The 113349-nt window shown below is 73.2% G+C and carries 96 protein-coding genes, 1 tRNA gene and 1 pseudogene (1 of these 98 only partly in view); 49 read left to right on the forward strand and 49 right to left on the reverse strand.

The window, feature by feature from the left end; genetic code table 11:
• Positions 1-203: 203 nt before the first annotated feature.
• A complete protein-coding gene (locus ACIPXM_RS14010; protein ID WP_401655089.1) occupies positions 204-911 on the reverse strand; it encodes an HAD family hydrolase in 708 nt (235 codons plus the stop codon).
• Between the two features lie 131 nt (positions 912-1042).
• Positions 1043-4555 (reverse strand): methionine synthase, encoded by a 3513-nt coding sequence (gene metH / locus ACIPXM_RS14015; protein WP_401655090.1) that lies wholly within the window; start codon positions 4553-4555, stop codon positions 1043-1045.
• A 278-nt stretch (positions 4556-4833) separates the two neighbouring features.
• Between metH and ACIPXM_RS14020 the strand changes: the two genes are divergently transcribed.
• The 6 genes from ACIPXM_RS14020 (at position 4834) to ACIPXM_RS14045 (ending at position 12413) form a co-directional block, all read left to right on the forward strand.
• Positions 4834-5595 carry an IclR family transcriptional regulator gene (locus ACIPXM_RS14020; RefSeq protein WP_401655091.1) on the forward strand — a complete coding sequence of 254 codons (762 nt, stop codon included), beginning with the start codon at positions 4834-4836 and terminating at the stop codon, positions 5593-5595.
• A 323-nt stretch (positions 5596-5918) separates the two neighbouring features.
• Positions 5919-6677 carry an MIP/aquaporin family protein gene (locus ACIPXM_RS14025; RefSeq protein ID WP_401655092.1) on the forward strand — a complete coding sequence of 253 codons (759 nt, stop codon included), beginning with the start codon at positions 5919-5921 and terminating at the stop codon, positions 6675-6677.
• Between the two features lie 35 nt (positions 6678-6712).
• The gene (glpK, locus tag ACIPXM_RS14030) at positions 6713-8260 is read left to right on the forward strand and encodes a glycerol kinase GlpK (RefSeq protein ID WP_401655093.1); all 1548 of its coding nucleotides are present in this window, start codon (positions 6713-6715) and stop codon (positions 8258-8260) included.
• 16 nt (positions 8261-8276) lie between these two features.
• Positions 8277-9881, forward strand: a complete 1605-nt coding sequence (locus tag ACIPXM_RS14035) for an FAD-dependent oxidoreductase (protein WP_401655094.1) — start codon at positions 8277-8279, stop codon at positions 9879-9881.
• A gap of 145 nt (positions 9882-10026) precedes the next feature.
• Positions 10027-11088 (forward strand): LLM class flavin-dependent oxidoreductase, encoded by a 1062-nt coding sequence (locus tag ACIPXM_RS14040; protein ID WP_401655095.1) that lies wholly within the window; start codon positions 10027-10029, stop codon positions 11086-11088.
• 167 nt (positions 11089-11255) lie between these two features.
• Entirely contained in the window at positions 11256-12413 is a 1158-nt protein-coding gene (locus ACIPXM_RS14045) for a PAC2 family protein (protein ID WP_401655096.1), read from the forward strand.
• A 122-nt stretch (positions 12414-12535) separates the two neighbouring features.
• On the opposite strand, the gene ACIPXM_RS14050 is transcribed toward ACIPXM_RS14045, so the two are convergent.
• From ACIPXM_RS14050 to ACIPXM_RS14075, 6 genes are all read right to left on the reverse strand, one after another.
• On the reverse strand, positions 12536-13504 hold the full coding sequence (locus tag ACIPXM_RS14050; protein WP_401655097.1) for an SMP-30/gluconolactonase/LRE family protein: 969 nt from the start codon (positions 13502-13504) through the stop codon (positions 12536-12538).
• A 155-nt stretch (positions 13505-13659) separates the two neighbouring features.
• Positions 13660-16767, reverse strand: coding sequence for an NPCBM/NEW2 domain-containing protein (locus ACIPXM_RS14055; RefSeq protein ID WP_401655098.1), 3108 nt, complete (start codon positions 16765-16767; stop codon positions 13660-13662).
• A gap of 196 nt (positions 16768-16963) precedes the next feature.
• Complete coding sequence (mshC, locus tag ACIPXM_RS14060) at positions 16964-18193, reverse strand: cysteine--1-D-myo-inosityl 2-amino-2-deoxy-alpha-D-glucopyranoside ligase (protein WP_401655099.1); 1230 nt, start codon at positions 18191-18193, stop codon at positions 16964-16966.
• Positions 18194-18358: 165 nt separating this feature from the next.
• Positions 18359-19204 carry an SCO1664 family protein gene (locus tag ACIPXM_RS14065; RefSeq protein ID WP_401655218.1) on the reverse strand — a complete coding sequence of 282 codons (846 nt, stop codon included), beginning with the start codon at positions 19202-19204 and terminating at the stop codon, positions 18359-18361.
• Complete coding sequence (locus ACIPXM_RS14070) at positions 19168-19758, reverse strand: DUF3090 domain-containing protein (RefSeq protein WP_401655100.1); 591 nt, start codon at positions 19756-19758, stop codon at positions 19168-19170. Before ACIPXM_RS14070 ends, ACIPXM_RS14065 begins: the two co-directional genes overlap by 37 nt.
• Positions 19759-19888: 130 nt before the next feature.
• Entirely contained in the window at positions 19889-20602 is a 714-nt protein-coding gene (locus ACIPXM_RS14075) for a histidine phosphatase family protein (RefSeq protein ID WP_401655101.1), read from the reverse strand.
• A 76-nt stretch (positions 20603-20678) separates the two neighbouring features.
• Here ACIPXM_RS14075 and ACIPXM_RS14080 point away from each other — a divergent pair, with 76 nt between their 5' ends.
• Positions 20679-21671, forward strand: a complete 993-nt coding sequence (locus tag ACIPXM_RS14080; RefSeq protein WP_401655219.1) for a magnesium and cobalt transport protein CorA — start codon at positions 20679-20681, stop codon at positions 21669-21671.
• Positions 21672-21794: 123 nt separating this feature from the next.
• Here ACIPXM_RS14080 and ACIPXM_RS14085 read toward each other — a convergent pair whose 3' ends face one another.
• Both ACIPXM_RS14085 and ACIPXM_RS14090 read right to left on the reverse strand, forming a co-directional pair.
• Positions 21795-22580 carry a ferritin-like domain-containing protein gene (locus tag ACIPXM_RS14085; protein ID WP_401655102.1) on the reverse strand — a complete coding sequence of 262 codons (786 nt, stop codon included), beginning with the start codon at positions 22578-22580 and terminating at the stop codon, positions 21795-21797.
• A 323-nt stretch (positions 22581-22903) separates the two neighbouring features.
• Positions 22904-23953, reverse strand: coding sequence for an LLM class F420-dependent oxidoreductase (locus ACIPXM_RS14090; RefSeq protein ID WP_401655103.1), 1050 nt, complete (start codon positions 23951-23953; stop codon positions 22904-22906).
• A 221-nt stretch (positions 23954-24174) separates the two neighbouring features.
• Between ACIPXM_RS14090 and ACIPXM_RS14095 the strand changes: the two genes are divergently transcribed.
• Entirely contained in the window at positions 24175-25152 is a 978-nt protein-coding gene (locus ACIPXM_RS14095; RefSeq protein WP_401655104.1) for an aldo/keto reductase, read from the forward strand.
• On the forward strand, positions 25149-27416 hold the full coding sequence (locus ACIPXM_RS14100; RefSeq protein WP_401655105.1) for a helix-hairpin-helix domain-containing protein: 2268 nt from the start codon (positions 25149-25151) through the stop codon (positions 27414-27416). Before ACIPXM_RS14095 ends, ACIPXM_RS14100 begins: the two co-directional genes overlap by 4 nt.
• 78 nt (positions 27417-27494) lie before the next feature.
• On the opposite strand, the gene ACIPXM_RS14105 is transcribed toward ACIPXM_RS14100, so the two are convergent.
• On the reverse strand, positions 27495-28124 hold the full coding sequence (locus tag ACIPXM_RS14105) for a hypothetical protein (protein WP_401655106.1): 630 nt from the start codon (positions 28122-28124) through the stop codon (positions 27495-27497).
• A gap of 47 nt (positions 28125-28171) precedes the next feature.
• On the opposite strand from ACIPXM_RS14105, the gene ACIPXM_RS14110 reads away from it, so the two are divergent.
• Positions 28172-28360 (forward strand): DUF5703 family protein, encoded by a 189-nt coding sequence (locus ACIPXM_RS14110; RefSeq protein WP_125749393.1) that lies wholly within the window; start codon positions 28172-28174, stop codon positions 28358-28360.
• A 64-nt stretch (positions 28361-28424) separates the two neighbouring features.
• On the opposite strand, the gene ACIPXM_RS14115 is transcribed toward ACIPXM_RS14110, so the two are convergent.
• From ACIPXM_RS14115 to ACIPXM_RS14125, 3 genes are all read right to left on the reverse strand, one after another.
• Complete coding sequence (locus ACIPXM_RS14115) at positions 28425-29699, reverse strand: chaplin (RefSeq protein ID WP_401655107.1); 1275 nt, start codon at positions 29697-29699, stop codon at positions 28425-28427.
• A 119-nt stretch (positions 29700-29818) separates the two neighbouring features.
• Entirely contained in the window at positions 29819-30052 is a 234-nt protein-coding gene (gene chpH / locus ACIPXM_RS14120; protein WP_401655108.1) for a chaplin ChpH, read from the reverse strand.
• A 151-nt stretch (positions 30053-30203) separates the two neighbouring features.
• A complete protein-coding gene (locus ACIPXM_RS14125) occupies positions 30204-31529 on the reverse strand; it encodes a M20/M25/M40 family metallo-hydrolase (protein WP_401655110.1) in 1326 nt (441 codons plus the stop codon).
• Positions 31530-31744: 215 nt separating this feature from the next.
• Between ACIPXM_RS14125 and ACIPXM_RS14130 the strand changes: the two genes are divergently transcribed.
• The 5 genes from ACIPXM_RS14130 (at position 31745) to ACIPXM_RS14150 (ending at position 37537) form a co-directional block, all read left to right on the forward strand.
• Positions 31745-31832, forward strand: a tRNA-Leu gene (locus ACIPXM_RS14130).
• Between the two features lie 208 nt (positions 31833-32040).
• Entirely contained in the window at positions 32041-34563 is a 2523-nt protein-coding gene (locus ACIPXM_RS14135; protein ID WP_401655111.1) for a hypothetical protein, read from the forward strand.
• Positions 34560-35567 (forward strand): phosphotransferase family protein, encoded by a 1008-nt coding sequence (locus ACIPXM_RS14140; protein ID WP_401655112.1) that lies wholly within the window; start codon positions 34560-34562, stop codon positions 35565-35567. The genes ACIPXM_RS14135 and ACIPXM_RS14140 overlap by 4 nt, the downstream gene beginning before the upstream one ends.
• Positions 35555-36565: an aminoglycoside phosphotransferase family protein gene (locus ACIPXM_RS14145; protein ID WP_401655113.1), complete on the forward strand. Its 1011-nt coding sequence runs from the start codon at positions 35555-35557 to the stop codon at positions 36563-36565. Before ACIPXM_RS14140 ends, ACIPXM_RS14145 begins: the two co-directional genes overlap by 13 nt.
• Positions 36566-36613: 48 nt before the next feature.
• The gene (locus tag ACIPXM_RS14150) at positions 36614-37537 is read left to right on the forward strand and encodes an RluA family pseudouridine synthase (RefSeq protein WP_401655114.1); all 924 of its coding nucleotides are present in this window, start codon (positions 36614-36616) and stop codon (positions 37535-37537) included.
• Here the strand turns inward: ACIPXM_RS14150 and ACIPXM_RS14155 are convergent.
• From ACIPXM_RS14155 to ACIPXM_RS14170, 4 genes are all read right to left on the reverse strand, one after another.
• Positions 37521-38150 carry an MBL fold metallo-hydrolase gene (locus ACIPXM_RS14155; protein ID WP_401655115.1) on the reverse strand — a complete coding sequence of 210 codons (630 nt, stop codon included), beginning with the start codon at positions 38148-38150 and terminating at the stop codon, positions 37521-37523. The two genes, ACIPXM_RS14150 and ACIPXM_RS14155, sit on opposite strands and share 17 nt — an antisense overlap.
• Positions 38150-39235: an S-(hydroxymethyl)mycothiol dehydrogenase gene (locus ACIPXM_RS14160; RefSeq protein WP_401655116.1), complete on the reverse strand. Its 1086-nt coding sequence runs from the start codon at positions 39233-39235 to the stop codon at positions 38150-38152. Before ACIPXM_RS14160 ends, ACIPXM_RS14155 begins: the two co-directional genes overlap by 1 nt.
• Positions 39236-39351: 116 nt before the next feature.
• Positions 39352-40848 carry an amino acid permease gene (locus ACIPXM_RS14165; RefSeq protein ID WP_401655117.1) on the reverse strand — a complete coding sequence of 499 codons (1497 nt, stop codon included), beginning with the start codon at positions 40846-40848 and terminating at the stop codon, positions 39352-39354.
• A 255-nt stretch (positions 40849-41103) separates the two neighbouring features.
• Entirely contained in the window at positions 41104-41805 is a 702-nt protein-coding gene (locus ACIPXM_RS14170; protein WP_401655118.1) for a FadR/GntR family transcriptional regulator, read from the reverse strand.
• A gap of 224 nt (positions 41806-42029) precedes the next feature.
• On the opposite strand from ACIPXM_RS14170, the gene ACIPXM_RS14175 reads away from it, so the two are divergent.
• Positions 42030-42584: a gluconokinase gene (locus ACIPXM_RS14175; RefSeq protein WP_401655119.1), complete on the forward strand. Its 555-nt coding sequence runs from the start codon at positions 42030-42032 to the stop codon at positions 42582-42584.
• 220 nt (positions 42585-42804) lie between these two features.
• The gene (locus ACIPXM_RS14180; protein WP_401655120.1) at positions 42805-44202 is read left to right on the forward strand and encodes a gluconate:H+ symporter; all 1398 of its coding nucleotides are present in this window, start codon (positions 42805-42807) and stop codon (positions 44200-44202) included.
• 147 nt (positions 44203-44349) lie between these two features.
• Here ACIPXM_RS14180 and ACIPXM_RS14185 read toward each other — a convergent pair whose 3' ends face one another.
• A complete protein-coding gene (locus tag ACIPXM_RS14185) occupies positions 44350-46017 on the reverse strand; it encodes an FAD-binding dehydrogenase (RefSeq protein ID WP_401655121.1) in 1668 nt (555 codons plus the stop codon).
• 103 nt (positions 46018-46120) lie between these two features.
• On the opposite strand from ACIPXM_RS14185, the gene ACIPXM_RS14190 reads away from it, so the two are divergent.
• From ACIPXM_RS14190 to ACIPXM_RS14220, 7 genes are all read left to right on the forward strand, one after another.
• Positions 46121-46753, forward strand: a complete 633-nt coding sequence (locus tag ACIPXM_RS14190) for a TetR/AcrR family transcriptional regulator (RefSeq protein WP_401655122.1) — start codon at positions 46121-46123, stop codon at positions 46751-46753.
• A 72-nt stretch (positions 46754-46825) separates the two neighbouring features.
• Entirely contained in the window at positions 46826-47590 is a 765-nt protein-coding gene (locus tag ACIPXM_RS14195; RefSeq protein WP_401655220.1) for a glucose 1-dehydrogenase, read from the forward strand.
• Between the two features lie 140 nt (positions 47591-47730).
• Complete coding sequence (locus tag ACIPXM_RS14200; protein WP_401655123.1) at positions 47731-48261, forward strand: NUDIX domain-containing protein; 531 nt, start codon at positions 47731-47733, stop codon at positions 48259-48261.
• Between the two features lie 109 nt (positions 48262-48370).
• Complete coding sequence (locus tag ACIPXM_RS14205) at positions 48371-48766, forward strand: YidH family protein (protein WP_401655124.1); 396 nt, start codon at positions 48371-48373, stop codon at positions 48764-48766.
• A gap of 30 nt (positions 48767-48796) precedes the next feature.
• On the forward strand, positions 48797-49135 hold the full coding sequence (locus tag ACIPXM_RS14210) for a DUF202 domain-containing protein (protein WP_401655125.1): 339 nt from the start codon (positions 48797-48799) through the stop codon (positions 49133-49135).
• 152 nt (positions 49136-49287) lie between these two features.
• Positions 49288-49590 carry a hypothetical protein gene (locus ACIPXM_RS14215; protein ID WP_401655126.1) on the forward strand — a complete coding sequence of 101 codons (303 nt, stop codon included), beginning with the start codon at positions 49288-49290 and terminating at the stop codon, positions 49588-49590.
• A gap of 172 nt (positions 49591-49762) precedes the next feature.
• Positions 49763-50674, forward strand: coding sequence for an MBL fold metallo-hydrolase (locus ACIPXM_RS14220; protein WP_401655127.1), 912 nt, complete (start codon positions 49763-49765; stop codon positions 50672-50674).
• 62 nt (positions 50675-50736) lie between these two features.
• On the opposite strand, the gene ACIPXM_RS14225 is transcribed toward ACIPXM_RS14220, so the two are convergent.
• Complete coding sequence (locus ACIPXM_RS14225) at positions 50737-52053, reverse strand: enolase C-terminal domain-like protein (RefSeq protein ID WP_401655128.1); 1317 nt, start codon at positions 52051-52053, stop codon at positions 50737-50739.
• A gap of 208 nt (positions 52054-52261) precedes the next feature.
• Here ACIPXM_RS14225 and ACIPXM_RS14230 point away from each other — a divergent pair, with 208 nt between their 5' ends.
• Positions 52262-53341: a phosphotransferase family protein gene (locus ACIPXM_RS14230; protein WP_401655129.1), complete on the forward strand. Its 1080-nt coding sequence runs from the start codon at positions 52262-52264 to the stop codon at positions 53339-53341.
• Between the two features lie 6 nt (positions 53342-53347).
• Positions 53348-54562, forward strand: a complete 1215-nt coding sequence (locus tag ACIPXM_RS14235; protein ID WP_401655130.1) for an acyl-CoA dehydrogenase family protein — start codon at positions 53348-53350, stop codon at positions 54560-54562.
• Positions 54563-54656: 94 nt separating this feature from the next.
• Here ACIPXM_RS14235 and ACIPXM_RS14240 read toward each other — a convergent pair whose 3' ends face one another.
• The 3 genes from ACIPXM_RS14240 to ACIPXM_RS14250 form a co-directional block, all read right to left on the reverse strand.
• Positions 54657-55253, reverse strand: a complete 597-nt coding sequence (locus ACIPXM_RS14240; RefSeq protein ID WP_401655131.1) for a TetR/AcrR family transcriptional regulator — start codon at positions 55251-55253, stop codon at positions 54657-54659.
• 63 nt (positions 55254-55316) lie between these two features.
• Positions 55317-57017, reverse strand: a complete 1701-nt coding sequence (locus ACIPXM_RS14245) for an AMP-binding protein (protein ID WP_401655132.1) — start codon at positions 57015-57017, stop codon at positions 55317-55319.
• Positions 57014-57799, reverse strand: a complete 786-nt coding sequence (locus ACIPXM_RS14250) for an SDR family oxidoreductase (RefSeq protein ID WP_401655133.1) — start codon at positions 57797-57799, stop codon at positions 57014-57016. Before ACIPXM_RS14250 ends, ACIPXM_RS14245 begins: the two co-directional genes overlap by 4 nt.
• 225 nt (positions 57800-58024) lie before the next feature.
• Here ACIPXM_RS14250 and ACIPXM_RS14255 point away from each other — a divergent pair, with 225 nt between their 5' ends.
• The 6 genes from ACIPXM_RS14255 to ACIPXM_RS14280 all read left to right on the forward strand — a co-directional run bounded on the left by ACIPXM_RS14255 (position 58025) and on the right by ACIPXM_RS14280 (position 65138).
• Entirely contained in the window at positions 58025-59374 is a 1350-nt protein-coding gene (locus ACIPXM_RS14255) for an exo-beta-N-acetylmuramidase NamZ domain-containing protein (RefSeq protein WP_401655134.1), read from the forward strand.
• Positions 59375-59514: 140 nt separating this feature from the next.
• Positions 59515-60933, forward strand: a complete 1419-nt coding sequence (locus tag ACIPXM_RS14260) for an erythromycin esterase family protein (RefSeq protein ID WP_401655135.1) — start codon at positions 59515-59517, stop codon at positions 60931-60933.
• 95 nt (positions 60934-61028) lie between these two features.
• A complete protein-coding gene (locus tag ACIPXM_RS14265) occupies positions 61029-62285 on the forward strand; it encodes a serine-threonine protein kinase (RefSeq protein WP_401655136.1) in 1257 nt (418 codons plus the stop codon).
• A 194-nt stretch (positions 62286-62479) separates the two neighbouring features.
• Complete coding sequence (locus tag ACIPXM_RS14270; RefSeq protein ID WP_401655137.1) at positions 62480-63091, forward strand: hypothetical protein; 612 nt, start codon at positions 62480-62482, stop codon at positions 63089-63091.
• Between the two features lie 2 nt (positions 63092-63093).
• Complete coding sequence (locus ACIPXM_RS14275) at positions 63094-63876, forward strand: 3-keto-5-aminohexanoate cleavage protein (protein ID WP_401655221.1); 783 nt, start codon at positions 63094-63096, stop codon at positions 63874-63876.
• Positions 63877-64064: 188 nt separating this feature from the next.
• Positions 64065-65138, forward strand: a complete 1074-nt coding sequence (locus tag ACIPXM_RS14280) for an RNA ligase (ATP) (protein ID WP_401655138.1) — start codon at positions 64065-64067, stop codon at positions 65136-65138.
• Positions 65139-65273: 135 nt separating this feature from the next.
• Here ACIPXM_RS14280 and soxR read toward each other — a convergent pair whose 3' ends face one another.
• Positions 65274-65738 (reverse strand): redox-sensitive transcriptional activator SoxR, encoded by a 465-nt coding sequence (gene soxR, locus ACIPXM_RS14285; protein ID WP_401655139.1) that lies wholly within the window; start codon positions 65736-65738, stop codon positions 65274-65276.
• A 139-nt stretch (positions 65739-65877) separates the two neighbouring features.
• Here soxR and ACIPXM_RS14290 point away from each other — a divergent pair, with 139 nt between their 5' ends.
• Positions 65878-66339: a MaoC family dehydratase gene (locus ACIPXM_RS14290; RefSeq protein WP_401655140.1), complete on the forward strand. Its 462-nt coding sequence runs from the start codon at positions 65878-65880 to the stop codon at positions 66337-66339.
• Positions 66340-66430: 91 nt separating this feature from the next.
• Here ACIPXM_RS14290 and ACIPXM_RS14295 read toward each other — a convergent pair whose 3' ends face one another.
• Together ACIPXM_RS14295 and ACIPXM_RS14300 are read right to left on the reverse strand one after the other, a co-directional pair.
• Positions 66431-67060: a TetR/AcrR family transcriptional regulator gene (locus ACIPXM_RS14295; RefSeq protein WP_401655141.1), complete on the reverse strand. Its 630-nt coding sequence runs from the start codon at positions 67058-67060 to the stop codon at positions 66431-66433.
• Between the two features lie 87 nt (positions 67061-67147).
• Positions 67148-68299 (reverse strand): acyl-CoA dehydrogenase family protein, encoded by a 1152-nt coding sequence (locus tag ACIPXM_RS14300; protein WP_401655142.1) that lies wholly within the window; start codon positions 68297-68299, stop codon positions 67148-67150.
• A gap of 97 nt (positions 68300-68396) precedes the next feature.
• On the opposite strand from ACIPXM_RS14300, the gene ACIPXM_RS14305 reads away from it, so the two are divergent.
• The 3 genes and pseudogenes from ACIPXM_RS14305 to ACIPXM_RS14315 form a co-directional block, all read left to right on the forward strand.
• Positions 68397-69095, forward strand: a complete 699-nt coding sequence (locus ACIPXM_RS14305) for a TetR/AcrR family transcriptional regulator (protein WP_401655143.1) — start codon at positions 68397-68399, stop codon at positions 69093-69095.
• A 109-nt stretch (positions 69096-69204) separates the two neighbouring features.
• Complete coding sequence (locus ACIPXM_RS14310) at positions 69205-69924, forward strand: ArsR/SmtB family transcription factor (RefSeq protein WP_401655144.1); 720 nt, start codon at positions 69205-69207, stop codon at positions 69922-69924.
• A 143-nt stretch (positions 69925-70067) separates the two neighbouring features.
• Positions 70068-71072, forward strand: a pseudogene (locus tag ACIPXM_RS14315) (DMT family transporter); the annotation flags it as partial.
• 45 nt (positions 71073-71117) lie between these two features.
• Here ACIPXM_RS14315 and ACIPXM_RS14320 read toward each other — a convergent pair.
• The 10 genes from ACIPXM_RS14320 to ACIPXM_RS14365 form a co-directional block, all read right to left on the reverse strand.
• Positions 71118-72197, reverse strand: a complete 1080-nt coding sequence (locus tag ACIPXM_RS14320; RefSeq protein ID WP_401655222.1) for a Zn-dependent alcohol dehydrogenase — start codon at positions 72195-72197, stop codon at positions 71118-71120.
• Between the two features lie 154 nt (positions 72198-72351).
• Positions 72352-73743, reverse strand: coding sequence for an aldehyde dehydrogenase family protein (locus tag ACIPXM_RS14325; protein WP_401655145.1), 1392 nt, complete (start codon positions 73741-73743; stop codon positions 72352-72354).
• Positions 73744-74097: 354 nt separating this feature from the next.
• The gene (locus ACIPXM_RS14330) at positions 74098-75039 is read right to left on the reverse strand and encodes a class F sortase (RefSeq protein ID WP_401655146.1); all 942 of its coding nucleotides are present in this window, start codon (positions 75037-75039) and stop codon (positions 74098-74100) included.
• Positions 75026-75739, reverse strand: a complete 714-nt coding sequence (locus ACIPXM_RS14335) for a hypothetical protein (RefSeq protein WP_401655147.1) — start codon at positions 75737-75739, stop codon at positions 75026-75028. Before ACIPXM_RS14335 ends, ACIPXM_RS14330 begins: the two co-directional genes overlap by 14 nt.
• 192 nt (positions 75740-75931) lie before the next feature.
• The gene (locus tag ACIPXM_RS14340) at positions 75932-77410 is read right to left on the reverse strand and encodes a CitMHS family transporter (protein WP_401655148.1); all 1479 of its coding nucleotides are present in this window, start codon (positions 77408-77410) and stop codon (positions 75932-75934) included.
• Positions 77411-77543: 133 nt separating this feature from the next.
• On the reverse strand, positions 77544-79838 hold the full coding sequence (locus tag ACIPXM_RS14345; RefSeq protein ID WP_401655149.1) for a molybdopterin oxidoreductase family protein: 2295 nt from the start codon (positions 79836-79838) through the stop codon (positions 77544-77546).
• 129 nt (positions 79839-79967) lie between these two features.
• Positions 79968-80660 (reverse strand): TetR/AcrR family transcriptional regulator, encoded by a 693-nt coding sequence (locus tag ACIPXM_RS14350; RefSeq protein ID WP_401655150.1) that lies wholly within the window; start codon positions 80658-80660, stop codon positions 79968-79970.
• Between the two features lie 110 nt (positions 80661-80770).
• Complete coding sequence (locus ACIPXM_RS14355) at positions 80771-82105, reverse strand: hypothetical protein (RefSeq protein ID WP_401655151.1); 1335 nt, start codon at positions 82103-82105, stop codon at positions 80771-80773.
• Positions 82102-82869, reverse strand: coding sequence for a hypothetical protein (locus ACIPXM_RS14360; protein WP_401655223.1), 768 nt, complete (start codon positions 82867-82869; stop codon positions 82102-82104). The genes ACIPXM_RS14355 and ACIPXM_RS14360 overlap by 4 nt, the downstream gene beginning before the upstream one ends.
• Before the next feature lie 71 nt (positions 82870-82940).
• Positions 82941-85055 carry a right-handed parallel beta-helix repeat-containing protein gene (locus tag ACIPXM_RS14365; protein WP_401655152.1) on the reverse strand — a complete coding sequence of 705 codons (2115 nt, stop codon included), beginning with the start codon at positions 85053-85055 and terminating at the stop codon, positions 82941-82943.
• Positions 85056-85248: 193 nt separating this feature from the next.
• Here ACIPXM_RS14365 and hmgA point away from each other — a divergent pair, with 193 nt between their 5' ends.
• From hmgA to ACIPXM_RS14380, 3 genes are all read left to right on the forward strand, one after another.
• Positions 85249-86574, forward strand: coding sequence for a homogentisate 1,2-dioxygenase (gene hmgA / locus ACIPXM_RS14370; RefSeq protein WP_401655153.1), 1326 nt, complete (start codon positions 85249-85251; stop codon positions 86572-86574).
• Between the two features lie 189 nt (positions 86575-86763).
• Complete coding sequence (locus ACIPXM_RS14375) at positions 86764-87513, forward strand: GntR family transcriptional regulator (RefSeq protein WP_401655154.1); 750 nt, start codon at positions 86764-86766, stop codon at positions 87511-87513.
• 43 nt (positions 87514-87556) lie between these two features.
• Entirely contained in the window at positions 87557-88813 is a 1257-nt protein-coding gene (locus ACIPXM_RS14380) for a type ISP restriction/modification enzyme (RefSeq protein WP_401655155.1), read from the forward strand.
• A 98-nt stretch (positions 88814-88911) separates the two neighbouring features.
• On the opposite strand, the gene ACIPXM_RS14385 is transcribed toward ACIPXM_RS14380, so the two are convergent.
• On the reverse strand, positions 88912-89625 hold the full coding sequence (locus ACIPXM_RS14385; protein WP_401655157.1) for a TetR/AcrR family transcriptional regulator: 714 nt from the start codon (positions 89623-89625) through the stop codon (positions 88912-88914).
• Positions 89626-89761: 136 nt separating this feature from the next.
• On the opposite strand from ACIPXM_RS14385, the gene ACIPXM_RS14390 reads away from it, so the two are divergent.
• Positions 89762-90727: an ATP-binding cassette domain-containing protein gene (locus ACIPXM_RS14390; RefSeq protein WP_401655158.1), complete on the forward strand. Its 966-nt coding sequence runs from the start codon at positions 89762-89764 to the stop codon at positions 90725-90727.
• Between the two features lie 5 nt (positions 90728-90732).
• Positions 90733-91518 (forward strand): ABC transporter permease, encoded by a 786-nt coding sequence (locus tag ACIPXM_RS14395; RefSeq protein ID WP_401655224.1) that lies wholly within the window; start codon positions 90733-90735, stop codon positions 91516-91518.
• Between the two features lie 308 nt (positions 91519-91826).
• On the opposite strand, the gene ACIPXM_RS14400 is transcribed toward ACIPXM_RS14395, so the two are convergent.
• Positions 91827-92099, reverse strand: a complete 273-nt coding sequence (locus ACIPXM_RS14400; RefSeq protein ID WP_401655159.1) for a hypothetical protein — start codon at positions 92097-92099, stop codon at positions 91827-91829.
• A gap of 275 nt (positions 92100-92374) precedes the next feature.
• On the opposite strand from ACIPXM_RS14400, the gene ACIPXM_RS14405 reads away from it, so the two are divergent.
• Positions 92375-94015, forward strand: coding sequence for a serine/threonine-protein kinase (locus tag ACIPXM_RS14405; RefSeq protein ID WP_401655160.1), 1641 nt, complete (start codon positions 92375-92377; stop codon positions 94013-94015).
• Positions 94016-94065: 50 nt separating this feature from the next.
• On the opposite strand, the gene ACIPXM_RS14410 is transcribed toward ACIPXM_RS14405, so the two are convergent.
• Positions 94066-94875 carry an SGNH/GDSL hydrolase family protein gene (locus ACIPXM_RS14410; RefSeq protein WP_401655161.1) on the reverse strand — a complete coding sequence of 270 codons (810 nt, stop codon included), beginning with the start codon at positions 94873-94875 and terminating at the stop codon, positions 94066-94068.
• Between the two features lie 188 nt (positions 94876-95063).
• Between ACIPXM_RS14410 and ACIPXM_RS14415 the strand changes: the two genes are divergently transcribed.
• Entirely contained in the window at positions 95064-96182 is a 1119-nt protein-coding gene (locus tag ACIPXM_RS14415) for a DUF5925 domain-containing protein (RefSeq protein ID WP_401655162.1), read from the forward strand.
• 179 nt (positions 96183-96361) lie between these two features.
• Here ACIPXM_RS14415 and ACIPXM_RS14420 read toward each other — a convergent pair whose 3' ends face one another.
• Positions 96362-96736, reverse strand: a complete 375-nt coding sequence (locus tag ACIPXM_RS14420; protein ID WP_401655163.1) for a GntR family transcriptional regulator — start codon at positions 96734-96736, stop codon at positions 96362-96364.
• Positions 96737-96810: 74 nt separating this feature from the next.
• Between ACIPXM_RS14420 and ACIPXM_RS14425 the strand changes: the two genes are divergently transcribed.
• Both ACIPXM_RS14425 and ACIPXM_RS14430 read left to right on the forward strand, forming a co-directional pair.
• Positions 96811-97740 carry a GNAT family N-acetyltransferase gene (locus ACIPXM_RS14425; protein ID WP_401655164.1) on the forward strand — a complete coding sequence of 310 codons (930 nt, stop codon included), beginning with the start codon at positions 96811-96813 and terminating at the stop codon, positions 97738-97740.
• Positions 97721-98320, forward strand: coding sequence for a DUF402 domain-containing protein (locus ACIPXM_RS14430; RefSeq protein WP_401655166.1), 600 nt, complete (start codon positions 97721-97723; stop codon positions 98318-98320). The genes ACIPXM_RS14425 and ACIPXM_RS14430 overlap by 20 nt, the downstream gene beginning before the upstream one ends.
• Positions 98321-98389: 69 nt before the next feature.
• Here ACIPXM_RS14430 and ACIPXM_RS14435 read toward each other — a convergent pair whose 3' ends face one another.
• The 4 genes from ACIPXM_RS14435 to ACIPXM_RS14450 all read right to left on the reverse strand — a co-directional run bounded on the left by ACIPXM_RS14435 (position 98390) and on the right by ACIPXM_RS14450 (position 102033).
• The gene (locus ACIPXM_RS14435) at positions 98390-98812 is read right to left on the reverse strand and encodes a DUF6299 family protein (RefSeq protein ID WP_401655167.1); all 423 of its coding nucleotides are present in this window, start codon (positions 98810-98812) and stop codon (positions 98390-98392) included.
• A gap of 118 nt (positions 98813-98930) precedes the next feature.
• Positions 98931-100448: a tripartite tricarboxylate transporter permease gene (locus tag ACIPXM_RS14440; RefSeq protein WP_401655168.1), complete on the reverse strand. Its 1518-nt coding sequence runs from the start codon at positions 100446-100448 to the stop codon at positions 98931-98933.
• Positions 100449-100450: 2 nt separating this feature from the next.
• Positions 100451-101053: a tripartite tricarboxylate transporter TctB family protein gene (locus ACIPXM_RS14445; RefSeq protein ID WP_401655169.1), complete on the reverse strand. Its 603-nt coding sequence runs from the start codon at positions 101051-101053 to the stop codon at positions 100451-100453.
• Positions 101050-102033 (reverse strand): Bug family tripartite tricarboxylate transporter substrate binding protein, encoded by a 984-nt coding sequence (locus tag ACIPXM_RS14450; protein ID WP_401655170.1) that lies wholly within the window; start codon positions 102031-102033, stop codon positions 101050-101052. Before ACIPXM_RS14450 ends, ACIPXM_RS14445 begins: the two co-directional genes overlap by 4 nt.
• A gap of 147 nt (positions 102034-102180) precedes the next feature.
• Between ACIPXM_RS14450 and ACIPXM_RS14455 the strand changes: the two genes are divergently transcribed.
• The gene (locus ACIPXM_RS14455) at positions 102181-102858 is read left to right on the forward strand and encodes a response regulator (RefSeq protein WP_401655172.1); all 678 of its coding nucleotides are present in this window, start codon (positions 102181-102183) and stop codon (positions 102856-102858) included.
• Positions 102859-102884: 26 nt separating this feature from the next.
• Here the strand turns inward: ACIPXM_RS14455 and ACIPXM_RS14460 are convergent, their stop codons facing one another.
• A complete protein-coding gene (locus ACIPXM_RS14460) occupies positions 102885-103460 on the reverse strand; it encodes a hypothetical protein (protein WP_401655173.1) in 576 nt (191 codons plus the stop codon).
• A 61-nt stretch (positions 103461-103521) separates the two neighbouring features.
• Between ACIPXM_RS14460 and ACIPXM_RS14465 the strand changes: the two genes are divergently transcribed.
• Together ACIPXM_RS14465 and ACIPXM_RS14470 are read left to right on the forward strand one after the other, a co-directional pair.
• On the forward strand, positions 103522-103905 hold the full coding sequence (locus tag ACIPXM_RS14465) for a hypothetical protein (protein WP_401655174.1): 384 nt from the start codon (positions 103522-103524) through the stop codon (positions 103903-103905).
• Between the two features lie 160 nt (positions 103906-104065).
• On the forward strand, positions 104066-105082 hold the full coding sequence (locus tag ACIPXM_RS14470; RefSeq protein ID WP_401655175.1) for a lytic polysaccharide monooxygenase: 1017 nt from the start codon (positions 104066-104068) through the stop codon (positions 105080-105082).
• A 13-nt stretch (positions 105083-105095) separates the two neighbouring features.
• On the opposite strand, the gene ACIPXM_RS14475 is transcribed toward ACIPXM_RS14470, so the two are convergent.
• The 3 genes from ACIPXM_RS14475 to ACIPXM_RS14485 all read right to left on the reverse strand — a co-directional run bounded on the left by ACIPXM_RS14475 (position 105096) and on the right by ACIPXM_RS14485 (position 110752).
• Positions 105096-106016 carry an esterase/lipase family protein gene (locus tag ACIPXM_RS14475; protein ID WP_401655176.1) on the reverse strand — a complete coding sequence of 307 codons (921 nt, stop codon included), beginning with the start codon at positions 106014-106016 and terminating at the stop codon, positions 105096-105098.
• Positions 106017-106184: 168 nt separating this feature from the next.
• On the reverse strand, positions 106185-107144 hold the full coding sequence (locus tag ACIPXM_RS14480; RefSeq protein WP_401655177.1) for a DNA polymerase thumb domain-containing protein: 960 nt from the start codon (positions 107142-107144) through the stop codon (positions 106185-106187).
• Positions 107141-110752 carry a DNA polymerase III subunit alpha gene (locus ACIPXM_RS14485; protein WP_401655178.1) on the reverse strand — a complete coding sequence of 1204 codons (3612 nt, stop codon included), beginning with the start codon at positions 110750-110752 and terminating at the stop codon, positions 107141-107143. The genes ACIPXM_RS14480 and ACIPXM_RS14485 overlap by 4 nt, the downstream gene beginning before the upstream one ends.
• 187 nt (positions 110753-110939) lie before the next feature.
• Here ACIPXM_RS14485 and ACIPXM_RS14490 point away from each other — a divergent pair, with 187 nt between their 5' ends.
• Positions 110940-111977, forward strand: a complete 1038-nt coding sequence (locus tag ACIPXM_RS14490; protein ID WP_401655179.1) for a DUF3533 domain-containing protein — start codon at positions 110940-110942, stop codon at positions 111975-111977.
• Between the two features lie 103 nt (positions 111978-112080).
• Here the strand turns inward: ACIPXM_RS14490 and adhE are convergent, their stop codons facing one another.
• On the reverse strand, positions 112081-113349 hold the final stretch of the coding sequence (gene adhE, locus ACIPXM_RS14495) for a bifunctional acetaldehyde-CoA/alcohol dehydrogenase (protein WP_401655180.1). Its footprint extends 1341 nt past the window's final position; 1269 of the gene's 2610 nt are visible here — the last part of the coding sequence; its start codon lies beyond the right edge, outside the window — the gene reads right to left on this strand; its stop codon occupies positions 112081-112083.

The following is a 113349-nucleotide window of genomic DNA, read 5'->3' on the forward strand; positions in this document are numbered from 1 at the left end:
TCGTACCGGGCATGGCCGAATCCGGACACAAGGGTGCGGACATCCGGGCGTTTTCGGACGCTGTACGGGGACAGGCCACCCACCGATCGGCACTCTGCGTGATCAAGGTCACGCAGGGTCGTTTTCGGCGGATGGCCTGAACGTTGCGGGGTGTTGCGTGCGCGAACGCGCGGGCGGGCCGGAGCGGGGGCTCCGGGGCCCGGTCAGCGCGCGGCGGGCGAGGCGATCAGGGTGCGCAGGAACGGCACGTCGACCTCTTCGAGGGAGCGGACCACGACCCGGCCGGCGGAGGGCGCGATGGGCGCCACGGAGGGCACGGCGACGACCCGGCAGCCGGCCGCCTCGGCGGCGGCGACGCCGGTGGCGGTGTCCTCGACGACGGCGCACAGCGCGGGGTCGGCGCCGACCCCGCGGGCGGCGGCCAGATAGGGGTCGGGGTGCGGCTTGGTGCGGACGACCTCGTCGCCCGCGACGGTCAGCGCGAAGCGGTCGCGGCCGAGCGAGCCGAGCACCCGGTCGATGATCCGGCGGTGCGAGGCGGAGACCAGGGCGGTCGGGATGGCGTGCCGGGCGAGCTCGGCGAGCAGCCGCTCGGCGCCGGGCATCAGCGGGACGCCGCGGGCGATGCGCTGCTCGAACTTCTCGTTGAGCAGCACGGTCAGCTCCTCGACGGTGATGTCCGCGCCGGTCGCCTCGATCAGATACCCGGCGCTGCGGGTCATCGGGCCGCCGACGACGATGTCCCGCCAGGACTCGTCGAGCCGGTGCCCGAGGTCGGCGAACGCCTCGACCTCCGCGTCCCACCAGAATCCCTCGGTGTCGACCAGGGTGCCGTCCATGTCGAGGAACACCGCCTGCAGCGCGGAGCTGCCGGGGGCGCGGAACAGGGACGCGGGGACCGTACTGGTCATCCGGCACACCTCCATGGAGGGACGAAGAGGCCGGCCGCCCGCCCCGGTACGGGGGTGGGCGACCGGCCTGCACTGGACCGACCAGTGTACGTCTCGTTCACATCAGGCGCAGGGATTATCCCCCGTACCGGTCACCGAGCGTTGAAGTACTTCGCCTCCGGGTGATGGATGACGATGGCGTCCGTGGACTGCTCCGGGTGCAGCTGGAACTCCTCGGACAGGTGGACCCCGATCCGCTCCGGCTGGAGCAGGTCGGCGATCTTCGCCCGGTCCTCCAGGTCGGGGCAGGCGCCGTAGCCGAGGGAGAAGCGGGCGCCGCGGTACTTCAGCGCGAACATGTCCTCGACGTCCTGCGGGTCCTCGCCGCCGAAGCCGAGTTCGGCGCGCACGCGCGCGTGCCAGTACTCGGCGAGCGCCTCGGCGAGCTGCACGGACAGGCCGTGGAGTTCGAGGTAGTCGCGGTAGGAGTCGGCGGCGAACAGCTTGGCGGTGGCCTCGCCGATCCGGTTTCCGACGGTGACGACCTGGAGGCCGACGACATCGGTCTCGCCGGACTCCTCCGGGCGGAAGAAGTCCGCGAGGCAGAGGCGGCGGCCGCGGCGCTGGCGCGGGAAGGTGAAGCGGGTGCGCTCGTTGCCCGCGTCGTCGAGGAGGATCAGGTCGTCGCCCTTGGAGACGCACGGGAAGTAGCCGTGGACCACGGCCGCCTCCAGGAGGTTCTCCGTGTGCAGCCGCTCCAGCCAGCCGCGCAGCCGCGGCCGGCCCTCGGACTCGACGAGTTCCTCGTACGAGGGGCCGTCACCGGCGCGGTTCTGCTTCAGGCCCCACTGGCCCTTGAACAGGGCGCCCTCGTCGAGCCAGGAGGCGTAGTCCTTGAGCGGGATGCCCTTGACGACCCGGGTGCCCCAGAACGGCGGGGTGGGGATCGGGTTGTCGACGGCGACGTCGGAACGGCCGCCGGGCTCCGGCTCGTCGACCTGGAGGACGGCGGCGGTGCCCTTGGCGACCCGGCGCTGCTTGAGCTCGGGCAGGCTGGCGCCGGGGACGCCGCGCTTGACGGCGACGAGGGCGTCCATCAGGCGCAGGCCCTCGAAGGCGTCGCGGGCGTAGCGGACCTCGCCCTGGTAGATCTCGTGGAGGTCCTGCTCGACGTAGGCCCTGGTCAGCGCCGCGCCACCGAGGATGACGGGGTACTTGGCGGCCAGCTCGCGCTGGTTCAGCTCCTCCAGGTTCTCCTTCATGATCACCGTGGACTTCACCAGGAGCCCGGACATGCCGATGACGTCGGCGCGGTGCTCCTCGGCGGCCTCCAGGATCGCGGAGACGGGCTGCTTGATGCCGAGGTTGACGACGTTGTAGCCGTTGTTGGACAGGATGATGTCGACGAGGTTCTTGCCGATGTCGTGGACGTCGCCGCGGACGGTGGCGAGGACGATGGTGCCCTTGCCGTCGGCGTCGGACTTCTCCATGTGGGGTTCGAGGTGGGCGACCGCGGTCTTCATCACCTCGGCGGACTGGAGCACGAACGGCAGCTGCATCTGGCCGGAGCCGAACAGCTCGCCGACGACCTTCATGCCGTCCAGGAGCGTGTTGTTGACGATGTCGAGGGCCGAGGTGGTGGTCAGGGCCTCGTCGAGGTCGGCCTCCAGGCCGTTCTTCTCGCCGTCGATGATCCGCCGCTTCAGCCGCTCCTCCAGCGGCAGCGCGAGCAGCTCCTCGGCCTTGCCCGCCTTCAGCGACTTCGCCGTCGCGCCCTCGAACAGGGCCATCAGCTTCTGCAGCGGGTCGTAGCCCTCGGCGCGCCGGTCGTAGATGAGGTCGAGGGCGGTGGTGACCTGCTCCTCGTCGAACCGGGCGATCGGCAGGATCTTCGACGCGTGCACGATCGCCGAGTCCAGGCCCGCCTTCACGCACTCGTCCAGGAAGACCGAGTTGAGGAGGATGCGGGCGGCCGGGTTCAGGCCGAAGGAGATGTTCGAGAGACCGAGCGTGGTCTGCACGTCGGGGTGCCGGCGCTTCAGCTCGCGGATCGCCTCGATGGTGGCGATGCCGTCCTTGCGGGACTCCTCCTGACCGGTGCAGATCGTGAAGGTCAGGGTGTCGATGAGGATGTCGGACTCGTGGATGCCCCAGTTGCCGGTGAGGTCGTCGATCAGCCGCTCGGCGATGGCGACCTTGTGCTCGACGGTGCGGGCCTGGCCCTCCTCGTCGATGGTCAGCGCGATCAGCGCGGCGCCGTGCTCCTGGGCGAGGCGGGTCACCTTCGCGAAGCGGGACTCCGGCCCGTCGCCGTCCTCGTAGTTGACCGAGTTGATGACGGCGCGGCCGCCGAGCTTCTCCAGACCGGCCCGGATGACCGGGACCTCGGTGGAGTCGAGCACGATCGGCAGGGTGGAGGCGGTCGCGAAGCGACCGGCCAGCTCCTCCATGTCCGCGACGCCGTCGCGGCCGACGTAGTCGACGCACAGGTCGAGCATGTGGGCGCCTTCGCGGATCTGGTCGCGGGCCATCTCCACGCAGTCGTCCCAGCGGGCCTCCAGCATGGCCTCGCGGAACTTCTTCGATCCGTTGGCGTTGGTGCGCTCGCCGATGGCGAGGTAGGAGGTGTCCTGCCGGAACGGCACCGTCTGGTAGAGCGAGGCGGCGCCCGGCTCCGGGCGCGGCTCGCGCACTCCCGGGGTCAGGTCGCGGACCCGCTCGACGACCTGGCGCAGGTGCTCCGGGGTCGTACCGCAGCAGCCGCCGATCAGGGACAGGCCGTACTCGCGGACGAACGTCTCCTGGGCGTCCGCCAGCTCCGCCGGGGAGAGCGGGTAGTGCGCGCCGTCGGAGGTGAGGACGGGCAGACCGGCGTTCGGCATGCAGGACAGCGGGATCCGGGAGTGGCGGGCGAGATAGCGCAGGTGCTCGCTCATCTCCGCCGGTCCGGTCGCGCAGTTCAGGCCGATCATGTCGATGCCCAGCGGCTCCAGGGCCGTGAGGGCGGCGCCGATCTCCGAGCCGAGCAGCATGGTGCCGGTGGTCTCGACGGTGACCGAGCAGATCAGCGGGACGTCGACGCCGAGGGCGTCAAGGGCGCGGCGGGCGCCGATGATCGACGACTTCGTCTGGAGCAGGTCCTGGGTGGTCTCCACGAGCAGCGCGTCCGCGCCACCGGCGATCAGGCCCTCCGCGTTCTGCTGGTAGGCGTCACGCAGCAGCGGGTACGGGGCGTGGCCGAGGGTCGGCAGCTTGGTGCCGGGGCCCATCGAGCCCAGCACCCAGCGCTGGCGGCCGGTGCGGGCGGTGAACTCGTCCGCGACCTCGCGGGCGATCCGGGCGCCGGCCTCGGACAGCTCGTGGACCCGCTCGGGGATGTCGTACTCGCCGAGGGCGGCGTGGTTGGCGCCGAAGGTGTTGGTCTCGACACAGTCGACGCCGGCCGCGAAGTACTCCTCGTGGACGGAGCGCACGATGTCGGGCCGGGTCACGTTCAGGATCTCGTTGCAGCCCTCGAGCTGCTCGAAGTCCTCCATGGTCGGGTCCTGCGCCTGGAGCATGGTGCCCATCGCGCCGTCGGCGACGACGACTCGGCTGGCGAGCGCTTCGCGGAGCGCTGCCGCGCGGGTGCGGAGATCGGCGGACGGATGCGGCGACGAGGCCATGGACGGGCTCCCTGGGATGCGACGGCTGTCGGCTTTGCACGCTCGGAAGAGCGGGCACGGGGTCAGCGTAGCCGGGAGAAAGGCGGGGTGGGCATCGAATCCCAGCTGGTGGACGGCATCCTTTGTGCGGGGACTCCCGGTCCGGCGCTTCGTGTCCGACACTGTCAGGTGTGACGTGAGGTCGGCATCGACCGATAGTGTTCAGCATTGTCGAACACCGTCGTGCGGTCAGGGCGGACACGATCGCGTGAACAGCAGGTGAGGAGAAGGGGCCGGGGATGGCGAAGAACATCCAGTCGCTTGAACGGGCGGCGGCGATGCTGCGACTGCTCGCGGGCGGCGAGCGCCGGCTCGGCCTGTCCGACATCGCCTCCTCGCTCGGCCTGGCCAAGGGGACGGCGCACGGCATCCTGCGCACCCTCCAGGCGGAGGGCTTCGTCGAGCAGGACCCGGCCTCCCGCTATCAGCTCGGCGCCGAGCTGCTGCGCCTGGGCAACAGCTATCTGGACGTGCACGAGCTGCGCGCCCGGGCCCTGGTGTGGACCGACGACCTGGCCAGGTCGAGCGGCGAGAGCGTGCACCTCGGCGTGCTGCACCAGCAGGGTGTGCTGATCGTCCACCACGTCTTTCGACCCGACGACTCCCGGCAGGTCCTGGAGGTGGGGGCGATGCAGCCGCTGCACTCCACGGCGCTGGGCAAGGTCCTCTCCGCCTACGACCCGGTGGCCCACAGCGAGGCCGTGGAGGTCTCGAGGGAGCCGTTCACACCCCGTACGGTCACCCTGCTCAGCGAGTTCGAGACGGTGCTCGACCTGACCAGGGCGCGCGGCTGGGCGGCCGACGTGGAGGAGACCTGGGAGGGCGTCGCCTCGGTGGCGGCGCCGATCCACGACCGGCGGCGGATGCCGGTGGGCGCGGTGGCGATCACCGGCGCCGTCGAGCGGGTCTGCGCGGGCGGCGAGCTGCGCTCGGAGCTGGTGGCGGCGGTCCGCGACTGCGCCCGCGCGGTCTCCCGGGACCTGGGCGCCGGACGCTTCTGACGGCCCGGCGCCGGAGCCGGGGCGCGACACGGGCCGCCGGGCCCGTACGAGACGCGGAACCCGGGCCCGTACTCGTACAACACCAGCCCAACCCGTCGGTAACGATCGCGTTATCGGCGGGTTTTTCACGTCCGCCACCCTTGACGCGCTGTTAACCCTGGCGCAAAACTTCCGTTCATCGGTCGGCATTGTCGAACAGCTACCGGCAATACACGCTAGGGTGTGACAGTGCCAAGGGCCGGCAACGCCCTCACACGAGGGTGCGAACCACCGGAGGGACCCGGGGTTCGCCTTCCCCTGGACGAAGGACAAAGGAGTCGCGGGTGTCCAGCTCCGACATCTTCATCGGCGAGACCATCGGTACCGCCGTACTCATCCTGCTCGGCGGTGGTGTCTGCGCCGCCGTCACGCTCAAGAGCTCGAAGGCCCGCAACGCGGGCTGGCTCGCGATCACGTTCGGTTGGGGTTTCGCCGTCATGACGGCGGTCTACATGACCGCTTCCCTCTCCGGCGCCCATCTGAACCCCGCGGTCACCATCGGCATAGCGGTCAAGGACGGCGAGTGGGGCAACGTCCCCGTCTACCTCGCCGGACAGTTCCTCGGCGCGATGATCGGCGCGGCGCTGGTGTGGATCGCCTACTACGGGCAGTTCCGGGCGCACCTGACCGACCCCGAGACGGTCGGCGAGAAGCCCCTCGAGGGCCCCGGCCCGGTCCTGGGCATCTTCTCCACCGGCCCGGAGATCCGGAACACCTGGCAGAACCTGGCCACCGAGATCATCGGCACCGTGGTGCTGGTGCTCGCCGTGCTCACCCAGGGCCTCAACGACAGCGGCAAGGGTCTCGGCGTCCTCGGCGCCCTGATCACCGCGTTCGTCGTGGTGTCCATCGGCCTCTCGCTCGGCGGCCCGACCGGCTACGCCATCAACCCGGCCCGTGACCTCGGCCCGCGCATCGTGCACGCGCTCCTCCCGCTGCCGAACAAGGGCGGCTCCGACTGGAGCTACGCCTGGATCCCGGTCGTCGGTCCGCTGATCGGTGGCGCCATCGCCGCGGGTATCTACAACATCGCGTTCGCCTGAGCCGTCCTTCTTCCAGTCTTCCCTTGGAGTCCACCGTGACCGACGCCCCCTCCGCCGCCACCGCCTCCCACGGCGCGGGTCCGTTCATCGCCGCCATCGACCAGGGCACCACCTCGTCGCGCTGCATCGTCTTCGACAAGGACGGCCGGATCGTCTCCGTCGACCAGAAGGAGCACGAGCAGATCTTCCCGAAGCCGGGCTGGGTCGAGCACGACGCCGACGAGATCTGGACCAACGTCCAGGAGGTCGTCGCCGGGGCCATCGCCAAGGCCGGGATCACCGCCGCCGACGTCAAGGCGATCGGCATCACCAACCAGCGCGAGACCACCCTGATGTGGGACAGGACCACCGGCCGGCCGGTGCACAACGCGCTGGTCTGGCAGGACACCCGCACCGACGCGCTCTGCAAGGAGCTGGGCCGCAACGTCGGCCAGGACCGCTTCCGCCGCGAGACCGGCCTGCCGCTCGCCTCGTACTTCTCCGGCCCCAAGGTCCGCTGGCTGCTCGACAACGTCGAGGGCCTGCGCGAGCGCGCCGAGCGCGGCGACATCCTCTTCGGCACCATGGACTCCTGGGTCATCTGGAACCTCACCGGCGGCGTCGAGGGCGGTGTGCACGTCACCGACGTCACCAACGCCTCCCGGACCCTGCTGATGAACCTCCACGAGATGGCGTGGGACGAGCGCATCCTGCAGTCCATCGACATCCCGGCCGCCGTGCTCCCCGAGATCCGCTCCTCCGCCGAGGTGTACGGCACGGTCAAGGGCGGCGTCCTGGACGGCGTCCCGGTCGCCTCCGCGCTCGGCGACCAGCAGGCCGCCCTGTTCGGCCAGACCTGCTTCGCCGAGGGCGAGGCCAAGTCCACGTACGGCACCGGCACGTTCATGCTGATGAACACCGGCGACAAGATCATCAACTCCTACAGCGGCCTGCTGACCACGGTCGGCTACCAGATCGGCGACCAGAAGCCGGTCTACGCCCTGGAGGGCTCGATCGCCGTCACCGGCTCCCTGGTGCAGTGGATGCGCGACCAGATGGGCCTGATCAAGTCCGCGGCCGAGATCGAGACGCTGGCCTCCTCCGTCGAGGACAACGGCGGCGCCTACTTCGTCCCGGCCTTCTCCGGGCTCTTCGCCCCGTACTGGCGCTCCGACGCCCGCGGCGTGATCGCCGGCCTGACCCGCTACGTCACCAAGGCGCACATCGCCCGTGCCGTCCTGGAGGCCACCGCCTGGCAGACCCGCGAGATCACCGACGCCATGACCAAGGACTCCGGCGTCGAGCTGACCGCGCTCAAGGTCGACGGCGGCATGACCTCCAACAACCTGCTGATGCAGACCCTCTCCGACTTCCTGGACGCCCCCGTGGTGCGCCCGATGGTCGCCGAGACCACCTGCCTCGGCGCGGCCTACGCCGCAGGACTGGCCGTCGGCTTCTGGCCGGACACCGAGGCCCTGCGCGCCAACTGGCGCCGGGCCGCCGAATGGACCCCTCGCATGGACGCCGACAAGCGCGACAGCGAGTACAAGAACTGGCTCAAGGCCGTAGAGCGCTCCATGGGCTGGATCGAAGAAGAGAACTGACGAGGAGCACATCGCGATGACCACCCTGCAGAGCCTCCCCTCCCTGGGGATGCGTCCGGCCGCCGGTTCGCTTCCGACCCGCGCCGAGACCAGAGAGCAGCTGTCCAAGGCGACGTACGACCTTCTGGTGATCGGCGGCGGCATCCTGGGCATCTCCACCGCCTGGCACGCCGCGCAGTCCGGGCTGCGGGTGGCCCTGGTGGACGCCGGCGACTTCGCCGGCGCCACCTCCTCCGCCTCCTCCAAGCTGCTCCACGGCGGTCTGCGCTACCTGCAGACCGGCGCGGTCAAGCTCGTCGCGGAGAACCACTTCGAGCGGCGCGCGGTCTCCCGCCAGGTGGCGCCCCACCTGGCCAACCCGCTCACCTTCTACCTGCCCGTCTACAAGGGCGGCCCGCACGGCGCGGCCAAGCTCGGCGCCGGTGTCTTCGCCTACAGCGCCCTGTCCGCGTTCGGCGACGGCGTCGGCCACCTGCTCAGCCCCGCCAAGGCCGCCCAGGACGTGCCGGAGCTGCGCACCGACAACCTGAAGGCCGTCGCCGTCTACGGCGACGACCAGATGAACGACGCCCGGATGGCGCTGATGACCGTCCGCGCCGCCGTCGAGGCCGGCGCGGTGGTGCTCAACCACGCCGAGGTCACCGGGCTCCGCTTCACCAAGGGCCGGGTCACCGGCGCCGAGCTCAAGGACCGCCTGTCGGGCGACGAGTTCGGGGTCTCGGCCCGTCTGGTGCTCAACGCCACCGGCCCGTGGGTCGACCACCTGCGCAAGCTGGAGGACCCGAACGCGGCGCCGTCGATCCGTCTTTCCAAGGGCGCCCACCTGGTGCTCAAGCGGACCGCCCCGTGGAAGGCGGCGCTCGCCACCCCGATCGACAAGTACCGCATCACCTTCGCCCTCCCCTGGGAGGACATGCTGCTCCTCGGCACCACCGACGAGGAGTTCGAGGGCGAGCCCGGCGACGTCGCGGTCAACGACAAGGACATCGCCCAGATCCTGGACGAGGCCGCCTTCTCCATCCGCGACCAGCAGCTCGACCGCTCCCTGATCACCTACGCCTTCGCCGGTCTGCGGGTGCTGCCGGGCGGCCCCGGCGACACCTCCAAGGCCAAGCGGGAGACCGTGGTCACCGAGGGCCGCGGCGGCATGCTGTCGGTGGCCGGCGGCAAGTGGACCACCTTCCGGCACATCGGCCGCACCATCATGAGGAAGCTGGAGTCGCTGCCCGGCCACCCGCTGGGCGACGACTACGAGCCGGTCGCCTCGCTGCCGAAGCGGCTGCCGCTGCCCGGCATAGCCAACCCGAACGCGGTCGTGCACCGGCTGCTCGTGGACGGCCCGGCGCCCGGCCCGCGGATGTCCGCGGACACCGCCAAGCACCTGGCCACCCACTACGGTTCGCTCTCCTTCGACATCGCCCGGATGGCGAACGAGAACCCCGAGCTCGCCGAGCGCATCCACCCGGACGCGCCGGAGATCTGGGCGCAGGTCGCCTACGCCCGCGACCACGAGTGGGCCGAGACCGCGGACGACGTGCTGCGCCGCCGCACCACCCTGACCATCCGCGGCCTCGCCACCGACGAGATCCGCGGCAAGGTCGAGGGGATGCTGCGCAAGTAGCGTTCCTGGCGCGATCAGCCTCCCTGGTGCGACCGGCGTCCCTGGCAAGGGATTCACGGGTAGGGGGCGGCCTTCAGGGGCCGCCCCCTACCCGTGCCATGCGGCCGATACACAGTCGACACACTCGACCCGCACAGTGGAGAGCATGAAGTTTCAAGTGCTCTCCCTCATCGGCCACGCCCCGCACCCGCTCACCGGTGAACTTCCCTCCGCCGCCGACCGGTTGGCACAGGTCCTGACCGTCGGCGAGGCCGCCGAACGGCTCGGCTTCGACGCCTACTCGGTCGGCGAGCGGCACGCCGGGCCCTTCCTGTCCTCCAGCCCCTCCGTGGTGCTCGGCGCGCTCGCCGCCCGCACCTCCAGGATCCGGCTGCTCACCGGCGTCACCGTGGTCGCCATCCTCGACCCGGTCCGGATCGCCGAGGACTTCGCCACCCTCGACCAGATCTCGCTCGGCCGGATCGAACTGGTCGTCGGCAAGGGCGCCGAGGCCGGGCACTTCGACCTGTTCGGCCTGGACGAGAAGCGGCAGTGGGACCTCCAGAAGGAGAAGTACGAGCTGCTGCGCCGGCTGTGGACGGAGGAGGTCGTCGACTGGGCGGGCGAGTTCCGGCCCCCGCTGACCAAGGTGACCACGCTCCCCCGCCCGTACGCGGGACCGCCCCGGATCTGGCACGGCTCGGCCACCAGCCTCAACTCCCCCGAACTCGCCGCCAAGCACGGCGACCCGCTGTTCACCGCCAACGCCATCCAGCCGCGGGCCGCCTACGCCCGGCTGATCGCCCACTACCGGGAGAAGTTCGAGGAGTACGGCCACGACCCGCGCCACGCGCGCGTGGCGGCCGGTTCCGGCGGGCTGCTGATCGCCGACACCACCGAGCAGGCCGTCGAGCGCTACAAGGAGCTGTACGAGGCGAAGGTGCGGCAGACCTTCCAGCCGCAACTGGAAGGGAAGGCGGGCTACAACACCCCGTACCGCACCATCGAGGACGCCGTCGCCGACGGGCCGCAGCTGATCGGCTCCCCGCAGCGGATCATCGACAAGATCCTCGGCTACCACGAGGTGTACGGGCACGACCTCCAGTCGATCACCGTCGACGCGTTCGGCCAGTCCGCCGCCGAACAGATCGAGACCCTGGAGCGGTTCGCCGAGGAGATCGCCCCCGTGCTGCGCAAGGAGGCCCCGAGCACGCTCTGGGAGGACTGACACCACGGCGCCGGGCGGGGCCGCGGGCGGCCGTGTGCGGGGCGGAGTTCCTGGGTAGTCGATCAAGGCCGAGATGGTTCTCGGGCGTGGCCGAGGGCTGCGGGCGGGCCGCCGGAAAGGCATAAGGTTGGTCCGTACGACAGGAACTTCGACGAAGGAGGCGCTGGGTGATCGAGCTCGAGGGGGTTCCCGAGCTGATCGACCCGGTCATGGTGGCCGCGTTCGAAGGCTGGAACGACGCCGGTGACGCCGCCTCCGCCGCGGTCGCCCATCTGGACCGGGAATGGAAGGGCGAGGTGTTCGCGGCGCTCGACGCCGAGGACTACTACGACTTCCAGGTCAACCGGCCCACGGTGTGGCTCGACGGCGGGGTACGGAAGATCACCTGGCCGACGACCCGGCTCTCGGTGGTCCGGATCGGCGGCGACAAGCCCCGGGACCTGGTCCTGGTGCGCGGGATCGAGCCGTCGATGCGCTGGCGTTCGTTCTGCAACGAGCTGCTCGCCTTCGCCCATGAACTGGGCGTGGAGATGGTGGTGATCCTGGGCGCGCTGCTCGGCGACACCCCGCACACCCGGCCGGTGCCGGTCAGCGGCGTCACCTCCGACCCGGATCTGGCGCGCACGATGGACCTGGAGGAGACCCGCTACGAGGGCCCGACGGGCATCGTGGGCATCCTCCAGGAGGCGTGCACGCACGCCGGGGTCCCGGCGGTCAGCCTGTGGGCGGCGGTGCCGCACTACGTGTCGCAGCCGCCGAACCCGAAGGCGACGCTGGCCCTTCTGAACCGCCTTGAGGACCTGATCGACCTGCGCATCCCGCTGGGCGAGCTGCCCGAGGACGCGCGGGCGTGGCAGCTGGGCGTGGACCAGCTGGCGGCCGAGGACACCGAGGTCGCGGAGTACGTGCAGACCCTGGAGGAGGCGCGGGACACGGCCGAGCTGCCGGAGGCGTCCGGCGAGGCCATCGCCCGCGAGTTCGAGCGGTATCTGCGCCGCCGCGACCCCGGCCAGGGTCCGGGGCAGGGCCCGGGACCCGGGGTGGCGACCGAGGGCGGCGACACGTCGTACCTGAAGGACGGCGGCGGGGAGCGGACGCGCCCGCCGAAGCCGCAGCAGCCGGGCCCTGAGGCGGTGCCGGGCGGCACGCAGCCGGAGCAGGCGGCGGAGGCGGCGGAGGCCTCGGAAGAGGCCGTGGACGGCCCGGCCGAAGCCGCTCAGGCCGAGGGCTCCGAAGGCCCCGGGAGCCCCGAGCCCGGGAACCAGGAAGACCCCGAGAGCCCGGAAGGGCCCGCGGACGGTCCCACGGGCCCCCAGGGCGGCTGAGCGGTCGGCACCCCGGTCGTACGGGAGGGGCGGCGCCGCCCCTCCCGTACGACCGTGCGCGCCGGGTCCGGTCCTGCCCCGGCGCGCGCGGTTCGGACCCGCGCCGGATCGGACGCGGAACGTCAGAGCTGCGCGATGGCGACGGCGTCGTAGTCCGTCGTCGGCGTCGGGTCCACGTCGAAGCGGGCGTTCGGCAGGTAGATCCGGTCGTCCCACGCGGCCGCCGTCGTCGGGATGCGGAAGCGCGGGTCGGTGATCCGGCCGACCGCGGTGCCCTGGGTGCCGGCGGCGTTCAGGCGGATCACGTCGATCTGGTTGAGCTGCTGCTGGACGACGTAGAGGTCGTTGCCGACGAGCAGCAGACCGTCGCCGTACGGCAGTCGCAGGTCGCCGTGGTCGACGACCGTGGCGGCACCGGTGGCGGTGTCGACGCGGGTGAGGACACCGCCGTCCTGCGAGGTGTTCACGACGAGGAGCGCACGGCCGTCGGGGGTGCGCGCGATGCCGTTGGCGGTGAAGTCGCCGCCCTGCTGCCACGCGCCGACGAGCGGCACGGTGACCGGGGAGCCGACCGGGTCGCCGTTCCGGTTGAGCGACAGACGGTACAGCTGGGGCTGGAAGCTGTCGGTGAACCAGGCGGCCTTCGGCGTCAGCACCACGTCGTTGACCATGGTGTTCTCGGCGCCGATGCCGGTGTAGTTGCGCACGATCGTGCCCTTGCGGGCGTCGACGACGCGGATCTCGCGGCTGAAGCCACCGGCCAGGAACAGCCGGCGCTCGGCGTGGTCGATCTTGAGGCCGACGGTGCTGTGGCCGTCGCCGAGGCCCTGGTGGAGGGTGCGCCCGCGGCCGGTGGCCAGCGAGACGCGGTGCACGGCACCGTTGGTGAGGGAGCCGAAGTAGGCGTAGGGGCTGCAGCCGATGGTGATGCCCTCGGGTGCGAAGCCGTTGGGGAGCGGGAAGGACTCGGGCCACAGGGCCCGTTCCGCGGTGGCCGCCTGGGCGACACCGGTGAGCGGAGCGGTGAGGGCCGTCGCGCCGAGGGCGGCGGCGGCACCGAGAAAGCCTCTGCGTGCGAGAGAACGGGACACGTGCGTCCTTTCGTACATCTGATCCAGCGGTCGGGGAAACATCACCACAACGTCCCCTATTCACGCATCAGTTGGGGCCGTCCGCGGGACCAATTGACCATGAACAGGCGCGGGCCGAGTCCGAAACCCTCCGGTTGCGGACTCGGCCCGCGGGCTCAGGCGCAGTCGAACCGGGCGCCCGCCCAGTCCCCGTGGTCGCCGCTCTTCGAGCCGTTGCTGTCGGATATCCGCAGGTGGACATGGTGGGCGCCGGTGAGGTCGACCCGGACGGGCACCGTCGCCGAGGCGCCGGTGAGCTTGGGCGAGGTCCACTTCACCTGACCGTCGGCTTCGACCGAGAACGTCACCTCCCCATAGCCGTTGATCTCGTCGTCGATGCCGACGTCGGCGGTGAGGGCGGTGCACCGGCCGCCGGTGTACACCTCGATGTCGGAGTCGGCGTGGGCGCCGATCCCCTTGGCGTAGCTGGTCCCGGCGAGGGTCAGCGGGTGTCCGTCGGCGGCGCCCGACTCGCCGTTGGAGCGGTCGCGTTCGGGCGGTCCCCAGCCGTTGGTCGCGGTCAGCCAGACCAGGTCGCTCGCCCAGGCGGGGGCGGTCGGCGGGGGTGGCATGACGTCGGCGGCGAAGCGCTGTGTCGCGGTGCGGTCCTGGCCGGCCGCGCGGTGCCGGACGTCCGCGGTGAGCGTGACCTCGCCGGGGGTCGCTCCGGCGGGCGGGGTGACGGTCAGGGTGACCCGTCGGGTGGTCCCGGCGGCGATCCGGGCGATGGGCGCGGCCGGGGCGACCTGCCAGCCGGCCGGGACGGTGAGGCCGGTGCGTACCCCGGTGGCGTCCTGGGTACCGGCGGTGACGTCCACGGCGACGGTGCCGGGCACGCCCGCGCCGAGCTCCTGCCCGCCGGTCACGGCGGCGGTGGCGGCGGCTCCGGGCACGGCGCCGCCGACCGCGCTGGTGGCGGTGAGGCGCAGTTCGAAGGCGCGGTCGGTGCGCTGGGCGGCGGTCTTGACCTGGACCACTCCGCCGCGGTCGGCGGGGTCGTACCACCAGCCGCGCGGGGCGGCCTCGAAGGCGGCCTTGGAGGTCTGCCGGGGCAGGGCGCGGCCGTCGAGGGTGACGGCGGCGGGCGTGTCGCCGGTGTGGACGGTGAAGCGGTACGGCCGGGCGGCGGGCTTGCCGGTGTAGTCGCCGGTGCTGGCGCCGATCCGTACGGTCACGTCGCCCGCCCCGCGCGCGGGGGCCCGCACGTCGGCGCGCTGGGTGGCGGACCGGCCGGTGCGGTGCTCGCGGGTGACGCCGTCGTCCTCGTACAGCTCGAAGGAGGAGGTGCCCTGCGGGTAGACGTCCCAGGCGATCGGGTCGCCGGGCCTGCGGTCGGTGGCCGAGCGGATGCCGCCGGGCCACATCGGGACGGCGGCCCCGGCCCGTACGAACAGCGGCAGGGTGTCCAGTGGGGCGCTGTAGTCGTTCAGGGTGACCGGGCCCTGGTAGGTGCGGCCGTTGTGGTAGTCGATCCAGGTGCCCTTGGGCAGGTAGATGCCGTCGCGTTCGACGGCGTTCTGGTAGACGGGGGCGACGAGGAAGTCCTCGCCGCTGAGGAATTCGTACTTCGCGGCGTCACTCGCGGCGGCCGGGTCGTCCGGGTACTCCAGAGCGAGCGGCCTGGCGAGCCCGACGCCGGTCTTCGTGGCCCGGTGGGCGTGCGAGTAGATGTACGGGAGCAGGGCCTCGTGCAGTTTGAGCGAGGCGCGGTTGATCGAGGTGTACGGCTCGCCGTGGCGGAAGGGCTGCTTGTCGGTGGGCGCCCAGCCGTCCATGGTCATGGTGACCGGCAGGAACGTCTTCCACTGAAGGTCGCGGGTGTACGTGGTGGGGCTGCCGCCGAAGATGCCGTCGACGTCGCCGGTGGTGTAGGCGAGGCCGGACATGGAGGCGCCCGCGTAGGTGGGGATCTGCCAGCGGATGTAGTCCCAGCTGCCGGACTGGTCGCCCGACCACTGGACGCCGCAGCGCTGTGCGCCGGACCAGCTCTCCGGGGCCCAGGTGAAGCCGCGGGCGTCGCTGTTGGCCTCGATGCCCGCGTAGGCGTCCTTGCAGCCGTCGAGGGCGAACTTGTAGCCCTCGCCGACCCAGGCGACGTCGAGCTTGGCGACCCGCTGGCCCGCCTTGACCTGGTCGCCGAGCCGGTCGATGCCGTCCTCGGTCCACAGCCCGAGCCGGGTGCCGCGGGCCCCGAGGCCCTGGGAGGTCTCGGCGAGGTTCTCGTAGCCGCAGCCGTAGCCGTCGTTGACGAGCATCCAGCCGTTGGGCATGTCGTGCCGGACGTAGTCGTCGGCGACCTCGAGGGCGTCGAGGGTGTGGCGTTCGCCGCGGTTGGCGTTGTGGAGGTAGCAGTCGGCGTCGCCGGTCTCCAGGCCGTACATGGGCGGCAGGAACGGTTTTCCGGTGAGCGCGGTGTACTGGCCGATGACGTCCTTCAGGGCGTTCCCGGAGCCGTTCCCGGGGCCGTTCCCGCCGCCGGTGAAGTAGTAGGCGTCGAAGCGCTGTTCCTTCGCGGTGGTGGTGACGGGGTCGGCGAAGGTGTAGGTGCCGGGGGCGTAGGTGTTGCGGTAGACGCCGTATCCGGCGGAGGAGAGGTAGAACGGGACGGAGTTGGGGTGGCCGCCGTCGTTCCAGTCGTAGTCGACGCCGACCTCGACGGTCTTGCCCCGGTGCGAGGTGTTGCCGCGCCCGTTCTGCATCCCGGCGCCGTAGAACTGCTCGTCGGCGCCGCGGGCGAGGGTCTGCACGGTGCGGTCCTTGTTCCAGCTGAGGCCCTGGGTCTCGGACCACAGCGGGGTGCCGTCGGGGCGGTACGCGGCGAACCTCAGCGGGTTCTTGGCGGCGCGCAGGATCACCTGGTCGGTGCGCAGTTCGTAGGCGTCGCCGAGGTCGGTCCAGCGGGTGGCCGGCGGCGGCCCCTGGGGCAGCACGATGTCCTGCCCGGTGGGGTCGGCGAAGGTGCCGTCGGGGGCGAGTTCGATGCGGAAGGTCTCGGCGGAGACGAAGCTGATCCGGGCCTTGGCCGGTCCGGCCGTGAGCCGGTAGACGGCGCCCGCGGGGTCGGCGGTGAAGCCGGTGACCGCGCCCACGGTGGTGTCCGCGGGGGTGGCCGACGGGGTGTCGGCGGGGGCGGCCGCCGCGCTGCCGCCGGGTCCGGCGAAGGCGGCGAGCAGGCCGAGGAGTGCGCCAACCGCCGCTGTTCTCAGTCGCGTTGGTGATCTCATGTGGCCTGTCTAGCGCCGCGGTGGCGGGGGTGGCCATGGACTCGCGCGGGCCGCTCCTGGACTTATGGGTTCCGGAAGCGGCCCGTGCGACGGTTTTCGGCCTGTCCTCGGCCTGTCGTCGGCCCGTCACGCGAGGGACCCCGCGGAGGGTTCCCGCGAGGGGCGCCCACCGGTGGGGGCGCTCCGCGCGAGGGTGTTACAGGGCCACGCCGAGGAGGGCGTCGACGGCGCGGGAGACGAGGCCGGGGGCGGACTCGTCGGTGCCGCCTTCGGCGGTCTGCAGGGCGGCCCAGCGGTCGACCGCGGCGAGCGCGGCCGGGGTGTCCAGGTCGTCGGAGAGCGCCTCGCGGAGCTCCTCGACGAGCGCGTCGGCGGACGTGCCGTCGGGGCGCGAGACGGCGGCGCGCCAGCGGTCCAGGCGCGCGAGGGCGTCCTGGAGCACCTGGTCGGTCCACTCCCAGTCGGCCCGGTAGTGGTGGGCGAGCAGGGCGAGCCGGATGGCGGCCGGGTCGACGCCGTCGCGGCGCAGCCGGGAGACGAAGACGAGGTTGCCCTTGGACTTGGACATCTTCTCGCCGTCGAGGGCGACCATGCCGGCGTGCACGTACGCCTTGGCCATGGGGAACTCGCCGGTGAGGGCCTGCGCGTGCGAGGCGCCCATCTCGTGGTGCGGGAAGATCAGGTCGGAGCCGCCGCCCTGCACGTCGAAGCCCATGCCGAGGTGGTCGAGGGCGATGGCGACGCACTCGATGTGCCAGCCGGGGCGGCCGGGGCCGAGGCTGCCGCCGTCCCAGCTGGGGTCGCCCTCGCGGGCGGCCATCCACAGCATCGGGTCGAGCGGGTTCTTCTTGCCGGGGCGGTCCGGGTCGCCGCCGCGCTCGGCGGACAGGTGGCGCATCAGCTCGGTGTCGTAGTGCGAGACGGAGCCGAAGTGCGGGTCGGCGTCGACGGAGAAGTAGATGTCGCCGTCGAGCTCGTAGGCGGCGCCGGAGTCCCGCAGCCGCTCGACGAGCGGCACGATGCCGGGTATCGCCTCGACCGCGCCGATGTAGTGCTGCGGGGGCAGCATCCGCAGGGCGGTCATGTCCTCGCGGAACAGGGCGGTCTCGCGCTCGGCGAGGCCGACCCAGTCGATGCCGTCGCGGATGGCCCGCTCCAGGAGCGGGTCGTCGACGTCGGTGACGTTCTGGACGTAGTGAACCTGCCGCTTGGTGTCGAGCCACACGCGCTGAACGAGGTCGAACGCGTTGTAGGTCGCCGCGTGACCCATGTGGGTCGCGTCGTACGGCGTGATGCCGCAGACGTAGATGCGGGCGACGGGGCCGGGGGCGAGGGTCACTCGTCCACCGGTCGCGGTGTCGTGAATCCGGAGGTCGCGGCCCTTGCCGGGCAGGGCGGGGACCTCAGAAGCGGGCCAGGCATGCATGTCCTGAGCGTAACCGGACAGGTGTTCCGGATACGAACCGCACCCGGATCTTGGCCGAGGAGGCGGTCTTGCGGGGCCCGACGGCTTATGCATACCCCCGGGGGGTGTACCCCTGTCCGGAAAGGTTGGCCGAAAACCATCGGCCGACCTGGCGTGGGCCCGCCGTCACACGGGCGGCCACGGGATCGCGGGCCACTGCCCCGACGGTACGGGATGCCGCCCCGAGCCACGCAGCGCGCCGACCCGGTCCCGTACCGCGGCCACCTCGGCGGCCGTCAGCAGGGTCGCGAGCCGTTCCGCCAGCGGAGTGCCCGGGGCCAGCCGCTCGGCGAGCCCGTCGAGCACCGCCACCGCCTCCGGGGTCAGCTCCTCGCCCGCCCAGCCCCACAGCAGGGTGCGCAGCTTGTCGTCCACGTGGAAGGAGACGCCGTGGTCGATCCCGTAGAGCCGGCCGTCCGGCGCGGGCAGCAGATGGCCGCCCTTGCGGTCGCCGTTGTTGATGACGGCGTCCAGGACGGACAGCCGGCGCAGCTCGGGGGTGTCGGCGTGGACCAGCAGCGCGGTGCGGTCCTCGGCCACCTGGGCCAGGCCCACGGCCTTCCAGCCCTCGCCGGCCTCCTCGTCCTCGACGAGCGCGAGCAGCTCGGCCGCCGGGTCCGCCTCGACCCACAGCTGGACCATGCCCTCGCCGTACGGGCCGTCCCGCAGCACGGTCGGCGGGACCAGGCCCCAGCCGGTCGCCTCGGACAGCTCGAAGGCGGCCACCTCGCGCTGTGCCAGGGTGCCGTCGGGGAAGTCCCACAGCGGGCGCTCACCGGCGACCGGCTTGTACACGCAGTCGGCGCTGACGCCCTCGTACCCGACGGTGCAGAACAGCACCGCGTTGGACGCCTCGCGGACCTGGCCGCGCACGGTCAGCTCACCGCGGCCGAGCAGGTCGAGGGTTTCGATCGTCGTCGGAGCCCGATGGCCGCTCATGCGCCGCGACGGTATCCGTTCTGGCGCGGGCAGACATGGCCCTCGGGGTCCAGCGGCAGGCTGCACAGCGGGCACGGCGGGCGGCCCGCGTTGACCACGTCGAGGGCGCGCTTGGCGAACGCCCGCGCCTGGGCGCCGGTGAGCCGGACCCGCAGCATCGGCGGGCCGTTCTCCTCGTCCTGGAGCAGCCGCTCCTCGGCCTCGGCGAGGTCCTCCTCGGAGTCCGCGTCGAGCTCGACCAGCGCCTGCGCCTCGACGATCATGCGCTGCTGCTCGCCGTCCCAGGCGAGCGCCATGGTGCCGACCCGGAACTCCTCCTCGACGGGCGTGTCGAGGGGCGCGGTGTCGGCGATGTCGGTGGGGGCCACCGCGGGGACGGGCGCGTTGCCGCCGGTGCGGCGCACGACCTCGTCGAGCAGTTCGTCGATCCGCTCGGCGAGCGCCGCGACCTGGGACTTCTCCAGGGCGACACTCGTGACCCGGCCGGCCGCGGACGCCTGCAGGAAGAACGTACGGCGGCCAGGCAGCCCGACCGTACCGGCCACGAAACGCTCCGGCGGGTCGTAGAGGAACACCTGACGGGACACGTTTCCCGACTCCCTTGGGTCTCGAACTGTGGTCGTGCGCATACGTCGTGCGCATGCGGTCGTGCGAAGAGGCACCCCGGCCCGGCCGGACGGTGCTACAGCGGCGGATCCACCCTACTGCGCGGAGGGATCACGGTGCGCCCGCGCCGCCCCCGACCTCCGCGGCACCGGATGCGGCGGCGGCCGCCGCATCGGACCCGGCCGGGGTGCCGTGCGGCGCGAGACCGGCCAGGTCGCCGGTGTCGCCGAGGCGCAGCAGGAAGGGTCGCTGAGCGGTGTAGCGGATCGCGGTGACCGAGCAGGGGTCGGCGTGGATCCGCTGGAACAGGTCGAGATGGAGGCCGAGCGCGTCGGCCACGACCGCCTTGATGACATCGCCGTGCGAGCACATCGCGTAGACCGCGTCGGCGCCGTGCTCCGCCTCGATCCGGGCGTTCCAGTCCCGGACGGCGTCCACCGCGCGGTACTGCATGGCGCGCAGGGACTCCCCGCCGGGGAACGCGGCGGCCGAGGGGTGTCCCTGGACGACCTTCATCAGCGGTTCGTCCATCAGCTCGGCGAGCTTGCGGCCCGACCAGTCGCCGTAGTCGCACTCGTTGATCCGGTCCTCGGTGTGCAGCGCGAGCCCGGGCCGGGCGTCCAGGAGCGGCCGTACGGTCTCCTGGCAGCGCTCCAGCGGGCTGGCGACCACCGCGGCGAGCGGGATCCCGGCCAGCCGCCCGGGCAGCGCGGCGGCCTGCGCGGTGCCCCGCTCGTCGAGCGTGACACCGGGCGTCCGTCCGGCGAGCACACCGGAGGTGTTGGCGGTGGAGCGTCCGTGGCGGACGAGGATCAGGGTGGCCATGGGGGCCAGCGTAGGGGGTGCCCGGCGGAGCGCCGCGGGGCGTACGGGTGTGCGGCCGGGCCGCGGCCGGGGGAGAATACGGCCCGTGATCGTGGATTCAGCCATTTATCGGGACGGCCGCAGGACGGAGGGCCCCGCCGACCTCTCGGACGCGCTGGCGGAGGCCAGGGCGACCGGGGACGCCTTCCTGTGGGTGGGGCTCCACGAGCCGACCGAGGCCGAGTTCGCCCATGTCACCTCGGAGTTCGCGCTCCACCCGCTCGCCGTCGAGGACGCCCTGACCGCGCATCAGCGGCCCAAGCTGGAGGTCTACGACGACTCGCTGTTCGCGGTGCTCAAGCCGGTCGTGTACGAGCCGGAGAGCGACCGGGTGTCCTCCGGCGAGCTGATGGTGTTCCTCGGCGACTCGTTCGTGGTGACCGTGCGGCACGGCGCGGGCGGCCCGCTGGCGGCCGTGCGCAAGCGCCTGGAGGCCGAGCCCGAGGTGCTCCGGCACGGGCCCGCGTCGGTGCTCTACGTGATCAGCGACGCCGTGGTGGACCACTATCTCGACATCGCGGGCGAGCTCCAGGTCGACCTGGAGGAGCTGGAGGCGGACGTCTTCGCGCCGACCGGCGGCAGCACCGCGCGGACCGCCGAGCGGATCTACACGGCCAAGCGGCAGGTCCTTGAGTTCCGCCGGGCCAGCGTCCCGCTGGCGGGCCCGATGGCCCGTCTCGCGGGCGGTCAGGTGCCGTTCGTGCCGGACCGCTCGATGCCGTTCTTCCGTGATGTGCACGACCATCTGCTGCGGGCGAACGAGCAGGTGGAGGGCCTGGACCGGCTGCTGTCCGACGTGCTCTCGGCGCATCTGGCGCAGATGGGCGTACGGCAGAACGACGACATGCGGAAGATCTCGGCCTGGGCGGCGATGGCCGCGGTCCCGACGATGGTCGCCGGGATCTACGGCATGAACTTCGAGCACATGCCGGAGCTGCACTGGGTCTGGTCCTACCCGGCGGTGATCCTGCTGATGGCCGGGGTGGTGGCCGGTCTTTACCGGCTGTTCAAGCGGCGTGGCTGGATGTGAGCGGTAGGTCTGAGCGGTACGGATCCTGTACGGCTCCGGGGCCCGCGGCCATGTCCGGCCCGCGGCCCCGGGCGCTCGGCCCTGGGCCCTGGGCCCTGGGCCCAGTCCGGTGGCCGGCCGGGGTCAGAACACGGGGGCCGGGGTCGCCGGGCCGCCGAGGGCGTCGCGGCGCTCGGGCATCTTGAGGTCGACCATCCTGTGCCAGCCCGCGCCGCGCTCCCACGCGTACATCCCGTGGATGCCCGCGGCGAGCGCCCCGGCCTTGGCCTTCGGCCAGCGCAGGATGCGGCCCATGTGGCTCATCACGGCGAGGCTGACGTCCCGGTAGACCTGGATCTCGGCGAGCGCGGACTCCCGCAGGATGCGCTGGATCAGCCGCCCGTGCCCGGCGTCGTTGAGCCGGAGCAGCTCCTCGTGGCAGTACGAGAGGTGGTTGGTCTCGTCGTTGTCGATCATCCGGATCGCCTTGCCGAGCTCCGGATGGTCGCCGAAGTACTTCACCAGCATGATCATCTGGTCGGCGGCGCGCTGTTCGGTGACCCGGCTGTGCGCGAGGTAGACGATGATGTCCTCCTCGCTGAGCGGCTGGTCCCGGCGCAGCTTGTCGTGGGCGAGGCCGATGCCGCGCCGCTCCAGGAGCATCGTGTAGTCCGCCTCCGGGGGCACCGGCACCGGATCGAGGCCGCGCTTGCGCAGCAGCGCGTTGAAGATCCGGCCATGCTTGTCCTCGTCGGCGCCGTGCCGGGTGATCTTGGGGGCGAGATCCCGCATCCCGGGCGCGACGAGGGCCGCGATCCGGCCGTTCTCCCAGCCGCCCTGGGCCTCGCCGCTGGCGGCGATGGAGCAGAAGAGCTGGAACGACTCGTCGTTGTCGACGATTTCCTGGAACAGACCCTTGGCCGTGAGCATGGCTGCCACCTCCCGTGATGTCCGAGTCAAGTGCGACACGCGCGCGTGGGCAACAGGAGACGGTGGCGGCTGGGCCGAACGGGGAGAGGCGGAAGCTCGGACGGCGCGCCTCGGAGAGGTACGGCGAGGGGTGCCGGAAGGGGTACGGACACGGGTACGGGCGGGGGTCCGGAATCAGCCAACGGGGCCCGTACGGCGCGCGGCGGGGGCGCGGGAAGTACCGCGGGGCGCGTAACCCGGGGGCGCCGTCGCCCGTTGTGCTGCGTGACGGCCGTGGCGGGGAAGACCCCCGAGCCCCCACCACGGCCGCGGACCTCCCCGCGTTACGCCAGTCCGGCCCGCTCCAGCGCCTCCACGCCCGCCCGCAGTGCCGCCACCCGCTCGTCGAGGGTGAAGCCGGCCGGGGCGAGGGTCAGGGTGGTGACCCCGGCCGCCGCGTACGCCGTCATCCGGTCGGCGATCCGGTCGACCGAGCCGAGCAGCGTGGTCTGGTCGATCAGCTGGCGCGGCACGGCCGCCGCGGCACCGGCCTTGTCGCCGGACAGGTACGTGTCCTGGATCTCGGCGGCGGCCTTCTCGTAGCCCATCCGCTGGGCCAGCTGGTTGTAGAAGTTCTGCTTGCGGCTGCCCATGCCGCCGACGTAGAGCGCGGTGTACGGGCGGAAGATGTCGGCGAGCGCGTCGATGTCGTCCCCGAGGGCGAGCGGCAGCGTCGGGTGGACGTCGAAGCCGTCCATGGTCAGCCCGGCCTTCTCGCGGCCCGCCCGCAGGTGGCGCAGCGCGGTCTCCTCCAGGTGCTCGGCGGCCGGGAAGATCAGCAGCGCGCCGTCGGCGATCTCGCCGGTCTGCTCCAGGTTCTTGGGGCCGATGGCGGCGATGTACAGCGGGATGTGGGGGCGGGTCGGGTGCACCGTGAGCTTGATCGGCTTGCCGGGGCCGCCGGGCAGCGGCAGCGTCCAGTGCTCGCCCTCGTGGGTCAGCCGCTCGCGCGACATGGCCTTGCGGACGATCTCGACGTACTCGCGGGTGCGGGCCAGCGGCTTGTCGAACTTGACGCCGTACCAGCCCTCGGAGACCTGCGGTCCCGAGACGCCGAGGCCGAGCCGGAACCGGCCGCCGGACAGCGAGTCGAGGGTGGCGGCGGTCATCGCCGTCATCGCGGGCTGACGGGCCGGGATCTGCATGATCGCCGAACCGATGTCGATCCGCTCGGTCTTGGCGGCGACGTAGGACAGCACGGTGGGCGCGTCGGAGCCGTACGCCTCCGCCGCCCAGCACACGTCGTAGCCGAGGCGGTCCGCCTCCTGGGCCACGGCCAGGTTGTCGCCGTCCATGCCCGCGCCCCAGTAGCCGAGGTTGATGCCGAGCCGCATGCCACGTACCCCTTACCCATCGGTAACGTCCCTGTTCCGGGGACTCTAGCGCGCGGCCCCGGCATTCGTCAGGAGGCGGCCGGGGACCGGTGCGGGGCAGGGCGGGGCGGCCCCCTCCGTCGGTCCCCCGACGGGTCCGCCGCCGGGTCCGCCGCCGGGCCTGTGGACAGGTTGTCCACAGGGTGTCTCCGCGTGGTGCCATGGCCAGTACTCTCGCGGCCATGGAGCAGAGGCATCTCGGACGTACCGGCCTGCGCGTGTCCCGCATCGGGCTCGGCACCCTCACCTGGGGCCGGGACACCGACGAGCACGACGCGGCCGAGCAGTTGAAGGCGTTCTGGGACGCGGGCGGCACGCTCGTGGACACCGCCGACGTGTACGGCGGCGGCGAGGCCGAGTATCTGCTGGGGCGGCTCATGGAGCGGCTGGTGCCGCGTCAGGACCTGGTCGTCTCCACCAAGGCGGGCAGCGTCCCCGACCCGGACCGGCGCACCGACGGTTCGCGCGGCCATCTGCTCGCCGCGCTCGACGCCTCCCTCGCCCGGCTCGGCACCGACCACGTCGACCTGTGGCAACTGCACGCCTTCGACCCGTGCACGCCCCTGGAGGAGTCGCTGCAGGCGCTCGACATAGCGGTGCGCAGCGGTCGCGCGCGCTATGCCGGGGTGTCCAACTTCTGCGGCTGGCAGCTCGCCAAGGCGGGCACCTGGCAGCTGATGGGTGACCGCACCCGGCTCGCCGGTGCGCAGCTGGAGTACTCGCTGCTGCAGCGCGGCATCGAGCGCGAGGTGCTGCCGGCCGCGCTCGACCTGGGCATCGGGCTGCTGCCCTCCTCGCCGCTCGGGCGCGGTGTGCTCACCGGCAAGTACCGGCACGGCACCCCGGCCGACTCGCGCGGCGGCTCGGAGGCGCTGGCGCCGTTCGTGGAGCCGTATCTGGACGACACGGCGAGCCGGATCGTGGACGCGGTCACCACGGCGGCCGACGGCCTCGCCACCACCCCGCTCCAGGTCGCCCTCGCCTGGGTCCGCGACCGCCCCGGCGTCACCGCCCCGATCGTCGGCGCGCGCAACGCGCAGCAGCTCACGGCCGCTTTGTCAGTGGAGGGGCTTAGTCTTCCTGACGAGATCTGCCGGGCTCTCGACGATGTGTCGGCGCCCGTGCACCGCTATCCGGATCACGACTGGAGCACCTTGTGACCGAGCCTTCCGGCGCCACCGCGCCGCAGCCCGACGCACCCGAGACGGAGCCCGGGGCCCCGGAGCCGTCGCAGGCCGCGGCCGACGGTGGCGCGGATGCGGATGCGGATGCGGATGCGGTCCAGGACGCCGGTACGGGCGAGGTGACTGAGGCTGAGGACAAGGACGAGGCCGAGGCTGAGGCTGAGGCCGACGCCGATTCGGTAGAGGCGGAGACGGCCGAGGGCGCGGCCGACGCCGAGGGCGCGGAGGGTGCGGACGGCACGCAGCTTTCCGAAGCGCAGGCGGAGCTGGCCGCGCAGCGGGAGCTGCGGGCGCGGATCGAGCAGCGCAAGGCCGAGCGTGCCGCCCCGGTCGAGGCGGGCACCAAGCTGACCGGCACGGCCGCCGACCTGCTCGCGGCGGTGCGCGCGGTCGAGAGCGGCGCGAAGCCGGTCTCCGTGCCGCGTGTGGAGGTCCCCGCGCCGTCGCGGCCCGCCCCGGCCGCCGCGCCCGCCACGACCGTGCGCCCGGCACCGGCCCCGGCCCCGCCGGTGACCGAGGAGACCACGGCCTCCGTGCGCGAGGTGCTGGTGCGCGGCGGGGCGCCGGAGACCCTGGCGCCGCAGGTGGCGGCGGTGCTCGGCGAGGGCGCCGCCCGGGCGCTCGCGGCCGACCCCTGGCAGTTGCTCGCGGTGCCGGGCACCCGGCCCGAGCAGGCCGACGGCTTCGCCCGGGCGCTGCTCGGTCCCCAGTGCGGCCCGGCCGACCCGCGCCGGGTGGTCGCGCTGGCCGCCTGGCTCCTGGAGCAGGCGGCCCTCAAGGGACACACGGCCCTGGAGATCGGAGCCGTACGGGACGGGCTGGCCCGGCTGTCCGTGCCCGAGCCTGACCAGGCCGTCGAGCTGGCGGTGTCGGAGGCGGCCGTCCTGGTCTTCCAGGAGGAGGACGAGGACGTCGAGGGCGCCGCAGAGGAGTGGGACGATGAGGAGTCGGACGACGAGGGCGGGGACGCGGACCAGCGGCCGGGTCCCGGTGCCTCGGCCGCTCCCGAGGAGCCTGCCGCGCCGGTCCTGATCGGCCTTGAGCGGTACGCGCTGGCGGAGGAGTCCCTGGCCGACGGGCTCGCCCGGCTGGTCCGCACGGTCGAGCCCGCCGAGTGGGAAGGGCCCGAGCTGGCCCGCGCCGCCGGGGCGCACGGCCTGGTCCTCCACACCGGCGGGGAGACCGCCCGCAGCGAACCCGCCGCGCTGGCCACGGCGGCCCGCGCGCGTGGCCTGCGGGTGGCGCTGGCGGCCCACACCGGCCGGGACGGCGCCCTGCCGCTGCCCGCGCTGCTGTCCGGCACCGCCGGTCCCGGCCGGGACGCGGAAGGCACCCTCGCCCTCGACCTGCTGGTGCTCCTGGACGCGCCGCAGCTGGACGTCGAGACGGCGGCCTCCCTGGTGGAGGCGCTGCCGGACGGCGCCCGGCTGGTGCTCAGCGGCGATCCGCACGTCCTCGGCGCGGCGGGCCCCGGCCGGGTGTTCGCCGATCTGCTCGCGGCCCGGCTGGTCCCGCAGATCGCGTCCCGGGTGCCCGATCCCGGCCCGGTCGGCGAGCTGGTCTCCGGCATCGGCGTCGGCGAGCTGAACCAGGTGGCGGCCCCCGGCAAGGAGGTCGTGATCGTCCCGGTCCGGGACGCCGGGGAAGCGGTGCACCGCACGGTGCAGCTGGCCGCCGACTCGATCCCGCGCGCGCTCGGGGTGCCCGTCGAGCAGACCCAGGTGATCACCGTCGGGCACGGCGGCTCGGCCGGCACCCGCGCCCTCAACACGGCGCTCAAGCAGCGTCTGAACCCGGGCCCCGGCCGCTTCGGCGGCTTCGACCCGGGCGACCGGGTGGCCCACTCCCCCGCCCCCGGCCGTACGGTGACCGGCACGGTCGTCTCGGCCGACGCCGAGGGCCTGCACCTGGACTGCGCGGGCGAGAAGGTCGTCGTACCGAAGGAGCGGGTCGAGTCGACGCTGCGGCACGGCTGGGCGCTCACCGCCCACCAGGCCGCCGGTTCGCGCTGGCCCGCCGCCGTGGTCGTGCTGCCGGGCGACGCGGCCGGGGGCCTGACCCGGGCCTGGGTCTACACCGCGTTCAGCCGCGCGGAGCGCCACCTGTCCGTGGTCCACGGCGTGGAGCAGGCACTGCCGCGCGCGGTCGCCGAGGGCCGCGACCCCGAGCGCACCACCCGGCTGCGCCCGCTCCTGGAGGCGCTGCTCCACGAGCCGGAGGAGCCGGCGGAGGCCCCGTAGCCCCACGGAAGCCCGGAATCGCGAAACGGCGCCCTCCCACCGGTCGTTCCGGACGGGAGGGCGCCGTTGTGGCGTGCGTCAGCCCTGACGGACCTGGTCCTCCAGGTCCTCGTCCGCCTCGTCGTCGAAGACGGCACTGATGTCGAAACGGCAGACGATCCGCTCCGGATCGGCCTGGTCGAAGGGCGAGTTCAGCCACTCCCCCGGCTCGGGCAGTTCCTCGGCGGCCTCGACCCAGAGGGTGGAGTCCCCTTCCTCAAGACCGAAATCCTTGTGCCGGGACGCGATTTCGTCAGGTTCGAACTCACCGAAGAGCACACCGAGCGCCTCGTGGGCGGTGCCCGCCCCCTCGTCCCGGTCGAACTCGGCGACCCGCCGGGCCTGCGCGATCAGACGCTGCGGCTCCACCACGGCGTAGTCCCGGCGGATCAGCACGCTGAGCGCGTGCGGCTCCTCCGGGCCCGCGTAGGGCGGCAGTGAGTCGTCGGCGCCGGGGATCTCGAAGGGCGTGACCTCGTCGTACCGGTCGTAGAGGGCCTCGTCGTACGCCTCGGCGGCCGCGGCGAGCGCGTTGAATGCCTCGTAGACACCCGGGTCGTCCTCCCCGGTGCGGCCTTCGACCGCCGCGAGGTGACGGTCCAGTGCGGCTTTGACCGCCTCGGCGGCGGCGCGTACCTCGGCAGCGGTGGGCTGCGCAGCATCAGACATAGGACAGACGCTATCCGTACCAGGGCCTTGGCCGCACAATAGATGCGATGCCGGAATACGAATTTGTCGACGTGTACGTGCCGCGAGGGGTCTCCCGCAAGGAGGCGACGCGGCTTCTGACCGACCATGCCGAGTACGGACACTGGGAGTTGGACCGCCTGAGCCTGCACCGGGACGGCAGCCGCCGGGTGCGCCTGCGCCGCCGCATCATCCGTCAGATCCGCGCCACCTGGTGAGCGAGCACACAAGAGGGGCCCCGCAGCGCGGGGCCCCTTCGTCATCGTGGCGCAGCCGCCGGAACTAGTTGGAGCGCCGCGCCCGCCGGTAGATCACCGACCCGGCGAGCACCATCCCGGCCGCCGCGGGAACGGCCATCCCGAGGGGCTCGGAGCCGGTGTGCGCGAGCTGGGGGGCGGGGGTGTGCGGGGTGGTGGGGCTGTGCGGGGTGATGGGGGTACCGGGGGTCCCAGGAGTACCGGGCGTACCCGGAGTACCGGGCGTACCCGGAGTACCGGGCGTACCCGGAGTGCCGGGGGTACCAGGCGTACCGGGGGTACCAGGCGTACCGGGGGTTCCCGGGGTTCCAGGCGTACCCGGGGTGCCCGGCGTCTCGGGAGTACCAGGCGTTTCCGGCGTACCGGGGGTGCCCGGGGTCCCAGGCGTCTCGGGCGTACCGGGAGTCTCCGGCGTCCCAGGGGTCTCGGGAGTCCCAGGGGTGCCCGGCGTACCGGGGGTTCCAGGGGTCTCAGGAGTGCCAGGGGTTCCGGGAGTCCCGGGCGTCTCCGGCGTACCGGGATGCTCTGGGTGCTCCGGGTGCTCGCCCTCGTTCCCCGGACCGGGGTGCTCGGGCTGGCCCGGCGTCTCCCCGTAGCCAGGCGTCTCCCCGTACCCGGGCTGCTCACCGTACCCCGGGTGTCCGTGGTGTCCGGGGGAGCACGGCTGGCCCGGGTGCTCCGGGTGGGTCTGGCCGACGCCGTGACCGCAGTCGTTCTGGCTGACGGCGTTGCCGATACCGATGCCGTTGACGCTGTTGCCGCACAGTTCGACGGGGGCCTCGACGGGGACCGTCACATGGTTGCCGGAGGCGATGCCGGGAGACCCGGCGGTGTGGCCGCCGGTGGAGGAGCCGTAGCCGCCCTCGTCACCGTAACCACCTCCGTAACCTCCGTACCCCCCGTACCCTCCCTGACCGCCGTATCCGCCATACCCCCCGTAGCCCTGGTACCCCTCGTACCCCTGGAATCCACCGTGGTCGACGTAACTGCCGTGGTGACCGGCATGACCGACGTGACCGGTGTGGCCGGAGGGCTCGGCCGACGAACCCCCGTGGTTGGCGCAGTTGTTGCCGAAGGCGGGGTTGAGGAGGCCGATCACGGAGACCGTGTTGCCGCAGACGTTCACGGGGGCGTGCACCGGGAGTTGGACGTTGTTGCCCGAGGCGACGCCCGGGGAGTCGGCGGCGGTGGCGGCCGCGCCGGTGGCCGCCTGGGCGTAGCCGCCGCCGAGGGCGATCACGCCACCCGCCGCGGCGACGGTGACGATGCTCTTGCGGGTGATGCTGGTGACCTGTCGCATTGCTCGATTACCTGACTTCTCGGCTCGTGACGAAATCAACACCGGCCCCGGAGTGCATGGCACGCACTCCGGGGCCGGACTTGGCTCAGCTCAGACCCTCATGGGGTCGACGCGGAACGTCAGGCGTTGACGCAGGTGTTGCCGAAGGACGGGTTCAGCAGCCCGATCACGGAGACCGTGTTGCCGCACACGTTCACCGGGACGTGGATCGGGACCTGGACGACGTTGCCCGAGAGCACGCCGGGGGAACCGATGGCGGCACCCTGGGCACCCGAGTCGGCAACGGCCATGCCCGCACCCGCGAGAACGAGACCGCCAGTGGCAGCCGCAGCAGCGACGACCTTCTTGATCATTATTCCTCCTTGTAGGCAATGCGGTCCCAGCCGCGGACCGCACACCTGTAACGAGGGGGGATCAGGGGGGCTACGAGCCCCCAGGGTCATTCACTCTTTCCGGTGCCCTACGCACACCCGCCCGAATCAGGGCGGGTGCGCCGGGGCGCGTTCAGCTGGCGTCGATGAAGCGGTCGAGGACGCGGACGCCGAACTTGAGGCCGTCGACGGGGACGCGCTCGTCGACGCCGTGGAACATCCCGGCGAAGTCGAGCTCGGGCGGGAGCTGGAGCGGCGCGAAGCCGAAGCAGCGGATGCCGAGGTCGTCGAAGGACTTGGCGTCGGTGCCGCCGGAGAGCATGTACGGCACGGCGCGGGCGATCGGGTCCTCGGCGCGCAGGGCCAGCTGCATGGCGTCGACGAGAGAGCCGTCGAAGCTGGTCTCCAGTGCCTTGTCGCCGTGCACGTCCTCGCGCTTGACGCGGGGGCCGAGGATGCGGTCGAGGTCGGCGAGGAACTCCTGCTCGTAGCCGGGCAGGAAGCGTCCGTCGACGTGGGCGGTGGCCTGGCCGGGGATGACGTTGACCTTGTACCCGGCGCCGAGCATGGTCGGGGCGGCGGAGTTACGGAGGGTGGCGCCGATCATCTTGGCGATGCCGCCGAGCTTGGCGAGGGTGGCGTCCATGTCCTCGGGGTCGAGCGGGGTGCCGAGGGCGTCGGACAGCTCGTCGAGGAAGGACCGTACGGTCTTGGTGACGCGCACCGGCCACTGGTGGCGACCGAGGCGGCCGACGGCCTCGCAGAGTTCGGTGATGGCGTTGTCGTTGTTGGTCATGGAGCCGTGGCCCGCGGTGCCCTCGACCGTGAGGCGCATCCAGTGCATGCCCTTCTGCGCGGTCTCGACCAGGTAGAGGCGCAGGTTCTCGTTGACGGTGAAGGAGAAGCCGCCGACCTCGCCGATGGCCTCGGTGACGCCCTCGAACAGGTCGGGGTGCTTGTCGACCAGGTGCCGGGCGCCGTAGGTGCCGCCGGCCTCCTCGTCGGCGAGGAAGGCGAGCACGATGTCGCGGGGCGGCTTGCGGCCGCTGCGCAGCCGGTCGCGGACGACCGCGAGGGTCATCGCGTCCATGTCCTTCATGTCGACGGCGCCGCGGCCCCAGACGCAGCCGTCGGCGATCTCGCCGGAGAACGGGTGGTGGGTCCAGTCCTCGGCGTTGGCGGGGACGACGTCGGTGTGGCCGTGGATGAGCAGGGCCGGCCGCGAGGGGTCCTCGCCCTCGATCCGGGCCACGGTGGAGGCCCGCCCCTGGTGCGACTCGATGATCTGCGGCTCGAGCCCGACCTCGGCGAGCTTCTCGGCGACGTACTCGGCCGCCTTGCGCTCACCGGGGCCGGAGTGGTCGCCGTAGTTGCTGGTGTCGATACGGATGAGGTCCCGGCACAGGTCGACGACCTCGTCCTCGCCGGTCACGGCCCGGCCGGTGTTCGACTCGCTCACGCTGCTTCCTCCCACTACGTGCCCCACGTGCTTCCGTCTGATCACCCCCATCCTCGCGCGCCCCACCGCTCCACCCAAGAGCGGCTCCCCCGCCACACCCCACCCCGCACCCGCCGGTACCCCTGTGACCAGGGTGGTGATCGACCACCTCAGATGTTTGCTATGGTTTTCCTCGTCGGAAGGGCCGAACGGCCTAAACCGACGCAAAACACCTCGTCCGGGTGGCGGAATGGCAGACGCGCTAGCTTGAGGTGCTAGTGCCCTTTATCGGGCGTGGGGGTTCAAGTCCCCCCTCGGACACCAGCCGAAAAGGCCCCACAGAAATGTGGGGCCTTTTCGCGTATCCCCTACTTCCCCCCGTCCGTCTCCCCGGGGATCTTTCAGGGTTCTCCGGGGGTGTTCTCGGGGTCGGCGACGGCATGTCCGGATCGTGCTCGGGCAGCCTTTCAGCGGTTCGGGGACAGGGCTAGCCTGCCCCTCGCATGTGGACGCCGACACGGGGGAGGTCACCATGCCCATCAGGCCGCGGTACCGGAGGGTTTCCGCACTTCAGCGCCAGTTCTTCAATCGCGAGGGGATTCTCGCGGACTACGAGGAGGAGCTGCGGGCCCTTGCCGACCGGCCCCGGATCCTGAATGTCGTCGGGGTGGGCGGGATCGACAAGTCCCGCTTGCTCCAGGAGTTACGAGACCGGACGCCGGACACGCACCGCACGGCTCGCCTGGATCTTCAGTTGCCGACGATGCGGCAGCAGGAGGACGCGCTCGCGGTGCTGCGCATGGAGTTCGGCGCGCAGGGGGTCCAGTTCGACCGGTTCGACATCGCGTACGCGGTGCTGTGGCAGCGGGTCCACCCCCAGCTGCAGCTGAATCCGAGGACCACTCCGTTCGCCGAGGAGAGCGACATCCTGTCCAGCATCCTCGACGACGCGATGGGCGTGCCGGTGTTCGGCACGGCCGCGGGTCTGGTGCGGCTCACGGGGCGCGCGATCAAGAACAGGAAGCGGCGGCTTCGCATCGAGAGCGATCCCACCCTCCAGGAGCTGGACAGTCTCGGCAACGCGGACCTGGGGCACGCCGTCTCGTATCTGTTCGCCGAGGAGCTGCGGTCCTCGGCGGCGGAGCGCCCGTACGTCGTCTATGTCGACGCGCACGAGGCGCTCGTGCCGACCCCGCTGCCCGGCGGCCGCAGCTATGGGTCCGACGCCTGGTTGCGCGATCTCCTCGGCCAGCTGCACGGGGGACTCGCGGTGGTGGCGAGCCGTGAGCCGCTCCGGTGGGCGGCGTACGACCCGGAGTGGGCGACGGTGATCCGCCGTTCGGAGCTCGACGGGCTGCCCATGGCCGCTCGGCTCGACCTCCTCACGCAGGCGGGCATCACCGAGATCCCCCGGCAGCGGTCGATCGCCGAGGCGAGCGAAGGGGTCCCCTTCTATCTGCACCTGGCGGTCGACACCCATCTGCAGAACGCCGCCCGTCCCGAGCAGACCGGGACGGCGGAGGAGATCGTGCAGCGGTTCCTGCAGCATGTCTCGGCGGACGAGGTGCGGATCCTGGAGCTGCTGAGTGTGGCCCGGACGTTCGACTTCGGCGTGTTCCGGGCGGTCGGCCGGGAGTTCGACCTCCCGGCCAATCTGCTGATGTGGGAGTCACTCACCGCCTACTCGTTCGCCTATCCGCTGCCGGAGGGGTGGTTCCGGCTGCACCAGCTGATGATCGGAGCCCTGCGGCGGCACCTCTCCCCCGCGGCCCAGCGGCATGTGCACGGGGCCCTGCGGCGGCACTGGGAGGAGCTGGCAGACCGGATGGAGCGGGATCCGGGTCGTGGCCCGGGGCGGGCACGCCTGTCACCGCTGCGGGAGGCGGCCTTCCACGGGCTGCACGCGGAGGACGTCACTGCGGAGCAGATCCAGCGGTACGCGGACCGTGCGGTCGTCCTCAGCGGCAGGCAGGCCGTGGACGGCATCGTCAAGGATCTGCGTGACCACCTCTCTGTGTCCGGTGCCCAGGACCGGGGCGTGGCCGGTGCCGTTGAGCACCCGCGCCGTGAGGCCCTGCGGGACGCGGCGAACTGTCTGGAGGCGGAGGGGCTGCTGGACCGCGGGGACGCGGGTGGGGCGATCGAGCTGACTCCGCTGCGGGACCGTCCGGTGCGCTCGCTGGTGTCTGCCAGGCTCGCGCTGGCCGGTGCGAATGCCCGGCGTATCGCGGGTGAGTCGACCGTGGCCTCGGCGATCTTCCAGCGGGTGTGGGAGGAGCACGACGGTGCGGCGCGGGCGGCGGCCGGTTTCTGCGTGGCGGACATCCGGATGTGGCAGGGCGACTTCCGCAGTTCGTTCGCGCTGGCCGAGGAGGTGCACGCCATCTGCGCGCCGGACGACGCGGCGACTCGGGGTGATCTGAAGCGGCTGATGCATCTCGGACACCGGTTCCTGATGGACTTCGACAGCGCGGCCCGGCTGCTCGCCGAGGCGGAGGCCGAGTACCGGTCGGTGCCGTCCGTCATCGGGCTGGCCAACGTGCTGACGAACCATGCCGAGCTGTACGCGTTCACCGACCCGGGCGCCGCGGTTCCGGCGGCGACCGCGGCCCTGGAGGTCCAGCGGGATCTGGGTGCGCAGCACGAGATCGGCAAAGCGTTCACGGCGATGGCGATGGCCCAGACCCGGCTCGGGCAGTACGAGCGGGCGGCCACCTCGTTCCTCAGCGCCAACGAGGCGCTCGACCGGGCCGGGTACCGCTCGGGACGCGCCCGCGCGGACATGTTCCGGGCGTTCCTGCTGTACCGGCAGGGCGAGCGCGGCGCGGCCGGTGACCTGTTGCTGCACGCCGCGCGCGAGTTCGAGGTGTGCGCGGTGTACCCGTCGCTCATCCTGGCGATCCACGGTGCCGCGTGCAGGCTCGGGCTCGACGGCGACGAGTTGGCGGCGCTGGCCGAGCGGGCCGGTCCGGCCGTACGACCGCTCGGTTCGACGGCCGACCTGCTGGGACGGACGGAAGCCGTCGTGTCGATGTTCCTCGAGGAGAACGCATGAACTGGCAGGCCCTGTACGAGCGGGCGCTGGGCGCGGGCGAGTCCGCGGCCGGTTACTACAACCGGAACGTCGGGATGGACACGGGCGAGGGGAAGGTCAACGTCCGCATTCCACTGGAGGCGGCGGACACCATGGACGTGCGAGTGTGGCGGGAGGAGGACGTGTTGGCCTGCATCGCCCCGTACGTCGCCCAGGCACCCGGGCTGCGCCATGTGTCGCACCGGCCGCGCTTCCAGGTGCACCACTTCGTCGAGGGCCGTGTGCTCGACGGCTTCTCCCCGCGGGGCAGCGCCGTCCCGGCCCATGTCATGGGTGACGTCGTGACCTTGATGGAGCAGCTGGTCCGCATCCCCCGGGAGAAGGCGCCCGATCTGCCCGCCGGCTGGCCCGAGTCCGGTGACGGCGCGGGTTTCGGGCGGGTGCTGGCGGCGCTCACGCAGCAGGTGTACGACGCCCATCGGGACGAGTACGCGGCGGTGTTCGCAGAGTTCGGCATCCCTGCCGATCCGCTCGCGGTGGTCATGGCTCGGTGGGACACCCTGCGCTCCCGGCCGTTCGTGGTGCTGCACTCGGATCTGCACCGCAAGAACATGATCGTGTCCGAGGGCCTGACGTGGTTCCTGGACTGGGAGCTGGCGCTGTGGGGCGACCCGCTCTACGAACTGGCGATCCACTTCCACAAGATGGACTACCCGGAGGATCAGCGGGCAGAGGTCCTGCGACAGTGGCGGGAGCGCCTGCCGAGCGCCTGCACCGTGGGACCGGCGGCCGACCTCGAGCTCTATCTCGCGCACGAGCGCGTGAAGTCGGCGATCGTCGACACCGTCCGCTACTCGAAGCAGCTCGCCGACGCCGACACGGCCACGCACGCCTTCCTGACCGGTCGGCTGGCCCGCAAGCTGAACGTGGCCCGGGCCGTCTGGGGCGCGCCGCCGGACATGACTCAGGCTGGGGTCGCCCGGACCCTCGCCCCGTGGGGAGGAAGCAGGCCATGGACGCCCTAGCCCTGTACGAGAAAGCCCGTGCCGACGAGGGGGCGCTGGCCGGTTTCTACCATCAGAACGTTCGGGTCGACACGGACACCGGCCCGGTTCTCGTGCGGACCGCCGGCCCCGGGAACGAGGCCATGGACCTCACGCTCTGGCCCGAACCCGCCGTGCTCGAGGCGATCCGGGGGCATGTCTCGCGTGCCCCGCGGCTGTTGCACGTCCAGTCGGATCCACCGTTCCAGATCCACGAGTTCATCGAGGGGCGGCTGGTCCACGACCTGGCTCCGGATGCCGGATCGCCGGTGCCGGACGGGGTGGTGGAGGGTGTCGAGCGGCTCTTCGCCGAGTTGCTGCGGATCCCGTCGGAGGCGCTGCCGCCGACGCCCGCCGACTGGCCGGCCGACGGGGACACGGTGGCCTTCGCGCTGCTTCTGCTCGACGGGGTGCGGGAGATCAGGGGGCGGGCGGCGGGCGTGCTGGAAGGGCTGTACAGCGATCTGGGCGTGCCCGCAGACCCGTGTTCCGAACTTGCCGGACGGGCGGTCCACGAGCTGACCCCGCGGCCGTTCCGGCTGCTGCACGGCGACATCCACCGGCAGAACATGATCCTCGACCAGGGCGGCGAGGTCGTCTTCCTCGACTGGGAGCTGGCCCTGTGGGGTGATCCGGTCTACGACCTGGCCGACCACCTGCACAAGACGGGGTATCCGGCGGCGGACCGGGAGCGGGTCGAGGCGGGCTGGGAGCGGGTGGCACCGGCCGATTGCCGGTCCGGGCTGGAGGCGGCGGCCGCGTACTACCGGGACTACGAGCAGATGAAGTCGGCGGTGGTGGACACGGTGCGATGGGGGCGGCGGATCTCCCAGGCCCCGGCGACCGGCGAGGAGCGGCTGCGCCTCGCGGTGGAGCTGCGCGACAAGCTCCGGCTGGGTGGGCGGCACTGGGGCGGCGGGGAGCCTCCCGAGGCCGAGGAGATCGTGGCCACGGCGCTGCGCCGACTGGGGACGGCGTAGGTCGCCCGCCGTACCGGTCCGCAGTGCCCGGGTGGTTACGGTGGTCCGGTGAGACGACGAGTCAAGGCCCCCGCTTCGCCCCTGCCGCAGCGGGACGGGGTCGATGCCGTGCGGGTGCGGTTGCCCGAAGGGGGTGGGGGCGGGACCGTGCGGGAGTATCTGGTGGGGCGGTATGCCGGGGCCGTCGGGGGTGCTCGGGTGGAGGAGATGGTGCGGGGCGGGCGGTTCGTCGGGGTGGACGGGCGGGCCGTGGGGTGGGACGAGCCGTACGAGGCCGGGCGGTATGTGTGGTTCCACCGGGAGTTCCCGGCCGAGGAGCGGGTGCCGTTCGAGGTCGGGGTGGTGTTCCGGGACGAGCGGGTGGTGGTGGCGGACAAGCCGCACTTCCTGGCGACGATGCCGCGCGGGCGGCATGTGACGGAGACCGCGGTGGCGCGGCTGCGGCGGGAGCTGGGGCTGCCGGAGTTGCAGCCCGCGCACCGGCTGGACCGGCTGACGGCGGGGCTCGTGCTGTTCGTGGTGCGGGCCGACGACCGGGGGGCGTACCAGAGCCTGTTCGGGGAGCGGCGGGTGCGCAAGGAGTACGAGGCGGTCGCCCCGTACCGGCCGGAGGTGGCGCTGCCGGTGACGCGGCGCAGCCGGATCGAGAAGGAGCGCGGTGAGCTGGCCGCCCGGGAGGTGCCGGGCGAGCCGAACAGCGAGAGCCGGATCGAGCTTCTGGAGCGGCGCGGTGGGCTCGGCCGGTACCGGCTGGTGCCGGAGACCGGGCGGACGCATCAGCTGCGGGTGCACATGGCCGCGCTCGGGCTGCCGATCCTGCACGATCCGCTGTTCCCCGTGGTGCGTGAGGACGGGCCGGAGGACTTCGGGCGGCCGCTGCAACTGCTGGCGCGGACGCTGGAGTTCACCGACCCGTTCACGGGCGGGGTGCGGCGGTTCGAGAGCCGCCGCGCGCTCAGTGGCCTCGGCTGAGCCAGTCCTGAAGGTGCGGGGCCTCGGCGCCGATGGTGGTGGTCGGGCCGTGGCCGGTGCGGACGACGGTGTCCGGCGGCAGGGTGAGCAGCCGGTCGCGGATCGAGCCGACGATGGTCGGGAAGTCCGAGAAGGACCGTCCGGTGGCGCCGGGCCCGCCCTGGAAGAGGGTGTCGCCGGTGAAGACGGTGCCCAGGTCGGGGGCGTACAGGCTGACGGCTCCCGGCGCGTGTCCCGGGGTGTGCAGGACGTGCAGGTCGGTCCCGGCGATGGTGAGGACCTGGCCGTCGGCGAGTTCCCCGTCGGGGGTGTGGTCGGGGTGGGTGAGTTTCCACAGCGGCTGGTCGGCCGGGTGGAGCAGGATCCGGGCGCCGGTGGCGGCGGCGAGGGCCGGGGCGGCGTCGATGTGGTCGTCGTGGGCGTGGGTGCAGACGATGGCGCGCAGGGCGCGGCCGTCGAGGGCGGCGAGGATCGCGTCGGCGTCGTGGGCGGCGTCGACGACCAGGGCCTCGGTGTCGTCGCCGATGATCCAGACGTTGTTGTCGACGTCCCAGGTGCCGCCGTCGAGGCTGAAGGTGCCGGAGGTGACCAGGTGGTCGATGCGGGCGGTCATCAGAACACCACCACCGAACGCAGCACGTCGCCCTCGTGCATCCGGGCGAACGCCTTCTCGACCTCGTCGAGCGCGATGGTCTCGGTGACGAACGCGCCGAGGTCGATGCGGCCCTGCTGGTGCAGGTCGATGAGCATCGGGAAGTCGCGGGACGGCAGGCAGTCGCCGTACCAGGAGGACTTGAGCGCGCCGCCACGGCCGAAGACGTCGAGCAGCGGGAGTTCGAGCCGCATCTCGGGGGTGGGCACGCCGACCAGGACGACGGTGCCCGCCAGGTCGCGGGCGTAGAACGCCTGCTGGTAGGTCTCGGGGCGGCCGACGGCCTCGATGACGACGTCGACGCCGAAGCCGTCGGTGAGCGCGCGAATGGCCTCGACCGGGTCTCCGGCGGTGGAGTCGACGGTGTGGGTGGCGCCCATCTCGCGGGCCTTGGCGAGTTTCCGCGGGTCGATGTCGACGGCGATGATCCGGGCGGCTCCGGCGAGCCGGGCGCCGACGATCGCCGCGTCGCCGACGCCGCCGCAGCCGATCACGGCGACGCTGTCGCCGCGGCCGACCTGGCCGGTGTTGAGGGCGGCGCCGATGCCCGCCATCACGCCGCAGCCGAGCAGGCCCGCGACCTCGGGGGCGACGGCCGGGTCGACCTTGGTGCACTGGCCCGCGGCGACCAGGGTCTTCTCGGCGAAGGCGCCGATGCCGAGGGCCGGGGAGAGTTCCCGGCCGTCGGTGAGGGTCATCCGCTGGGTGGCGTTGTGGGTGTCGAAGCAGTACCAGGGACGGCCGCGCAGGCAGGCCCGGCAGCGGCCGCAGACGGCGCGCCAGTTGAGGACGACGAAGTCGCCGGGGGCGACGTCGGTGACGTCGGGGCCGACGGACTCGACGATCCCGGCGGCCTCGTGGCCGAGCAGGAAGGGGAAGTCGTCGTTGATCGCGCCCTGCTTGTAGTGGAGGTCGGTGTGGCAGACCCCGCACGCCTGGATCTTCACCACGGCCTCCCCCGGACCCGGATCGGGGATCACGATCGTCTCGATCCGTACGGGTTCGTTCCTGCCGGGGGCGATGACCCCCTGGACCTGCTGCGGCATCGCGGCTTCCCTTCTCCGTGGCGTGTCCGGTGATCTTGCCTACCACTCTCACCTGGCCCAACGCGAGACCCCCGCAGTTCGTGCCTGCGGGGGTCTCGCGTACCGCTTCGGCGGAATCAGCCGCGCTGGGCGTCCTTGGCCTCCTGGGCGTCCTTGGTGGCGCGGACCCGGCCGCGGACCAGGAACCAGCCGCCGACCAGCGCCGCGCCGATGAGCGGCAGGCAGGCGACGGTGGTGCGGCCGACGCCGCCGTCCATCCACATCAGGACGAGCACCGAGGCGAGGAACACCAGGGTGACGATCTGGGTGTACGGGGCCCAGGGCAGCTGGTACGAGGGGCGGGCGAGCTTGCCCTCCTGGGCGCGGCGCCAGAACAGCAGCGAGCAGACCATGATCATCGCCCAGGTGCCGATGATGCCGATGGAGGCGAAGTTGAGGACCAGTTCGAACGCGTCCTCCGGCATCACGAAGTTGAGGAAGACGCCCGCGACGCCGAAGCCCGCGGTGAGCAGGATGCCGCCGTAGGGCACGCCGCCCTTGTTCATCACACCGGTGAACTTGGGCGCGGATCCGGCCAGTGACATCGAGCGCAGGATGCGGCCGGTGGAGTACAGGCCGGAGTTCAGGCTGGACAGCGCTGCGGTGAGCACCACCAGGTTCATCACGCCCGCGGCGCCGGGGATGCCGAGCTTGTCGAAGACGGTGACGAACGGGCTCTGGTCACCGGAGTAGGCGGTGTACGGGAGGATCAGCGCGAGCAGCACGACGGAGCCGACGTAGAACAGGCCGACGCGCCACATGATCGAGTTGATCGCGCGCGGCATGATCTTCTCGGGGTTCTCGGTCTCACCGGCGGCGACGCCGCACAGCTCGACGGAGGCGTACGCGAAGACGACGCCCTGGATCAGCAGCAGCATCGGCATGGCGCCGTTGGGGAAGATGCCGCCGTTGTCGGCGATGTTGGAGAAGCCGGGGGTGTGGCCGCCGACCTCGTGCGAGGTGACCACGAGGAAGATGCCGACGAGCATGAAGGCGACCAGGGCGGCCACCTTGACGATCGCGAACCAGAACTCCATCTCGCCGAAGTACTTCACCGAGATGAGGTTGGCGGCGAGCACGACCGCGAGCGCGATGAGCGCCAGGATCCACTGCGGGACGTCGCTGAACATGGCCCAGAAGTGGGCGTAGGTCGCGGCGGCGGTGATGTCGGCGACGGCGGTGGTCGACCAGTTGAGGAAGTAGAGCCAGCCGGCCGTGTAGGCGCCCTTCTCGCCCATGAACTCACGGGCGTAGGACACGAAGGCGCCGGAGGAGGGGCGGTAGAGCACCAGCTCACCGAGGGCGCGGACGACGAAGAAGGCGAAGACGCCGCAGACCGCGTACGCGATGAAGAGCGAGGGACCCGCGTTGGCCATCCGGCCGCCGGCGCCGAGGAAGAGGCCGGTGCCGATGGCGCCGCCGATGGCGATCATGTTGATGTGCCGGGACTTGAGGTCCTTGCGGTAGCCGGCGTCGCCCGCGTCGACGTGGGGGGAGGTCGTCGCGGAGCTGCCGGTGCCGGGTGCCGCCGAGGTGGCGGACAGCGGGTCGGCCGCAGTGCTGCGGTCACTCATGGAGTTGTTCGCCTTCGTGAGGGGAGGTTTCGGTGCGGTACCCGGCCGTGCCCTTGTGGGGCTTTCCGGCACGGCCAGCGCACATCTCACCGCACGGGGCGCTCGCTGACTGTGGCCGATGTCACTGATCGCCCGGATTTGAGGTACTTCAGAGGTTCCGAGATTACCGGCTCATGAATCCCACACCGAACAGAGGTGAACGAACCGGGCATTTGCGGCGCGAGAGCGTCCGGCCGCGACGCGAGGACGTCCGGCCTACGGCGCGAGGACGTCCAGTTCCTTGAGGGCGCCGACCGCGATCTGCCGGGTCAGCTCCTCGGCGCGCGCCGCGTCCCGCTCCCGTACCGCCTCGGCGACCTGGACGTGCAGGGTGACGGCGGCCGGGTCGGGGTCCTCGAACATCACCTGGTGGCGGGTGCGGCCGCTGAGCACCTCGGCGACGACGTCGCCGAGCCGGGCGAACATCTCGTTGCCCGAGGCGTTGAGCACCACCCGGTGGAAGGCGATGTCGTGCACGAGGTACGCGTCGAGCTGGCGGCCCCGCGAGGTGGCGACCATGCCGAGCGCCTGCTCGGTCAGTTCCCGGCACTGCTCGGGGGTCGCGTGGAGCGCGGCGAGCCCGGCCGCGACCGGCTCGACCGCGGAGCGCAGGACGGTGAGCGAGCGCAGCTGGCGCGGCCGGTCGGCGCCCGCCAGTCGCCAGCGGATGACCTCGGGGTCGTACACGTTCCAGCGCTCGGTGGGCAGCACGATGACGCCGACCCGGCGCCGCGACTCGACCAGGTGCATGGACTCCAGGACCCGCACCACCTCGCGGACCACGGTCCGCGAGACGTCGAAACGCTCGGCCAGCTCGTCGGAGCGGAGCACGCTGCCGGGCGGGTACTCCCCCGCGGTGATCGCGAGACCCAGGGAGGTCAGGACCTGCGGATGGAGCCCCTGGGCCGGTGTCGTCATGACGGTCAGCCTATGCGGGACGGGCCCGGTGGCGCACCGCCGCGGGCACGGGACCCGGGCCAGGCCGAGCGGGGCCGGGCCCGAGCTCACAGGACCCCGCACAGGACCCCGACCCCGAACCTTAAAAGTATGACTTTTAGATCACACCCTCTTGAATACGTCGTACTCAATGGGTTTCATGAGGCCGAAGGATCGATGTCGACGAAGACAGCGAGGCACCCCCCATGAGCACCACCCCCCACCCCGCCCCGGCGGCCGGCGGCCCGCCGGTCGTCGTCGTGATGGGCGTCGCCGGGACCGGCAAGACGACGATCGGCCCGCTGGTGGCCGACACGCTCGGACTCCCCTACGCGGAGGGCGACGACTTCCACCCGGCGGCCAACGTGGCCAAGATGTCGGCCGGTGTGCCGCTGGACGACGGCGACCGCGAGCCGTGGCTCGACGCCATCGGCGGCTGGGCGCACGGCCGGGCCGGGCGCGGCGGGGTGGTGAGCAGCTCCGCGCTGAAGCGGGTCTACCGGGACCGGCTGCGCGCGGCCGCGCCCGGGGTGGTGTTCCTGCACCTGACCGGCGACCGGGAGCTGATCGAGCGCCGGATGGCGGCCCGCAAGGGGCACTTCATGCCGACCGCGCTGCTCGACTCCCAGTTCGCCACCCTCCAGCCGCTCGCGGCGGACGAGGCCGGGGTCGCCGTCGACGTCTCCGGCACCCCCGAGGAGATCGCCGCCCGCGCGGTGACCGCGCTGCGCGCCCTCCCGGACGCCCCCGCCGGAACCTGACCCGGGCCCCCGCGCCCGGGCCCCCGCGCCCGGGCCCCCGCGCCCGGCACCGGTCGCGGAACCCGGAGCCGGTCGCGGAACCCGGAGCCGGAAACCCCGTACCCCCGCAGAACCCCGTAACCCCACCGGGCCCTCAGCAGAACCCCGTACCCCCGTAGTCCGTACCCCCGCACTCCGGACTCCGCACTCCCCCGCCCCCCGAACCCCCTAGGGACCCACCGTGACCAGTCTCAGCGTCGAGATCCTGGCAGCGGACGCCGCCGAACCGATCACCTCGGCGGGCAACGCCCAGCTCGGCATCGCCGTGCTCGCCGGTATCGCCGTCATCGTCCTGCTCATCACCAAGTTCAAGCTGCACGCCTTCCTCGCCCTGACCATCGGGTCGCTCGCGCTCGGCGCGTTCGCCGGGGCGCCGCTCGGGGACGCCATCAAGTCCTTCACCGCGGGCCTCGGCAGCACCGTCGCCGGGGTGGGCGTGCTCATCGCGCTCGGCGCGATCCTGGGCAAGCTGCTCGCCGACTCCGGCGGCGCCGACCAGATCGTCGACACGATCCTGGCTAGGGCGTCCGGCCGGGTCATGCCGTGGGCGATGGTGCTGATCGCGTCCGTGATCGGCCTGCCGCTGTTCTTCGAGGTCGGCATCGTGCTGCTGATCCCGGTGGTGCTGCTCGTCGCCAAGCGCGGCAACTACTCGCTGATGCGGATCGGCATTCCGGCGCTCGCCGGTCTCTCCGTGATGCACGGTCTGATCCCGCCGCACCCCGGCCCGCTGGTCGCGATCGACGCGGTCGGCGCCAACCTGGGCATCACCCTCGCCCTCGGCCTGGTCGTGGCGATCCCGACCGTGATCATCGCCGGTCCGCTGTTCGCCCGCTGGGCCGCCCGCTGGGTGGACATCCCGGCCCCCGACAACATGATCCCGGCCCGCCCGTCCGAGGACCTTCAGAAGCGGCCCGGCTTCGGCGCGACCGTGGCGACCGTGCTGCTCCCGGTGGTCCTGATGCTGGTCAAGGCGCTCGTCGACATCGTCGTCGACGACCCGTCCAACGGCGTCCAGAAGGTCACCGACGTCATCGGCTCGCCGCTGATCGCGCTCCTCGCGGCCGTCCTCGTCGGCCTGTTCACGCTCGGCCGCGCCGCCGGGTTCACCAAGGAGCGGCTGTCCTCCACCGTCGAGAAGTCGCTCGCCCCGATCGCGGGCGTGCTGATGATCGTCGGCGCGGGCGGCGGCTTCAAGCAGACCCTCATCGACATCGGCGTCGGCCAGATGATCCTGGACTTCTCCAAGAACTGGTCGATCCCGGCGCTGCTGCTGGCCTGGCTGATCGCGGTCGCGATCCGGCTCGCGACCGGCTCGGCGACCGTCGCCACCATCTCCGCCGCCGGTCTGGTCGCCCCGCTCGCCGAGGGCATGTCGACCGGCGAGGTGTCGCTGCTCGTCCTCGCCATCGGCGCGGGCTCGCTCTTCTTCAGCCATGTGAACGACGCCGGGTTCTGGCTGGTGAAGGAGTACTTCGGGATGGACGTCGGACAGACCATCAAGACCTGGTCGGTGATGGAGACGATCATCTCGGTGGTCGGCATCGTGTTCGTGCTGCTGCTGTCGCTCGTCATATAGCGCGCGTCATAGAGCGCGCTTCATAGAGCGGGCGTCGGCAGTCGCGCGACAGTGGCCCGGACGTCGGCCGAGACGTCCGGGCCACTGTCGTACCCGTCCCTTCCTGTTCCAGGACTCGTACCCGGGACAGGAAGGGACGGGTACCGGCTACCCCACCGCCTCCGCCGCCGCCCGCCCCGCCGCGCGGCCGGAGAAGATGCAGCCGCCGAGGAAGGTGCCCTCCAGGGAGCGGTAGCCGTGGACGCCGCCGCCACCGAAGCCCGCCGCCTCGCCCGCCGCGTAGACGCCCGGCAGCGGTTCGCCGGAGGCGGTGAGGACCCGGGAGGACAGGTCGGTCTGCAGGCCGCCGAGCGACTTGCGGGTGAGGATGTTGAGGCGGACGGCGATCAGCGGCCCGGCCTTCGGGTCGAGGATGCGGTGCGGGGGCGCCGTACGGATGAGCTTGTCGCCGAGGTAGCGGCGGGCCCCGCGGATCGCCGTCACCTGGAGGTCCTTGGTGAACGGGTTGGTGATCTCCCGGTCGCGGGCGGTGATCTCGCGGCGCAGCGCGGCCTCGTCGATCAGGTCCTCGCCGGTGATCCGGTTCATGCCGCGGACCAGGGCGGCCAGGTCGCGCTCGACGACGAAGTCGGCGCCCTTGTCCATGAACGCCTTGACCGGCGCGGGCACGTCGGCGCGGGCGCGGCCGATGACGTCACGGATCGACTTGCCGGTGAGGTCGGGGTTCTGCTCGGAGCCGGAGAGCGCGAACTCCTTGCCGATGATCTTCTGGTCGAGCACGAACCAGGTGTGGTCATGGCCGGTGCCCATGATGTGTTCGAGGGTGCCGAGGGTGTCGAAGCCCGGGAACAGGGGTACGGGGAGCCGCTTGCCGGTCGCGTCGAGCCAGAGCGAGGACGGGCCGGGCAGGATCCGGATGCCGTGGCGGGCCCAGATGGGGTTCCAGTTCTCGATGCCCTCGGTGTAGTGCCACATCCGGTCGCGGTTGACGTGGTGCGCGCCCGCGTCCTCGGCGATGCCGAGCATCAGGCCGTCGACGTGCGCCGGGACGCCGGAGAGCAGCTTGGCGGGCGGGGTGCCGAGCCGGTCGGGCCACTGCTTGCGGACCAGGTCGTGGTTGCCGCCGATGCCGCCGGTGGTGACGATGACGGCCTGGGCGCGGTACGAGAAGGTGTCGACGGCCTCGCGGCCGCTGGCCGTGCCGCGCGGGGCGTCGGAGCGGGCGAGGACCTCGCCGGTGACGGTGTCGACGGCGCCCGCGGTACGGGCGAGGCCGGTCACCCGGTGCCGGAAGCGGAACCGGACCAGGCCGCGGGCGACGCCGTCGCGGACCCGGTGTTCGAAGGGGGCGACGAGTCCGGGCCCGGTGCCCCAGGTGATGTGGAAGCGGGGCACGGAGTTGCCGTGGCCGTTGGCGTCGTAGCCGCCGCGCTCGGCCCAGCCGACCACCGGGAAGAAGCGGATGCCCCGCTCGTGCAGCCAGGCGCGCTTCTCCCCGGCGGCGAAGTCCACGTACGCCTCGGCCCATCTCCGCGCCCAGGTGTCCTCCTCGGGGCGGTCGAAGCCGGCCGTGCCCAGCCAGTCCTGGAGGGCGAGTTCATGGCTGTCGCGGATCCGCATCCGGCGCTGTTCGGGCGAGTCGACGAGGAAGAGGCCGCCGAAGGACCAGTGGGCCTGGCCGCCGATCGACTGCTCGGGTTCCTGGTCGAGCAGGATCACCGAGCGGCCGGCGTCGACCAGCTCGGCGGTGGCGACGAGACCGGCGAGGCCGGCCCCGATGACGATCACATCGGCGTCGTAGGACTCATGAGGCATGACCGCATCTTGGATACACCGATGTATCGAGTCAACGGTTCGGCGGCCGTGTGATCCGCCCACCCCCTCCCGTTTTCTAATGTCGAGCATTAATATGGGTCCCATGGCAAGGACGTCAGGGCCCGAGACCCGGGACAAACTGATCCGCGCGGCGGAGCAGGTCTTCGCCGCCCAGGGCGTCGACGGCGCCCAGCTGCGGGACGTCGTGGCCCTCGCCGGACAGAGCAATCCCTCGGCCGTGCAGTACCACTTCGGCTCCCGCACCGGACTGCTCGACGCCGTCATGGCCGGCCGTCAGGGGCGCACCGAGCGGGTGCTCGCACCGCTGCTCGCCGCCGCGCCCGACGACACCCACGCCCTGGTCACGGCCCTGGTCACGGCCGAGGCGAGCGAGCTGGGCGACGACCGCGGGCGGCGCTGTCTGCGGATCTCCGCGCAGCTCAGCCACGAGAGCGGGGTCCGCACCCGCACCCCGCACCCGACGCTCGCCGGGACCGCCTACTGGCGGCTGATCGAACGCCTCGAAGACTGTCTGGCCGCGGCCGGGCTGCCCGAGCCGCTGCGTCTGGAGCGCCTCGACCTGGCCCTGACGGTCGTCGGCGCGGCGCTCGCGGACCGGGCCCGGCAGTACCTGGACGGCGCCGCGCCACCGCTCACCGCCGAGCCGCTGTTCCTCGCCGATCTGGCCGGGACCACCACCGCGCTGCTCCGGGCCGCACAGCCCCGGAGCGTCTGAACACATCACCCCGGACCCACCGGTCCGGCTCCGAAGGGACCCTTCATGACCGAGCAGCACACCCCGAACGGCCTGTGCGACCTCACCGGCAAGACCGTGCTCATCACCGGCGGCGCCCGCGGTCTGGGCGCCGAGGCCGCCCGTACCGCCGTGGCCGCCGGTGCCAACGTGGTGATCACCGACGTCCTCGACGAGGACGGCAAGGCCACCGCCGCCGAGCTGGGCGACCGCGCCCGCTTCCTGCACCACGACGTGACCTCCGAGGCGGACTGGGCGGCGGCCGTCGAGTACGCCGTCGCCGAGTTCGGCGCGCTGCACGGCCTGGTCAACAACGCGGGCATCTCCACCGGCGCCCTCCTCGAGACCGAGTCCGTCGAGCACTTCCGCAAGGTCCTCGACATCAACCTGACCGGTGTCTTCATCGGCATGAAGGCCGCCATACCGGCCATGAAGGAGGCGGGCGGCGGCTCCATCGTCAACATCTCCTCGGCCGCCGGTCTGATGGGCCTGGCGCTGACCGCCGGTTACGGCGCCTCCAAGTGGGGCGTGCGCGGCCTCACCAAGATCGGCGCGGTGGAGCTGGGCACCTCCCGGATCCGCGTGAACTCGGTGCACCCGGGCATGACGTACACCCCGATGACCGCCTCCGTCGGCATCCAGAAGGGCGAGGGGATGTACCCCAACACCCCGATGGGCCGGGTCGGCGAGGCGCCCGAGATCGCGGGCGCGGTCGTCTTCCTGCTCTCCGACGCCGCCTCGTACGTGACCGGCGCGGAGCTCGCGGTGGACGGCGGCTGGACCACCGGACCGACGGTCAAGTACGTCATGGGTCAGTGAGGACGCACGTCGAGCGTCGACCGTCGGGTGTCGGCCGTCGGGTGTCGGCCGTCGGGTGTCGGGTGTGACGGCCGGTTGACGGTCGGGTACGTCATGGGCCGGTGGGCCCGCGGCCTCGCCCGCGGTGCTTTCATGGCGGCATGAGCGCTGCCAACCCCTCCGACGAGGTACTCGACGTCGTCGACGAGCACGACCGGGTGACCGGACAGGCCCCGCGCGGTGAGGTGTACGCGCGGGGCCTGATCCATCGCTGCACCTTCATCCAGGTGCGGGACGCCCAGGACCGGATCTTCGTGCACCGGCGCACCCCGACCAAGCTGGTCTTCCCCTCGATGTACGACATGTTCGTCGGCGGGGTCGTCGGCGCGGGCGAGTCGTACGACGCCGCCGCGCTGCGCGAGGCCGAGGAGGAACTGGGCGTGTCAGGACTGCCCGCGCCGGTGCCCGTACTGAAGTTCCTGTACGACTCCGAGGGCGTCGCCGGGAAGTGGTGGTCGGCCGTCTACGAGGTGCGCTGCGAACTGTCGGTGCGGCCGCAGGTCGAGGAGGTGGCCTGGCACGCCTTCCTGCCGGAGGCGGAGCTGACGGCCCGGCTGGCCGAGTGGGCGTGGGTGCCGGACGGGCTCGCGGCGTACGAGCGGCTGCGCGCGCACCGGGCGGGCGGCGGCTGAGCGCGGGCGGCGGTGGGGCCGGGGCGGGGCGGGCGCCGGGGCGGCTGCGGCAGGCGGGGCCGGGGCGGGCCGTCGCGCGGTGTGATGATCCGATGGATAGGGTTCCCGCGTGAGCGACTTCGTACAGAGCCTGCGACTGTGGTTCGCGCCGCAGCGCCTCCGGGAGGAGGGCGAGACCCCCGACTACCGCTTCTCCCTGGCCAACGAGCGGACCTTCCTGGCCTGGATCAGGACCGCGCTCGCGCTCATCGGCGGCGGGTTCGCCGTCGACCAGTTCCTGCCGGACCTGCGCTGGGGCGTCCGGGTCGGGCTGGCGCTCGCGCTGCTCGCGGCCGGTGTGCTGTGCGCGCTGCGGGCCCTGAACCACTGGGTGCGCTGCGAGCGCGCCATGCGGCGCGGCGAGTCGCTGCCGGTGTCCCGCTTCCCGACCCTGCTGAGTCTGGCCGTGGCGGTGGTCGCGGTGGCGATGGTGGTGGTCGTGGTGTTCGGCTGGGCCGGGCGATGAGCGGGGCCGGGCGATGAACCCGGGCAGCCGATGAGCCCGGGCGCGCCGGGGGCCGCCGAGCGGGCCGAGGCCCGGGACCCGGGGCTCCAGCCGGAGCGGACCCGGCTGGCCTGGCGGCGGACGACGCTCTCCTGCACGGTGGTGGCGGTGCTCGCGGGCAAGCAGGCGATCCACGACGACGTGACCGCGCCCGGTCTGATCGCGGCGGGGCTCTCGGCCCTGGTCTGGATCGGCTTCCTGGCGGTCGCGCACCGCCGGATCCAGACGCTCGGCGCGGCCCGTCCGGTGCCGCTGTCGGCCCGGGGCGCGCTGCTCTCGGCGGTGTGCGTGGTGGCGTTCGCGGGGTTCGCGGTCGCCGTGGTGCTCTGAGTCCCTGTGCAGCGCTGCCGAAGTGCCGCCGACGCGCCGGGGCGTGCCGCCGATCAAGGATCCGCTGCGGCACGCCGTACCGGGCAAACCTGCTGAAAGGCGCGTTCCGGACTAGCCTGGTGAGGTCAACGACCCTTCGCAGAGGCAGCGTCATGACCGTTCTCCACCATGAGCACCCCACCCACCCGCACGCCCACGGACCGGACTGCGGCCACGCCTCCGTACCGCACGGCGATCACGTCGACTACGCCCACGACGGGCATCTGCACCGGCAGCACGAGGGGCACTGGGACGAGTGCGAGCCCGCCGGGCACGTCCGGCACACCCACTCCGACCACGCCCATGCCCACGGGCCGGACTGCGGGCACGCGGCCGTCCCGCACGGGGACCACGTCGACTATGTGCACGACGGACACCGGCACGCGGCGCACGGGGACCACTGGGACGACCACTGACCGACTGGCCGACTGACCGGCTGGCCGACTAGCCGACTGACCGACGGCGGGATGGCCGGCGCCGGACCGTGGCCTGATCGTCGTACCCCCGCCCCGCCCCGACTTCCCCCGGACGAGCCCCGGCTGGCACTCTTCCCCTGTCCAGTCAGGGCTCTCATCCGGGGGATCTCCGTTGTCCGTGACCGATCCGTACGTCGTCCAGCTCGCCCCGCGCGTCCACGCCTACATCCAGCCCGACGGCGGCTGGTGCCTCAACAACGCCGGGTTCGTGGGCGACTCGACGGAGTCGCTCCTCGTCGACACCACCGCCACCGAGCGCCGGGCCCGGCTGCTGCGGGCGGCCGTGCTCGACGCGGGGCTCGCGCTGCCGCACACCATCGTCACCACCCACCACCACGGCGACCACACCTACGGCAACGGGGTGTTCCGACCCGAGGCGCGGATCGTCGGGCACGAGAACTGCCGGTCCGAGCAGCTCGCCGCCGGGCACCAGCTGCATCTGCTGTGGCCGCAGACCGACTTCGGCCACGTCGACATCCTGCCGCCGGACCTGACGTACACGGACCGGCTCACGCTGTACGTCGGCGGCATCGAGGTCCGGGTGATCCACCCGGGCCCCGCGCACACCACCGGTGACTCGATCGTCCATCTCCCCGAGCAGGGCGTGGTGTTCACCGGCGACCTGGTCTTCCACGGCGGCACGCCGTTCGTGCCGATGGGCTCGCTCGCCGGTTCGCTGCGCGCCCTCGACCTGCTGCGCTCGCTCGACGCGCCGACCGTGGTGCCCGGGCACGGCCGGATCGCCGACCCCTCCGCGTACGACACGACCGAACGCTATCTGCGCCTGGTCCACGAACTGGCCGTCGAGGGCCGGGCCAAGGGCGACACGCCGCTGGCGACGGCGCGGCGGGCGGACCTCGGCGAGTTCGCCGCCTGGCCGGAGAGCGAGCGGCTCGTGGCCAATCTGCACCGCGCGTACGCCGAGCTGGACGGACTGCCGGACGGTCATCCGCTCGACCCGGCGGCGGTGTTCGGGGACATGGCGGCGATGAACGGCGGGGTGCCGGTCGCCTGCCACGCCTGACCTGGCGACGCGCGTCGGGGCGATGCACGTCGGGGCGATGTACGTCGGGGCGGGGCGGGCGGCTACCAGCGGCGCTGCCGCCACCCCGGTTCCGCGCGCCGCATCGCCGCCGCGTCGTCGCGGTCCCGGTGGGTGCCGTCGTCCGCCACCCAGCGGCGGTGGAGGTCGGCGAGCCGGTCGCGGTCGAGCGTGACGCCGAGGCCCGGCGCGTCCGAGACGGCGAGGCGGCCGGCCCGGAACGCGGGCGCCTCGGTGACCACGTCCTCGGTCTGCCAGGGGTAGTGGGTGTCGCAGGCGTGGTCGAGGTGCGGGAGGGTGGCGGCGACCTGGGTCATGGCGACGAGGCTGATGCCCAGGTGGGTGTTGGAGTGCATGGACAGGCCGACGCCGTACGTCCGGCACAGCGCGGCGAGTTCGCGGGTGCGGTGCAGTCCGCCCCAGTAGTGGTGGTCGCAGAGCACGATGTCCACCGCGCCGCGCGCGAAGGCGTCCGGGACCTCGTCGAAGCTGGTCACGCACATGTTGGTGGCGAGGGGTACGTCGGTGGCGGCGGCGACCTCGGCCATCTCGGCGGTGCCGGTGGCCGGGTCCTCCAGATACTCCAGGACGCCGCCGAGCTCGCGGGCGACCGCGAGGGACGTGTCCACCGACCAGGCGCCGTTGGGGTCGAGGCGGAGCGGGCGGCCCGGGAACGCCGCGGCCAGCGCGCGGATCGCGGCGATCTCCTGGTCGGGCGGGAAGACCCCGCCCTTGAGCTTGAACGACGCGAAGCCGTACCGGCGGTCGAAGCGCCGGGCCTGCTCGACGATCCCGGCCGGGTCGAGCGCCTCGCCCCAGGGGTCGGCGGGGTCGGGCGCGGCGCCGGGGTGGGCGGCCCAGCGGTAGAAGAGGTAGGCGCTGTACTCGACCTCGTCGCGGACCTTGCCGCCGAGCAGCGCGTGCACCGGCAGGCCCAGGGACTTGCCGAGCGCGTCCAGGCAGGCGGTCTCCAGGGCGGAGAGCACGGAGAGGCGCAGCTTGTCGGCGGTCTGCGCGCCCCGCAGACCGCCCGCGTCCACTCGCGCGTCGACCCCTGCGGTGTCCATCCCCGCGACCGGTGCAGCGGCCGGTACAGCGCCCATGACCTCCGCTGCCGCGAAGAGTTCGTTCACGTCCGTGACCGAGCGGCCGGTCAGCGTCTCCGCCAGCGGGCGCGCGAGCGCCAGATAGCGGCTGTCGCCGTAGGTCTCGCCGAGACCGGTCACCCCGCCCTTCGTCACCACCTCCACCACCAGGCGTGGGGTGAGGGGCTGGTGGACGCCCTGGGTGTTGAGGAGGGGCGGGTCCTTGACGAGGACGGGGGTCAGCCGGACCTGGTCGATGCACAGCGCTGAATCCATATGTGAACCCTATTCAGGATGCCGTACGAGATGCCAGAGGTGCGCCCCACCTTTCCCCGGCGGACCGGCCTGCCCCACGGCCTCCCCCGGGCCTCCCGTCGGCCTCCCCCTGGGCTCCCCCTGAGCTCCCCCTGAGCTCCCCCTGGACGGCATACCGACTGGTCGGTCATCATGAACGCCGACACACCGACACCGGAGGTAGCCCCTCATGTCCGCTCCACCGCCCGCCACGCCGACGCCCGGTCTCGACCCCGAGCGGCTGCGCGACCACCTCGACCGTGAGCTGCCCGGTCTCGTCGGCGGTCCGCTCACGGCCCGGCTGATCGAGGGCGGCCGCTCGAACCTCACGTACGTCGTGACCGACGGCACCGCCCGGTGGGTCGTGCGCCGCCCGCCGCTCGGCCACGTCCTGGCCACCGCGCACGACATGCGGCGCGAGCACCGGGTGATCAGCGCCCTGCACGCGACCGCCGTGCCGGTGCCGGAGACGGTGCTGCTGTGCGAGGACGAATCGGTGCTCGGTGCGCCGTTCTACGTCATGGAGTTCGTGCCCGGCACGCCGTACCGCTCGGCCGCCGAGCTCGCCCCGCTGGGCCCCGAGCGCACCCGCGCGGCCGTCCTCGGTCTGGTCGACACCCTCGTCGACCTGCACGCCGTCGACCCGGCGGCGGTCGGCCTCGACGACTTCGGGCGCCCCGAGGGCTTCCTCGACCGGCAACTGCGCCGCTGGGGCAAGCAGCTCGACGCCTCCCGGGGCCGTGACCTGCCGGGCATCGACGAGCTGCACGCGGCGCTCGGGCGCAGGCTGCCGCAGTCGCCCGCGCCGACCGTGATCCACGGCGACTACCGCCTGGACAACGTCCTCATCGACAGCGGCGACAGCGGCGACGCGGGCGGTGGCGACGGCGGTACGGACCGGATCAGCGCGGTGCTCGACTGGGAGATGTCGACGCTCGGCGACCCGCTCACCGACCTCGGGCTGCTCGTCATGTACAGCACCCCCCTCGACCTGCCCGACTCCCCCATCTCCACCACCGCCACCGCGCCCGGCCACCCGAGCGCCGCCGAGCTGGTCGAGCGCTACGCCGCCCGCTCCGGCCGGGACACCGGGGCCATCGCCTGGTACACCGCCTTCGCCTGGTTCAAGCTCGCCGTGATCCTGGAGGGCATCCACTACCGCTACACCCTCGGGCAGACCGTCGGCGCCGGCTTCGACCGGATCGGCGAGCTGGTGCCCGTCTTCATCGAGCACGGTCTGACCACGCTGCACGACCTCCAGGAAGGCTGACCCGTCATGGACTTCGCGTTCGACGCCCGCACCGAGGAGCTGCGCACGAAGCTCCTGGCCTTCATGGACGAGCACGTGTACCCGGCGGAGGCCGTCGCCGAGGAGCAGCGGGCGGGCCTCGTCTCGCCGTGGGACACCCCGCCCGTCGTCGACGAACTGAAGGCGGAGGCCCGACGCCAGGGCCTGTGGAACCTGTTCCTGCCGGACAGCGAGTACGGTGCCGGGCTGACCAACCTGCAGTACGCGCCGCTCGCCGAGATCACCGGCCGCAGCCCGCACCTGGCCCCGACCGCGCTCAACTGCGCGGCCCCCGACACCGGGAACATGGAGGTCCTCGCGCAGTTCGGCGACGAGGCGCAGCGCAAGCAGTGGCTGGAGCCGCTGCTCGCGGGCGAGATCCGGTCGGCGTTCGCGATGACCGAGCCCGAGGTGGCCTCGTCGGACGCGACGAACATCGAGACCCGGATCCGGCGGGACGGCGACGAGTACGTCATCGACGGCCGCAAGTGGTACATCTCCGGGGCGATGAACCCCGACTGCAAGATCTTCATCGTGATGGGCAAGACCGACCCGGACGGCGCCGACCCGCGCCGCCAGCAGTCGATGATCCTGGTCCCGCGCGACACCCCCGGGCTCGAAGTGCACCGCGCCATGCGGGTGTACGGCTTCGAGGACCACTCCCACGGCGGCCACGCCGAGGTGCGCTTCCACGGGGTGCGGGTGCCGGCGTCGAACCTGATCGGCGAGGAGGGCGGCGGCTTCGCGATCGCCCAGGCCCGGCTGGGCCCGGGCCGGATCCACCACTGCATGCGGCTGATCGGCATGGCCGAGCGGGCGGTGGAGCTGATGTGCCGCCGCGCGGTCTCCCGTACCGCCTTCGGCAAGGCGCTCGCCCAGCAGGGCGTGGTGCAGAACTGGATCGCGGACGCCCGGGTCACCATCGAGCAGCTGCGGCTGCTGGTCCTGAAGACGGCCTGGCTGATGGACACGGTCGGCAACCGGGGCGCCCACACCGAGATCCAGGCGATCAAGATCGCCACCCCGCGCGCGGTCGTCGACATCATCGACAAGGCCGTCCAGCTGCACGGCGCGGGCGGGGTGTCGCAGGACTTCCCGCTGGCCGAGCTGTGGGCGGCGGCCCGCACCCTGAAGCTGGCGGACGGCCCGGACGAGGTCCACCAGCGGTCGCTGGCCCGCCGGGAGCTGAAGCGGTACCTGTAGGCGCTGCCGGTGGGTGGGGGCGGGTCGGCCGTACGGGCGACCCGCCCCCTCGCGTTACCGGCTTACGGACTTACGGGCCTACGGGCCTACGGACTTACGGGCGCAGCGCCCGCAGCAGCAGGTCCGCGAGCTGGTCGGCGACCTGCTGCGGGGTGAGCGGGCCGTCCGGGCGGTACCAGGTGGAGAGGTGGTGGACCGAGCCGAAGTGGTAGTCCACCACCAGGTCGGCGGGGGTGGCCGTGGAGAACACCCCGGCCTGCTGGCCCTCCTCGATCAGCGCCCTGAACCGCTCGTGGTAGTGCCGCCGTTCGGCCCTGACCTGCTTGTTCTTCTCGGGGCTGAGGTGGTGCATGGAGCGGAAGAAGATCGCCGCGTCGTCGAGGTTCTCGATGGTGGTGACGACCACGTCGGCGGCGGCGGCCCGCAGCCGCCGTTCCACCGGCTCGTCGGCCCCGGCGAACGCGTCGAGCCGCTCCTGCTGGAGCCGCAGCACGCGCGCGTACACCTCCTGGAGGAGGTCCTCCTTGGAGCCGAAGTAGTGGTAGAGGGCGCCCTTGGTGACGCCCGCCGCCTCCACGATCTCCTGGACGGAGGTCCGGTCGTAGCCCTGCTCGGCGAAGAGCCGGGTGGCGGCGGCGAGGAGTCGCTGGGGGACGGGCGCCGTGGCGTCCCCGTCCGTCGTCCTGGCCATGCTGCGCCGCCTTTCTTCCGTGCGTGTGCCGGTGCCCGGTGCCGGGGTCCCCCGGCATCGGGGTCAGTGCCGGGACCGGAGGTCCCGCCTGAGGATCTTCCCACTTGTCGTCTTCGGGAGCTCCGGCAGGATCTCGACGTCGCGGGGGTACTTGTACGCGGCGAGCCGCTGCTCGCAGTACGCGGACAGTTCGGCCGGGTCCGCCGCGGCGCCCGGGCGCAGGCTCACGTACGCCTTGACGGTCTCGCCGCGGTAGGCGTCCGGCACGCCCACGACGGCCGCCTCGCGGACCGCCGGGTGGGTGTAGAGGACGTCCTCGACCTCGCGCGGCCACACCTTGAAGCCGGACGCGTTGATCATGTCCTTCTTGCGGTCGACGACGTACAGCCAGCCGTCCGGGTCCATGAAGCCGATGTCGCCGGTGCGCAGCTCGCCGTCCGGGAACGCGGCCGCGGTGGCCTCGGGCAGCCGCCAGTAGCCGGGCACCACCTGCGGGCCCCTGACGGCGATCTCGCCGTGGGTGCCGAAGGGCACCTCGGCGCCGTCCTCGTCGAGGATCCGCACCACGTTGTCGGGCCCGGGCAGGCCGACGGACAGGGTGCCGGAGACCGGGTCGACCGGGGCCTCGTGCTGCGGCGGCACGGCAGCGCAGGGCGCGGTGCACTCGGTGAGCCCGTAGCCGTTGCGCAGGTACGGGCCGAAGCCCGCGCGGAACTTCTCCACCAGGGCGGGCGGCACCGGGGCGCCGCCGGAGGACACCACGAGGAAGGAGGCGAAGTGGTCCGGGGTGGCGGCCGGGTGGGCGGCCAGCGCCATGTAGGCGGTGGACGGGCCGACGGTGTAGGCCGGACGGTGTTCGAGGAAGGCGTCGAGGACCACGCCGGGCTCGAAGCGGTAGGCGAGGGCGAGGGTGCCCGCGTTGCCGAAGCAGACGCCGAGTTCACAGACGAGGCCGGTGATGTGGAACAGCGGCGCGAGCGCGAAGTAGACGGCGCCGGGCGGCACCGGGTGGCCGGCCCGCTGGCGTTCGGCGTTGTGGACGATGCCCCGGTGGAGGTTGAGGGCACCCTTGGGGGTGCCGCTGGTGCCGGAGGTGTAGCTGATCAGGGCGATGTCGTCGGTGGCGAGTTCGCGGCCCGCGGGCGCCGGGTGTCCGGCCCTGGCGACCGCGAGCAGGTCGTCCGCCTCCGTCGCCACCGGCTCGAAGGCCAGCACCCGGGCGTCGTCACGGGTCTGCAGCTGCCGCTCGTCGGCGGTCAGCGCGACCGGGACCCCGGCCGCTGCGGCGGTGGCCCGCACATAGCCGTCCCAGGCCCGGTCGGAGCAGACGACGGCCCGGGCGCCGGAGTCCCGCAGCGCGTGCCCGACCTCGCCCGACTTGTACATCGGGTTGAGCGGCACGACCACCGCGCCCGCCTTCCACGCGCCGAGCAGCGCGAGCACGAAGTGCGGGCTGTTCTGCAGCATGACGGCGACCCGGTCGCCGCGCTCGACGCCGTGGGCGGCGAGGTGGCCCGCCACGGAGTCGGAGAGGGCGTCGAGCTCGCGGTACGAGAGCCGCGCGTCGAAGTAGACGACCGCCGGGTGCTCGGGGGTGCGGGCGGCGGCGGCACGGAACGCGTGCAGGACGGTCGGGTGCGGGTCGATCGGCCCGCGCTGTGCCTCGTTGAGGCTGCCGAGCCAGGGCTTGGCCGCGTAGTGGGAGACCGGGGTGGCGCCTTGGGAGGGGTCGGGGGTGCCGGGGGTGCGCTCGGTGGCCGTCATCGGCGGGCCCCTTCCCACTTCCGCTGGATGTGGTTCATGTTGTCGAGCCAGCCCTCGGTGTCACCGGCGCGGGCCTGGTAGAACTCGGCGACCTCCGGGTGCGGGAGGACGAGGAAGCGGTCGGCGGCGATGGCGTCGAAGAGCGCGTCGGCGACGTCCTCGGGCTCGATCGCGGTCGGCGCGAGCACCAGCTCCCCGGCCGATCCGGCGGCCGTCAGCATGTCCGTACGGACGCCCTGCGGGCAGATCGCGTGCACCTTGAGGCCCCGGTGACGGTAGGTCAGCGACAGCCACTCGGCGAAGGCGAAGGCCCCGTGCTTGGTGACGCTGTACGGCGCGGCGCCGATCATCGTGAGCAGTCCGGCGGCCGACACCGTCGACACGAACCGGCCCGAGCCGCGCTCCAGCCACTCGGGCAGCAGCGCGCGGGCGGCCCGGACGTGCGCCATCACGTTGACGTCCCAGGCGGCGGCCCAGACCTTCTCGTCGACGAACGGGTCGCCGCCGGAGCCGAGCCCGGCGTTGGCGCACCAGATGTCGACGGTCGCCCCGGCGTCGGCGAGCGCGGCCCGGGCCGCGTCGACGACCTCGGACGCGTCGCCGGGGACGGCGAGGGCGCCGATCTCGTCGGCGAGGGCCTTGGTACGGGCCGGGTCCAGGTCGTTGACGACGACCCGCGCCCCTTCGGCGGCGAACCGGCGGGCCAGCGCGGCACCGATGCCGCCCGCCGCACCCGTGACGACCACTCCCGCGCCCCGCACCGAGCCCTGCACCGAACTCATCCCGGTCCACCTCTCCGTCGTGCCTGCCGTGCTGCGATGTGCGGCAGACTAACCGGTCGGTATGGAACGGGGGAAGGGGTCGTCGGTACGCCTCGTTCCGTGCGGGGCGGGCGGGCGCTAGCGTGCGTGGCCGGGCCGGGAGGCGCGCGGGCGGAGGCCGGACGGCGCCCGGACGGCGGCTCCCGCACGGAGGACCTGGACGACCGCGACCGAGGAGGAATCCCTGTGAACGACTCCGGAAGGCTTTCCCGACGGGGGCTGCTCGGGGCCGGTGGCGCGCTGGTCTCCGGGGCGGCCGTCGCCGGGGCGACGGCCCCGGCAGCGGTGGCGGCGGTGGCGCACGGGCCGGGGCACCGGGTCCGTACCGGATTCGAGCGGCTGGCCGCCGACGGCTACGCGGCCCTGTCCGGCCGGCGGGTCGGCGTGGTCACCAACCCGACCGGGATCACCGCCGACGCCCGGCACATCGTGGACGTGATGCACGCCGACGAGCGGGTCGAGCTGGCCGCCGTGTTCGGCCCCGAGCACGGGTTCCGGGGCACCGCGCAGGCCGGGGGCTCGGAGGGGCGGTACGACGACCCGGCGACCGGGCTCCCGGTCCACGACACCTATCTGAAGAGCGGTCAGGCCCTCGCGGACGTGTTCACCGCGTCGGGCGTCGACACCGTGGTCTTCGACATCCAGGACGTGGGCGCGCGTTTCTACACGTACATCTGGACGCTCTACGACTGCATGGCCGCCGCCGCGCTCGCGGGCAAGCGGTTCATGGTGCTCGACCGGCCGAACCCGGTGACCGGGCGGGCGGCCCTCGGGCCGGTCCTGGACCGGGCGTTCGCCACGTTCGTGGGCCGCGAACCGATCGCGCAGGCGCACGGGATGACGGTGGCGGAGCTGGCCCGGCTGTTCGAGGGCGAGTTCCTGGCGAAGGGCGGAGCCAGGACCGGGGCCGGGGCCGGAGCACGGGCGGGGGCGGGGGCGGGGGTGGCGGCCGGGCGCGGCGGGCGGCTCCAGCTGGAGACCGTGACCATGAGCGGGTGGCGGCGCGGCGACTTCTTCGACGCGACCGGGCTGCCGTGGGTGCCGCCGAGCCCCAACATGCCGACGGCCGACACCGCGCTCGTCTACGCGGGCACCTGCCTGTTCGAGGGGACGAACCTCTCCGAGGGGCGGGGCACCACCCGCCCGTTCGAACTCCTCGGCGCGGAGGGGATCGACGGCCGGTGGGCCGCCGCCGTGAACGCGCTCGGACTGCCGGGCGTGCGGTTCCGCGAGGCGTACTTCGCGCCGACGTTCTCCAAGTTCCAGGGGAAGACGGTCGGCGGGGTGCAGCTGATGGTGCACGACCGGGCCGCGTTCGACCCGGTCCGTACCGGGATCGCGCTGCTGGTCACCGCCCGGCGGGTGTGGAGCGGTTTCGCCTGGCGGCCCGACCTGTGGATCGACAAGCTGACCGGGTCGGCCCGGGTGCGCACCCTGATCGACGCGGGCGCGGACGTGGACGAGGTGACCGGCGCCTGGGCGACGGACCTGGCGGCGTTCCGTACGCTGCGGCGCGGCTATCTGCTCTACCGCTGAGCGGGACCAGCGCCAGGACCAGGGGTCCCTACGATTGCCTGACGGTGGCTCACCCCCGCTCCCGTCAGGGGGTTTTCCCCATGATGATCATGGGTGGGGCCCGGATGGTCCGGTGCGTCCCGGGCGCCGAGGCTTGACCCATGACCGTGAACCGCACCGCCCGGCGGCGTCGCCGCCCGCTCACCGCACCCCTCGCCACCCTGCTCGCCGCCCTGAGCGTCGGGCTGCTCACCGCCCCCGCCACCGCCTCCCCCGCGACTGCGGGGTCGGGGCCGGTGGCCGCCGAGACGGCATCCCGCCCCGACCCGGCCCGTGAACTCCGGCTCACCGCCCGCCCGGCGACCGACGCCCGCGCCCTCGACCGGATCGTGGGCTCGGCGAAGGTGGTCGGCATCGGCGAGGCCACCCACAGTTCGGGCGACTTCTTCCGGGCCAAGCACCGGATGTTCGAGCAGCTGGTGGAGCGCCAGGGGTTCACCACGTTCGCCCTCGAAGCGAACTGGAGCGCCGGACTCCGGGTCGACGACTACGTCCGCACCGGCAAGGGCGACATCCGGAAGATCATGGACGAGGAGTTCGTGAACTCGTACGCCTTCTGGAACACCGAGGAGTACCTCGACCTGTTCACCTGGATGCGGCAGCACAATGTGCGCCACCCCGGCCATCCGGTGCGCTTCATGGGCAACGACCTCGGCTACGCGGGCCCCGAGCTGTTCGACCGGGTCACCGGCTATGTCGCCCGCACGAGGCCCGCGCTGCTGCCCCGCTTCCAGGAGCTCTACCGGGGTTCGCGCCCGACCGGCACCGGCGTCGAGTGTGATGTCGATGTCGACGCCTGGATGAACGCCTACCTGGTGAAGCCGGAGGCCGAGCGCAAGGCACTGGGCGCGAACGTGAACCGGGCGCTCACGCTGCTCGAAGGGCTGCGGCCGGCCGCCGGGGACGGCCCGGCCGCGCGCGAGGCGCACACCTGGGCGGTGCAGCACGCCCGGGCCATCGCCCAGGTGGGCACCGAGTACGCGTTCGGCCTCACCACCCCCGAGGGCCTCAAGGAGGCGATGCTCTACCGCGACCGGGTGATGGCCGAGAACACCGTCTGGTGGCAGCGGCACACCGGGGACCGGATGGTGGTGTCGGCGCACAACGCGCACCTCGCGTACGAGACGGTCTGGCCCGAGCAGTACCCGCGCACCCAGGGCGCCTTCCTGCGGGATCTGCTCGGCCGCGACTACGTCGCCGTCGGCGCCTCCTTCGGGCGCGGCTCCTTCAACGCCCATGACGTCGAGCAGCCCGGCGAGCCGGTCCGCGCGGTCACCGTGGGGCCGCTCGGCGCCGACAGCAACGCCCACGTCCTGGACCGGGTGGCGGCCCGCCCGTTCCTGGTCGACCTGCGGACGGCCACCCCGGCCGCGCGCGACTGGCTGAACGGCGCCCGGCCGACCCGGTCGATCGGCACCGCGTACCCCTGGCCCGCCTCGGTGACCCCGGTGCGGCTCGCCGCCTCGTACGACGCGGTGCTCCACTTCCCGGAGATCTCGGCGGCGCGCCTGCGCCGCTGACGACTGGCGGTCCCTCCGCGCGGGCAGAATGCGGGTGGGTCGCCGGGGGGCCTGCCGCCGGTGACGCGCGCACCTCGACGTGGAGGGACGGGCCCATGACGGTGACGAGTGTCGAGCCGTACCGCGAGCTGGTTCTCGACAAGGACGGCGACGGTCCGGCGGGCCAGGCCGACGGGCTCGCCGCGCTGGCCCGGCAGGGCTGCACGGACCTGGTCCTCTTCACCCACGGCTGGAACAACACGCCGTCGGTGGCGAGCGGACTCTTCGACCGCTTCCTGGCCCCGTTCCCGGCGACGGTGACGGCGGCCGGGGTCCGGCTGGGGTTCGCGGGGCTCGTGTGGCCGTCGGTCATGTTCTCGGACGAGCGGGTGCCGGACTACGCGGCCCTCGCCACGCTCGCGCCGGAGCGCCCCGAGGTGGTGGCGCGGCTCGCGGAGCTTGCGGGCGCGGAGCCGCCGGACGAGGCGGCCCTGGTGGAGTTCGCGGTGCTGCTGCGCGAGCTGACGGACCTGGCCGCGGGGATGGACGCGGGGCAGGGGGCGGGCGGGCCCGGGCTGCGTGGCGCGGCGGCCGGAGCCCCGCTGCCGGAGTTCCTGGTCGGTGACCCGCTCGCGGTGTTCGCGATGTTCGCCGACGCGGCGGAGGACACGGAGGGAATCGCGCGCAGCGAGAGCGACGAGGGAGTCGCGGGGGCGCTGCTCGGCACGGACCGGCTGGGCCGGTTGTGGAAGGGCGCCAAGGAGGCGCTGCGGCAGGCCACGTACTTCACGATGAAGCGCCGGGCCGGGGTGGTCGGCGAGCGGGGCCTCGGTCCGCTGCTCGGCGAGCTGGCCCGGACGGCTCCGGCGCTGCGGGTCCATCTGGTCGGCCACAGCTTCGGCGCCCGGCTCGTCGCGTACGCGCTGCGCGGGCTGCCCGCCGGGGCCCGCAACGTACGGTCGGTGACGCTGCTCCAGGGCGCCTTCTCGCACTACGCCTTCGCCGCCCGGCTGCCGCACGAGCCGGACCACGGCGGTTCGCTGCGGGACCTGCAGAACCGGGTGGACGGCCCCGTCGTGGCCTGTCACTCGCGGCACGACACGGCGCTGCGGGTGTTCTACCCGCTGGCCTCGCGGGTCTCGCGGGACGACGAGTCGCTGCTCGGCGACGAGCGGCGGTGGGGCGCGATCGGTTACGACGGCGTCCAGGCGGTCCCGGGCACGGCGGCCCGCACCCTGGCGGCGGTGCTGCGCGACGGGCTGCCGGCGGCGGGGTGCGTGAGCGTGGACGCGGCGCAGCTGGTGACCGAGCACAGCGACATCTGTCACGCCCAACTGGCCCGCGTGGTGGCCCGGGCGGGCCGTTTCGGCTGACCGCGCCGGGCGGTGCGGACCGCCTCCCACCGGGCCCGGGGCGCCCGGCGGGGGCCTCGGCGGAGTTCGTCCTTCCGTCGTACGGAATTGTCCACCCCGCTTGCCTGATGGCACCCATCCGGATCCCGATGGAACACGGAGCGGCGCTCGTTCGTCCCTCTCATATCGCAGTCGGCAGCGAGGGAGAGCAGACGATGGCCGGGTTCCGGAGTCTTGCGAGACAGGTACGCGACCCGGGGAGCGACACGGCGCTGCGCCGCTATTCGCTGCGCAAGTGCCTGGAGCGGTTCGCGCCCTACGGCCACCGGGCGACCTGGGACCACCTGTGCCGCAGGCACGGTTTCGGTCCCGAGGACCGGGAGGCGGACCCGAGGCGGCTGGTGGCCGCGCTCGAGGAGCTGGAGGAGGCGCGGGCCGTCTGGCTCTCGTACGAGCGGGAGTTCGCCGAGCGGCGCAAGCGCGAGAAGCACGGCGGCCTGCGGCGGCCCGGCGGCCCCGACGAATGGCACCGCAGGATCTGGGGCGGCAACGGGGTGGCCCGCTGCGACGACCCCGGTCTGCACCCCTCGGAGCCGCTGCCCGAGGTGGTGCGCCGGCTGGTGGCGGCGCTGCGGCGGGCGCCCGGCGAGCTGTGCCCGGTGTGCGCGGGGCCGCGCATCGAGTGGCGCACGGAGCTGCGGGACGAGCCGTGGTTCGGTCCGGTGTGCGAGGACTGCGGGGTGCTGATACCCCGGGCGGTGCTCACCTCGCGGGCCCTCGCCAGGACCCGTGGCGACCGGGTGCCGCGACTGGCCTCGGTGGCGTGATGCTGCTCCAGGTCTGCCTCAACGGCAGCCGTGGGCCCGGCGATTCGGCCGCGGTGCCGATGGTCCCCGAGGCGATGGCGGCGGCCGCCGCCGCGGCGGTCGCGGCGGGCGCGGACGAGGTGCATGTGCACCCGAAGACACCCTGTGGCAGCGATACCCTGTCGCCGCGGGTGCTCGCCGACACGCTGACCGCGATCCGCGCGGCCGTGGCGGTGCCGGTGGGCGTGACGACCGGCGCCTGGGCGGAGCCCGATCCGGTACGGCGGCTGGCCCGGGTGCGGTCCTGGACGGTGCTGCCGGACCACGCCTGCGTCAACTGGCACGAGCCCGGCGCCGACGCGCTGGCCGCGGCCCTGCTCGACCGGGGGGTGGCCGTGGCGGCGGGCATCGGCTCCGGCACCGACGGCCCGGCCCGCTTCCTGCGGTCCTCGCTGGCGCCCCGGGTGCTGCGGATCCTCGCCGAGGTCACCGACCCGTCCCCGGCGACCGCCGAGGCCACCGCCCGTACCCTGCTCGCCGTCCTGAACCGGTCCCCGCACGCCCGCCCGGTCCTGCTGCACGGCACGGACGCCGCCGCGTGGCCGGTGCTGCGGCTGGCCCGGCGGCTCGGTCTGGCCGGCCGGATCGGTCTTGAGGACACCCTGTTCCTGCCGGACGGCCGACCGGCGGCGGACAACGCCCAGTTGGTGACGGCGGCGCTCGCGGAGCGGACGCATGGGACGCACGGGACGCACGCCGACGGGCCCGCGCGTCCGCAGGAGTCGGCGGACTCGGTCCCGGCCTGAGAAAGGACCTCGGAAGGCTCAAGGAGTCGGGAGGCTCCAGGAGTCGGGAGGCCACCAGCCGAAAATCCGGTCGCCCAGGGGGATTCGGGCGGGGCAGAGTGGGTGTCGGCGAACACGGACGGCGGCCCCGGGCCGACCCGTCCCGGCCGACCCGAACCGTCCCACCCGACCCGACCGGAGTAGCTGAGATGTCGACGCTGCGCGTCACCGCGGAATCCTTGACCGTCCACGACCATCCCCACGCCGACGCGCTCGAACTCGCGCAGATCGGGCTCTACCGTGCGGTGGTCGCCAAGGGCCGGTTCCGGAGCGGTGACCTCGCGATCTACATCCCGGAGCAGGCGGTGCTCCCGGCCGCGCTCGTCGAGGAGCTGGGGCTGACCGGGCGGCTGGCCGGGAAGGCGAGCGACCGGGTGAAGGCGGTGCGGCTGCGCGGCGAGCTGTCGCAGGGGATCGTGTGCCTGCCCGAGGCCGTGGCGGACATCGATCTGAAGCAGGCCGCGGCGGACGGCACCGACTTCGCGGAACTGCTGGGGATCACCAAGTGGTCGCCGCCGGTGCCGCCGACGATGAGCGGGGACGTGGAGTCGGCCCCCGGGCTGCTGCCCTGGGTGGACATCGAGAACCTCCACCGCTTCCCCGACGTCTTCGCGCCGGGCGAGCCGGTCGTCCTCACCGAGAAGCTGCACGGCTCCGCCTGCCTGGTCACCTATCTCGTCGACGAGGAGCGCACGGTCGTCTCGTCGAAGGGCTTCGGCGCCAAGGGCCTGGCCCTCAAGGAGGATCCGCGCAATCTGTACTGGCGTGCCGTCCACGGCCACGGCCTGACCGCCGTCGCCGCGCGGCTCGCCGCCCGCCTCGGCGCGCGCCGGGTCGGCCTGTTCGGCGAGGTGTACGGGGCGGGGGTGCAGGACCTGGGGTACGGGGCGAACGCCCGCGCCGAGGACGGCGTCGGCTTCGCGCTGTTCGACCTGGCCGCCGAGATCGACGGGCAGGTGCGCTGGCTGGATCCGGCCGAGGTACTGGCGCCGGGCGAACTGCCCGTCGTACCGCGCCTGTACACCGGTCCGTACGACCTGGACACGGTGCTCGCCCTGGCGAGCGGCCGGGAGACGGTCTCGGGGCGGGAGCTGCATCTGCGCGAGGGGGTCGTGATCCGGCCGGTGACCGAGCGGTACAGCCCGGTGGTCGGCGGGCGGGCGATCGCGAAGGCGGTCAGCCCGGCGTATCTGACCCGCAAGGGCGGCACCGAGTACGAGTGACGTACGGGTGACGGCAGTGCGCGGTCGGTCGCGCGCCGTCCGCAGAGCCGAGCAGGGGCCCGCCCACGGGGGTGGCGGGCCCCTGCTCTCGTACCCGAGCCGGTGTCCGCACCCGTACGGGTGTCCGTACCGACGTCAGTCCTTCCGGCTCTCCGGCATCAGGCGGGAACCGGTCAGCCGCTCGCCGGACACGTCGTCCGGGTTGGAGAGCACGCACCGCTCCAGGGACAGACAGCCGCAGCCGATGCAGTCGCTCAGATGGTCCCGCAGCCGCCCGAGCTGCTTGATCCGCTCGTCCAGCTCCACCCGCCAGGTCGCCGAGAGCCGCGCCCAGTCCTCATGGGTGGGGGTGCGCTCCTCGGGCAGCTGGGTGAGGGCGTCGCGGACGGTGGCGAGCGGGATGCCGACGCGCTGCGCGGCGCGGATGAAGGCGACCCGGCGCAGCGTGTCACGCCCGTACCGGCGCTGGTTGCCGCTGGTGCGACGGCTGCTGATCAGGCCCTTCGTCTCGTAGAAGTGCAGGGCGGAGACGGCCGCCCCGCTGCGCGCGGACAGCTGGCCGACGGTGAGTTCGTGGATCTTCTCGGGAATCTGCGGCACTCGCCGGAGCCTACCGGTCGGGTCCGGCCCGTTCCGTTGACAAGGGCACCTTCCCCGCAACATCCTGCATCCTGAGCAAGCGCTTAGACAGTTGCTTGGACAGTCACGAGAACACGCTTCGAGAGACGGGACGCGGAACATGGCCGAGCCGAGGATCTTCACCTCCGCCGAGGAACTGCGCGCCGGGGTCGGCGAGCAGCTGGGACACAGCGACTGGCTGGAGATCGAGCAGAAGCGGATCGACCAGTTCGCCGACGCGACCGGCGACCACCAGTGGATCCACGTCGACCCGGAGCGCGCCGCGACCGGCCCGTTCGGACGGACGATCGCGCACGGCTACCTCACCCTGTCGCTGCTGCCGACCCTGGTGCCGCAGATCATGCGGGTCGAGGGGATGAAGATGGGCCTCAACTACGGCACCAACAAGGTGCGCTTCCCCGCGCCCGTGCCGGTCGGCTCCCGGCTGCGCGCCTCGGCCGTGCTGACCGAGGTGACGGAGGCGGGTGGCGGGGTGCAGGTCACGGCGACGGTGACGGTGGAGCGCGAGGGCGGCGACAAGCCGGTCTGCGTCGCCGAGTCGGTCTCGCGCTACTACTTCTAGCACTTCTCGACTTTCGACTACCTCTCGCACCTCTCGTACGCCTCGTACGTCTCGTACGCCTCGTACGTCTGGAGCCTGTGGCCCGGGGCCGCTACCGGGCGTCGCGGGCGCCCACCATGCGGAGGACGAGGTCGGCGTAGAGCGCGCCGACCTCGTCGGGCGTGCGGCGGCCCTGGGTGTTGAACCAGCGGGACACGTCGATGCAGAGCGAGAGCACGGCGACGGTGGTCCCGGCCACGTCCGGCACGTCGAACTCGCCGGCCGTCACGCCCTCCTCGATGATCCGCCGCACGGTGGCGTCGGACTCCCGGCGCAGCGCGACGATCTCGGTGCGGTGCTCGGGGCCGAGCGCGTCCAGCTCGTACTGGACGACGCGGGCGGTGGTGTGCCGCTCGGCGTGCCAGCGGACGAAGGACCGTACGGCGTCGGCGAGCCGCTCGGCGGCGGTGCCGGGGCCGTCGGCCGCCGCGCTGAGGATCTCCAGGGCCTTGTCGTGGCCGATCCGGCTGATCCGGTGGAGCAGCTCTTCCTTGGTCTTGTAGTGGATGTAGAGGGCAGCCGGGCTCATCCCGGCCCGGCCCGCGATGTCCCGGGTCGTGGTGGCGTGGTAGCCGCGCTCGGCGAACGCCCCGACGGCCGCGACCAGCAGGCGCCGGGCGGCCTCGGGCGTGACCTCGCCCCACGACATGTCCTCGCCGGGCGTCTCCTCCGCCGCGCTCATCGCACCATCCTCCTCGGGCCGTCCATCGGACGGACACCATACAACGAAGGTGAGCAAGCGCTTAGCTTTCCCGGGCCGCCGGCGGGCTCAGAAGGCGGAGACTCCGGTGAGCGCCCGTCCGATGATCAGCTTCTGGATCTGGCTGGTGCCCTCGTACAGGGTCATCACGCGCGCGTCGCGGAGCAGCTTGCCGACCGGGTACTCGTCGATGTAGCCGTAGCCGCCGAAGACCTGGAGGGCGTTGTTGGCGCAGCGGACGGCGGCCTCGGAGGCGTACAGCTTGGCCTTGGAGGCGGCGGTCGCGAAGTCCTGGCCGCGGTCGATCAGGTCGGCGACCCGCCAGGTGAGCAGCCGGGCGGCGTCCACGTCGACGGCGATGTCGCTGATGAGCTCCTGGACGAGCTGGTACGCGGCGATCGGCTTGCCGAACTGCTCACGCTCGGCGGCGTAGCGCACGGCCGCGTCGAGGGCGGCCTGGGCGATGCCGACGCAGCCGGCCGCGACCGACATCCGGCCCTTGGCGAGCGCGGACATGGCGACGGTGAAGCCCTTGCCCTCGGGGCCGAGCATCGCGCTCGCCGGGACGCGCACGCCGTCCAGGGCCAGTTCGGCGGTGGCCTGGCCGCGCAGTCCGAGCTTGCCGTGAATGGTGCGGCGGGTGAGGCCGGGGGTGTCGGTGGGGACGAGGAAGGCGGAGATGCCCTTGTGGCCGGGGGTGTCGTTGGTGCGGGCGAAGAGCAGCACGACATCGGCCCAGGTGCCGTTGGTGATGAACATCTTGGCGCCGTCGATCACGTAGTCACCGCCGTCGCGCACCGCGCGGGTGGTGAGGTTCCCGGCGTCGGAGCCGGTGCCGGGCTCGGTGAGGCCGAAGCAGCCGATGGCGTCGCCGGAGCAGAGCCGGGGCAGCCAGGCGCGCTTCTGCGTCTCGTCGCCCCAGGCGGCGATGGTCTTGGCGACCAGGCCGAGCGAGACGGAGACGATGCCGCGGACCGAGGAGTCGCCGCGGCCCAGTTCCTCGGTGACCAGGCAGTAGGAGAGGTGGTCGCCGCCGGAACCGCCGTACTCCTCGGGGATCGTCAGGCCGAGGAAGCCGACGGCGCCGAGCTTCCTCACGATGCCCCGGTCGACGTCCTCGGCCCGGTCCCAGGCGACGACGTGCGGGGTGACCTCGCGGGCGACGAAGTCCTCGGCGAGCCGCCGGACCGCCTCCTGCTCCTCGTCGAGTTCCAGGTTCATCGCGCCACCCCGTCCACGTCCGCGTCCATGTCGGCGTCCGCACGGACTCACTTAATTACCACTGCTAGTTTTATCGGCCCCGCCTACTATGTGCGCCATGGCCCGACCGCGCAAGCCCCTGCTCAGCCGAGACCGCATCGTCGAGACGGCGGGCGCGCTCGTGGACGCGGAGGGCCTCGACGCGCTCTCCACCCGGCGGCTCGCGGCCGGGCTCGGGGTCAGTGGACCGTCGCTCTACAACCACTTCCGCACCAAGGACGAGATCCTGGACGCCGTCGCGGACACGGTGAGCGCGAAAGTCGACCTGTCGATGTTCGCGCCCGGCGATCCGCGCGACTGGCGCACCGCGCTGCACGACTGGGCCGTCTCCTACCGGGCCGCCCTCGCCGACCATCCGCACCTGGTGCCGCTGCTCGCCCAGGGCCCGGGCCGCCGCCCGGCCGGTCTGAAGGTCGCGGACGCGGTCTTCGGCGCGATGGTCCGGGCGGGCTGGCCGCCCGCCCAGGCCACCCACATCGGCGCCCTGATGCGCTACTTCGTCACCGGCTCCGCCCTCGGTTCGTTCGCGCGCGGCTTCGTCGACGACGAGACGGCGTACGACCCCGCCGACTACCCCCACCTGGGCCAGGCCCACCGGCTCGCGGAGCACCGCGAGAAGGTCGACGAGGGGGCGTTCACGACCGGGCTGCGGGCGCTGCTCGACGGACTGGAGCGGCAGTACGCGGAGGGGCGGTACGGGGAGTCGGCGGGCGGGGACGCGCGGTACGGGGACGCGCGGGGCGACGAGCGCGGCTGACGGGCCCGACCCGGCACAGCCGCCGGGACGGCGGGCCGCCGGGACCGGGCGGGCCCGCCGCGCGTACGTTTCGGCCGGCGCCGAACCGTCCGCGCGGCATCCTGGGCCCATGCCTCCACTCCCCCAGGGCTCCGTCCCGCTCGCCTCCCTCGCCGCGCTCTTCGCCGACGAGACCCGTGCCGCGTTCGTCCTCGCCCTGCTCGACGGCCGGGCCTGGACCGCCGGGGAGCTGGCCCGCCACGCGGGTGTGGCGCCGTCCACGACCAGTGAGCATCTGGGCAAGCTGGTGGCGGGCGGGGTGCTGAGCGAGGAGCGGCAGGGGCGGCACCGCTATGTGCGGCTCGCCGATGCCGGGATCGCGCACCTCGTCGAGGACCTGGCCGCCCGGGCCGCGCCCGCCGCGTCCCCGCCGCCGCGCGGACTGCGGGCCGCGGGCGCCGGGCGGGCGATGGCCCGCGGCCGCACCTGCTACGACCATCTCGCCGGGCGCCTCGGGATCGCCGTGACCGACGCGATGACCGCACGCGGACTGCTGCGCCAGGACACCGGGTTCGCGCTCACCGACGAGGGCCTCGGCTGGTTCGCGGACCTCGGCATCCCCCTCGTACCGGCCAAGGGGCGACGGCCGCTGGCCCGGGGCTGTCTCGACTGGACCGAGCGCAGGCCGCACCTGGCCGGGCTCGCGGGCGCGGCGCTGTGCCGGCACGCGCTCGACGCCGACTGGTGCGTACGGATCGGGTCGGAGCGCGCGGTGAAGGTGACGGCCCGCGGCGAGCGGGCGCTGCACGACGTGCTCGGCATCGAAGCGGCGCGGCTGGAGCTCGTATGACATCCACCGCCCGCCCCACGCCCGGCGGCCCCACGCCCGACGCCCTCGCGTCCTCGCCCGCACCCGCACCCGCACCCGCACCCGCACCCGCACCCGCGAATAATTCGGTGAGCGCCGAACGGCCGACGACCTACCGTCGTGCCATGCCGAACTCCCCCGCCCCATCGTCCGGTCGTCGCCCGCGCCCCGACCGGCTCGCGCTCCTCGCCGCCGTCGTCAGCGTCGTCCTGTGGGCCTCCGCCTTCGTCTCCATCCGCAGCGCGGGCGCCGTCTACTCCCCCGGCGCCCTCGCGCTCGGCCGGCTGCTCGCCGGGTCGCTCGTCCTCGTCGCCGTGCTCGTCGTACGGCGCGAGGGCCTGCCGTCGCGCGGCGCCTGGCCCGGGATCGTGACGTCCGGGCTGCTGTGGTTCGGCGGCTACACGGTGGTCCTCAACTGGGCGGAGCGGGAGGTGGACGCGGGTACCGCCGCGATGCTGGTGAACATCGGCCCGATCCTGATCGCCCTGCTCGGCGCGAAGGTCCTGGGCGAGCGGCTGCCGCCGCGGCTCCTCGCGGGCATGGCGGTGTCCTTCGCGGGCGCGATCGCCGTGGGCCTGTCGATGTCGGCCGGGTCGGGGTCGGGGCACGCCTCGGTCCTGGGTGTGGTGCTGTGCCTGCTGGCGGCGGTGGCGTACGCGGGCGGGGTGGTCGCCCAGAAGCCCGCGCTCGCCCACGGCAGCGCGCTCCAGGTGACCGCCTTCGGCTGTCTGATCGGGACGGCCGGGTGCCTGCCGTTCGCCGGGCAGCTGATCGGCGAGATCGCCGACGCGCCGCTCCCGGCCACCTTGAACATGGTCTACCTCGGCGTCTTCCCGACCGCCCTCGCCTTCACCACCTGGGCGTACGCGCTGGCGCGCACGACGGCGGGCCGGATGGGCGCGACGACCTACGCCGTACCGGCCCTGGTGGTCCTGATGGCCTGGGTGTTCCTCGGTGAGCTGCCCGGGCTGCTCACGCTCGGCGGCGGGGCGCTGTGTCTGCTGGGCGTGGCGGTGTCCCGGTCCCGCCCGAAGCCCGCGACGGCGCCCGAGACCCACGACGGCGGACGTGGACCGGCGGACGCGGCCCCGTCCGCCGGTCCGGCGGTCCGGCGAAGGCTCCCTAGGCCGGGAAGGGCGGGAGGGGTCCGGTCAGCCGGTCAGCCGGTCAGCCGGTCAGAACACGACGAGCGCCCGGCCGCCCTTGCCCGCGAGCATGTTGGCGAAGGCGCCGGGGATGCCCTCCAGGGTGATCCGCTCGGTGACCAGGGCGCCGAGGTCGAGGCGGCCCGCCCGGATGTGCTCGGCGAGCACGGGCAGGTCCTCGGCCGGGTTGGAATTGCCGTAGACGCAGCCGGACAGCGTGCGGCCCCAGTGGAACAGCTCCAGGGCGTGGAAGGTGACCTGCTGCTCCTTGCCGCCGATGCCGACGACCGTGGTGCGGCCGCCGCGCCGGGTGGAGTCCCAGGCGGTGCGGATGGTGGTGGCGCGGCCGACGCACTCGACGGCCACGTCGACGCCGTGCCCGCCGGTCAGCTTCCGGATGTCCTTGGCGGTGGTCTCGGACGCGAGCACGAAGTGGGTCGCGCCCGCGGCCCGCGCCAGGTCCTCCTTCGCCGCCGAGACGTCGACGGCGACGATCTCCGACGCCCCGGCGATCCGCGCGGCCTGGAGGGCGGCGAGGCCGACGCCACCGACGCCGAAGACAGCGACCGTCTCGCCCCGCCGGACCCGGGCGGAGTGGTGGACCGCGCCCCAGCCGGTGAGCACGGCGCAGCCGAGCAGCGCCGCGTCGGTGAGCGGCACGCCGTCCGGCGCGGGCAGCAGACAGGAGGCCGGTACGACGGTCTCCTCGGCGAACGCGGCCACGTTGAGCCCCGGGTGGAGCACGGTGCCGTCGGCGGTGCGGGCGTGGGCGTTGGCGGCGCCGGTGAGCGCGTTCGCGCACAGCCAGACCTCGCCGAGCGAGCAGGGGTGGCAGGTGCCGCAGGACGGCGCCCAGTTGAGGACGACGCCGTCGCCGGGGGCGACCGAGGTGACGCCCGCGCCGACGGACACCACCGTCCCGGCGCCCTCGTGGCCGAGGACGGCGGGCACCGGCACCCGCATGGTGCCGTTGGACAGCGACAGGTCGGAGTGGCAGACCCCGGCCGCCGCGAGCCTGACCCGGACCTGGCCGGGGCCCGGCTCGGGCAGCTCGATGTCGGTGATCTCCAGCGGAGACCCGACGGCGGGCAGGACGGCGGCGCGGATCACGCTCACGTGCGGTGCTCCTGTGTCTCGTTCGAGGCCGGAACGGCGAGGTCAGAACCGCAGAGTCGACGCTGCGGTGTCAGAACCGCAGAGTCGGCACTGCGGGGGCAGAGCCGCAGAGTCAGGGCTGCGGGGGCAGAACTGCGGAACCGTGGGTTCAGAACTGCAGGGACTTGGTCTGGAGGAACTCCGCGAGGCCGTGCGTGCCGAGCTCGCGTCCGACGCCCGACTGCTTCCAGCCCCCGAACGGGGCCAGCGGGTTGAACCGGCCGCCGTTGATGTCGACCATCCCGGTCTCCATGCGGCGGGCGAAGGCGACGGCCTCGTCCGGCTCGCCCCAGACGGCGCCCGCGAGACCGTAGACGGTGCCGTTGGCGATGGCGAGGGCGTCCGCCTCGTCCTCGTACCGGATGAGCGAGACGACCGGCCCGAAGATCTCCTCCTGGGCGATGGTCATGTCCGGGGTGACGTCGGCGAAGACGGTGGGGCTGACGAAGTAGCCGGTCTCGCGCGGGGCCTCGGCGCCACCGGCGACGAGCCGGGCGCCCTCGGCGACGCCCTGCTCGATGTAGCCGCGGACCCGGTCCCGCTGCCGGGCGCTGACCAGCGGGCCGACCCGGTCGCCCGGCACGTACTTGGCGGCCGCTTCGGCGGCGAGCGTGACGGCCTCCTCGTACCGGTCGGCGGGGATCAGCATCCGGGTCCAGGCGGTGCAGGTCTGGCCGGAGTTGGACATCACGTTGGCGACGCCGACGGCGACGGCCTTCTCCAGGTCGGCGCTCGGCAGGATGACGTTGGCGGACTTGCCGCCGAGTTCGAGGGCGACCCGCTTGATCGCGCCGGCCGCGAGCGCGCCGATCCGGCGGCCGACGGCGGTGGAGCCGGTGAAGGAGACCATGTCGACGCCGGGGTGCTCGGCGAGCGCCTGGCCCGCGACCGCGCCGACACCGGTGACCAGGTTGAACACTCCGGCCGGGAACCCGGCCTCGTGGACCGCCTCGGCGAACAGCTGGGCGACGAGCGGGGTGTCCTCGGCGGGCTTGAGGACGAGCGTGCAGCCCGCGGCGAGGGCCGGGGCGGCCTTGGCGACGATCTGGTGGAGCGGGTAGTTCCAGGGGGTGATGGCCCCGACCACGCCGACCGGCTCGGAGTAGACGGTCGAGTTGCCGACCTTCTCCTCGAAGGGGTGGGTGGCGGCGAGTTCGGCGTACGAACCGGCCACGGTGATCGGCAGCCCGGCGTGCACCACGGCGGACAGCTTCGGCGGCGCGCCCAGTTCGGTGGTGACGGTGGCGGCGATCTCGTCGGCACGGGCGGCGAGCGCGTCGCGCAGCGCGCCGAGCCGGGCGGCCCGCTCGGCGGGCGGCGTGGCGGCCCAGCCGGGGAACGCGGCGCGGGCGGCGCGCACGGCGGCGTCGACGTCCTCGGCGGTCCCGGCCGGGACGTGGGCGACGACCTCCTCGGTCGCCGGGTCGATCACCGGGATCGTCTCGGAGCCGGCGGCGGGCCGCCACTCCCCGCCGATGTACATCGCGTCGTGGGCCTTCATCCGCTGTCTCTCCTCGCCTGTCGGGCACGGGGAACTCAAACTAGCGCTGATAGTTTTTGGGCGCCAGGCCCCGCCCCCCGAGCGTCTCGATCGTCACCCTCCACCGCCCGTCCTGTCCACGGCCCGCCCGGACAGAGCGGACGCCCGCGAACTGGCGCGATCCGCCTTGCCCGGCCGCGCGGAGCGGGCCCGTGGCCGGGCGGCCGGGCGGCCGGGCGGCCGGGGTACGCGAACGGGCCCGAGTCCGGTGAGGACTCGGGCCCGTGCCCGTACCGCTCAGAACCGATCGGAGCTTCGGAGCTTCGACTCTTCGGCTCTTCGGCTCTTCGGCTCTTCGGGGCTGATCGGAACTACTCAGATCTGTCGGTCGACGCCCGTGAGGTGGGCGAAGACGACGATGTTCGACGCGTAGCCCGCCTTGCGGTCGAACGTTCCGCCGCAGGTGAGGAGCCTGAGCTCGGGGCGGACGGACGGGCCGTACACCTCGGCGTCGGGGAACTCCGCCTTGGTGTACGTGCGGACCCGGTCGACCGTGAAGACGGCGACCCGGCCGTCCGCGCGGGCGACCCGGACGGTGTTGCCGGGGGCGAGCGAGTTGAGGTTGAGGAAGATCGCCGGACCGGTGCGGGTGTCCCGGTGGCCGACGACGACGGCGGTGCCGCGCTCGCCGGGGGTGACCCCGTGCGCGTACCAGCCGACGATCCGGGGGTTGTCGACAGGCGGTGTCGACAGAGCCCCGGCCGGATCGAGGCCGAGTCCGACGACCGGCGCCTCGATGGTGATCGCGGGCACGGCGAGCGCCGTGGGCCGGGATCGCGCGAGGGGCGCCGGGGGCGGCTGGGGCTTCGGGGGCGTGCGTGTCGTCGCGCCCGGCGCCTTGGCCGTACCCACCCTGCCGCCGCCACCGTCACCGCCGCCCTTGCCCGAGGCCGAGGTTGAGGCCGAGGTTGAGGCCGAGCCCTTGCCGGTGTCCGGCCCGGCCGCGTGCGGTCCGGCGGCGGACCCGCCGGACCCCGGCAGTGCCGCCGCCATGCCGTGCGCCCCGGGCCCGGCGGCGAGCGCCGGACCGGCCGGTTCCTCGTCCTGCGCCCACCAGACACCGACGACGACCAGGGTCAGGGTGACCGCGACGGTACGGGCGAGCCTGCGCAGCCGACGACTGCGCCGGGGACCGCGCCGATGACGTACGGGCCCGTGCGGCACGGGTCGGCGCGGGCTCCGCTCGTACGGGGACGAGGTCGGGGCCCGGCCGACGGTGGCGGTGCCGCGCGGGGTGCCGGACCTACGCCGCGCCATGGTCACGGCGGCGGGAACGGCGGATGAGGATCAGACCCGCGGTGCCCGCGAGTCCGGCGGCGACGGCCGAGCCGATGCCGAAGGCGGCGCTGTCGTCGGCAGGCGCGGTGGGGTCGGCCGCACCGCCGCCGCCCGCTCCGACGGGTCCGTGGGGTGGCTTGGGATGCCCGTTCCCGCCACTGGCACCGCCGTTGCCGCTACCCCCGTTGCCGTTGCCGCCGTTCCCATTGCCGCCGTTGCCGTTCCCGCCGTTCCCGTTGCCCCCGGTGGTCGGCGGCGGGCTGGCGATGGTGCCGCAGTCGACCTTGAAGACCTTGTGCTTCGCGCTGCCGTTCTGGCCCTCGAAGGTCCAGTCGAGTTTGTACATGCCGTCCGGCAGGAAGAGATCGCTGGTGTGCCCCTTGCCGGAGGTGAGGTTGAGGTGGCCGCTGAGGTTCGGCGAGTCGGCCTTCGGCGGCTGGGGGTTGATCTCCCAGTCGACCTTCTGCACCGAGTCGAAGTTGAAGGCGTCGAGGTAGAACCGGCAGACCTTGGGCTCGTCGTTGGTCTTGTCCGGGTCCGAGCCCGCCTTGTGGATCTTCACGTCGCCGTTGTCACCGGGGGCGGCGTGGGCGAAGGGCGCGCCCGCGAGGGAGACGGAGCCGACGAGCAGCGCGGTGGCGGCGGTGGACAGCAGGGGACGGAGCGCCGGGACGGTCATGCGGGAGTCCTCCAGTCGTACGGTCGTCGTACAGATCTCGGAATACGTGTGCCGATAATCTGACTATTGGCGACCACATGACTACGGAGGGTGGCCAGCCGCGCCGCGCCACCCTCCGACTTCCACCCGTCCGGCCCTCCGGCGAACCCCTGTACCGCCGCAGGACCGAATCCCCCCCCCACCCGGTCCCGGCTAGATGATCCCGAAGAGCACACCCGCCGCCAGGACGACCAGCGAGGTCAGTGCGGCCCACTTCACGGTGAAGCGGGTGTGGTCGCCGAACTCCACCTTCGCCATGCCGACCAGCACGTAGACCGCCGGGACCAGCGGGCTCGACATGTGCAGCGCCTGGCCGACCAGGGAGGCGCGAGCGATCTCGAGCGGGGAGACGCCGTGCGCCGCGCCCGCCTCGGCGAGCACCGGGACGACACCGAAGTAGAAGCCGTCGTTCGACATGAAGTACGTGAGCGGGAGGCTGAGCACGCCGGTGACCAGGGCCATGTGCGGGCCCATGCCCTCGGGGATGGCGCCGACCAGCCAGTCGGCCATGTGCTTGACCATGCCCGTGCCGGTGAGCACGCCGGTGAAGACGGCGGCGGCGAAGACCATGCCGGAGACGTTGAGGACGTTGTCCGCGTGGGCGGCGATACGGGCCTTCTGCTCGTCCATCTTCGGGTAGTTCACGGTGAGCGCGAGGGCGGCACCGAGCAGGAACAGGACCGGGATCGGCAGCAGTTCCATGATCATCGCGGCGAGCAGGACGACGGTGAGACCGGCGTTGAACCAGTACAGCTTCGGCCGCAGGGTCGCCCGGTTCGGGTCGAGGCCCTGGAACCCGTCGCTCGCGTGGGCGTGCTCCTCGCCCTCCGGGAGCCCCGCCGGGCCCGCCGAACCCGCGCCGACGCCACCGCCGGAACCGGCCCCCGTACCGGCACCACCCGCACCGCCGGAGCCCTTGCCCGCACCAGCACCGGCACCCGCACCCGCACCCGCACCCGCGTCGACGAGGACGGTCTCCGCCGCACCCTGGGTGACGAGGGCCTCGTCCAGGCTGAGGTAGCCGATCCGCTTCCGCTCGCGGCGGCCGAGCACGTACGCGAGGACGAACACCGCGAGCAGGCCGACGCCGAGCGCCGGGATCATCGGGACGAAGATGTCTCCGGCGTCGAGCTTGAGGGCGGTGGCGGCGCGGGCCGTGGGGCCGCCCCAGGGCAGGGTGTTCATGACGCCGTTGGCGGTGGCAGCGACACCGGTCATCACGACCAGGCTCATGCCGAGCCGCTTGTAGAGCGGGTACATCGCCGAGACCGTGATCATGAACGTGGTGGAGCCGTCACCGTCCAGCGAGACGATCGCGGCCAGCACCGCCGTACCGACCACCACGCGCACCGGGTCCGCCTTGCAGAACCGCAGGATGCCTCGGACGATCGGGTCGAACAGGCCGACGTCGATCATGACGCCGAAGTAGACGATCGCGAACATCAGCATCGCGGCGGTCGGCGCCAGCTTGCCGACGCCCTCGATGACGTAGTCGCCCAGCTGGGCCCCTTGTCCGACGGCGACGCAGAACAGCGCGGGAATCAGCACGAGCGCCGCGATCGGCGACATCTTCTTCATCATGATCAGGACCAGGAAGGTCGCGATCATGACGAAGCCGAGGATGGTCAGCATGGGAGGACACCTCACGTTCACCCTTGAACTCCCGCCAGAGCGGCGGTGCGGATGACGGTAGGTGGCGGCTTCCCGCGTTAACAAGATGTTGACGTGTGAGCAATACGAGCAAAACCCCAGGTCACGGCATGGGTCACTCGTTCGGGTCGGCCGCCGCGACCGCCGACGGGGTCACCGACGCGGCCACCGGGGCGGTGGTCGGGGCAGTCGTCGGGGAGACCTGGACGGGGAAGCCGTTGAGGACGGCGGTGCCGGACAGCGGGTCGAGCAGGGAGCCGTCGAGGAGCTGGTTGACGTTGACGCCGGGGCGCGCGGCGGCGACCCCGAGCCGGGTGCCGGGGCGGTCGTGGCCCCAGCCGTGCGGCAGGCTCACGACGCCGGGGCGGACGGCGTCGGTGATCTCGACCTCGGCCTCGAGCTCGCCGCCCTCGCCCTTGACCGTGGCGGGGGCACCGGCGGTGAGACCGAGCCGGCCGGCGTCCGCCGGGTGCACCTGGAGGGTGCAGCGGTTCGAACCCCCGGTCAGGGCGGGGATGTTGTGCATCCAGGAGTTGTTGGAGCGGAGGTGGCGGCGCCCGACCAGGCGCAGCCCGCCGTCGGCGGGCTGGAGTTCGGCCCGCAGGGCGGCGCGCAGCCGGGGCAGGTCGGCGGCGATGGGCGCGGGGAACAGCTCGATGCGCCCGCTGCGGGTCTTGAGGAGTCCGGGCAGCCGCGGGCCGAGCGGGCCGAGGTCGATGCCGTGGGGTGCGGCGCGAAGCGCGTCGAGGGTGAGCCCGTGGCTGGTGCCGTACGGCCCGAGGCGCAGCATCAGGTCGAGCCGGCGCTCGGGCCCGGTGCCGCCGGAGAGCCCGGCGGCGACCGTACGGGGGTCCGCCCCGTACACCGGTGAGTGTTCCTGGGTGACGGCCTTGGCGAGGAGGGTGTCGATGGCGAGTTCGTCGACGGCGGAGGGCGGGGTGCCGTGCATTCCGGAGACGGCGAGGATCAGCCGGGCGTGGATCTCGCACTCGTCCATGCCGCCGGGCGCGAGCGGCAGGGCCGCCGGGGACCAGCGGACCTGGTTGCGGACGGCGAACTGGTTGAACGCGAGGTCGAAGTGGGCGCTGCGCGCGGGCGGCGGCGGGGGCAGCACGACGTCGGCGTGCCGGGTGGTCTCGTTGAGGTAGGGGTCGACGGCGATCATGAGGTCGAGGGCGTCGAGGGCCGCGTCGAGGCGGCGGCCGTCGGGGGCGGAGAGGACGGGGTTGGCGGCGATGGTGATCAGCGCCCTGATCCGGCCGTCCCCCGAGGTGTCGATCTCCTCGGCGAGCGCGGCCAGCGGGAATTCACCCTTGGCCTCGGGGTGGCCGGAGACCCGGCTGGTCCAGCGGCCGAGGGCGAAGCCCTTGCCCGGTGCGGCGGGCCGGGGCGCGGGGGCGGTCGCGGCGAGCGGGAAGAGGGCGCCGCCGGGGCGGTCGAGGTTGCCGGTGAGGATGTTGAGGACGTCGACGAGCCAGTTGCCGAGGGTGCCGTGGGCGACGGTGGAGGAGCCCATCCGGCCGTAGACGGCGGCCGTGGGCGCGGCGGCGAGTTCGCGGGCGGTGGCGCGGATGGCGTCCGCGTCGAGGTCGCAGGCGGCGGCGACCGCTTCCGCGCTGAAGTCCCGCACGGCCTCCCGTACCTCGTCGACGGATCCTTCGACGAGGTGGGCGGTGAGCGCGCCGGGGTCGGTGAGGTCCTCGGCGAACAGCGTGTGGACGAGCGCGGCCAGGAAGAGGGCGTCGGTGCCGGGCCGGATGGCGAGGTGGCGGTCGGCCGTCCTGGCGGTGCGGGTGCGGCGCGGGTCGACGACGGTGAGGGTGCCGCCGCGGCGGCGCAGTGCCTTCAGCCGACCGGGGAAGTCGGGCGCGGTGCACAGGCTGCCGTTGGAGTCCAGCGGGTTGGCGCCGAGCATGAGGAGGTGGTCGGTGCGGTCGAGGTCGGGCACCGGGATGGCGAAGGCGTCACCGAAGAGCAGCCCGCTGGATACGTGCTTGGGCATCTGGTCCAACGTCGACGCGGTGAAAAGGTTACGGGTGCCCACGGCACCGATGAGCAGCGGCGGGTAGAGGCCGCCGGCGATGGTGTGGACGTTGGGGTTGCCGAGCACGAGCCCGACGCTGTCCGGCCCGTACCGCTCGACGAGGGGGCGGATCCGGGCGGCGACGAGGTCGAACGCCTCGGACCAGTCGGCCTCGCGCAGGGTGCCGTTCTCCCGGACGAGCGGGCGGCGCAGCCGGTCCGGGTCGGCGTCGACCTCGGGGAACGCGGCGCCCTTCGGGCAGATGAAGCCGCGGCTGAACACGTCGTCCTTGTCGCCGCGGGCGGCCGTGACCCGGTCGCCGCCGAGGGTGAGGGTGAGCCCGCAGGTCGCTTCGCAGAGGGGACAGATGCGCAGAGCGGTGGACATGAGGTCTCCCGGGGGCGGCAACGGCGGTGGCGCGCGGTCGAGCGCGAGCATACCGACCGGTTGGGAGGTACGACAGACCTCGGGCCGGGGCAGGCGCAGACAGGCCCTAGGGGCCCCGGCGGCCGGGCCTCAGGCGAGGGAGGGGCCGAGGTAGGCGTGCAGCAGGGCGCGGGTCTCGGCGATGAGCGCGGGGTCCCCGGCCGGGTCGGTGCGGAACGCGAGCCGGAGCAGGGCGTCGGTGGCCTCGACCCCGACCAGCACCTTGCGGAGCAGTACCGCGTCGGCGGGGCGGCCGAGGGGTTCGGCGAGCAGTCCGCAGATCCGGTCGGCGACCTGGTGGTTGGGGTCCTCGTCGCCGCCGCTCTCGCCGGGCGCGGCCGCGGGCACGCCGAAGTCGACGAGACCGAAACCGGGCACGGTCCGCTTCATCGCGATGTACGCGTCGAGGACGGTGTCGATGACGCCGAGGGCGTCGACGGCCGGGAGCGCGGCGAGCCCGGTGCCGATGCGGGCGGCGTAGCTGTCGAGGTTGCGGTGGGCGAGGGCCGCGGCCATGGCCCGCTTGTTGCCGAAGAAGCGGTAGACGGAGCCGATGGGGACCCCGGCGCGGGCGGCGACGGCCCGGGTGCTCAGGTGCTCGTAGCCGGTCTCGTCGAGGAGTTCGGCACAGGCGTCGAGGATCCGGGCGAGCCGTTCGGCACTGCGCTGCTGGACGGGGGCGCGGCGCAGCGCGGGGCCGGGGGTCGCGGTGATGCCGGGGGTTCCGGTGGGACCGGCCGGGTCGGACGAGGACTTCCGGGTGGTCTGGGGCACGGGGTCCATGATGCCGTTCCGGCCGTGGGCGGTCGATCAGGTCGGTTCAGCTGCCAGGGGTCGGGCGCCTGGCGCCAGGAGTCGGGCGCCGGGCCAGGGGGCAGGTCGGGTGCCGGGAGTCAGGCGATCAGCAGGCCGATGCCGCCGAGGGTGTACGCGATCATCAGCGCGAACAGCGGGAGTTGACCGGCGACGGCCCGGGCGGGCGGGTGGAGCCGGACGGCCCGGTCGTGCGCGGCCACGACGCCCAGCACGTGGCCGGTGACGACGGCGGCGACCTGGAGGGTGGCGAGGCCCCCGGGGCCCAGTGGTGGAGCGGGTTCGGGGGCGTTGTCAGTGCCCAGTGCCATAGTGACTGTACGTAGCGACTCGGTGGCGAAGAGTGTGAAGTAGTGGGCGACGAGGTAGCCGAGCGCGATGGGCAGCAGCGAGTGCGCGAAGGAGGTGAGTGGAGTGGTGAGTTCGTGGTCGAGCAGGCGGAGGGTGCCGGCGCAGAGCCCGTAGAGGGCGGCGACGAGGGCGACCGCGGCGAGCAGTCCGAGGGTGGCGGTCGTGGTGCGGCCGAGGGAGGAGGAGAGGGACGAGGTCTGGAGGACGGTGAGCCAGCGGGGGTTGTCGGAGAAGCCGTCGTAGGCGGTCGAGCCGAGGAGGACGCAGACGGTGGCGACGAGGCCGGGCGTGGGCGGGGTGGCGTCGAGGCCGTCGAGGGGTGAGCGGAGGACGAGTCGGCCGTCGGCGCGGCGGCCGAGCGGGGAGAGCCGGGCGAGAAGGGAGGAGTAGACCTCGAAGGGGTCGGCGTGGGCGAACCAGTCGGGGCCGTACCGGGCGGCGCCGAGCAGTTGGACGGCGGTGTGGAGGCCGAGGGCGCCGAGCAGGACGGGCGCGGTGGTGCGGTCGGGGGCGACGAGTTCGAGCCAGGTGAAGAGGAGGAGTCCGGCGGCCGCGGGCCGGATGCCGAGCCGGGCGGGGAGCGGGCGCGGCGGGCGGCGCCGCGCGGGGAGGAGGGTGCCGAGGAGGGCGTGCAGGGTGCGCAGCGGGTTGAGGAGGCGCCAGACGGGGCCGATGAGGAGGGAGGCGGGGACGAGGCCGACCCACAGCAGGACGTAGACGGCGCCGGGTGCGGGGTTGCGGTCGGGGTCGTCGGGCCCGAGGAGGAGGTGCAGCAGGACGAGCAGGGCCGCGGCGGCGCCGAGCACCCGCAGTGCGGTGCGGGTGGCCCGGGCGTCGGCGAGGCGCTGGACGGCGGCGGGCAGCGGGCGGCCCGCCAGGTCGCCGCGGAAGCGGGAGGTGGACCAGAGCAGGCCGAGCGAGAGGAAGGAGACGAACAGCGCGGCGAAGGCGCCCGCGTAGGCGTAGAAGGGCGAGAGGGGCAGGTCGTGCTGGGCGCCCACGCCATGGGCGAGCGGCAGCGGCAGGGGCGCGGTCGTGGGCGCGGGGCCGGTGAGTGGCGTCATCGGACGACGAGTTGGGTCAGCACGAGTCCGGACTCGTGGGTCTCCACCTCGAACAGGCCGGTGCGGTCGACGGTGAGGGTGAGGGTCGCCGGCCGTCCGGCGGCCAGCGGGAGTTCGCGGTCGTAGCCGTGGACGTGGAGGGTGTCGGCGCGGTCGCTGGTCACCCGGAGGGTGAGCTGCTCGCCCTTCTTCAGTTCGACGCGGGACGGGGGTGGTTGGACGGAGTCGCCAGTGACGGTGATCGTGAGGGTGCGGCCGGGGGCCCGGCTCGGGGGTGCGGTCGAGGGCGTGGCCGGGGGCGCGGCGGCGGCCAGGCGGAGGGTGGCCTCGACGGGGCGTCCGGCGACGGCCCAGGCGGTGTGGTCGTCGGCGTAGAGGCGGGCGGTGACCGTGCGGGCGCCGGGCGGGAGGTAGGCCCACGGGCCGTAGGCGCGGGCGGCCGGGTGGCCGTCGACGAGGAGGCGGGCGTGGCCGCGCCCGGGGAGGGCGGCGCCGCCGGTGCTCTCGGGAGTGAAGGTGAACCTCTCCACCACGAGGTGGATGTTCCAGCCGCCCTCGGTGTCGGGGGTGCTCTCGATCCGCACCGCGGGTGCCCCGGCGGCGGGCACCTCGCGGAGCCGGTGGCCGGTGCCGTCGTCGGCCGCCAGGAGGGTGCCGTTGCCGCCGGTGGCCTCCTGGTGGCTGGTGCCCGGCTTGTGATGGGTGGTGGCGCGCCCGCCGCAGCCCGCGACGAGCACCGCGCCGAGGGCGACGGCGAGCAGCACCCGGGCCGCTCGCCGGGCCCGCCCGGTCCGGCGGGTGCGGCGGGGCGTGGGGCGGGGGCCGGGGCGGGCGGTCACGCGGCACCGCCCTCGGGGACGGAGGGGAGGGAGGGGGCGGGGGTGGGGGTGGGGGGCCGGGAGGGGGAAGCGGGATCCGGAGGCGTCGCCGTACGGGCGCCCGCCACGATCACCGCCCACAGCACCCACACCACCGCCAGCGCGCCCCGTACCCACGCCGGGCTCAGCGGGATCCACGGGATCATCAGGACGGCCTTGTCGAAGGCGTCGAGGAGGGTGAGGGCGCCGAGGGCGACGGTGGTCCAGCCGAAGCCGGGGCGGGCGGGGCGGTCCCGGCCGCCCGGGGTGCGCAGGGCGAGGCCGGCGCCGGTCCACCACAGGCCGGTCAGGAGCAGGGCGAGGGCGGGCAGGGCGGTCGGGGTGAGGGCACGGGTGGAGGCGATGACGTCGAGGGTGAGTCCGGCGAGGCCGAGGACGGTGGCGGTGGTGCCGAGGCGGTGGCCGCGCAGGCGGCGCCACCAGAGGGTGGTGCCGACGAGGGCGAGGACGGCGGCGATGGCGAGGGTGAGCTGGGTCTCGACGCGCTGGATGCCGCGGGCGCCGTACCAGTCGCAGCCGGCCGGGAGGCGGCGGGCCTGGACGTTGTAGTCGGCGCAGACGAGGAGTTGGGCGAGTTTGACGGGTTCGCCGACGAGGCGGCGGGTGTCGCCGGTGACGTCGCCGCGGCGGGTGCCGCAGCCGGGGAGGGCGTAGGGGGTGGCGGCACGGGTGTCGGTCTGCCAGCAGTTGCCGCTGCCCTGGCCGTCCCACCAGACGTCGGTGCGGTTGGGGCGGGCGTTGCCGGCGCGGTCGACGCCGAGGTGGTTGGCGGCGTAGCGGTTGTGGTGGGAGGTGTCGGTCTGCTTGCCCCAGGCGGATTCGCCGCGGATGAAGGCGGGGACGGCGCTGAGGAAGAAGGCGGCGCGCTGGTGGCCGTAGATCCAGTTGTTCTCGTAGAGGTTCCAGTTGCCTCCGGCGGTGATGATGCCGGTGCCGGGCGGCATGGAGATCTGGGGGCAGACGACGCCGCGTTCGTAGCCGCGGTCGACGGGGGGTTTGGCGCAGGTGCCGTCGGCGACGTACGGGTAGTAGTCGGCGTTGTTGTCGTGGATGAGGTTGCGTTCGAAGCGGGCGTGGTTCTGCGGGAGTCCGGGGTGGCCGGGGAAGGCGGAGTCCATGGAGGCGCCGCCCATGTTGTGGTCGAACTCGTTGTCGTGGACGTGGACGGAGTCTCCGGCGGTGCCGCTGAAGCCGACCATGTTGTGGTGGCTGCGGCAGCCGGTGATCTCGATGGAGTAGCGGGGGACGTCGTAGCCGCGGCCGTCGTTGATGTCGGAGGCCGAGCCGGGGTAGATGCCGGAGTCGCCGTTGCCGTAGGACTCGCAGTTCTTGTAGAGGCCGTGGTCGGAGGCGAAGGTGAGGAAGCCGTACTCGTCGTTCCAGCGGGTGAGGACGTCGTCGATGACGAAGCCGTCGGCGGCGAGGACGTAGAGGGAGTTGAAGGTGGTGCGCTGGGCGGTGAAGTTGCGGAAGTAGACGCCGTCGGACTTGTCGGCGCGGATGGCGTTGAGCTTGGCGTACTTGGCGTCGATGACGACGTCGAGGCGGTCGGCGCCGGTGCCTTCGATCTGCAGGTTCTTCTTGCCGAGGATGGCGACGAGGTTCTGGTTGTGGGGGCAGCGGAGCTGCTGTTCGTAGCTGAGGATCTGGTAGCCGAGGGCGGAGCGGGGTGCGGTGAGCCGGGCGCAGTCGCCGGTGGGGGCGGGCAGTGAGGGTTCTTCCTCGTAGAGGCCGGGGAGCACGGCGATGGTCATGCCGGGGCGGTCGACGGCGTCGACGGCCTGCTGGAGGTGGCGGTAGCCCCGGCGGAGGCAGCGGTCGTGGAGGGCGAGGTTGCGGGCCTTGAGGGCGGCGGGGAAGGTGGCGATCCGGCGGGTGAGGTCGGCGCGGTCGGCCTTGCAGACGAGGAGGTCGGGCTCGCCGGTGCGCAGGGTGGGCACGCTGCCGGAGCCGTCGGGGAAGGTGACGGGCCGCTCCTCGTGGGCCTGGGCGGCGGGGGCGGTGTTCAGGGCGGCGGCGAGTGCCGCGAGCACGACCGAGAGCGCGAGAACGAACCGACGGGTCCATGACATGCGCGAGAGAGTAGAGCAATGTTCATCTTTTGGAACCCCTCGTGCACCGGTCACGTCCAAGCCGGGCCCGCCGGATCCGGGCCCACCCGCTCCGAAGAGCCGGGGCGGGCGGCCCGGGCCCGTTGACGTGAGCGCGGGCGGAATCCTACGGTCATGCATAGGATTGTTGTGAGCGTCAGGACAGGAGCACGCGATGAACGCGGAACAGGCCAGGAAGACGGCCGAAGCGCTGACCTACAGCACGGGTTTCGGCAACGAGCACAGCTCCGAGGCCGTCCCCGGAGCTCTCCCGCACGGCCGCAACTCGCCGCAGCGCGCCCCGCTGGGCCTGTACGCGGAGCAGCTGAGCGGCAGCGCGTTCACCGAGCCGCGGGCGCACAACCGGCGTTCGTGGCTGTACCGGATCCGTCCGTCGGCGGCGCACCCGCCGTTCGCCCGGATCGACAACGGCGCGGTGCGTTCGGCGCCGTTCACCGAGACCGTGCCGGACCCGAACCGGCTGCGCTGGGACCCGCTGCCGGAGCCGCCGGCCCCGGACACCGACTGGCTGGCGGGCCTGTGGACCCTCGGCGGCAACGGTGACGTGGCGCAGCGCACCGGCATGGCGGTGCACCTGTACCACGCCAACGCGCCGATGCGGCGGGTCTTCAGCGACGCCGACGGCGAGCTGCTGATCGTGCCGGAGCACGGCGGGCTGCTGCTCCGCACCGAGCTGGGCGATCTGGCGGCGGGCCCGGGCGAGGTCGCGCTGATCCCGCGCGGGGTGCGGTTCCGGGTGGAGCTGCTCGGCGACGACGCCCGCGGCTATGTGTGCGAGAACTACGGGGCTCCGTTCCAGCTGCCCGACCTCGGTCCGATCGGCGCCAACGGACTGGCGAACGCGCGGGACTTCCGGGCGCCGGTGGCGGCGTACGAGGATGTCGAGGGCCCGGTGGAGGTGGTCAACAAGTACTGCGGCAACCTGTGGTCGGCGACGTACGGCCACTCGCCGCTCGATGTCGTCGCCTGGCACGGCAACCACTCGCCGTACGTCTACGACCTGCGTCGTTTCAATGTCATCGGGACGATCTCGTACGACCACCCGGACCCGTCGATCTTCACGGTGCTGACCTCGCCCACGGACACGCCGGGGCTCGCCGGGGTCGACTTCGTGGTGTTCGCGCCGCGTTGGCTGGTGGGCGAGGACACGTTCCGGCCGCCGTACTTCCACCGCAATGTGATGAGCGAGTACATGGGCCTGATCGAGGGCGCGTACGACGCGAAGACGGCGGGCAAGGGCGGTTTCGTGCCGGGCGGCGGTTCGCTGCACAACATGATGTCGGCGCACGGGCCGGACCGGGAGACCTTCGACCGGGCGAGCGCGGCGGAGCTGAAGCCGCAGAAGATCGACGACGGTCTCGCGTTCATGTTCGAGACCCGCTGGCCGGTGCACCTGTCCGCGCAGGCGGCCGGTGCCGGGCATCTGCAGCACGGTTACGACCAGGTGTGGGAGGGTCTGGAGCGCCACTTCCGGTCGTGACCGGGGATGATTTCCGGCCGGGGCGGTAGCGTCGCGCATCCGGGGACCCACGCGTCCCCGGACACGGCCCCGACCCCGGCCCCGGCCCCGACCCGGGCCGAAGTCCCGCATGACGCAGTCCCGCATGTCCCGCCTGACGTAGTCCCGCCTGACGTAGTCCCGCAGTCCCGCAGTCGTACGGAGGAGACCGTGACCGCCTTCGCCCCCGACTCGCTGGTCCTGAACCGGAAGCTGCCGCTCTGGTACCAGGTCTCGCAGTCGTTGCGCGCCTCCATACTGGGCCGCGCGCCCGACGCCTCGCTGCGGCTGCCCACCGAGGAGCAGTTGGCCGCGCACTACGGCGTGAGCGTGCTGACCATGCGCCAGGCCCTCAAGGAGCTGGAGCAGGAGGGCCTGATCAGCCGGCACCGGCGGCGCGGCACGTTCATCGAGCCGGGGGCGCGGCGGTCGAGTCCACGGCGGCTGATGGGGTCGATCGACGCGATCGTGGCCCAGCAGTCGGGCGAGCGGACGACGGTTCTCGGGCACGGCACGGAGCCGGTTCCGGGTGAACTGGCGGAGCATTTCCCCGCGGTGTCCGAGGTGTCGGTGTTCCGGCGGCTGCGCGCCGACGGCGAGAGCGGCGAGCCCACCAACTGGGCGGAGAACGCGGTGCTGCCGGAGATCGGCGGCCGGATCGATCCGGCCGACCTGGAGCGCTGGCCGATGACGAAGGTGCTGCGGGACGTGGTCGGGGTGCGGATCAGCCGCATCACGGACACGGTCGAGGCGCGGCTCGCCGACCCGGAGACGGCCCAGCTGCTCCAGGTGCCGCTGCTCTCGCCGATCCTCCACTACACGGGTGTGACGTACGACGAGTCGGGCCGGGTCGTCGACGTGGCCCGGATCCGCTACCGGGGCGACCGGTTCTCGTTCTCGGTGACGGTCGAGGCACGCTGAAAGCGCCCCGCACCGGCGGCGGGGACCTCATACGATGCGGGGCATGACGCATGCCCAGGAACCGGCCGCCGTGGCACCGGCCGCCGTGGCACCGGCCGACACGGGGCCGGAGGACGTGCCGCTGCTCGACGACCTCATGCCCTGGTCGGTGGCGCCGCTGCGGCTCGGCCGGGCCTGGGTGCTCGCGCCGGACGCGCGGACGCTGCGGGCGCGCTGGGAGCGGCTGGTGGCGGCCGAGGGCGCGGAGCGGGCGGAGTTGTTCCGGCCCAGCAGGGCGCGGACGGTGGCGAGTTCGGTGGCGGCGCTGCCGGGGCAGCGCACCGGGACGGTACGGCTCGCGCGGGAGCCGGGGCCGTGCCCCGAGCCGGTGCGCCTGGCGCACGGGCCGTTCGACGAGCAGTGGCTGCTGCCCGACCACCGGCTGATCGACACGGCGCGGCCGGAGTTGTGGCGGGTGGCCGACGAGCGGCAGGTGTTCGTGGTGGAGCAGGGGTACGTGCCGGGTGCGGCGGGACCGGCGCTCCTGGTGTCGGCGGCGCTGCCGGACGGGCGTTCCCCGGCGGGCCGGCCGGGCCGGATCCGGCCGCTGTTCCGGCGCCCCGGTGGTCGGGAGCCGAACGTGGCGCCCGGGCTCCTGGAGTTCCTCGGCGGGCGTTACGGCTGCGGGGTGGGCGCGCCGGACGTGGCGGCGTGGGCGCTGGCGGTGGCGGCGCCTTCGGCGGCGGGCTGCCGGGTGCCGCTGCCCGCGGACCCGGAGGTGTGGGCGGCGGGCGTGGCGCTCGGCCGGGAGCTGACCGAGGTGCAGCTGCGGGGTGCCCGGGGCGGCGCCAGGCCGCGGCTGCCCGGGGGCCGCAGGCCGTACGTGCGGGCGGCGGTCCCGGCCCGGCCCGAGGTCATCGGGTACGAGCCGGAGGACGAGGTCCTGACGGTCGGCGAGGGCCGGATCTCGCCGGTGCCGCGGGCGGCGTGGGAGTTCGAGGTCGGCGGGGTGCGGATGCTGGAGCAGTGGTTCGCGCACCGGACGGCGGTGGCGGAGCCCGGGTCCCTGGAGGCGATCGGGCCCGCGGCCTGGCCGCAGGAGTGGACCTCGGAGCTGCTTGAGCTGATCACGGTGCTGGCGTTGCTCGCGGCGCGCGAGCCGGAGCGTACGGCGCTCGCCGGGCGCGCGGCGGCGGACGGGGTCGGCCGGGGCGCCCTGCGCGCGGCGGGGCTGCTGCCGCTCCCGGCGGCGGCCCGCCGTCCGGCGTCGGTCCTGGACCATCAGGAGGAGGGCCCGGAGGGCCAGTTCGCCCTGTTGTAGGGCCCGGGGCGGCGAAGCCCCGGGAGCCCGCCCGCCGGAACCACCTGGCGCCGTCTCGCGCGCCGCCGTCGGCCCCGTACACCTCGGCCCCGTACACCTCAACCCCGTACGAACGAGTCGAGCACCCGTCGTACCGTCCGGTCGAAGACTTCCTCGGTGTCCGGCGGCGGTGCCGCGTCCGCGAACAGGGCGGCGAGGCGGGGGTAGTCGCCGGTGGCCAGGCGGTCCGTCAGATAGGCGTGGCGGACGGTCTGTTCCTGCCGCTCGGTCCAGGGCAGGGAGCGGACGCGTTCGGCGGTGGCGAGTTCGGCGGCGACGAGGGTCATCACCGTGCCGTTGAGGGTGGCGATGAGTTCCATCTTGGTGCCGCCGGGCAGGTCGAGGCCGGTGAGCCGGTCCAGGCAGTGCTCAAGGAAGCGCAGGGCGTTGGGCCCGTAGGCGTAGCCGGTGGTCATCAGGCGGATCACCCAGGGGTGGCGGCGCAGGAGGTCGCGGGCCTCGCGGGCGACGGCGGTGAGGTCGGTGCGCCAGTCGCCGGTGGGGGCGGTGTCGAGGGCGTACTCGCCGCTGACGTGGTCGACCATCAGCTCGTGGAGGTCTTCCTTGCGCGGCACGTAGTTGTAGAGCGACATGGTGCCGCAGCCGAGGTCGGTGGCGATCCGGCGCATGGAGACGGCGTCGAGGCCGTCGGTGTCGGCGATGCGGACGGCCGCCTCGGTGACGTCCCGTCTGCTGTGGGCCGGTTTCGGGCCGCGTCCGGTGCGCTCGGGGCGCGCCCAGATCACTTCGGGTTCGGCCGCTCGGCCCGGCATCGTCCCTCGTCTCGTTCGTCGTCTCGTCCGTCGGTCCTGACGGGGGTCGGCCCCGTCCGGTGTCGCCCCATCGTAGGGCGGGTTCCGGCCGCCGACCCTGTTACGTACACCGTACGTAATGCGCTAGGGTCACCGCATGACAACAACTACGTACGCTGTACTTAGTGAGGGTCTGCACAAGCGCTACGGCGAGGTCCACGCCCTGCGCGGGCTCGACCTCGCGGTGCCCGAGGGCACCGTCTGCGGGGTGCTCGGGCCCAACGGCGCCGGGAAGACCACGGCCGTGCGGGTGCTGACCACGCTCACCGCGCCCGACGCGGGCAGCGCCCGGGTCGCCGGGTGCGACGTGGTGCGCGACCCGGCCGGGGTGCGCGGGCGGATCGCGGTCACCGGGCAGTACGCGGCCGTCGACGGGGACCTCACCGGCGCCGAGAACCTGCGGCTCTTCGCCCGGCTGCTGCGCGCCCCGCGCGCCCGCGCCGACGAGCTCCTGGAGCGCTTCGAGCTCGCCGGGGCGGCCGGCCGGCCGGTCCGCGGCTGGTCCGGCGGGATGCGCAGGCGGCTGGATCTGGCGGTGAGCCTGATCGTCCCGCCCCGGGTGCTGTTCCTCGACGAACCGACCACCGGGCTCGACCCGCACAGCCGCAACGGGATCTGGGACACCGTGCGCGCCCTCGCGCACCAGGGCACCACCGTGCTGCTCACCACCCAGTACCTGGAGGAGGCCGACCGGCTCGCCGACGAGATCGTGCTCGTCGACGACGGCCGGGCGGCGCACCGGGGCAGCCCGGCCGAGCTCAAGGCGCTGATCGGCGGCTGGGCCGAGGTGGTGGTCGCGGATCCGGCGCGGCTCGCGGACGCGGCGGCGCTGCTCGACCGGCTGACCGGGTCCGTACCGGTGCTCGACGCCGACCGGCAGACGGTCGGCGCGCTCACCACCGACCCCACCCTGACCCTGCCACGCCTCGTCCGGGCGGCCGACGCGGCCGGGGTCCCGCTGCTCGACGCGGCGCTGCGGCCGCCGACCCTCGACGCGGTGTTCCTGCGCCTCACCGGCCGCTCCCCCGCATCCCCCACCGGCCCCCAGGAGGTCCCCGCATGAGCGGCATGAACGGTCTCGTCCACGACGGCGGCGCGCTGCTCGGCCGGCAGCTGCTGCGGATCCGGCACGCCCCGGCGATCCCCGTGATGACCCAGACCATGCCGGTGGTCCTGCTGCTCTTCTTCGGGTACGTGCTCGGTGGCGCGCTCGCCATGCCGGGCGCCGAGTACCGGGCCTTCCTGGTGCCGGGGCTGCTGGTGGCGACGGCCGCGAACGGCCTGATGACGGGCATGTTCCAGGCCGCGCAGGACACCCACCGGGGGGTCACCGACCGGCTGCGGACGCTGCCGGTGAGCCGGGCGGCGGTGCCGCTCGCGCAGGCGCTCGCGGATCTGGTGACCAGCACGATGGGTCTGCTGCCGCTGCTGCTCGTCGCGTTCGCGATGGGCTGGCGGGTCGAGGGCGGTGTGCCACAGGCGCTGGCCGCCGTCGGGCTGCTGCTGCTCTTCCGGTTCGCGACGACCTGGGCGGGCATCCTGCTGGGCCTCGCCTCGCGCAGCGAGGAGGCGGCCGGACAGCTGGGCGGTGCCACGTTCGTGCTGCCGCTGCTGTCGAACGCCTATCTGCCGACCGAGGGGATGCCGGGGTGGCTGCGGACGGCCGCCGAGTGGAATCCGATCTCGGCCGTCACCGCGGCCGTGCGCGAGCTGTTCGGCCCGCCGGGCGGCCTGCCGGTGCCGGACGGCGCGGCCTGGCCGGTGGCGCATCCGGTGGCCGGGGCGCTGCTGTGGTCGCTCGCGCTGCTCGCGCTCTGCGTACCGGCGGCGGTACGGCGCTACACGCGCGGGTGACGGGGACGCGGTCCGCTGACGGGCCCGGGCCGCCCGCCGGAGGGGCGGGCGGGTTGACGGGCCGGTTGACCGGCGGGCTGACGGGTGCGGTTGACGTCCGCGCCGACGCGGCGCCGCGCGGGCGACGCACCCGGGCGGACCGGGCGGACCGGGCCGGTGTCCTCGTCCGGGCGCCCGGCCCCGGGCAGGAAAAAGCGCCGGACGGGCGGGGACACGTCCGGCGGTCGGTCAGGAACGAGCCGCCGGGCCGAGCGGGTGCGGGCGGGAGCGATGCGTCGGGGTACCCGGAGCCCGGCCCGGACGGCCTGTCAGCTGTGGTTGCCGAAGAGCGAGCGGCGCAGTCGGCGCAGCGGGGCGAAGAGCGAGACCCGGGAGCTGCGGCTGCGGTGGCTCTGCGCCGGTGCCGTGGGCGTACGGGCCGTCAGTTCGCGCATGAGGAGCGTCGCTTCGGCCGCCTCGCGCTGGGGCACGGCGGGTCCGCCGAGCACCGCGAGATGGCGGTCGAGCCGCGAACTGGTCGCGCTGCTCCCGCAGGTGATGGCAGGCACTCGCGGCCTGCTGCGCATTGCTATCTGTTCCATGTCTCTCCCCACCCGTACGAGGGCACCCAGCCCGGGCAGGTTAACCCTATCGCCCCGCTACGACACCCGGGTATCCCGGCCGCAGGATTCACCGTCCGGGTACGGGGGTTGACGATCACCCTCCGAATCCGTCCGGTTCCAGGGCGAGTTGAGCGGGGTTCGAACACCTGTCGAACCGTCACGAACCATCCTGCCCCGCCGCTCCCCACCTGCGGCGCTGCGGCCGCGTGTGATCTGCGCCACCAAATGCGCCGGGGCTCCGCTACGGTGGAGGGATGACGCTGATCGCGGGTCGTTACCGGCTGCTCGACGTGCTCGGCGAGGGCGGGATGGGGACCGTCTGGCGGGCCAGGGACGAGGTCCTGGGGCGCGAGGTGGCGGTCAAGGAGGTCCGCGCGCCCGAGGGGCTGCCGGACGAGGACCGCGACCGGCTGTTCGAGCGCCTGGAGCGGGAGGCCAGGTCGGCCGCCCGGATCACCGACCGCAATGTCGTCACCGTCTACGACGTGGCCCTGGACGACGGGCGGCCGTGGATCGTGATGGAGCTGGTGCGCGGCCTGACGCTGGCGGAGACCCTGGAGGCGGAGGGGCCGCTGACGCCGCAGCGGGCGGCGCACGTGGGCGCGGCGGTGTGCGCCGCGTTGCGCGCCGCGCACGCCGCCGGGGTGCTGCACCGGGATGTGAAGCCCGCCAACGTGCTGCTGTCGAACGACGGCCGGGTGGTGCTCACCGACTTCGGGATCGCGGCGGTGGAGGGCGTCTCGCCGCTCACCATGACCGGGGAGCTGATCGGCTCCCCCGAGTACCTGGCGCCGGAGCGGGCGATGGGCCGGACCCCGGGGCCCGCCGCCGATCTGTGGTCGCTCGGGGTGCTCCTGTACACGGCGGTGGAGGGGGTGTCGCCGTTCCGCCGGGAGACGCCGCTCGACACGCTGCGGGCCGTGGTCGACGAGGAGCCGGTGCCGCCCGCGCACACGGGGCCGCTGGCGCCGGTCATCGCGGGGCTGCTCGCCAAGGACCCGGAGGAGCGGCCGTCCGCGGCCGACACGGAGAACCGGCTGCGGGTGATCGGGGCGGGCGGCGCGCCGCGCACCGAGCCGGTGCGCTCGGTGCCGTACGCCTCGGTGCCGGTGCCCGTCGACCGTCCGGAGGGTCCCGGGCCCGGCGGCGGTGCGGGCGCGCCCGGCGGTCCCGGGCCCACCGCGCCGCTGCCCGCGCCCTCGGGCCCCGGCCCGGACGACCGCGGCCGGGGCGGGCCCCGGTGGGGTCTGGTGGCCGGGATCGCGGCGCTGCTCCTGGTGGCGGGCGGGCTGACGTACGCGGTGCTGCGGGGCGACGGCGGTGAGCCCTCCGGGGGTCCGACGACGCCGCCGGTGACGACGAGCGCGCCGCCGACCGAGCCGAGCACCACCCCGCCGACGACGTCCGCCTCGCCGTCCAGCGCCTCGCCGAGCGCGACGACGCCGCCGCCGGTGTCGGTGCTGCTCAACGTGCGGGCGGTGCGCGACACGTACACCGGTTCCTGTCCGCCGCCCGCGGCGGGGGCGCCGGAGTTCACGGCGGCGGTGACGGTGGACCGGACGCCCGCGACGGTGACGTACCGCTGGGCGACGGAGAGCGGTGAGGCCCAGGACGCGCAGTGGCGGACGCTGGACTTCCCGGCGGGCGGGCCGACCGAGCAGCGGCTGACCCGGACGCAGACCGACTACGCGGCCGGGGACAAGGTGAGCGACCGGATCCGGTTGGAGGTCAAGGATCCGGCCGCCCGCCAGTCGAACTGGGTGTCGTTCACGGTGACGTGCGAGGAGTCGCCTTCGCCCTCGATGTCGCCGCCCACGCCGTCGCCCTCGGACGGCTCCGCCTCCCCCGCCGCCGGGGCGCCGGGCACCGGCACCCCGAGCGGGTCGGGCGGCTGAGCGGGTCGGGCGGCTGAGCGGGACCCGCCGGGGCGGGCGCCCGGGAGGGGTTACGCCGCGCCGTTGAAGGTGGGCAGGTAGCCACCGGACTGACCGGCGGCGGTGGGGTGGTACGACTCGCCGATGTTCAGCCAGTTGACGCTGTGCAGCCAGGCGGTACCGGACGCGCAGATCTCATGTCCGGTGAAGGCGGGGACGACGCTGGCGAAGGTGAAGCCGTGGTCGGCTGCGCGCTTGGCGGTGGCCGCGTTGAGGTAGTCGGCGGCGCCGTTGATGGCACGGCGCTCGTTCTCGCTGAGACCGGCCACGCAGGAGCCGGACAGCTGGTAGAAGCGCGGGTAGCCGAGCACGACCACGCGCGCGTTGGGGGCCTTCGCTCTGATCGCGTTGTAGACGGAGTCGAGCTTCCCGGGGAGGGTCGAGTCGACGTAGCCCTTGGCCTGATTCACTCGGTCGACGCAGGTGGATTCGGACTGCAGCACACAGGTCGTCATGACGTCGGCGAAACCGGCGTCGTTGCCTCCGATGGTGACGGAGACCAGGTCGGTGCCGGTGTTGAGGGGTCCGAGCTGATTCGCCGTGACATCACCCGTTCGGGCGCCCGAGCAGGCGGTGAAGGCGAAGGAGGACGGGGCGTGCGCGTTCTTCCAGAGGACCGGGTACGCCTTGGTGGAGCGCTTGCAGTCGCCGCTCGCGCTGTCGTAGCTGCCGGAGCCGACGCCGGACGAGTACGAGTCACCGAGGGCCACGTAGTCCACGGCCGCGGTGGAGGCGGCCTGGGCGGCCCCGGCCCCGGTGAGGGCGAGGACGGCGCCGAGGAGCAGCGAGGACGAGAAAGCCGTAAAACGGGACAGTTTCATGGAACCTCCCTGTAGCAGGATCTCTGCGTTACCAGGTAGTAGCAGTGGATCCGGCCCGCCGGAAGTGTCCATGACAAAACTGGGGATGAACGGGTCGCGACACACCGTCAGAAACCATCGATTTCCGGCCATTTCGCGAGAATCAAAACCTCGTGCGCGACCTGCCCGGTTGCCGGATCATGGGCCGCATGTCTGCCACCCAGGGCGCCCCGCGCGACCCGTCCGGGCCCGAACAGGCGCTGCCCATCCGGCTCCACGTCGACGACAGCGACTCCCCCTCCGACGTCGTCGACGCGCTGTTCCTCGGCCGCTTCGCGACCGGTGAACAGCCACACGCGCACAGCACCACCCTCGACCGGGTGAAACCCTCGGCGACGCTGCTGCCTTCGGGCGCCAAGGTGCTGCGGGCCGCCAAGGACGACGACCGCAGCGCGCTGCTCGCCGAGGGCGCGGGCTGGACCGTGCTGGTGTCCCGGTGGAGCCGGGGCGCGGACGTGACCGTCACCGCCACCGACCAGGAGCTCGCCGAGCGGGTCCTCAAGGAGGCCACCGACGACGCACTCGACGAGCCCGAACCCCAGCCGGAGAACGTGACCATGGGGTTCTGGTACGTGTCGCCGCGGCGCGGCCCGCACCGCACCACCCGGCAGATCGGCGCGGGCACCTGGGACGAGATCCGCCCCAACTACACGGCCCCGGTGGCCGACGCGATGGACCGGCTGATGGCCGTCACGCCCGACGACATCACCGGCCGGCTGCTGCTCCTGCACGGCCCGCCCGGCACCGGCAAGACCTCCGCCCTGCGCACCCTCGCCCGGTCCTGGCGCGACTGGTGCCAGGTCGACTGCGTGCTCGACCCCGAGCGGCTGTTCAGCGACGTCGGCTATCTGATGGACATCGCCATCGGGGAGGACGAGGGCACCCCGCAGGGCCGTTGGCGGCTGCTGCTCCTGGAGGACTGCGACGAGCTGATCAGGGGCGAGGCCAAGCACACCGCGGGCCAGGCGCTGTCCCGGCTGCTCAACCTCACCGACGGGCTCCTCGGCCAGGGGCGCAACGTGCTGGTGGCCGTCACCACCAACGAGGACCTGGAGCGGCTGCACCCCGCCGTGATCCGCCCCGGCCGCTGCCTCGCCCGCGTCGAGGTCGGTCCGCTGACCCGCCCCGAGGCCGTCGAGTGGCTCGGCCGTGAGGACGGCATCGGCCGCGAGGGCGCCACCCTGGCCGAGCTGTTCGCGCTCCGCCGCGGGGTCACCGGCCCGGGCATGCCGGAACAGCGCGCGACGAGCCCGGGCCTCTACCTGTAGGGGCCGCAGGGAGCTCGTAGGGGGCTGTGGGGGCGCGCCGCGGGGACGCGCCCGGTGGGCGGCGAGCGGACGTCGGGGGCGCGCCGTACGGGAGGCCGGCCGGGGGTGTCCGACGCGGGTTCTCCCGTACGGGAAGCAGCTCCCCGTACGGTACGTCCGGTACGGGCGCGGCGGGCCCGCTACGCCTCGTAGGCGGCTCTCAGCGCGTCCTGCACGGCCGCACCGGCCTCCTCCCGGGTGAGGCCGAGGCGGTGGGCCTCCGCCGCGTAGGAGGCGGCGGCGGTGGCGGCGAGCTGGGAGGCCGCGTCGGAGGCGGCGGCGACGAACGTGCCGTTGCGGCCGCGGGTCTCGATCACGCCGTCCGCCTCAAGGGCCTTGTACGCCTTGGCGACCGTGTTCGCCGCAAGCCCCAGGTCCTCCGCCAGGCCCCGTACCGTCGGGAGCTTGTACCCCACGGGCAGCTCGCCCGAGCGGGCACTCTCCGAGATCTGGGCGCGCAGTTGTTCGTACGGAGCTGTGGTGGAACGGGAATCCACGCTGATTCGAAGCGTCACCCGCCCGATTGTGCACCCGCCCCGCCGGAAAATGGGAGGCGGGCGGCGGCGGGCGCCGCATAGCGTCCGGAGACATGACTGTGATCGTCCGCGATGTCCGTCCCGAGTCCTCCGAGGACGCGGCCGCCTTCTCCCGGGTGCGGCGCGCCGCGCTCCCGTTCATGCTCAGCACCGGCCCGCAGGTCGCGTTCGACTGGGCGCACGCCCATCCCGACGGGCACGGCAGGCCGCTGGTCGCGGAGATCGACGGGGAGATCGTCGGCACCGCGCAGGTGTCGCTCGCGTACGAGTCGCCCGAGCCGGGCATCGGCGACGTCAACATCTACGTCCACCCCGGGCACCGGCGGCGCGGCGCGGGCGCGCTGCTGCTCGCCGCCGCCGAGGAGCACCTGGCCCGGGTGGGGGCGACCACGCTCTACAGCTGGGTCCTGGACGAGCCCGAGGGCCGCGCCTTCGCCGAGCGGCACGGCTACACCGGCAGCCGCAGCGCCCACTTCCTCACCCTCGACCTGACCACGGCGGAACTCCCGCCGCACCAGGACCCGCCCGCCGGGGTGGAGCTGCGGTCGGCGGCCGACTTCGCCGCCGACCCGCGGCCGTTGTTCGAGCTGGACGCGCGGACCACGGCCGACGAGCCCGGCGACGTGGCGGCCGAGCTCGACGACTACCCGCACTGGCTGGCCACCACCTGGCGCCATCCGCTGCAGGACCACGAACTGACCACGGTCGCCCTGGCCGACGGGCGCCCGGTCGCGTTCAGCGTGGCCCTGACGGACGACGACGGCCGGATCTGCTCGGGCATGACCGGCACCGCGCCGGAGTTCCGCGGCCGGGGCCTGGCGAAGCTGGTGAAGACGGCGACCCTGCGCAAGGCGCGGGCGGCGGGCCGCACCTGGGCGGTCACCGGGAACGACACCGAGAACGGTCCGATGCTCGCGATCAACCGGGCGTTCGGCTACCGGATCGCCGCGACGGAGGTGCGCCATGTCCGACGCCTCGGCTGAGCCGGACGGCCGGGTCCGGGACTCGGGCCAGGTCCGGAGCCCGGCGCCGGCCTCGGCCCCGGCCCCGGCCCCAACCCCGGCCCCGGTCCGGGTGCGGCTGGTCAAGGCGGGCCGTACGAAGATCGTCTATCCGGCGGCGCTGCTCGCCGACGACGGGACCCGGCTCACCGTCCGGGCGCCCTGGGCCGCCGACGGGGTACGGGACTTCGGCTTCACCCGCTTCGAGCCGGGCGACGTCTTCACCGAGCACTACTGGCGTGACCGCTGGTACGCGGTGAAGGAGGTCCGGGCGGGCGACGGCACCCTGAAGGGCTGGTACTGCGACGTGACCCGGCCCGCCGTGGTGACGGCGGACGCCGCCGGGGGTCCGGCCGAGGTGACGGTGGAGGACCTGGACCTGGATCTGTGGGTGTCGGCGGACGGCCGGCTGGTGCTGCGGCTCGACGAGGACGAGTTCGCGGCGAGCGGGCTCGCGACGAGCGACCCGGCGGCGGCCGGGCAGGCCGTACGCGCCCTCGACGAGCTGGCGGCGGGCGGCCGGGACGGCCTGCTCGGACTGCTCGGACTGCTTCAGGGCTGACTCTCCCGGGCGCCCGGCCCGGCGCCCGTGGGGGACGTCGGGACGGGCGGGTCCGGCGCGGGAGCGGTGTCAGCCCAGGGTGACGTCCTGGGTCTCCATGGCCAGGAAGTCCGGCAGCGGCACGCCCATCGGGCCGCTCGGGGTGAGCTGCATCAGGGTGGCCTCGACCCGGGCGTCGCCGGAGTGGTAGCCCGGCTCCTTCACCACGGAGCTGTTGGTCCACGGGTGGACCTCGCCGTCGCAGACCGCCTGGGTGCCGCCGATGCCGACGGACCGCTCCCCCTGGACCAGGGTGGAGCTGACGAGCACCGGGCCCGCGCTGTCGTCGGCACAGCGGTAGGTGCCGGAGAGGCTGACCGAGCCGTCCTCGGCCACCGTGCCCTGCGGGTCGACGGTCAGTCCGTCGGCGGGTCCTGCGGCGGCGGCCGCACCTGCGGTCGCGGCGGTGGCGGCGAGCAGGGCGCCTGCGGCGAGGGCGAGACGAGCGCGCATGGGTGGGGGGTCCCTTCGGGGCTGGGGCGCCTGAGCCGCCCTGGCGGTGCTGCCAGGGCGGCGGTGCCGTGGGTGTGCCCGCCAGGGATATCGGATCTCGCCACCCAAAGGCCGAAAATCACTCCTTAGAGGACGAGTTGGGGACTGTCCGGTAATGATCCGGTCGTATCACCCGGCGCAGCAGCGGCCAGCCGAGCAGGAGCAGCACCACCGCGTAGACGGTCACCGAGAACGGGGTGTCGACCAGACCGGTCAGCGACCCGTCGCTGATCTGCAGGGCGCGGCGCAGCTGCTGTTCGGCGGCCGGGCCGAGGATGACTCCGATGACGGCGGGCAGCACCGGCAGCCCGTACCGTCGCATGCCGAATCCGATCAGGCCGATGACCAGCAGGATCACCAGGTCGAGCGCCTCGCCGCCGACCGCGTAGGCGCCGACGGCGGCGAAGAACAGGATGCCCGCGTAGAGGTAGGGGCGCGGGATCCGCAGCAGCTTCGCCCAGAGCGGCGCGAGCGGCAGGTTGAGCGCGAGCAGCAGCACCATGCCGACGAAGAGCGAGGCGATCAGGCCCCAGACCAGGTCGGGTTCGCGTTCGAAGAGCAGCGGTCCCGGCTGGATGCCGTACTGCTGGAAGGCGGCGAGCATCACGGCGGCGACGGCGGTGGTGGGCAGGCCGAGCGTGAGCATCGAGACGAGGGTGCCGGCGGCGGAGGCGGAGGCGGCGGACTCGGGGCCCGCGACGCCCTCGATGGCACCCTTGCCGAACTCGGCCTTGTGCCGGGAGAGGCGCTTCTCGGTCACGTACGACAGGAAGGTGGGGATCTCGGCGCCGCCGGCCGGGATCGCGCCGAACGGGAAGCCGATGAGCGGGCCGCGCAGCCATGCCTTCCAGGTGCGGCGCAGGTCGGCGCGGCCGAGCCAGGGGCGGCCGACCGGGATGGGGGCGCCGGTGCCGCGGCGCAGATGGGCGGCGACCCACAGGGCCTCGCCGATGGCGAAGAGGCCGACGGCGACGATGACGACGTCGACGCCGTCGGCGAGTTGCAGCGAGCCGAAGGTGAGGCGCTGCTGGCCGGTCATCTGGTCGAGGCCGACCAGGCCGATGGTGAGGCCGATGAGGAGCGAGGCGAGGCCGCGGATCCGGGAGGAGCCGAGGACGGAGGTCACCGCGATGAAGGCGAGGACCATGAGGGCGAAGTAGTCGGGGGCGCCGATGTCGACGGCGAGCGCGGCGATGGTGGGGGCGAGCGCGACGAGCAGGATGGTGCCCGCGAGGCCGCCGGTGAAGTGGCCGATGGCCGCGGCGGCGAGGGCCTGGGCGCCGCGGCCCGCCTTGGCCATCGGGTTGCCCTCGATGGCGGCGACCACGGCGGCGCTCTCGCCGGGGGTGTTGAGCAGGATCGAGGTGGTGGAGCCGCCGAACATGGCGCCGTAGTAGATCCCGGCGAACATGATGAAGGCGCCGGTCGGTTCGAGCCCGTACGTCACCGGCAGGAGCAGGGCGACGGCCATGGCGGGGCCGATGCCGGGGAGCACGCCGATGGCGGTGCCGAGGAGGACGCCGACGGCGGCCCACAGCAGGTTCATCGGGGTGAGGGCGGTGCCGAAGCCGTCGAGGAGCGAGGTGAGCGAGTCCATGGTCAGAGCACTCCCATCAGCGGGCCGCCGGGCAGCGGGACTCCGAGCGCGTTGTTGAAGACGAGGTAGGTGAGGAGGGAGAGGCCCGCGGCGATGAGCGGGTCGCGGGTGTGGTGGCGGCTGCCGAGGGTGGCGGCGGCGCCCCAGAAGAGCAGGGCTCCGGCGACGGGGAAGCCGAGCGGGCCGATGAGGACGGCGAAGCCGAGGAAGACTCCGGCGAGCAGCAGGACGGTGCGGCGGTCGGTGGGCTCGGACAGGTCGATGTCCTCGCCGCCCTCGGCCTCGCCGCGGCCGCCGCGGAGCACGTCGAGCGCGAGGAGGACGGTGACGACGAGGAGTCCGGCGCCGACGACGAGGGGGACGGTGCGGGGGCCGACGGGGCCGCGCTGACCGGCGGCGACGGTCATGCCGAGGGTGTCGGTGAGGACGAGGGCGCCGAGGGCGAACAGGAGGAGGCTGACGCCGAGTTCGGAGTGCTCGCGGAGCCAGGAGGACGGGGTGGTCGGGGGTGCCTCGGGGGCGGTGGGGCCGTTGGGTGCGGTGGGGGCGGTGGGGCCGTTGGGTGCGGTGGGGCCGTTGGCGGCGCTGGGGTCGGGGGTGGTCACAGGCCGAGCTCCTTCAGGACCGAGCCGACCTGCTTGTCCTGGTCGGCGAGGAAGGTGCCGAACGCGTCGCCGGGCAGGAAGGCGTCGTTCCAGCCGTGGGTCTTGAGGGCGGCGCGCCACTCCTTCGAGGCGTGCAGCGCGGTGACGAGGCCGACGAGCTTGTCGCGTTCGGCGTCGGAGAGGCCGGGCGGGGCGACGATGCCGCGCCAGTTGATGAACTCGGTGTCGAGCCCGGCCTCCCGCAGGGTGGGGGCGTCGAGCCCGGCGATCCGCCGCGGTCCCGTGACGGCGAGCAGCCGCAGTTCACCGGCCTTGATCTGGTCGAGGTACTCGCCGACGCCGGAGACGCCGAAGGCGACCTTGTCGCCGAGGATGGAGGCGAGGAGTTCGCCGCCGCCGTCGAAGGGGACGTAGTTGACGTCCTTGGGGGCGATGCCGGCGGCGCGGGCCATCAGCATCGGCGCGAGGTGGTCGGGGCCGCCGGGCGAGGAGCCGCCGCCGACGGGGAGTTTGCCGGGGTTCGCGCGCCAGGCGGTGAGGAGTTCCTGGATGGTGCGGTACGGGGAGTTCTTGCCGACCACGACGATGTCGGGCTCCATGGTGAGCCGGGCGATGGGGGTGGTGTCGGCGAGGGTCCTGGGGGTCTTGTTGGTGTGGACGGCGCCGACGACGCCGAGGCCCATGGACATGGCGAGCTTGCCGTTGCCGCGTTCGCCGACGAGCCGGGTGAGGCCGACGGTGCCGCCCGCGCCGGGCAGGTTGAACACCTCGACGCCGGAGGTGAGTCCGGCGTCCTCGGCGTTCTTGGCGGCGGTGCGGGCGGTGATGTCGTAGCCGCCGCCGGGGGTGTTGGGGACCATGAGGCGCAGGCCGGGGATCCGGGTGCCGGTGTCGGCGCCGCTGCCGGGGGTGAGCAGCGGCGGGCCGACCAGCACGAGGAGCGCGGCCCCGAGCAGCGCGAGAGGGGTGCGCAGGCGCACGTGTGCCGCCTTTCGGAGGTCGGGGGGTCCGGGGGTCCGGGGGGGGTGGGTGAGGTGGCCCACATGTTGCCCGCGCGTGAAGGGGCTGTCTCGCTTCCGCAACCAACGGACGTTGTGGTCCTTGTGGTCGCGCCCTACCTTGTCGGCGTGACGAAGGTGCTGGTGGTCGACGACGACTTCATGGTGGCGAAGCTGCACTGCCGCTATACGGCGGCGGTGCCCGGCCTGGAGGTCGTCGGTGTCGCGCACAGCGGCGCCGAGGCGCTGCGGGCGGCGCACGCGCTGCGGCCCGATCTGCTGCTGCTCGACATCTTCCTGCCGGACATGGACGGGATCGCGGTGCTGCGGGAGCTGCGGGCGGCGGGGCTCGCGGTGGACGCGCTGTTCATCACGGCGGCGCGGGACGTGGACACGATCCGCTCGGCGCTGCGGGCGGGGGCGCTGCACTATCTGATCAAGCCGTTCCAGCAGGCGGCGCTGCACGAGCAGTTGCGGCATGTGACGTCGGTACGGAGCAGGCTGGACGGCCTCGAACGAACGGAGGCCCGCCAGGAGGACGTCGACCAGATCTTCGGCGCCCGCCCCCGCGCCTCCCGCGACCTCCCGAAGGGCCTGGCGGCCCCGACGGCGGACCTGGTGGACGCGATCCTGCGGGCGCATCCGGAGGGCCTTTCGGCGACGGAGTGCGCGCAGGCGGCGGGTTCGTTGTCGCGGGTGAGCGCGCGGCGCTATCTGGAGTACTTCGCGGAGACGGGGCGGGCGGAGATCACGCTGCGGTACGGGGGGACGGGGCGGCCGGAGCGGCGCTACCGGCGGCTGGGCTGAGGAGCCCCGACCGTGGTGCGGCGGCGCTACCGGCGGCGGGCCGTCCGGCCCTGGCGCGGGCGCCTGCGGCCCAGCAGGGCGCGCTGTTCGGCCTGGAGGCGGGCGAAGCTCTCCTCGGCGTACCGGTGCAGCGCGTCGGCGGGGAACGGAACGACGGACAGGTGCTCGTCGAAGTCGCCCCGCTCCCAGCGGGCCGCGGTCACCTCGTACCCGGCGACGTGGGCGTACAGGTCGAGCAGCACCTCCGGCATCCCGGGCTCGTCCAGGAGGTCGGGGTGCCGTACGACGATGTCGCGCATGCTCCGGATGTTCGGCAGGAAGACGGACCCGGCCCACAGCCGCCAGTCCGCCTTCTCCCGTTCGTCGGGCGGGACGTCCGCCTGGAACGGGGACCGCCCGTCGGGGCGGGCGTGGCGCGCCATGAACTCCTGGAACATCCGCTGATTGGTCGCGGTCAGCGCATGCAACGGGCCGTAGAAGTCGGCCAGTTGGCGATTCACCCGGGCCAGTCGCTCCTGCCGCTGGGCGAGCCGGAGGCCGTTGAGGTAGGTGACCAGGTAGCCGACGAAGGCCAGGGCGATGGTGACGACGGCAGCACTCATGGGTCCGGATGCCAGTTCGATCAGACGGGCGGGTCGGCGCGGTCTGCGAGGATCCTCTGTCATGGACGACGACAACATGGGCGATGACGGCGGACCCGACCTGGAGTGGGAGTGTCAGATGTTCGTCGCCGCCTCCAGTGGTGAGCGGTTGGTGGAGCGGCTGGCGGCGGTCCTGGGGGTGCCGCACGGCGTGGTCGGCGCCGGGGCGCAGCCCGCGTTGACGTACGGCTGCGTCGAGGTGGAGTGGGACAACAACGGCTATGAGGGGACCGGCGGGGGCGACGACTTCCTGGACTGGCACTCGCTCCTGGTGTGTCAGCCGCGGGCCGGGGCTTCGCGGGACGAGGTCGTGGCGGACATGGCCACGATCCTGAGGGGGGTGCGGGAGGCCGGGTACCGGGCCGTGCCGTCCTGCACCTACGAAGAGCTGCTGCCGCTGCCGTAGGCCGGTCGTCCGGCCGTTCCTGTGGTGCCGCTTAGAGGCTCCTTAACGGGACCCTAAGGATCGGACCGAGGGCCGCGACGGCGGTGGATCAGGGGATTTCGCGGGCTAGTTTGCTGGGCGTCCCCCCACGAACCCACCCTCACCCAGGAGTTGTCCCCCCATGACCTCTCGCCGTACGGCCGTCGTCTCCACCGGCACCCTCGCCGCCGCCCTGATGTTCGCCGGGACCGCTGCCGGGCCCGCGTTCGCGCACGGGTCGATGACCGATCCGGTGAGCCGGGTGGCGGGGTGCTACGCGGAGGGGCCGGAGAGTCCGGACTCGGCGGCGTGCAAGGCGGCGGTGGCCGCGAGCGGGACGCAGGCGTTCTACGACTGGAACGCGGTGAACATCGCCAACGCGGCCGGGCAGCACCGGCGGCTGATCCCGGACGGCAAGCTGTGCAGCGCCGGGAACGACAAGTACCGGGGGCTCGACCTGGCCCGCGCCGACTGGCCCGCGTCGAAGCTGAACTCCGGTGCGCACACCTTCCGTTACAAGGGCACCGCGCCGCACAAGGGCACCTGGGAGCTGTACGTCACGAAGGACGGGTACGACCCGTCGAAGCCGCTGAAGTGGTCGGACCTGGAGGCGAAGCCGTTCCTGACGGTGACGAACCCGTCGATGCAGAACGGCGACTACGTGTTCGGCGGGACGATCCCGAAGAAGTCGGGGCGCCACCTGATCTACTCGATCTGGCAGCGCTCCGACTCCCCCGAGGCGTTCTACACCTGCTCGGACGTCGTGTTCGGGCAGGACAACGGCGGCTCGACCGGCCCGGCGACCAGCCCGGCGACCAAGCCCACGACGGAGCCCACGACGGAGCCGGTGACGCCGAGCGCCCCGTCCGACGAGCAGATCGAGGAAGGCCGCGACCAGTCGACGGTCGAGCACGGCGGCCACGGCGACGACGACGCGTCGACCGGCGCCCGCCCCGCGAGCACCGCGCCGACGGCCGCGCCGGCCACCGAGGCGCCCGCCAACGAGCCCGCCCCGGCGGGCACCGGCACCGGTGTGGAGCTGGCCGAGACCGGTGGTGACGCCTCCACCTCGTACCTGGCGATGGGCGGCGCCGCCGTGCTCGCGCTCGGCGCCGCCGTCCTGTTCGCCACCGCCCGGCGCCGCTCCTCGCGCCGCTAGGTTCCGCTGGCGGCTAGGGCAGGTCGAAGACCGAGGCGCAGGTCGTCGGGGTCGCGTGGGCCGGGTCGAGGGCGTTGGTGACCTCGTGGAAGACGATCCGGTCCACCGTCCCGATGGCCACGTGCTCGGACAGGTCGAGCGCGCACCGGTCCTGGAGCAGCACGTTGGTGACGTCGGGTCCGGACAGGAAGCCGGACTGGTACGGGGTGACGACCTCGTCGTAGCGGGTGGCGATCACCGTGTACCGCACGCCGGGCACGGTGTCGCCGCCCGCGTTCAGCTTGGTGAGCAGCGGCGATCCGGCGATCTGGTCGGTGAGCGCGGGGGTGGCCGTGGTCAGCAGGTCCTTCGCGCCGGGGAAGTACGGCAGCAGGTTGGTGAGCCCGTTGAGGGTGGTGCCGTGGTTGTCGGGGGCGATGCCGACGAGGGCGTTCACCTTGGCGGCGCCGCCGAGGAACTTCAGGTAGTAGCGCGGCATCATGCCGCCCTGCGAGTGCCCGACCAGGTCGGCGTCGGCGGCGCCGGTCGCGGCGAGGACGCGGTCGACGTACGTGGCGAGCTGGGCCGCGGACTTGTCGACCGGGCCGAGGCCGTTGAACAGCGGGACGCCGGGCAGTTGCCCGTAGTCGAGCGAGAAGACGCAGTAGCCCCGGTCGACCAGGTAGGGGGCGAGTCCGAGCCAGTTGTCGACGGAGTTGCCGAAGGTGCCGTGCACGAGCACGACGGGGCGGGGGTGGGCGGCGGACGGCTTGCAGGAGAAGTCGTTCCAGCCACGGCTGGGGGCGGCCGCGGCCTGCGCGGACGAGGCTTGCGCGGACGAGGCTTGCGCGGACGAGGCTTGCGCGGACGCGGTGGGGGCGAGCGTGGCGGCGGCGGCCAGCGCGAGAACGGACAGCGCTCTCGCGGCCTTCTTCCAGGCACTCCTGGGCAGCATCGGGCGGTCTCCTTGCGGCTCAAGGGGAAACTCGGGGATGAGTTGCGTGACGCCCTGCGGTCCGGACCACAAGTGGGGATGCGCGTGCGCATGGGATGCGCTTTTCGCCAAGCTACGCACCGGTAGCCGACACTGGGAAGTTACGCGTCGGTAAAAAGTGTCGTGTCGTCAGGCCGCCAGCGCACCCGGCACGATCGCCCGCGGTCCGTACTTCGCCCGGGCCAGGTCCGCGACCGCCTCAAGGCGGCGGGTCTTGTCGTCCACCGGGTCGAAGGTGAGCTGGTGGGAGGCGCCTTCGGCCGGGGCGAGGCCCTCGGCGCGCAGGGTGACGGCGCGGACCCGGGCCCGCTGCAGGCCGAAGGAGTCGTACAGGGCGTACGCGAGGGCGCCGAGGTCGGCACCGTGGGCGGTGGGTTCGCGCAGGGCGCGGGTGCGGCTGGAGCAGCTGCGGTCGGCGTAGCGCACGGTGACCGTGAGGGAGCGGCACACCTGCCGCCCCGCGCGCATCCGGGCGCCGAGCTCGGTGGTCAGCGAGAGCAGCGCCCCGCGGTGCGCGTCGGGGTTCAACTCGTCGTACGGGAAGGCACGTTCGGCGGCGAGGGAGCGGGTGACCTCGCCCGGGGTGACCGTGCCGCGGTCGATGCCGCGGGCCCGTTCCCACAGTTCGCGGCCGGTCTTCGCGCCGACGAGCCGCTGGAGCACGCCGAGGGGCGCGTCGGCGACCCGGCCGATCGAGTCGAGGCCGTAGCCGCAGAGGGTACGGGCGGTGACCCGGCCGACCCCGTCGAGGGCGGCGACCGGGCGGTCCCGCAGGAAGGCGGCCGGGTCCTCGACGACCAGGGTGACGCCGGGCCCGGCCTCGCGGGCCGCCATCCGGGCCAGCATCGGATTCGGGCCCGCGCCGATGACGCAGTCGACGCCGTACAGGGCGAGCGCCCTGACCCGGATCACCGAGGCGAGGTCGGTCACGCTCCAGCCGAAGTGGCGCAGCGCGCCGCGCACGTCGGCCAGCGCGTCGGCGGGCGGGTCGGCGGCCACGGTCGGGGTGAACTCGCCGAGCAGATCGAGGAGTCGGGGCAGCAGCACCTCACCCTGCCGCTCCAGCCGGAACCGTACGCAAAGGATCATCCCGCGCTCCCAGGACTGCTGTGCCAGAGTTTCCGCACCGGCGCGACGGCGCCCTCCCCCGGCGGCCGGAGGTCGGCCCAGGGGTTCATCGCGTAGCCGGTGGACATCACGATCCGGCGTCCGGAGCCCCGCCCGGAGCCCCGCCCGGGGCCGCCGGTCCCTTCAGCCCCGTCCGTTCCTTCGGCTCCTTCGACCCCTTCGGCCCCTTCGGGCACGGCGTCCACCGGCGCCTCGGAGAGCCGTTCGCCCACCGCGGCGAGGCCGCCCTCGCCCGCCCGGAGTTCGATGAGTTCGGCGAGGTTCCAGGCGGCGGCGCCGACCACGCTGAGGCTGCGCGGGCCGCGCCGCTGGACCACGCCGCGGACAAGCAGCAGCCAGGAATGGAAGACGGTGTGGGCGCACGCCTCGTGGGAGTCGTCGAAGAAGGCGAGGTCGACGAGGCCGGTGCCGTCGTCGAGGGTGGTGAAGACGACCCGCTTGCCGGAGCGGATCGGCGGGGTCTGGGTGGCCGCCTTGGCCCCGGCGACCAGGACGGTCTGGCCGTGCCTCGCCGAGCGCAGCCGCCGCGCGGAGACCACGCCGAGTTCGCGCAGGAAGGCGCGGTGGTCGTCCATGAGGTTGCGGGAGGCGTCCAGGCCGAGGATGCCGAGCTCGGCGCTGAGCCGTTCGCTCTCGTCGAGGTCGGGCAGGCCGACCGGCGCGGCCTTGCCGCCCTGGGCGAACGGCAGCCGGCCGCCGTAAGAGGCGGCGCCGCGCTGGGTCCTGTGCAGTTCGGTGAGGTGCAGCAGCAGGTCGCGGCGGTTGGCGCCGAACGCGTCGAGCGCGCCGACCTGGGCGAGCCGTTCGGCGAGCGGTTTGCGCGGGCGGGCCCGTTCCCAGAAGTCGCCGAGGGAGGCGTAGGGCTGTCCGGCCTCGATCCGGGCGCCCTCGGCCTCGCTGATGCCCTGGACATCGGTGAGTCCGAGTCGCAGCCCCCACACCCCGGCGCCGCCCCCACCAGGGATATCGGACACCAGTTCGATACGGTGGGCGACCGCCGACCGGTTCACGTCGAGCGGCAGCACCGGCACCCCGCGCCGCCGGGCGTCCGCGAGCAGCAGCCGCTTCGGGTACATGCCGGGGTCGTGGGTGAGCAGCCCGGCGAAGAAGGCGGCCGGGTGGTGCGCCTTGAGCCAGGCCGACTGGTAGGTCGGCACCGCGAAGGCCACCGCGTGCGCCTTGCAGAAGCCGTACGAGCCGAACGCCTCGACGATCTCCCAGGTACGGGCGACCACCTCGTCCGCGTATCCCTTGCGGCGGGCCCGTTCGGCGAACCACGCCTTGATCGTCCCCTGCGACTCGGGGTGGGAGAGTCCGCGCCGCACCTGGTCGGCCTCGTCGCGGCCGCAGCCGGTCATGACGGCGACGATCTCGATGACCTGCTCGTGGAAGACGACGACGCCGTACGTCTCCGCCAGCGCGTCCGCGAGGTCGGGGTGCGGGTAGCGGACCGGCGCGCGGCCGTGCCGGGCCTCGATGAAGGGGCGGACCATGTCGGCGGCGACCGGTCCCGGCCGGAACAGCGAGATGTCCACGACCAGGTCGTGGAAGTTCTCCGGCTGGAGCCGCCCCACCAGGTCGCGCTGGCCCGGCGACTCGATCTGGAAGCAGCCCAGGGTCTCGGTGGAGCGGATCAGCCGGTACGTGTCGGGGTCGCCGGGCGGGATCGCGTCGACGTCCGGGCGGTGCCCGGTGGCCCGTTCGACCTCGGCGACCGCGTGCGCCATCGCCGACTGCATCCGCACCCCGAGCACGTCGAGCTTGAGCAGCCCGAGGTCCTCCACGTCCTCCTTGTCGAACTGGGACATCGGCAGCCCCTCGCCGCTGGTGGGCACGACGGGGGTACGGGTGAGCAGCGAGGCGTCCGAGAGGAGCACGCCGCAGGGGTGCATGGCGGTGCCGCGGGGCAGCGCGTCGAGCGCCTCGACCAGCTCCCAGAACCGGTCGTGCTCCTTCGTGCCGGTCATCTCGTCGCGCAGCCCGCGCAGTTCGGGGAGTTCGCCGAGGGCGGCGCGGGCGTCCTTGGCGCGGATGTGCGGGAACGCCTTGGCGATCCGGTCGACGGTGGCCGGGTCCATGGAGAGGGCGGCGCCGACGTCCCGTACGGCGTGCCGGACCCGGTAGGTCTCGGGCATGGCGACGGTGACGACCCGCTCGGCGCCGAAGCGGGCGAGGATCGCCCGGTAGACCTCGATGCGGCGGGCGGACTCCACGTCGATGTCGATGTCGGGGAGCGCGGTGCGGCGTTTGGACAGGAAGCGTTCCATCAGCAGGCCGTGCTCGACCGGGTCGGCGTGGGCGATGCCGAGGAGGTGGTTGACGAGGGATCCGGCGCCGGAGCCGCGGGCGGCGACCCGGATGCCCCGGTCCCGGACGTCGTCGACGACCTGGGCGACCGTCAGGAAGTAGCTGGCGAAGCCGTGGTGGGCGATGATGTCGAGCTCGCGGTGCGTCCGGTCCCAGTAGTGCCGCCGGTCGGGCCGCCGGTCGTAGCCCTTGAGCACCATGCCGGCGGCGGCCCGGGAGGCCAGCACCCGCTGGGCGGTGCGGTGGGCGGCGCCCACCAGGCGCGGTTCGGGGAAGTGCGCGACGCCCATGCCGAGGTCGTCCACCGGGTCGACCAGGCAGTCGGCGGCGACGGCCTCGGTGTGGGCCAGGAGCCGGTGCGCGGTGTCCCTGCGGAAGCCGGCGGCCTCGACCACCCGCTCGGCGACGGCGAGCATCTCGGCGGGGCCCTTGAGCCAGGCCGCGCCGCTGTCGAGCCCGGTCCGCGGGTCGACCGGGACGAGCCTGCGGGCGGCGTCGAGGATGTCGGCGACCGGGCCCTGACCCTGGTCGGCGTAGCGCACCTCGTTGCCGAGCACCGGCCGTACGCCCTGTTCGGCGGCGAAGCCGAGGGTGCGGGCGGCCTGCCGGAGCGAGCCGGGCCCGGTGCCGGTGCGGCCGTGCTCGACGACCTCCAGGCGCAGCGCGTCGCCGTACCGCTCGCGCCAGGGCAGCAGCAGCCGGGCGGCCCGGTCGGGGCGGCCCGCGGTGAGCGCGCGGCCGACGTCGGAGCCGGGGCCGAGCAGCACGAACAGGCCGTCGCCGGTGGCGGGGGCCATGGCGGCCCAGGGCAGCACCGGCGGGCCCTCCCCCGGGCGGGCGTGGGCGGCGGTGACGAGCGCGCAGAGTTCGGCCCAGCCGGCCCTGGAGCGGGCCAGGAAGACGGCCCGGGGCGCGGACTCGTCCACGAAGGCCCCGCCGCGCACCGGCACCCGGCGGGCCGAGGTCCGGCCGGCCGGCCTGCCGTCGGGCCCGCTCCCGGGGCGCTCGCCGGGCGGCAGCGGGGCGAGGAAGGGTTCGTGGCCGAGGTCGACGCCGAACAGCGGGCGGACGCCGGCCGTCTCGCACGCCTTGGCGAAGCGGACCACGCCCGCGACGGTGTCGCGGTCGGTCAGCGCGAGAGCGTCCATGCCCCGCTCGGCGGCGCGCTCGGCGAGCCGCGCGGGGTGCGAGGCGCCGTAGCGCGCGGAGTAGCCCGACGCGGTGTGCAGATGCGTGAACCCCCTGGGGGTGAACCCCGGCATGCCCGCCACCTCCCGCGCTCGCGCTCACCGAAAATCGTACGTACGTTCCCACCCCCTCGATGTCAGCGTAGCTCATTTTCGAACGTCCGTACGATAAAAGTCCGGCAGGTCTCCCTCAGCCCCGCCCCTCAGCCATTCGGCCCCCTCCCACCTGCGCGAACGCCCCGCACCCCGGAGCGTGGGGCCCATGAGTCTCGTCGCCGAACTGAAGAGCGCCGTCACCCCCCGAGCAGCCCTGCTGGTCGTCGGCGTCTTCGCCCTCCAGCTGCTGTTCATCGCCTCGTACGTGGGGGCCCTGCACAACCCGAAGCCGAAGGACGTGCCGTTCGGGGTGGTCGCCCCGCAGCAGGTCTCCACGGTCCTCCTGGAACAGCTGGAGAAGCTGCCCGGCGAGCCGCTCGACCCGCGGGCGGTGGGCAGCGAGGCCGACGCCACGAAGAAGATCATGAACCGGGAGATCGACGGCGCCCTGGTCGTCGACCCGGCGGGCCGCACCGACACCCTGCTCGTCGCCTCCGGCGGCGGCACCGTGCTGTCGTCCGCCCTGCAGAAGATGTTCACGCAGGTGGAGGGGGCCAACCAGCGCACGGTCAGGACCGTCGACGTGGCCCCGGCCTCGCCGCAGGACTTCGACGGCCTGTCCGCCTTCTACCTGGTCGTCGGCTGGTGCGTGGGCGGCTACATCTGCGCCGCGATCCTGGCGATCAGCGCGGGCTCCCGGCCCGCCAACCGGGAGCGGGCGATCATCCGGCTCGGGGCGCTCGCGGTGTACGCCGCCCTCGGCGGACTCGGCGGCGCGATCATCGTCGGCCCGATCCTGGACGCCCTGCCCGGCAGCGTCGCCGCGCTGTGGGGGCTCGGCACCCTGGTGGTCTTCGCGGTCGGCGCGACCACCCTCGCCCTGCAGTCGGTGTTCGGGATCGTCGGCATCGGCCTGGCGATCCTGCTCGTGGTCGTCGCGGGCAACCCGAGCGCGGGCGGCGCCTTCCCGCTCCCGATGCTGCCGCCGTTCTGGAAGGCGATCGGGCCCGCCCTGCCGCCGGGCGCGGGCACCTGGGCGGCGCGCTCCATCGCGTACTTCAAGGGCAACGACATGACCGGCGCGATGCTGGTGCTTTCCGCCTGGGCGGTGGCCGGGTCGGTGATCACCCTGGTGATGTCCTCGCTGAAGCGGAAGCCGGAGACCGAGCCGATCGCCGCGGAGCTGGGCGAGCCCACCCCCTGAGCGCGCGCCCCGAGCGGGGTACGCGAAAGGGCCCCGGCGGACCGCACATCCGCCGGGGCCCTTTCACGTACGGGCTCCGCCCCTGGGGGCGTCGGGCTTTCGGCTACTTCCCGAAGTAGGCCCGGGTCATGAGCTCCTTCATGTCGTCGATCATCGGCATCCGCGGGTTGGCGGGCGCGCACTGGTCGGCGTAGGCGTTCATCGCCTGCTGCGGCAGGGCCTCCATGAAGGCGGCCTCGTCGACGCCCGCCTCCTGGAACCCGGCCGGGATGCCGCAGCGGTCGCGCAGCTCCTCCACGGCCTTGGCGTAGGACTCCACGCCCTCCTCGGGGGTGGCGGCCGGCAGGCCGAGCATCTTCGCGATCTCCTGGTAGCGCTCCGGGGCCTGGTAGACCTCGGCCTTCGGCCACGGCACGGCCTTGTGGGTGACGGTGCCGTTGTAGCGGATGACGTGCGGCAGGAGCAGCGCGTTGGTGCGGCCGTGGGCCACGTGGAAGGTGTTGCCGAGGGTGTGGGCCATGGCGTGGACCAGACCGAGGAAGGCGTTGGCGAAGGCCATGCCGGCGATGGTGGACGCGTTGTGCATCTTCTCGCGGGCCTCGGGCGCCTTGCCGCCCTCCTTCACGCAGGTCTCCAGGTTCTGGAAGATCAGCTTGATGGCCTGGAGGCACTGGCCGTCGGTGAAGTCGTTGGCGTAGGCCGAGACGTACGCCTCGGTGGCGTGGGTCAGGGCGTCGAAGCCGGAGTCGGCGGTCACCGTGGCCGGGAGGTTGAGCGGCAGCATCGGGTCGACGATGGCGACGTTCGGGGTGAGCGCGTAGTCGGCCAGCGGGTACTTCTGGGCCGCCGCCGGGTCGGAGATGACCGCGAAGGGGGTGACCTCGCTGCCGGTGCCGGAGGTGGTCGGGATCGCGACCAGCTTCGCCTTCTCGCCGAGCGCCGGGAACCGGTAGGCGCGCTTGCGGATGTCGAAGAACTTCTCCTTGGTGTCCGCGAACTCGACCTCGGGGCGCTCGTACATCAGCCACATGATCTTCGCGGCGTCCATCGGGGAGCCGCCGCCGAGGGCGATGATGGTGTCCGGCTGGAAGTCCCGCATGGCGGCGGCACCGGCCTGCACGGTGGCGAGCTCGGGGTTGGGCTCGACGGTGTCGATCACCTGGAGGGCGACCGGCTCGGAGCGGGCGTTGAGGATGTCGGTGACCTTCTGGACGAAGCCGATGGCGCCCATGGTCTTGTCGGTGACGAGGGTGACCCGGTGCACGTCGTCCATCTCGCCGAGGTAGCGGATGGCGTTGCGCTCGAAGTAGATCTTCGGCGGGATCTTGTACCACTGCATGTTGTTGTTGCGCCGTCCGATCCGCTTGACGTT

This window comes from Streptomyces sp. NPDC090025, assembly GCF_044748125.1.
Lineage (GTDB): Bacteria > Actinomycetota > Actinomycetes > Streptomycetales > Streptomycetaceae > Streptomyces.

Coding starts and splice junctions, on each gene's coding strand:
- ACIPXM_RS14490 (WP_401655179.1), top strand. CDS start 110,940: ATGAGTCTCGTCGCCGAACTGAAGAGCGCCGTCACCCCCCGAGCAGCC.
- ACIPXM_RS14440 (WP_401655168.1), bottom strand. CDS start 100,448: ATGGACTCGCTCACCTCGCTCCTCGACGGCTTCGGCACCGCCCTCACC.
- ACIPXM_RS14280 (WP_401655138.1), top strand. CDS start 64,065: ATGTCGACGCTGCGCGTCACCGCGGAATCCTTGACCGTCCACGACCAT.
- ACIPXM_RS14225 (WP_401655128.1), bottom strand. CDS start 52,053: ATGGATTCAGCGCTGTGCATCGACCAGGTCCGGCTGACCCCCGTCCTC.
- ACIPXM_RS14330 (WP_401655146.1), bottom strand. CDS start 75,039: ATGGCGCGGCGTAGGTCCGGCACCCCGCGCGGCACCGCCACCGTCGGC.
- ACIPXM_RS14230 (WP_401655129.1), top strand. CDS start 52,262: ATGTCCGCTCCACCGCCCGCCACGCCGACGCCCGGTCTCGACCCCGAG.
- ACIPXM_RS14270 (WP_401655137.1), top strand. CDS start 62,480: ATGGCCGGGTTCCGGAGTCTTGCGAGACAGGTACGCGACCCGGGGAGC.
- ACIPXM_RS14190 (WP_401655122.1), top strand. CDS start 46,121: ATGGCAAGGACGTCAGGGCCCGAGACCCGGGACAAACTGATCCGCGCG.
- ACIPXM_RS14350 (WP_401655150.1), bottom strand. CDS start 80,660: ATGGACCCCGTGCCCCAGACCACCCGGAAGTCCTCGTCCGACCCGGCC.
- ACIPXM_RS14390 (WP_401655158.1), top strand. CDS start 89,762: ATGACAACAACTACGTACGCTGTACTTAGTGAGGGTCTGCACAAGCGC.
- ACIPXM_RS14335 (WP_401655147.1), bottom strand. CDS start 75,739: ATGACCGTCCCGGCGCTCCGTCCCCTGCTGTCCACCGCCGCCACCGCG.
- ACIPXM_RS14480 (WP_401655177.1), bottom strand. CDS start 107,144: ATGATCCTTTGCGTACGGTTCCGGCTGGAGCGGCAGGGTGAGGTGCTG.
- ACIPXM_RS14485 (WP_401655178.1), bottom strand. CDS start 110,752: ATGCCGGGGTTCACCCCCAGGGGGTTCACGCATCTGCACACCGCGTCG.
- ACIPXM_RS14135 (WP_401655111.1), top strand. CDS start 32,041: ATGCCCATCAGGCCGCGGTACCGGAGGGTTTCCGCACTTCAGCGCCAG.
- metH (WP_401655090.1), bottom strand. CDS start 4,555: ATGGCCTCGTCGCCGCATCCGTCCGCCGATCTCCGCACCCGCGCGGCA.
- ACIPXM_RS14385 (WP_401655157.1), bottom strand. CDS start 89,625: ATGCCGGGCCGAGCGGCCGAACCCGAAGTGATCTGGGCGCGCCCCGAG.
- ACIPXM_RS14415 (WP_401655162.1), top strand. CDS start 95,064: ATGTCTGCCACCCAGGGCGCCCCGCGCGACCCGTCCGGGCCCGAACAG.
- ACIPXM_RS14295 (WP_401655141.1), bottom strand. CDS start 67,060: ATGAGCGCGGCGGAGGAGACGCCCGGCGAGGACATGTCGTGGGGCGAG.
- ACIPXM_RS14175 (WP_401655119.1), top strand. CDS start 42,030: ATGAGCACCACCCCCCACCCCGCCCCGGCGGCCGGCGGCCCGCCGGTC.
- ACIPXM_RS14170 (WP_401655118.1), bottom strand. CDS start 41,805: ATGACGACACCGGCCCAGGGGCTCCATCCGCAGGTCCTGACCTCCCTG.
- ACIPXM_RS14305 (WP_401655143.1), top strand. CDS start 68,397: ATGGCCCGACCGCGCAAGCCCCTGCTCAGCCGAGACCGCATCGTCGAG.
- hmgA (WP_401655153.1), top strand. CDS start 85,249: ATGAACGCGGAACAGGCCAGGAAGACGGCCGAAGCGCTGACCTACAGC.
- ACIPXM_RS14035 (WP_401655094.1), top strand. CDS start 8,277: ATGACCACCCTGCAGAGCCTCCCCTCCCTGGGGATGCGTCCGGCCGCC.
- ACIPXM_RS14345 (WP_401655149.1), bottom strand. CDS start 79,838: ATGTCCACCGCTCTGCGCATCTGTCCCCTCTGCGAAGCGACCTGCGGG.
- ACIPXM_RS14185 (WP_401655121.1), bottom strand. CDS start 46,017: ATGCCTCATGAGTCCTACGACGCCGATGTGATCGTCATCGGGGCCGGC.
- ACIPXM_RS14355 (WP_401655151.1), bottom strand. CDS start 82,105: ATGACGCCACTCACCGGCCCCGCGCCCACGACCGCGCCCCTGCCGCTG.
- ACIPXM_RS14380 (WP_401655155.1), top strand. CDS start 87,557: ATGACGCATGCCCAGGAACCGGCCGCCGTGGCACCGGCCGCCGTGGCA.
- ACIPXM_RS14340 (WP_401655148.1), bottom strand. CDS start 77,410: ATGCTGACCATCCTCGGCTTCGTCATGATCGCGACCTTCCTGGTCCTG.
- ACIPXM_RS14245 (WP_401655132.1), bottom strand. CDS start 57,017: ATGACGGCCACCGAGCGCACCCCCGGCACCCCCGACCCCTCCCAAGGC.
- ACIPXM_RS14300 (WP_401655142.1), bottom strand. CDS start 68,299: ATGAACCTGGAACTCGACGAGGAGCAGGAGGCGGTCCGGCGGCTCGCC.
- ACIPXM_RS14475 (WP_401655176.1), bottom strand. CDS start 106,016: ATGCTGCCCAGGAGTGCCTGGAAGAAGGCCGCGAGAGCGCTGTCCGTT.
- ACIPXM_RS14160 (WP_401655116.1), bottom strand. CDS start 39,235: ATGCCGCAGCAGGTCCAGGGGGTCATCGCCCCCGGCAGGAACGAACCC.
- ACIPXM_RS14075 (WP_401655101.1), bottom strand. CDS start 20,602: ATGGCCACCCTGATCCTCGTCCGCCACGGACGCTCCACCGCCAACACC.
- ACIPXM_RS14430 (WP_401655166.1), top strand. CDS start 97,721: ATGTCCGACGCCTCGGCTGAGCCGGACGGCCGGGTCCGGGACTCGGGC.
- ACIPXM_RS14140 (WP_401655112.1), top strand. CDS start 34,560: ATGAACTGGCAGGCCCTGTACGAGCGGGCGCTGGGCGCGGGCGAGTCC.
- ACIPXM_RS14085 (WP_401655102.1), bottom strand. CDS start 22,580: ATGCTCACGGCCAAGGGTCTGTTCCAGGAAATCGTCGACAACGACGAG.
- ACIPXM_RS14200 (WP_401655123.1), top strand. CDS start 47,731: ATGAGCGCTGCCAACCCCTCCGACGAGGTACTCGACGTCGTCGACGAG.
- mshC (WP_401655099.1), bottom strand. CDS start 18,193: ATGCATGCCTGGCCCGCTTCTGAGGTCCCCGCCCTGCCCGGCAAGGGC.
- ACIPXM_RS14265 (WP_401655136.1), top strand. CDS start 61,029: ATGACGGTGACGAGTGTCGAGCCGTACCGCGAGCTGGTTCTCGACAAG.
- ACIPXM_RS14020 (WP_401655091.1), top strand. CDS start 4,834: ATGGCGAAGAACATCCAGTCGCTTGAACGGGCGGCGGCGATGCTGCGA.
- ACIPXM_RS14155 (WP_401655115.1), bottom strand. CDS start 38,150: ATGACCGCCCGCATCGACCACCTGGTCACCTCCGGCACCTTCAGCCTC.
- ACIPXM_RS14110 (WP_125749393.1), top strand. CDS start 28,172: ATGCCGGAATACGAATTTGTCGACGTGTACGTGCCGCGAGGGGTCTCC.
- ACIPXM_RS14210 (WP_401655125.1), top strand. CDS start 48,797: ATGAGCCCGGGCGCGCCGGGGGCCGCCGAGCGGGCCGAGGCCCGGGAC.
- ACIPXM_RS14465 (WP_401655174.1), top strand. CDS start 103,522: ATGGACGACGACAACATGGGCGATGACGGCGGACCCGACCTGGAGTGG.
- ACIPXM_RS14435 (WP_401655167.1), bottom strand. CDS start 98,812: ATGCGCGCTCGTCTCGCCCTCGCCGCAGGCGCCCTGCTCGCCGCCACC.
- ACIPXM_RS14395 (WP_401655224.1), top strand. CDS start 90,733: ATGAACGGTCTCGTCCACGACGGCGGCGCGCTGCTCGGCCGGCAGCTG.
- ACIPXM_RS14090 (WP_401655103.1), bottom strand. CDS start 23,953: ATGCGGCTCGGCATCAACCTCGGCTACTGGGGCGCGGGCATGGACGGC.
- ACIPXM_RS14405 (WP_401655160.1), top strand. CDS start 92,375: ATGACGCTGATCGCGGGTCGTTACCGGCTGCTCGACGTGCTCGGCGAG.
- ACIPXM_RS14235 (WP_401655130.1), top strand. CDS start 53,348: ATGGACTTCGCGTTCGACGCCCGCACCGAGGAGCTGCGCACGAAGCTC.
- chpH (WP_401655108.1), bottom strand. CDS start 30,052: ATGATCAAGAAGGTCGTCGCTGCTGCGGCTGCCACTGGCGGTCTCGTT.
- ACIPXM_RS14425 (WP_401655164.1), top strand. CDS start 96,811: ATGACTGTGATCGTCCGCGATGTCCGTCCCGAGTCCTCCGAGGACGCG.
- ACIPXM_RS14145 (WP_401655113.1), top strand. CDS start 35,555: ATGGACGCCCTAGCCCTGTACGAGAAAGCCCGTGCCGACGAGGGGGCG.
- ACIPXM_RS14095 (WP_401655104.1), top strand. CDS start 24,175: ATGGAGCAGAGGCATCTCGGACGTACCGGCCTGCGCGTGTCCCGCATC.
- ACIPXM_RS14470 (WP_401655175.1), top strand. CDS start 104,066: ATGACCTCTCGCCGTACGGCCGTCGTCTCCACCGGCACCCTCGCCGCC.
- ACIPXM_RS14215 (WP_401655126.1), top strand. CDS start 49,288: ATGACCGTTCTCCACCATGAGCACCCCACCCACCCGCACGCCCACGGA.
- ACIPXM_RS14460 (WP_401655173.1), bottom strand. CDS start 103,460: ATGAGTGCTGCCGTCGTCACCATCGCCCTGGCCTTCGTCGGCTACCTG.
- ACIPXM_RS14365 (WP_401655152.1), bottom strand. CDS start 85,055: ATGTCATGGACCCGTCGGTTCGTTCTCGCGCTCTCGGTCGTGCTCGCG.
- ACIPXM_RS14105 (WP_401655106.1), bottom strand. CDS start 28,124: ATGTCTGATGCTGCGCAGCCCACCGCTGCCGAGGTACGCGCCGCCGCC.
- ACIPXM_RS14165 (WP_401655117.1), bottom strand. CDS start 40,848: ATGAGTGACCGCAGCACTGCGGCCGACCCGCTGTCCGCCACCTCGGCG.
- ACIPXM_RS14040 (WP_401655095.1), top strand. CDS start 10,027: ATGAAGTTTCAAGTGCTCTCCCTCATCGGCCACGCCCCGCACCCGCTC.
- ACIPXM_RS14310 (WP_401655144.1), top strand. CDS start 69,205: ATGCCTCCACTCCCCCAGGGCTCCGTCCCGCTCGCCTCCCTCGCCGCG.
- ACIPXM_RS14260 (WP_401655135.1), top strand. CDS start 59,515: ATGACCGTGAACCGCACCGCCCGGCGGCGTCGCCGCCCGCTCACCGCA.
- ACIPXM_RS14290 (WP_401655140.1), top strand. CDS start 65,878: ATGGCCGAGCCGAGGATCTTCACCTCCGCCGAGGAACTGCGCGCCGGG.
- ACIPXM_RS14325 (WP_401655145.1), bottom strand. CDS start 73,743: ATGAAGGCCCACGACGCGATGTACATCGGCGGGGAGTGGCGGCCCGCC.
- ACIPXM_RS14400 (WP_401655159.1), bottom strand. CDS start 92,099: ATGGAACAGATAGCAATGCGCAGCAGGCCGCGAGTGCCTGCCATCACC.
- ACIPXM_RS14240 (WP_401655131.1), bottom strand. CDS start 55,253: ATGGCCAGGACGACGGACGGGGACGCCACGGCGCCCGTCCCCCAGCGA.
- ACIPXM_RS14250 (WP_401655133.1), bottom strand. CDS start 57,799: ATGAGTTCGGTGCAGGGCTCGGTGCGGGGCGCGGGAGTGGTCGTCACG.
- ACIPXM_RS14010 (WP_401655089.1), bottom strand. CDS start 911: ATGACCAGTACGGTCCCCGCGTCCCTGTTCCGCGCCCCCGGCAGCTCC.
- ACIPXM_RS14115 (WP_401655107.1), bottom strand. CDS start 29,699: ATGCGACAGGTCACCAGCATCACCCGCAAGAGCATCGTCACCGTCGCC.
- ACIPXM_RS14410 (WP_401655161.1), bottom strand. CDS start 94,875: ATGAAACTGTCCCGTTTTACGGCTTTCTCGTCCTCGCTGCTCCTCGGC.
- ACIPXM_RS14055 (WP_401655098.1), bottom strand. CDS start 16,767: ATGAGATCACCAACGCGACTGAGAACAGCGGCGGTTGGCGCACTCCTC.